Origin of the sequence: Pseudovibrio sp. Alg231-02 (assembly GCF_900143565.1) — a bacterium.
Classification (GTDB): domain Bacteria; phylum Pseudomonadota; class Alphaproteobacteria; order Rhizobiales; family Stappiaceae; genus Pseudovibrio.
In genome coordinates, this window is record NZ_FREX01000012.1 from 57,672 (window position 1) to 169,571 (window position 111,900).

100 protein-coding genes and 1 tRNA gene are annotated in these 111,900 nt (G+C 51.0%); 40 read left to right on the top strand and 61 right to left on the bottom strand.

Annotated elements, in window-relative coordinates; genetic code table 11:
• Window positions 1-39 precede the first annotated feature (39 nt).
• Window positions 40-2,088 (top strand): M3 family metallopeptidase, encoded by a 2,049-nt coding sequence (locus DHN43_RS23755; RefSeq protein ID WP_108820298.1) that lies wholly within the window; start codon window positions 40-42, stop codon window positions 2,086-2,088.
• Between the two features lie 80 nt (window positions 2,089-2,168).
• Here the strand turns inward: DHN43_RS23755 and DHN43_RS23760 are convergent, their stop codons facing one another.
• Together DHN43_RS23760 and DHN43_RS23765 are read right to left on the bottom strand one after the other, a co-directional pair.
• Entirely contained in the window at window positions 2,169-2,588 is a 420-nt protein-coding gene (locus DHN43_RS23760) for a DUF423 domain-containing protein (RefSeq protein WP_057464405.1), read from the bottom strand.
• 241 nt (window positions 2,589-2,829) lie between these two features.
• Entirely contained in the window at window positions 2,830-3,981 is a 1,152-nt protein-coding gene (locus DHN43_RS23765; RefSeq protein WP_108820299.1) for a choloylglycine hydrolase family protein, read from the bottom strand.
• A 149-nt stretch (window positions 3,982-4,130) separates the two neighbouring features.
• Here DHN43_RS23765 and DHN43_RS23770 point away from each other — a divergent pair, with 149 nt between their 5' ends.
• Window positions 4,131-4,595: a GNAT family N-acetyltransferase gene (locus DHN43_RS23770; protein WP_108820300.1), complete on the top strand. Its 465-nt coding sequence runs from the start codon at window positions 4,131-4,133 to the stop codon at window positions 4,593-4,595.
• On the opposite strand, the gene DHN43_RS23775 is transcribed toward DHN43_RS23770, so the two are convergent.
• The 7 genes from DHN43_RS23775 to DHN43_RS23805 all read right to left on the bottom strand — a co-directional run bounded on the left by DHN43_RS23775 (window position 4,520) and on the right by DHN43_RS23805 (window position 11,752).
• The gene (locus DHN43_RS23775; RefSeq protein ID WP_108820301.1) at window positions 4,520-5,023 is read right to left on the bottom strand and encodes a GNAT family N-acetyltransferase; all 504 of its coding nucleotides are present in this window, start codon (window positions 5,021-5,023) and stop codon (window positions 4,520-4,522) included. The two genes, DHN43_RS23770 and DHN43_RS23775, sit on opposite strands and share 76 nt — an antisense overlap.
• Window positions 5,023-5,496 (bottom strand): GNAT family N-acetyltransferase, encoded by a 474-nt coding sequence (locus DHN43_RS23780; protein ID WP_108820302.1) that lies wholly within the window; start codon window positions 5,494-5,496, stop codon window positions 5,023-5,025. Before DHN43_RS23780 ends, DHN43_RS23775 begins: the two co-directional genes overlap by 1 nt.
• A 69-nt stretch (window positions 5,497-5,565) precedes the next feature.
• Window positions 5,566-7,398 carry a single-stranded-DNA-specific exonuclease RecJ gene (recJ, locus tag DHN43_RS23785; RefSeq protein ID WP_108820303.1) on the bottom strand — a complete coding sequence of 611 codons (1,833 nt, stop codon included), beginning with the start codon at window positions 7,396-7,398 and terminating at the stop codon, window positions 5,566-5,568.
• Between the two features lie 96 nt (window positions 7,399-7,494).
• Window positions 7,495-8,490 (bottom strand): class II fructose-bisphosphatase, encoded by a 996-nt coding sequence (gene glpX / locus DHN43_RS23790; protein ID WP_063289178.1) that lies wholly within the window; start codon window positions 8,488-8,490, stop codon window positions 7,495-7,497.
• Window positions 8,491-8,536: 46 nt separating this feature from the next.
• The gene (locus DHN43_RS23795; RefSeq protein WP_063289179.1) at window positions 8,537-9,862 is read right to left on the bottom strand and encodes a homoserine dehydrogenase; all 1,326 of its coding nucleotides are present in this window, start codon (window positions 9,860-9,862) and stop codon (window positions 8,537-8,539) included.
• Between the two features lie 31 nt (window positions 9,863-9,893).
• Window positions 9,894-11,105, bottom strand: coding sequence for an LL-diaminopimelate aminotransferase (locus DHN43_RS23800; protein ID WP_057464398.1), 1,212 nt, complete (start codon window positions 11,103-11,105; stop codon window positions 9,894-9,896).
• 317 nt (window positions 11,106-11,422) lie between these two features.
• Window positions 11,423-11,752, bottom strand: coding sequence for a hypothetical protein (locus tag DHN43_RS23805; protein ID WP_208986779.1), 330 nt, complete (start codon window positions 11,750-11,752; stop codon window positions 11,423-11,425).
• Between the two features lie 539 nt (window positions 11,753-12,291).
• On the opposite strand from DHN43_RS23805, the gene DHN43_RS23810 reads away from it, so the two are divergent.
• Window positions 12,292-14,100, top strand: a complete 1,809-nt coding sequence (locus tag DHN43_RS23810) for a PHA/PHB synthase family protein (RefSeq protein WP_057464397.1) — start codon at window positions 12,292-12,294, stop codon at window positions 14,098-14,100.
• Window positions 14,101-14,163: 63 nt separating this feature from the next.
• Window positions 14,164-14,757: a DUF6653 family protein gene (locus tag DHN43_RS23815; protein WP_208995602.1), complete on the top strand. Its 594-nt coding sequence runs from the start codon at window positions 14,164-14,166 to the stop codon at window positions 14,755-14,757.
• A gap of 3 nt (window positions 14,758-14,760) precedes the next feature.
• Here the strand turns inward: DHN43_RS23815 and DHN43_RS23820 are convergent, their stop codons facing one another.
• The 4 genes from DHN43_RS23820 to DHN43_RS23835 form a co-directional block, all read right to left on the bottom strand.
• Complete coding sequence (locus tag DHN43_RS23820; protein WP_208995603.1) at window positions 14,761-15,639, bottom strand: FkbM family methyltransferase; 879 nt, start codon at window positions 15,637-15,639, stop codon at window positions 14,761-14,763.
• Window positions 15,640-15,815: 176 nt separating this feature from the next.
• Window positions 15,816-16,292 (bottom strand): 30S ribosomal protein S9, encoded by a 477-nt coding sequence (rpsI, locus tag DHN43_RS23825; protein WP_057464395.1) that lies wholly within the window; start codon window positions 16,290-16,292, stop codon window positions 15,816-15,818.
• A 2-nt stretch (window positions 16,293-16,294) separates the two neighbouring features.
• Window positions 16,295-16,759 (bottom strand): 50S ribosomal protein L13, encoded by a 465-nt coding sequence (gene rplM / locus DHN43_RS23830; protein WP_057464394.1) that lies wholly within the window; start codon window positions 16,757-16,759, stop codon window positions 16,295-16,297.
• A gap of 231 nt (window positions 16,760-16,990) precedes the next feature.
• Window positions 16,991-17,467 carry a hypothetical protein gene (locus DHN43_RS23835; RefSeq protein ID WP_208995604.1) on the bottom strand — a complete coding sequence of 159 codons (477 nt, stop codon included), beginning with the start codon at window positions 17,465-17,467 and terminating at the stop codon, window positions 16,991-16,993.
• A gap of 300 nt (window positions 17,468-17,767) precedes the next feature.
• On the opposite strand from DHN43_RS23835, the gene DHN43_RS23840 reads away from it, so the two are divergent.
• The 3 genes from DHN43_RS23840 (at window position 17,768) to DHN43_RS23850 (ending at window position 20,266) form a co-directional block, all read left to right on the top strand.
• The gene (locus tag DHN43_RS23840) at window positions 17,768-18,994 is read left to right on the top strand and encodes a hypothetical protein (protein ID WP_108820306.1); all 1,227 of its coding nucleotides are present in this window, start codon (window positions 17,768-17,770) and stop codon (window positions 18,992-18,994) included.
• A gap of 17 nt (window positions 18,995-19,011) precedes the next feature.
• A complete protein-coding gene (locus DHN43_RS23845; protein ID WP_108820307.1) occupies window positions 19,012-19,887 on the top strand; it encodes a leucine-rich repeat domain-containing protein in 876 nt (291 codons plus the stop codon).
• 61 nt (window positions 19,888-19,948) lie between these two features.
• On the top strand, window positions 19,949-20,266 hold the full coding sequence (locus DHN43_RS23850) for a hypothetical protein (protein ID WP_108820308.1): 318 nt from the start codon (window positions 19,949-19,951) through the stop codon (window positions 20,264-20,266).
• Here the strand turns inward: DHN43_RS23850 and DHN43_RS23855 are convergent.
• Window positions 20,233-20,691: a PaaI family thioesterase gene (locus tag DHN43_RS23855; protein WP_063289184.1), complete on the bottom strand. Its 459-nt coding sequence runs from the start codon at window positions 20,689-20,691 to the stop codon at window positions 20,233-20,235. The two genes, DHN43_RS23850 and DHN43_RS23855, sit on opposite strands and share 34 nt — an antisense overlap.
• Window positions 20,692-20,878: 187 nt before the next feature.
• On the opposite strand from DHN43_RS23855, the gene DHN43_RS23860 reads away from it, so the two are divergent.
• The 4 genes from DHN43_RS23860 to DHN43_RS23875 all read left to right on the top strand — a co-directional run bounded on the left by DHN43_RS23860 (window position 20,879) and on the right by DHN43_RS23875 (window position 24,238).
• On the top strand, window positions 20,879-21,709 hold the full coding sequence (locus tag DHN43_RS23860; protein ID WP_108820309.1) for an enoyl-CoA hydratase: 831 nt from the start codon (window positions 20,879-20,881) through the stop codon (window positions 21,707-21,709).
• A 22-nt stretch (window positions 21,710-21,731) separates the two neighbouring features.
• Entirely contained in the window at window positions 21,732-22,187 is a 456-nt protein-coding gene (locus DHN43_RS23865) for a DUF3052 family protein (RefSeq protein ID WP_108820310.1), read from the top strand.
• Window positions 22,188-22,194: 7 nt separating this feature from the next.
• On the top strand, window positions 22,195-22,635 hold the full coding sequence (locus DHN43_RS23870) for a CoA-binding protein (protein WP_108820349.1): 441 nt from the start codon (window positions 22,195-22,197) through the stop codon (window positions 22,633-22,635).
• A gap of 319 nt (window positions 22,636-22,954) precedes the next feature.
• Entirely contained in the window at window positions 22,955-24,238 is a 1,284-nt protein-coding gene (locus DHN43_RS23875; protein WP_108820311.1) for an O-acetylhomoserine aminocarboxypropyltransferase, read from the top strand.
• 133 nt (window positions 24,239-24,371) lie between these two features.
• On the opposite strand, the gene DHN43_RS23880 is transcribed toward DHN43_RS23875, so the two are convergent.
• On the bottom strand, window positions 24,372-25,457 hold the full coding sequence (locus DHN43_RS23880; protein ID WP_108820312.1) for a COX15/CtaA family protein: 1,086 nt from the start codon (window positions 25,455-25,457) through the stop codon (window positions 24,372-24,374).
• A 290-nt stretch (window positions 25,458-25,747) separates the two neighbouring features.
• On the opposite strand from DHN43_RS23880, the gene DHN43_RS23885 reads away from it, so the two are divergent.
• Window positions 25,748-25,951, top strand: a complete 204-nt coding sequence (locus tag DHN43_RS23885) for a DUF2842 domain-containing protein (RefSeq protein WP_057464452.1) — start codon at window positions 25,748-25,750, stop codon at window positions 25,949-25,951.
• Window positions 25,952-25,980: 29 nt separating this feature from the next.
• On the opposite strand, the gene DHN43_RS23890 is transcribed toward DHN43_RS23885, so the two are convergent.
• On the bottom strand, window positions 25,981-27,060 hold the full coding sequence (locus DHN43_RS23890; RefSeq protein ID WP_208995606.1) for a polysaccharide deacetylase family protein: 1,080 nt from the start codon (window positions 27,058-27,060) through the stop codon (window positions 25,981-25,983).
• Between the two features lie 155 nt (window positions 27,061-27,215).
• Between DHN43_RS23890 and DHN43_RS23895 the strand changes: the two genes are divergently transcribed.
• Window positions 27,216-28,433, top strand: coding sequence for a GNAT family N-acetyltransferase (locus tag DHN43_RS23895; protein WP_108820314.1), 1,218 nt, complete (start codon window positions 27,216-27,218; stop codon window positions 28,431-28,433).
• Between the two features lie 27 nt (window positions 28,434-28,460).
• Here DHN43_RS23895 and DHN43_RS23900 read toward each other — a convergent pair whose 3' ends face one another.
• Window positions 28,461-30,830: a GumC family protein gene (locus tag DHN43_RS23900; RefSeq protein ID WP_108820315.1), complete on the bottom strand. Its 2,370-nt coding sequence runs from the start codon at window positions 30,828-30,830 to the stop codon at window positions 28,461-28,463.
• A gap of 220 nt (window positions 30,831-31,050) precedes the next feature.
• On the opposite strand from DHN43_RS23900, the gene DHN43_RS23905 reads away from it, so the two are divergent.
• From DHN43_RS23905 to DHN43_RS23925, 5 genes are all read left to right on the top strand, one after another.
• Window positions 31,051-31,608 (top strand): polysaccharide biosynthesis/export family protein, encoded by a 558-nt coding sequence (locus tag DHN43_RS23905; RefSeq protein ID WP_108820316.1) that lies wholly within the window; start codon window positions 31,051-31,053, stop codon window positions 31,606-31,608.
• Between the two features lie 182 nt (window positions 31,609-31,790).
• The gene (locus DHN43_RS23910) at window positions 31,791-33,005 is read left to right on the top strand and encodes a glycosyltransferase (protein ID WP_108820317.1); all 1,215 of its coding nucleotides are present in this window, start codon (window positions 31,791-31,793) and stop codon (window positions 33,003-33,005) included.
• 12 nt (window positions 33,006-33,017) lie between these two features.
• Window positions 33,018-34,577, top strand: coding sequence for an undecaprenyl-phosphate glucose phosphotransferase (locus DHN43_RS23915; RefSeq protein ID WP_108820318.1), 1,560 nt, complete (start codon window positions 33,018-33,020; stop codon window positions 34,575-34,577).
• On the top strand, window positions 34,574-35,842 hold the full coding sequence (locus DHN43_RS23920; protein WP_208995607.1) for an O-antigen ligase family protein: 1,269 nt from the start codon (window positions 34,574-34,576) through the stop codon (window positions 35,840-35,842). Before DHN43_RS23915 ends, DHN43_RS23920 begins: the two co-directional genes overlap by 4 nt.
• 136 nt (window positions 35,843-35,978) lie before the next feature.
• A tRNA-Pro gene (locus tag DHN43_RS23925) sits at window positions 35,979-36,055 on the top strand.
• A gap of 131 nt (window positions 36,056-36,186) precedes the next feature.
• Here the strand turns inward: DHN43_RS23925 and DHN43_RS23930 are convergent.
• The 5 genes from DHN43_RS23930 to DHN43_RS23950 form a co-directional block, all read right to left on the bottom strand.
• On the bottom strand, window positions 36,187-37,587 hold the full coding sequence (locus DHN43_RS23930; RefSeq protein ID WP_108820350.1) for an amidohydrolase: 1,401 nt from the start codon (window positions 37,585-37,587) through the stop codon (window positions 36,187-36,189).
• A 196-nt stretch (window positions 37,588-37,783) separates the two neighbouring features.
• The gene (locus DHN43_RS23935) at window positions 37,784-38,560 is read right to left on the bottom strand and encodes a glycoside hydrolase family 108 protein (protein ID WP_108820320.1); all 777 of its coding nucleotides are present in this window, start codon (window positions 38,558-38,560) and stop codon (window positions 37,784-37,786) included.
• Window positions 38,561-38,652: 92 nt separating this feature from the next.
• Entirely contained in the window at window positions 38,653-39,423 is a 771-nt protein-coding gene (locus DHN43_RS23940; RefSeq protein ID WP_108820321.1) for a DUF2793 domain-containing protein, read from the bottom strand.
• 113 nt (window positions 39,424-39,536) lie between these two features.
• On the bottom strand, window positions 39,537-39,842 hold the full coding sequence (locus tag DHN43_RS23945; RefSeq protein ID WP_063289197.1) for a hypothetical protein: 306 nt from the start codon (window positions 39,840-39,842) through the stop codon (window positions 39,537-39,539).
• Between the two features lie 258 nt (window positions 39,843-40,100).
• Window positions 40,101-43,163, bottom strand: coding sequence for an aminotransferase class III-fold pyridoxal phosphate-dependent enzyme (locus DHN43_RS23950; RefSeq protein WP_108820322.1), 3,063 nt, complete (start codon window positions 43,161-43,163; stop codon window positions 40,101-40,103).
• A 139-nt stretch (window positions 43,164-43,302) separates the two neighbouring features.
• Here DHN43_RS23950 and DHN43_RS23955 point away from each other — a divergent pair, with 139 nt between their 5' ends.
• Window positions 43,303-43,731: an Lrp/AsnC family transcriptional regulator gene (locus DHN43_RS23955; protein WP_108820323.1), complete on the top strand. Its 429-nt coding sequence runs from the start codon at window positions 43,303-43,305 to the stop codon at window positions 43,729-43,731.
• A gap of 103 nt (window positions 43,732-43,834) precedes the next feature.
• On the opposite strand, the gene DHN43_RS23960 is transcribed toward DHN43_RS23955, so the two are convergent.
• The 6 genes from DHN43_RS23960 to DHN43_RS23985 all read right to left on the bottom strand — a co-directional run bounded on the left by DHN43_RS23960 (window position 43,835) and on the right by DHN43_RS23985 (window position 48,366).
• Complete coding sequence (locus tag DHN43_RS23960; protein ID WP_108820324.1) at window positions 43,835-44,548, bottom strand: MerR family transcriptional regulator; 714 nt, start codon at window positions 44,546-44,548, stop codon at window positions 43,835-43,837.
• 41 nt (window positions 44,549-44,589) lie between these two features.
• Window positions 44,590-44,901, bottom strand: coding sequence for an integration host factor subunit alpha (locus DHN43_RS23965; protein ID WP_057464306.1), 312 nt, complete (start codon window positions 44,899-44,901; stop codon window positions 44,590-44,592).
• Window positions 44,902-45,036: 135 nt separating this feature from the next.
• Window positions 45,037-46,014, bottom strand: coding sequence for a beta-ketoacyl-ACP synthase III (locus DHN43_RS23970; RefSeq protein WP_057464305.1), 978 nt, complete (start codon window positions 46,012-46,014; stop codon window positions 45,037-45,039).
• A gap of 10 nt (window positions 46,015-46,024) precedes the next feature.
• Window positions 46,025-47,074, bottom strand: coding sequence for a phosphate acyltransferase PlsX (plsX, locus tag DHN43_RS23975; RefSeq protein ID WP_057464304.1), 1,050 nt, complete (start codon window positions 47,072-47,074; stop codon window positions 46,025-46,027).
• 166 nt (window positions 47,075-47,240) lie between these two features.
• Window positions 47,241-47,813, bottom strand: coding sequence for a DUF177 domain-containing protein (locus DHN43_RS23980; protein ID WP_108820325.1), 573 nt, complete (start codon window positions 47,811-47,813; stop codon window positions 47,241-47,243).
• Window positions 47,806-48,366, bottom strand: coding sequence for a ubiquinol-cytochrome C chaperone family protein (locus tag DHN43_RS23985; protein ID WP_208987852.1), 561 nt, complete (start codon window positions 48,364-48,366; stop codon window positions 47,806-47,808). The genes DHN43_RS23980 and DHN43_RS23985 overlap by 8 nt, the downstream gene beginning before the upstream one ends.
• Window positions 48,367-48,493: 127 nt before the next feature.
• On the opposite strand from DHN43_RS23985, the gene DHN43_RS23990 reads away from it, so the two are divergent.
• The 4 genes from DHN43_RS23990 to DHN43_RS24005 all read left to right on the top strand — a co-directional run bounded on the left by DHN43_RS23990 (window position 48,494) and on the right by DHN43_RS24005 (window position 52,315).
• Window positions 48,494-48,931: an outer membrane protein assembly factor BamE gene (locus DHN43_RS23990; RefSeq protein WP_057464446.1), complete on the top strand. Its 438-nt coding sequence runs from the start codon at window positions 48,494-48,496 to the stop codon at window positions 48,929-48,931.
• Window positions 48,932-49,288: 357 nt separating this feature from the next.
• The gene (locus DHN43_RS23995) at window positions 49,289-50,197 is read left to right on the top strand and encodes a DUF417 family protein (protein WP_063297544.1); all 909 of its coding nucleotides are present in this window, start codon (window positions 49,289-49,291) and stop codon (window positions 50,195-50,197) included.
• Window positions 50,198-50,347: 150 nt separating this feature from the next.
• Complete coding sequence (locus DHN43_RS24000) at window positions 50,348-50,767, top strand: acyl-CoA thioesterase (protein ID WP_063289203.1); 420 nt, start codon at window positions 50,348-50,350, stop codon at window positions 50,765-50,767.
• Window positions 50,768-51,034: 267 nt separating this feature from the next.
• Window positions 51,035-52,315 carry a carbohydrate porin gene (locus DHN43_RS24005; RefSeq protein ID WP_108820326.1) on the top strand — a complete coding sequence of 427 codons (1,281 nt, stop codon included), beginning with the start codon at window positions 51,035-51,037 and terminating at the stop codon, window positions 52,313-52,315.
• Window positions 52,316-52,404: 89 nt separating this feature from the next.
• On the opposite strand, the gene DHN43_RS24010 is transcribed toward DHN43_RS24005, so the two are convergent.
• The 16 genes from DHN43_RS24010 to DHN43_RS24085 all read right to left on the bottom strand — a co-directional run bounded on the left by DHN43_RS24010 (window position 52,405) and on the right by DHN43_RS24085 (window position 69,129).
• The gene (locus DHN43_RS24010) at window positions 52,405-54,534 is read right to left on the bottom strand and encodes a sodium-translocating pyrophosphatase (protein WP_057464301.1); all 2,130 of its coding nucleotides are present in this window, start codon (window positions 54,532-54,534) and stop codon (window positions 52,405-52,407) included.
• A gap of 180 nt (window positions 54,535-54,714) precedes the next feature.
• Window positions 54,715-55,932, bottom strand: a complete 1,218-nt coding sequence (locus tag DHN43_RS24015) for an MFS transporter (RefSeq protein WP_063319111.1) — start codon at window positions 55,930-55,932, stop codon at window positions 54,715-54,717.
• A 409-nt stretch (window positions 55,933-56,341) separates the two neighbouring features.
• The gene (thiL, locus tag DHN43_RS24020; protein WP_108820327.1) at window positions 56,342-57,361 is read right to left on the bottom strand and encodes a thiamine-phosphate kinase; all 1,020 of its coding nucleotides are present in this window, start codon (window positions 57,359-57,361) and stop codon (window positions 56,342-56,344) included.
• A gap of 3 nt (window positions 57,362-57,364) precedes the next feature.
• Entirely contained in the window at window positions 57,365-57,856 is a 492-nt protein-coding gene (nusB, locus tag DHN43_RS24025; RefSeq protein WP_057464298.1) for a transcription antitermination factor NusB, read from the bottom strand.
• An 8-nt stretch (window positions 57,857-57,864) separates the two neighbouring features.
• Entirely contained in the window at window positions 57,865-58,314 is a 450-nt protein-coding gene (gene ribH, locus DHN43_RS24030) for a 6,7-dimethyl-8-ribityllumazine synthase (protein ID WP_108820328.1), read from the bottom strand.
• A gap of 156 nt (window positions 58,315-58,470) precedes the next feature.
• The gene (locus DHN43_RS24035; protein WP_063289206.1) at window positions 58,471-59,094 is read right to left on the bottom strand and encodes a riboflavin synthase; all 624 of its coding nucleotides are present in this window, start codon (window positions 59,092-59,094) and stop codon (window positions 58,471-58,473) included.
• On the bottom strand, window positions 59,095-60,240 hold the full coding sequence (gene ribD, locus DHN43_RS24040; RefSeq protein WP_108820351.1) for a bifunctional diaminohydroxyphosphoribosylaminopyrimidine deaminase/5-amino-6-(5-phosphoribosylamino)uracil reductase RibD: 1,146 nt from the start codon (window positions 60,238-60,240) through the stop codon (window positions 59,095-59,097). It lies immediately after the preceding gene.
• A 94-nt stretch (window positions 60,241-60,334) separates the two neighbouring features.
• Window positions 60,335-60,820: a transcriptional regulator NrdR gene (gene nrdR / locus DHN43_RS24045; RefSeq protein ID WP_057464295.1), complete on the bottom strand. Its 486-nt coding sequence runs from the start codon at window positions 60,818-60,820 to the stop codon at window positions 60,335-60,337.
• Between the two features lie 68 nt (window positions 60,821-60,888).
• Window positions 60,889-62,202 carry a serine hydroxymethyltransferase gene (glyA, locus tag DHN43_RS24050; protein ID WP_108820329.1) on the bottom strand — a complete coding sequence of 438 codons (1,314 nt, stop codon included), beginning with the start codon at window positions 62,200-62,202 and terminating at the stop codon, window positions 60,889-60,891.
• A gap of 183 nt (window positions 62,203-62,385) precedes the next feature.
• Entirely contained in the window at window positions 62,386-62,571 is a 186-nt protein-coding gene (locus DHN43_RS24055) for a DUF6898 family protein (protein ID WP_063305415.1), read from the bottom strand.
• Window positions 62,572-62,731: 160 nt separating this feature from the next.
• The gene (locus tag DHN43_RS24060; protein ID WP_057464292.1) at window positions 62,732-64,078 is read right to left on the bottom strand and encodes a L,D-transpeptidase family protein; all 1,347 of its coding nucleotides are present in this window, start codon (window positions 64,076-64,078) and stop codon (window positions 62,732-62,734) included.
• Between the two features lie 504 nt (window positions 64,079-64,582).
• Entirely contained in the window at window positions 64,583-65,095 is a 513-nt protein-coding gene (gene ldtR, locus DHN43_RS24065; protein WP_057464291.1) for a transcriptional regulator LdtR, read from the bottom strand.
• Window positions 65,096-65,250: 155 nt separating this feature from the next.
• Window positions 65,251-66,153, bottom strand: coding sequence for a 3-hydroxyisobutyrate dehydrogenase (gene mmsB / locus DHN43_RS24070; protein ID WP_063289382.1), 903 nt, complete (start codon window positions 66,151-66,153; stop codon window positions 65,251-65,253).
• Between the two features lie 157 nt (window positions 66,154-66,310).
• A complete protein-coding gene (locus tag DHN43_RS24075) occupies window positions 66,311-66,721 on the bottom strand; it encodes a DUF6163 family protein (RefSeq protein ID WP_057464290.1) in 411 nt (136 codons plus the stop codon).
• Between the two features lie 57 nt (window positions 66,722-66,778).
• Window positions 66,779-67,828 (bottom strand): enoyl-CoA hydratase/isomerase family protein, encoded by a 1,050-nt coding sequence (locus DHN43_RS24080; protein ID WP_244278270.1) that lies wholly within the window; start codon window positions 67,826-67,828, stop codon window positions 66,779-66,781.
• A 161-nt stretch (window positions 67,829-67,989) separates the two neighbouring features.
• Window positions 67,990-69,129 (bottom strand): isobutyryl-CoA dehydrogenase, encoded by a 1,140-nt coding sequence (locus tag DHN43_RS24085; protein ID WP_108820330.1) that lies wholly within the window; start codon window positions 69,127-69,129, stop codon window positions 67,990-67,992.
• Window positions 69,130-69,596: 467 nt separating this feature from the next.
• Here DHN43_RS24085 and hemB point away from each other — a divergent pair, with 467 nt between their 5' ends.
• The 5 genes from hemB (at window position 69,597) to DHN43_RS24110 (ending at window position 75,310) form a co-directional block, all read left to right on the top strand.
• Window positions 69,597-70,625: a porphobilinogen synthase gene (gene hemB / locus DHN43_RS24090; RefSeq protein ID WP_057464288.1), complete on the top strand. Its 1,029-nt coding sequence runs from the start codon at window positions 69,597-69,599 to the stop codon at window positions 70,623-70,625.
• A gap of 34 nt (window positions 70,626-70,659) precedes the next feature.
• Entirely contained in the window at window positions 70,660-71,901 is a 1,242-nt protein-coding gene (locus DHN43_RS24095; RefSeq protein WP_063289208.1) for a threonine ammonia-lyase, read from the top strand.
• A 219-nt stretch (window positions 71,902-72,120) separates the two neighbouring features.
• Window positions 72,121-72,609: an RDD family protein gene (locus DHN43_RS24100; RefSeq protein WP_208981025.1), complete on the top strand. Its 489-nt coding sequence runs from the start codon at window positions 72,121-72,123 to the stop codon at window positions 72,607-72,609.
• Window positions 72,610-72,692: 83 nt separating this feature from the next.
• The gene (locus DHN43_RS24105) at window positions 72,693-74,525 is read left to right on the top strand and encodes an SLC13 family permease (protein ID WP_063297554.1); all 1,833 of its coding nucleotides are present in this window, start codon (window positions 72,693-72,695) and stop codon (window positions 74,523-74,525) included.
• A 38-nt stretch (window positions 74,526-74,563) separates the two neighbouring features.
• On the top strand, window positions 74,564-75,310 hold the full coding sequence (locus DHN43_RS24110; RefSeq protein ID WP_063297555.1) for an arginyltransferase: 747 nt from the start codon (window positions 74,564-74,566) through the stop codon (window positions 75,308-75,310).
• Window positions 75,311-75,326: 16 nt separating this feature from the next.
• Here the strand turns inward: DHN43_RS24110 and DHN43_RS24115 are convergent, their stop codons facing one another.
• Together DHN43_RS24115 and DHN43_RS24120 are read right to left on the bottom strand one after the other, a co-directional pair.
• Window positions 75,327-75,998 carry a uracil-DNA glycosylase gene (locus tag DHN43_RS24115; RefSeq protein ID WP_208995608.1) on the bottom strand — a complete coding sequence of 224 codons (672 nt, stop codon included), beginning with the start codon at window positions 75,996-75,998 and terminating at the stop codon, window positions 75,327-75,329.
• Window positions 75,985-76,569, bottom strand: coding sequence for a LabA-like NYN domain-containing protein (locus DHN43_RS24120; RefSeq protein ID WP_057464284.1), 585 nt, complete (start codon window positions 76,567-76,569; stop codon window positions 75,985-75,987). The genes DHN43_RS24115 and DHN43_RS24120 overlap by 14 nt, the downstream gene beginning before the upstream one ends.
• An 823-nt stretch (window positions 76,570-77,392) precedes the next feature.
• Here DHN43_RS24120 and rpoZ point away from each other — a divergent pair.
• The 9 genes from rpoZ to recO all read left to right on the top strand — a co-directional run bounded on the left by rpoZ (window position 77,393) and on the right by recO (window position 85,450).
• Window positions 77,393-77,788, top strand: coding sequence for a DNA-directed RNA polymerase subunit omega (rpoZ, locus tag DHN43_RS24125; RefSeq protein WP_057464283.1), 396 nt, complete (start codon window positions 77,393-77,395; stop codon window positions 77,786-77,788).
• A gap of 95 nt (window positions 77,789-77,883) precedes the next feature.
• Window positions 77,884-80,121, top strand: coding sequence for a RelA/SpoT family protein (locus tag DHN43_RS24130; RefSeq protein ID WP_063291607.1), 2,238 nt, complete (start codon window positions 77,884-77,886; stop codon window positions 80,119-80,121).
• 24 nt (window positions 80,122-80,145) lie between these two features.
• Window positions 80,146-80,739 carry a hypothetical protein gene (locus DHN43_RS24135; protein WP_057464282.1) on the top strand — a complete coding sequence of 198 codons (594 nt, stop codon included), beginning with the start codon at window positions 80,146-80,148 and terminating at the stop codon, window positions 80,737-80,739.
• Between the two features lie 25 nt (window positions 80,740-80,764).
• Window positions 80,765-81,349: a DUF2062 domain-containing protein gene (locus tag DHN43_RS24140; RefSeq protein ID WP_057464281.1), complete on the top strand. Its 585-nt coding sequence runs from the start codon at window positions 80,765-80,767 to the stop codon at window positions 81,347-81,349.
• 152 nt (window positions 81,350-81,501) lie between these two features.
• Window positions 81,502-81,921 carry a holo-ACP synthase gene (acpS, locus tag DHN43_RS24145; protein WP_057464280.1) on the top strand — a complete coding sequence of 140 codons (420 nt, stop codon included), beginning with the start codon at window positions 81,502-81,504 and terminating at the stop codon, window positions 81,919-81,921.
• 145 nt (window positions 81,922-82,066) lie between these two features.
• A complete protein-coding gene (gene lepB, locus DHN43_RS24150) occupies window positions 82,067-82,816 on the top strand; it encodes a signal peptidase I (RefSeq protein WP_199914854.1) in 750 nt (249 codons plus the stop codon).
• Window positions 82,817-82,956: 140 nt separating this feature from the next.
• Window positions 82,957-83,664, top strand: coding sequence for a ribonuclease III (gene rnc, locus DHN43_RS24155; RefSeq protein ID WP_057464278.1), 708 nt, complete (start codon window positions 82,957-82,959; stop codon window positions 83,662-83,664).
• Window positions 83,665-83,710: 46 nt separating this feature from the next.
• Window positions 83,711-84,631, top strand: a complete 921-nt coding sequence (gene era / locus DHN43_RS24160; protein WP_063289384.1) for a GTPase Era — start codon at window positions 83,711-83,713, stop codon at window positions 84,629-84,631.
• 63 nt (window positions 84,632-84,694) lie between these two features.
• Window positions 84,695-85,450: a DNA repair protein RecO gene (gene recO, locus DHN43_RS24165; RefSeq protein ID WP_108820331.1), complete on the top strand. Its 756-nt coding sequence runs from the start codon at window positions 84,695-84,697 to the stop codon at window positions 85,448-85,450.
• A gap of 21 nt (window positions 85,451-85,471) precedes the next feature.
• Here recO and DHN43_RS24170 read toward each other — a convergent pair whose 3' ends face one another.
• Window positions 85,472-85,786 (bottom strand): hypothetical protein, encoded by a 315-nt coding sequence (locus tag DHN43_RS24170; protein WP_208987856.1) that lies wholly within the window; start codon window positions 85,784-85,786, stop codon window positions 85,472-85,474.
• A 372-nt stretch (window positions 85,787-86,158) separates the two neighbouring features.
• Here DHN43_RS24170 and parC point away from each other — a divergent pair, with 372 nt between their 5' ends.
• The gene (gene parC / locus DHN43_RS24175) at window positions 86,159-88,411 is read left to right on the top strand and encodes a DNA topoisomerase IV subunit A (protein WP_108820333.1); all 2,253 of its coding nucleotides are present in this window, start codon (window positions 86,159-86,161) and stop codon (window positions 88,409-88,411) included.
• 108 nt (window positions 88,412-88,519) lie between these two features.
• Here parC and yjjX read toward each other — a convergent pair whose 3' ends face one another.
• From yjjX to dapA, 3 genes are all read right to left on the bottom strand, one after another.
• The gene (gene yjjX / locus DHN43_RS24180) at window positions 88,520-89,053 is read right to left on the bottom strand and encodes an inosine/xanthosine triphosphatase (RefSeq protein ID WP_108820334.1); all 534 of its coding nucleotides are present in this window, start codon (window positions 89,051-89,053) and stop codon (window positions 88,520-88,522) included.
• Window positions 89,054-89,170: 117 nt separating this feature from the next.
• Window positions 89,171-89,647 carry an SsrA-binding protein SmpB gene (gene smpB, locus DHN43_RS24185; RefSeq protein ID WP_057464271.1) on the bottom strand — a complete coding sequence of 159 codons (477 nt, stop codon included), beginning with the start codon at window positions 89,645-89,647 and terminating at the stop codon, window positions 89,171-89,173.
• A gap of 67 nt (window positions 89,648-89,714) precedes the next feature.
• Entirely contained in the window at window positions 89,715-90,593 is an 879-nt protein-coding gene (dapA, locus tag DHN43_RS24190; RefSeq protein WP_057464270.1) for a 4-hydroxy-tetrahydrodipicolinate synthase, read from the bottom strand.
• Window positions 90,594-90,905: 312 nt separating this feature from the next.
• Between dapA and DHN43_RS24195 the strand changes: the two genes are divergently transcribed.
• Both DHN43_RS24195 and DHN43_RS24200 read left to right on the top strand, forming a co-directional pair.
• A complete protein-coding gene (locus DHN43_RS24195) occupies window positions 90,906-93,203 on the top strand; it encodes a transglycosylase SLT domain-containing protein (RefSeq protein WP_108820335.1) in 2,298 nt (765 codons plus the stop codon).
• A 298-nt stretch (window positions 93,204-93,501) separates the two neighbouring features.
• Window positions 93,502-94,407 carry an alpha/beta fold hydrolase gene (locus tag DHN43_RS24200; RefSeq protein ID WP_108820336.1) on the top strand — a complete coding sequence of 302 codons (906 nt, stop codon included), beginning with the start codon at window positions 93,502-93,504 and terminating at the stop codon, window positions 94,405-94,407.
• 65 nt (window positions 94,408-94,472) lie between these two features.
• Here the strand turns inward: DHN43_RS24200 and DHN43_RS24205 are convergent, their stop codons facing one another.
• The 11 genes from DHN43_RS24205 to DHN43_RS27580 all read right to left on the bottom strand — a co-directional run.
• On the bottom strand, window positions 94,473-95,705 hold the full coding sequence (locus tag DHN43_RS24205) for a porin (RefSeq protein WP_108820337.1): 1,233 nt from the start codon (window positions 95,703-95,705) through the stop codon (window positions 94,473-94,475).
• Window positions 95,706-96,191: 486 nt separating this feature from the next.
• Window positions 96,192-97,397 (bottom strand): porin, encoded by a 1,206-nt coding sequence (locus DHN43_RS24210; protein ID WP_108820338.1) that lies wholly within the window; start codon window positions 97,395-97,397, stop codon window positions 96,192-96,194.
• An 870-nt stretch (window positions 97,398-98,267) separates the two neighbouring features.
• Entirely contained in the window at window positions 98,268-99,413 is a 1,146-nt protein-coding gene (locus tag DHN43_RS24215) for a porin (protein WP_108820339.1), read from the bottom strand.
• A 610-nt stretch (window positions 99,414-100,023) separates the two neighbouring features.
• Window positions 100,024-101,181 (bottom strand): porin, encoded by a 1,158-nt coding sequence (locus tag DHN43_RS24220; protein ID WP_108820340.1) that lies wholly within the window; start codon window positions 101,179-101,181, stop codon window positions 100,024-100,026.
• A 762-nt stretch (window positions 101,182-101,943) separates the two neighbouring features.
• A complete protein-coding gene (gene phnE, locus DHN43_RS24225) occupies window positions 101,944-103,308 on the bottom strand; it encodes a phosphonate ABC transporter, permease protein PhnE (protein ID WP_108820352.1) in 1,365 nt (454 codons plus the stop codon).
• 11 nt (window positions 103,309-103,319) lie between these two features.
• A complete protein-coding gene (gene phnE, locus DHN43_RS24230; protein WP_208995609.1) occupies window positions 103,320-104,195 on the bottom strand; it encodes a phosphonate ABC transporter, permease protein PhnE in 876 nt (291 codons plus the stop codon).
• A 95-nt stretch (window positions 104,196-104,290) separates the two neighbouring features.
• Window positions 104,291-105,217: a phosphonate ABC transporter substrate-binding protein gene (gene phnD, locus DHN43_RS24235; protein WP_063289228.1), complete on the bottom strand. Its 927-nt coding sequence runs from the start codon at window positions 105,215-105,217 to the stop codon at window positions 104,291-104,293.
• Between the two features lie 40 nt (window positions 105,218-105,257).
• Complete coding sequence (phnC, locus tag DHN43_RS24240) at window positions 105,258-106,103, bottom strand: phosphonate ABC transporter ATP-binding protein (protein ID WP_063289229.1); 846 nt, start codon at window positions 106,101-106,103, stop codon at window positions 105,258-105,260.
• Window positions 106,104-106,501: 398 nt separating this feature from the next.
• Complete coding sequence (locus tag DHN43_RS24245; protein ID WP_108820342.1) at window positions 106,502-109,288, bottom strand: bifunctional aconitate hydratase 2/2-methylisocitrate dehydratase; 2,787 nt, start codon at window positions 109,286-109,288, stop codon at window positions 106,502-106,504.
• 473 nt (window positions 109,289-109,761) lie between these two features.
• The gene (locus DHN43_RS24255) at window positions 109,762-110,154 is read right to left on the bottom strand and encodes a DUF302 domain-containing protein (protein ID WP_063291594.1); all 393 of its coding nucleotides are present in this window, start codon (window positions 110,152-110,154) and stop codon (window positions 109,762-109,764) included.
• 968 nt (window positions 110,155-111,122) lie between these two features.
• Window positions 111,123-111,900: calcium-binding protein (locus DHN43_RS27580; protein WP_373456217.1), on the bottom strand; the 778-nt coding region annotated here is incomplete at its 5' end.

Genomic DNA, 111,900 nt, shown 5'->3' on the forward strand with positions numbered 1-111,900 from the left:
GAGCCCAGTCTGAATTTTTAATTTCATCGGAGATTTAATATGAGCGAGACCGCAAAGGTTCTTCTGCAAGATTGGAAAACCCCGTTCGGACTTCCACCGTTTGCACAGATCAAGCCGGAAGATTTCGAGGGTGCATTTGAAGAGGCCTTTAAGGCAGGCGAAAACAACATCACTCGCATTGCTCAAAATCCTGAAGAACCAACCTTTAAAAACACCATTGCAGCATTGGAACTGGCCGAAGACGCTCTTGAGCAGGTTGCAAACGTGTTCTTCAACCTTTCCTCCGCAGATACCAACGAGACCTTGCAACAAGTCGAGCGCAATGTTTCACCTAAACTGGCAGCCTACAGCACTAAGAAGTACCTAAACCCTGCCCTCTTCAAACGCATTGAAACACTAATGGCGAAGAAGGACACGCTGGACCTGACATTTGAACAGGATCGTGTGTTGGAGCGTTACTACGCTATCTTCCATCGCGCTGGTGCTGGTCTGAACACCAGTGGCAAAACCCGTATCGCAGAAATCAACGAGCGTCTTGCAACTCTGGGCACCAGCTTTGCACAGAACGTTCTGGCTGATGAGGCCTCCTACAAACTCGTTTTGGAAAACGAAAGCGATCTGGAAGGCTTGCCGGAGTTCCTTGTAAAAGCCGCAAGCGCTGCAGCTGAAGAACGTGGGGAACCGGGCAAATACGCCATCACCCTCTCCCGCTCTTCCATTGAGCCGTTCCTGCAGTTCTCCAAACGTCGCGACCTGCGCGAAGAAGCCTTCAATGCCTGGGCAAGCCGTGGTGACAATCCGGGAAAAACCAACAACTCAGTAATCGTCCGCGAGACTGTGCAGCTCCGCAATGAGAAAGCCAAACTCCTCGGCTTCGAAAACTTTGCAGCATTCAAGCTGGATGATGTCATGGCGAAAAACACGAATGCAGTGGATGATCTGCTCTCCAATGTCTGGGGACCAGCCAAGGCACGAGCACTGGAAGAAGCCGCTGACCTGCAAGATATGGCGCAATCTGAGGGCGACAACATTGAGATCGCTCCGTGGGACTGGCGTTACTATTCAGAGAAGGTCCGCAGCGCTAAGCATGATCTGGATGAAGCTGAGATCAAGCCGTATTTCCAGCTCGATCAGATGATCGAAGCGGCCTTTTACACCGCAACCCGTTTGTTTGGCCTCTCCTTCAAAGAGCTGAAGGGACAAGACGTCTACCATCCGGATGTGCGTGTTTTTGAAGTCTTTGACAAAAACGGCGACCACCTCGGTATCTTCATCGGCGACTACTTCGCCCGCGCTTCAAAGCGTTCCGGTGCATGGATGAGCGCCTTCCGCTCACAGCAGAAGCTGAAAGGTGACGTCCGTCCAATCATCGTCAACGTGATGAACTTCTCAAAAGCACCAGAGAGTGAGCCAACCCTGCTGACCTTTGATGATGCCCGCACACTGTTCCACGAATTTGGTCACGGCCTCCACGGCCTCATGTCCAACGTGACACATCCACTTGTTTCCGGCACCAGCGTGGCACGGGACTTTGTGGAGCTGCCATCCCAGCTCTTCGAACATTGGCTGGATCAACCGGAAATCTTGAAAAAGTATGCCTGCCATTACCAGAGCGGCGAAGTCATTCCAGAAGAGCTTCTGGAACGTCTGCTGGCTGCTGCAAACTTCAACCAAGGCTTTGCAACGGTTGAGTATCTGGCAACTGCTCTGGTCGATATGGCAATCCATAAAGAAGATAAACTCGACGATCTCGATCCGGCTCAGATGGAAAAGAAGATCCTCAACGACATCGGAATGCCGAAAGAGATCATCATGCGTCATCGCATTCCGCACCTCCTGCACGCCTTTGCAGGAGACGGATATTCTGCGGGTTACTACAGCTATCTCTGGTCAGAAGTGATGGATGCTGACGCATTTGAAGCTTTTGAAGAAACTGGCGATGCGTTTGACGCTGATACAGCAGCCAAACTGGAAAAGTTCATTTACGCAGCAGGCGGATCTCAAGATCCAGCAAAAGCTTATATGGATTTCCGCGGTAAACTGCCCTCCATTGAGCCACTTCTCAAAGGTCGCGGGCTAGTCAACTAAACATCAGACACCCAAGACAGATAGCAAAAAGGGCGGACCATGCAGTTCGCCCTTTGTCATGAGAACTCAAAGGAAGAAGGCTAGCCTCTCATCATCCGGTTGAGACCACTTAAGAAAACAAACAGCCAGCCCAGGATCATCAGCATGCCACCCGTCGGGGCAGCAAAATCAAAGAGCTTCTCACCAACGAACAAGCGCTGAGCCAGATCACCACAGAACAAACCAACACCGGCAAACAGCAAGAGCATGGCAAATGCAATGCCTTTGGAGCCTGTAATCCCGTGCGCAACGCCCAGCCCGACAAAAGCGGCGGCATGCATCATCGTGATTTGAGAGATAATACCCAGATACTGGTTATCGACCGCGTGCGAACTGGCCGCCGAAGTCAAAATGGCAATGACACCGCAAAACCCGCCAAGCGCCAATCCAAGACCAAGGCCCTGACCAAGTCTGATCCGTGGCTGGTCAACAGGCACCGCTTCACTTGCACTATCCGGCATGGCTGCTCCTTAAATCCCTATTCCAAATAACATACTGCGTGAAACATAGACACGCATCAACTGCATATAGGATAGCCAGCAAAAATTACAAAACCCTCAGCAACACACCACCATGATTGATAGCGGATAAGAACATGCACTCCGCTACAGTCCCTCAACACCTGGTCCTGCGACAAACAATAGGCTCGCTCCTCGACCAGAGAGAAGGCTGCAAAGATTGACTCTTTACAGCCTGCATCACTTATTTCGCAGCATCCGCTAGATTGCTAAACGGGTCAGCTACCAGCGGCTTCAAGATTGTTAGCGTAGACCCATCCGGGTCAAAGTCCTTAAAGCTCACAGAGTTGAAGTTCATCGCATTGAGCTTACGCACATAATAAACAGCACCATTCAGGTCTGCCATAACAGACCATTGCGTATAGTCTGGGTTGTCGTCTTGCTGAGAGTTCGCAGACTGGGTCGCATCCGACGCTTCTGGTTGGGCAAAGCCTTTCGGAATGTCAAAGTTGTTCAGAATATGCCCAGCGACATTGAGGTTCTCTTTTGCAGTTTCATGTTCCTCAGCTGTGGTCACAAACGCTGTCACGCGCACAAAACGCGATGGCGGCGTTACATCTCCCGGCACGCCCAGCATACCTGATCCTTGCCCCAGTGGTTGCAGCTCACCTTCTGGAAACTTCTTTCCAGCCGAGTTTATAGGTGTCAGGTTCACGTAATTGCGCAGGTTGGTTAAGTGCCAATCAAACTGTGGCGAGTTGGTCATCACACCAAGCTCATTATCGTAGATCTTCAAGCCATCATCGACGGGCTCAATCACGATGGACTTTCCAGAACGGTCATGAATAGTGAAATGTAGCGGAGGCACTTCGCCAAGCGGAGCAAAATCAACATCGACCAGCTTGATCGACTTAACGGCTTCTTTCACCTCTTCAACTGTCTCAAACTGCGATAGGACCCAAACGAGAAAATCAATCGGTGCAACTTCATCATCTGCGCCACTCGCCTTCACGTCAGAATACTCTGCAAAACCAGGGAAGTAGAGCGCTCCAGCTGCAAGACCAGCTTCATTTACACCATCAACAATCGCGGTCTCATGCTTCATTGCATTCATACCGATCACAGCAAACTTACTTTTCCACTTTGCCCCTTCCCATTGTGTATCCCCGTTAAGCTCTCCAGAACTCGTGAGCTCATAATTGCGTGGGATCAGAGAAACAGTGGACTCAGTTTCAAAGCCAAACTCCATGGTCCTCCCATAGACACGTCCGTCATCTTTGGCCGTAACAACAAAGCTCGTGCAAGCAGATGCACCAGCAATTGGTGATATCAAGAGGGTGGTCGAACACAATCCAGTCAGCACAACGCGCTGCATTTTTGAAAATAATGATGGCATGCTAAGCTCCTTTTAGCTTTTTGCATGCGTATCGTCTCTGGAGAACTCCAAGAAATGCATAACGTTTGCATTCGATTACTCTGAAGCTTAGTAAGTGCTTTATGTTGTTGTTTTAATGAGAAATATTTAGATCTCAGCTGGAGAAGTCAATGCACAAAACTCTGAGCATCTCGAACCTCATTGATGTTCCTCACTTCCTTGAGCCAGCTGCAAAAGGCATGTGGCTGGAGTGGTGGGAAGAAGAAGGACATCCGATTGAAGATGTTTATGTGGAACTGCGCACGAGCCTCAGCGAGGAAACCATTCCAACAACAATGATCGCCCACGACCAGACCGAGTTCCTTGGTATGGTCATGTTGGTGCGCTCAGATATGAGCAAACGCCCGCAATACGCGCCATGGCTGGCGTCCCTATGGGTCGCTCCCGAGCATCAGGGAAAAGGTATCGGCTCCCGGCTGACGAAGGAGCTGGAGACACTCGCTTTGAGCGATGGCACACCACATCTCTATCTCTTCGCAAAGCTCAGCCTGCGCGGGTTTTATGAAGGTTTGGGCTGGCTGTGCATTGAAGACGATGTGAGTGGAGTAGATATTTTCCGCAAGCAATTAAGCTGAAGCCGCTTCATCAGCACCTTATGCAATCCAGGCCCATAGCCATCCGTCTCAACGGACTCAGCGACAAACCCCATTCTCTCATAGAAGGGACATGTATGCTGCGAGGTATCGATGTAAACCGCCTGATCCGGATAGTCTTCGGCAATACACGCAAGCCGGAATTGCACGAGCGTCCTGCCAATTCCCTGACTGTGGAGTTCACGGCGCACCATTCCCCAAGTCAGCCCACCCCCTTTAGCGTTCAGGCAATACCCGCCAGCAGCAACAATCACTCCATCTCGCTCAACGACAAAGTACGGATCATCAAGCCTTTCCAGGTCCTGGCTGTATTCTTCCAGCTCAGTCTCCATGAAATACTTGGGAACGTTTCCCTTAAAGATCTCAAGGCATGCATCGTAATCAGCTGTTTGATACCTGCGAAAGTCCATCACACGGTCCTGGGTGGTCTCGGTTCTAAAACATATCGCATGACAGGCAGTTTTCGCCCTTCAGGAAGCGAAGGTTGATACCCAACTTCCTTTGCTCCCATACGCTCATAAAACCCTTTGGCGTGAGGATCAGAGACGATCACTAACTCTGACATCTGTTGAGCTTGCAGCCAGTTCTGTATGAAACCAAACATAATCCGCCCGGCTCCCTTACCCATCAATTCCGGTAAGACCCAAAAATCTTCAAGCTCGCAGCACTGCTCTGCATCAACGGAAATTGAGAAGACACCAGCAATCCGGCCCTCTGTTTCCAAGATCCAGAAATGCCTGCTTGCCAGAACAACCTCATCAACGATCAGATCAGGCAGCCAGACATCCATCATCTCCTGCGAATAGCCCCAATGGCCTTTCGCTGAGAGGATAACCTCGTTCATTTCCGAAATATGCTGCGCTCTGGCCCTGATAATATTCAAGTTCAGGCCTCCTTAGATGGAGAAGACTAAACATCTCACGCAAGCTGACACAATCCAATGAGCCCGGACTTATGCTCCGTATTGCCCTCGGGTCGGGTCTGCCACATCAATAATGCGTAAGGATGGTTTCGCTTGCCCCTGCCACGTATCAACACTCAAACTACCAGCAATATGCAGGGGCTTGCCGCGGGCTTGTAAGAGCGCCTTCCCGTGAGGCTGGTCTTCGGCTTTAAAAGCAATCGCCTTGAGGTTCGTTCCCTCATTGCCACCAAGCGTCACACTCACATGACCTTGCCCAACCACCTTGGAAAATTTGATCGGCACAGATGGCAAGGCAAAGACAGGTTCTGCGTGCGAAGCACCATAAGGTCCTGCCTGTTCCAGTATATCCAGCAGGCTCAGGTTTGCACCGGCAGGCGTCAGCACACCATCAATAGTGAGTTCATGGTCAGCAGAGGCCTGCTCCACATCCTCACTCAACTGCTCGCTCAGGAAGGCCTCAAACTCAGGCACTTTTGCCTTTTCAATGGTCAGCCCTGCCGCCATTGCGTGTCCACCGCCTTTGACAAGCAAACCCGCCTCAACAGCTGCACGAACCGCAGAGCCCAGATCAACACCAATGATTGAACGGCCTGAGCCAGTGCCCAAACCCTTTTCATTAAACGCCATAGCAAAAGCAGGCCGGCGATAACGCTCTTTCAGCCGCGAGGCGATCAATCCAACGACACCCGGATGCCAGCCGTCTGCTCCCGTCAAAAGCACGGCAGGAGGAACAGTGACCTCCATTTTCTGGAACGCCTGCCCCTCACCTTCTTCCAACATCACGGCTTCCATGGCCTGACGTTCCTGGTTGAGCCGTTCCAGCGTTGCTGCAATGCGCTCCCCCTCCGCCCGATCATCAGAGGAAAGCAATTTCATGCCGAGCGCTGAATCGCCAATTCGTCCACCCGCATTGATGCGCGGCCCAAGCATGTAGCCCAGATGGTACGGCGTCGGTTTTCCGCTCAGCCGGGAGATATCAGCAAGACAGGAAAGGCCAATGTTCTCACGCCGTGCCATCACTTTAAGGCCCTGCACCACATAAGCACGGTTCAGTCCCTTCAGCGGCACAACATCACAAACAGTCCCAAGCGCAACAAGATCGAGAAGGTCCATAAGCCGGGGCTCAGCGCGCTGCGCAAAAGCACCACGCCGCCTCAACTCCCGGTTCAAACCAACAAGGAACAGGAAGGTGACACCCACAGCTGCCAGATGGCCTTGTCCAGACAAGTCATCCTGCCGGTTGGCATTCACTAGCGCATGAACTTCCGGAAAGCTCTCATCTACCTGATGGTGATCCAACACCACCACTTCCAGTCCGATCCGCTTGGCTTCATCAAACGCTTCAAACGACGTGGAACCACAGTCTACTGTGACTAGCAACCGTGCCCCACCTGCATGAAGCTGATTGATTGCCGTTGGATTTGGCCCATAACCATCAATGATGCGGTCCGGGATATAGACATCCGGCTCCGCTCCAAGCTGCATCAAGTAGCGCTTGAGCAAAGCAGAGGACGTCGCCCCATCTACATCGTAGTCACCAAAGATCGCAATCTTAACGCCAGCTTGCAACGCATCTGCAACGCGTGCGCAGGCCTTATCCATATCCACCAGTTTAGAAGGATCCGGCATCAAATCTTTAAGGGAAGGATTTAAGAACCCGGAAGCCTCTTCCAACGCTACATTGCGCCCGGCAAGCACACGGCCAACCACTTCAGGCAGATCGGTTCTTTGAGCAATGGCCAGTGCTTGTGAGAGCCCCTGATCATCAAGCCGCTCGCGCCACATACGCGCGCTCAAAGACTTTTTGACACCAAGAACGACACGCCGCTCGGCACTGGATGCATCCAACGTCATAACCATAGAAAGAAACTGCCCGGATTCTCGTATAAAAGCAAAAGGGGCGAGTGCTCAACACACCCGCCCACTCTATTTATCTAGCTTGAAGGAAGCGCTAAATCAATCCAGATGGAATTTTTCCAACTGGGTATGCTTCGCTTCAATGAAACGAACAGTACCGGTCGTGGAGCGCATCACAACAGTGTGGGTGGTGATGTTATCACGGCCCAGCTTCACACCCTTCAGGAAGTTACCAGTTGTCACACCGGTCGCAGCAAACAGAACGTCTCCGCCAGCCATTTCTTCCATGGTGTATTTGCGGTTGATATCGTCAATACCCATGCGGCCTGCGCGTTCAACCTGCTCTTCACGAGTGATCACCAGACGGCCCTGCATCTGACCACCAATACAGCGCAGAGCTGCAGCAGCCAAAACGCCCTCAGGTGCACCACCAATACCAACATAAAGATCGATACCGGTCTCTTCAGGGTCAGTGGTGTAAATGATGCCAGCGACATCACCATCACCAATCAGGAAGATGGAAGCACCGGTCGCACGGATGTCGTCAATCAGCTTGGCGTGACGCGGACGGTCCAGCACACAGACGGTTACGTCTTTCACTTCACAGCCTTTTGCTTTCGCAACAGCTGCAAGGTTTTCCTGAATTGGGCGATCCAGATCGATGGTACCCTCAGGATACCCCGGACCAATCGCGATCTTATCCATGTAGCTATCAGGTGCGTTCAGCAAGCCGCCTTCTGGTGCCAGCGCGATAACAGCAATGGAGTTTGGCATGTTCTTCGCACAGATCGTGGTACCTTCCAGCGGATCAAGTGCGATATCAACCTTTGGCCCGTCTTTTGTGCCAACCTTTTCGCCAATGTAGAGCATTGGCGCTTCATCACGCTCCCCTTCACCAATCACGACAGTACCGTCGATTGGCAGCTGGTTCAGTTCGCGGCGCATTGCGTCCACAGCAGCCTGGTCAGCTGCCTTTTCATCGCCCCGCCCACGAAGACGTGCTGCAGATACAGCAGCACGTTCCGTAACGCGTGCAAGTTCCAGTGTCAGAATACGGTCAAGAACGTCAGTTGCGTCCTGATGACTATCCGCCATTTAAACCTCTCGGGTGTCCTGTTTTCACGTTAAACGTGAGGAAGTATTATTTCAGGTTCTCAATTCGTAACATCTGAGGCTTACCAGAAGTTACTTTTTCAGCAGCAATCGCATCCAGAGCTTCGCGCACAGCCAATTCAGTGGTCTCATGCGTGATAAGGATAACACTTCGCGGTGCTGCAGGATCGCTTACACCATCCTTATCATTTCTGGAATGCGGTCCACGTTGGACAATAGACTCAAGTGAGATCCCTTTGTCCGCCATACAGCGCGCAATTGTGGCAAAAGTACCGGCTACGTCCAACACAGCCAGACGAATATAGTAACCACCTTCATGCGCTCGCATACGCGCTGGAACATAATCTGCAAGTGTTGTCGCAGACTGACTAAACACCGGCAGAGAAACATCACGTGCAATATCGACCAGATCGGAGATCACAGAGGATGCTGTTGCATCACCGCCTGCCCCCGGACCAACCAGCACCACTTCACCAACTGCATCACCATCAACAGCAACGGCGTTCAACACACCATCAATGCGAGCGATTGCAGAAGACTTCGGCACCATGGTCGGGTGCACGCGCTGTTCGATCCCTGTATCAGTGCGCTGAGCAACACCCAGCAGCTTGATCCGGTAACCCAGCTCATCCGCAGCGCGAATATCAGCCGTCGTAATGGAAGTGATCCCTTCCACATAGATCGCATCTGCATTCACTTCACAGCCAAACGCAAGGCTGGTCAGCAGAGCAAGCTTGTGTGCGGTATCAAAACCTTCGATGTCAAAGGTTGGATCAGCCTCCGCATATCCAAGACGCTGCGCATCAGCAAGACACTCAGCAAACGACAAGCCTTCCTGCTCCATCCGCGTGAGGATGTAGTTACAAGTGCCGTTCATGATGCCGTAAACGCGGGACACATCATTGCCCGCAAGGCTCTCACGCATGGTCTTGATGATTGGAATACCACCAGCGGCGGCAGCCTCGTAGTTGAGGCTCACACCTTTGGCTTCTGCAAGGTGAGAGAACGCAACCGCGTGCTTCGCCAAGAGCGCCTTATTAGCTGTGACGACGTGCTTACCGGTTTCTAGCGCAGTGCGAACACTCACCTCAGCCGGACCGTCTTCACCACCAATCAACTCCACAAAAACATCAATCCCGTCGAACTTGGCAAGTTCAACGGGATCTTCAAACCAGGTCAATCCATCCAGATTAACACCACGATCTTTAGAGCGGCTGCGAGCACTCACAGCCACTACTTTGATAGGTCGGCCACATCGATTGGCAAGAACATTCGCCTTGGCCTCGAGGATACGCACCAACGAAGCACCGACGGTTCCTAGACCAGCAACGCCAACTTTCAAAATATCAGTCATAAATACCCAGTATCTGTAGGTGGGCGGGCGCCTAAGCGCCCGATTTACTCAATTCCTCAGAATTGCTGCCCGCGTCTTCAAAAAACTTCCGAATGCCACGTGCGGCCTGTCTGATACGCTGTTCGTTTTCAACCAGACCGATACGCACAAAACCTTCACCGTGTTCACCAAAGCCGATTCCCGGAGCAACCGCCACATCTGCCTTTTCAATAAGCAGCTTGGAGAACTCCAAAGATCCTAGATGTTTGAACTGGTCTGGAATTGGAGCCCAGGCAAACATGGATGCTTCCGGAGCAGGAATATCCCAACCAGCGCGTCCAAATGAGTCGATCAGCACATCACGGCGCTTCTTATAGATCTCGCGAGTTTCACGAATGCAGTCATCTGATCCGTTCAGCGCAGACGCAGCTGCCACCTGAATTGGAGTGAACGCACCATAATCCAGATAGGACTTCACGCGAGCAAGAGCCGCAATCAGACGTTCATTACCAACTGCAAAGCCCATACGCCACCCCGGCATGGAGAAGGTTTTGGACAAAGAGGTAAACTCAACAGCAATATCCATTGCCCCCTCTACCTGCAGGATGCTCGGAGGAGGAACATCACCAAAGTAGATTTCGGAGTACGCCAGATCAGAAAGCACGTAGATTTCGTGTTTACGCGCAAAGGCAACCACATCGCGATAGAAATCCAGATCAGCAACACTTGCTGTCGGGTTCGCCGGGAAGCACAGAATAATTGCAATTGGCTTCGGAATAGAATGGACCACAGCCCGCTCCAGAGCCTCAAACAGCTCAGGACCCGGAGTTGCCGGGATAGACCGCAGCGAACCACCTGCCATCAGGAAGCCAAATGCATGAATTGGGTAGGATGGATTAGGGACAAGCACCACATCGCCCGGCGCGGTAATCGCCTGAGCCATGTTGGCAAACCCTTCCTTGGACCCCAGTGTCGCAACAACTTGCGTATCTGGGTTTAGCTTTACACCAAAGCGACGCTCATAATAGCCAGCCTGTGCCTTACGCAATCCCGGGATCCCTTTGGATGCGGAATAGCGATGTGTGCGCGGGTTCTGAACAGTCTCCACCAGCTTATCGACAATATGTTGCGGAGTAGGCAAATCTGGGTTGCCCATACCCATGTCGATAATATCGGCGCCTGCCGCTCGCGCTTTGGCTTTCAGACGATTGACCTGTTCAAAGACATAGGGCGGGAGCCGGCGTGTCTTGTGAAAGTCGTCCATGACGCGAGCCTCACTTTCTTCAGTTTAGCGTTTCAAGCTATATTTTGATTTCTGTTCAAACTTGGTCCCGAGTCATTTCAGCCAAGTTTCCACGGCCTTTTAGCAGGTGCGAACATTTTTCGCATCATTCATGAGGGATAAAACCGACATTTTTTTAAAGTTTTCAAAGAAGATGTGAAACTTTAAATCCAAAGAAAAAGCCGCAGAATTCTGCGGCTAACAACGGGATCTACAATTTCAACTTGAGAAATTAGACGGCTTTCACACAAAATGCACAACTAAAGGTGTATTCGCCACATGAAAAATGCGACGAAAGATTATTGCGCCTGCACATCCTGAGATTGCCCAGCCTGCTCACCAGCAATCGTTTTCAGCTGTTCGGCACTGGACTCAAAGCTCCCACCGAGACCTGCCCTGCGCTTACTCTCAGAGGAGATCGCAAGCAGATTGGCTTCAGAAGCCGCACGCTGTTCTGGGGAAAGCAAATCGCTGGAAACTTCTGGCGGCAGTTCAGCCACACCAGTCTGCTTTGCGCCGTTGCCTTTTTCGATGGCCTCGTAAACCGTCAAAGATTCGCCAAATGCACAACCGCCAACAAAACCTGCCAGCACAACTGCACAGCAAACTCGTTGAAACTTAAGCAACATCTGGAACCTCGCGTTTTATCTGATGACGACACAAAAGCAGCGCACATAACTTTATTAAAAATGCACTTAGCAGTTGCGTCATCCGTAGTCCACATATATTACCCTGTTAACAACACATAGTTTATTACTCTAGGGCAGTTGTCATTTACTGAACACAGAACACGATATACTCAAACCATAACCGATAAATATTAAGAAGAAATACTATTATAATTCGGAGTATTCCGAGTTTTCCTCAAGAGTTGAACTCATCCATAAAACTTAAGAATAACCCAAAACTTCTCACAGTTCCGCAAAAGCACTTTACTTGCTAAATACCTACTAAGAATCCACCTAAGGACTAAGACAATCAGCATGGATTTTCACGTGCCTGTCAAAATTCTTAGGGATATACTCATTATGCCGTTTTTGTAGGCTAAGACACCGCCCCATTACGCATGAGTGTATGTGGCATATTTTTGAGCACGATCACGCACACCAAATACTATTGGGTCTGGCGAGTATTAATCAGACACCAGATACGAGGACTGAGCAGGCAAATGACCGGTGAAGACACCAATCCAATGTTGCAGTACATCCTCAATAATCCTGAGGAGTTTGCCAAGAACCTCTCCGAGATCGCCGAAAATGGCGGCAAGGCTCTGGCAGCCTATCTGGAGCCTCGCGAAAAAGGCGAAGCAGCATCCGGTGGCACCGAAGAACTCAACGCAGTGGTAAAGACACTCGCTGAGGTCGGCAATTATTGGATGAAAGACCCTTCCCGCGCCATAGAAGCTCAAACCAAGCTCTGGTCTGGATATATGAACATCTGGAACTCCACACTCCAGCGCATGGCTGGAGAGGAAAGAGAACCAATCGTTGTCCCCACCAACACCGACAAGCGTTTTAAAGACAGTCAGTGGGACGACAACAACTTCTTCGACTTCATCAAGCAGATGTACTTGCAAACGAGCAACTGGGCTGAAGAACTTGCAGAAGGCGCCGATGAACTGGATGATCACACGCGCCATAAGGCGGGCTTTTACATAAAGCAAATCTCCAATGCCATGTCGCCGTCCAACTTCATCCTCACCAACCCGGAGCTGCTGCGCGAGACCATGTCGTCCAACGCCGGCAATCTGGTGAAGGGCATGAAGCTGCTCGCGGAAGATATCAAAGCTGGTCACGGTGACTTGCGCATCCGCCAGACTGACCCGGATAAGTTTGAAGTTGGCGTGAACGTTGCAGTCACACCCGGCAAAATCGTAGAGCAGAACGATGTCTGCCAGCTGATCCAATACACACCAACGACAGAGACCGTTCTCAAACGTCCGCTCCTTATTGTTCCGCCTTGGATCAACAAGTACTACATTCTTGATCTTAACAAGGAAAAGTCGTTCATCAGATGGGCCGTGGATCAAGGCCACACTGTCTTTGTAGTCTCGTGGATCAATCCGGATGAGACTCAGGCTCAAAAAAGCTTTGAACACTACATGCGCGACGGCATTCTCAACTCTCTGGAGCGCATTCGCAAAACCACCCAGCAGACGACCGTCAACGCCATTGGCTACTGCGTCGGCGGCACTTTGCTGGCTGCTACCCTCGCCTATCTTGCCAAAATCGGAGAGCAAGATCGCATTGCATCTGCGACCTTCCTGACCACTCAGGTGGATTTCACCTTTGCAGGCGACCTGAAGGTGTTTGTGGACGAGGAGCAGATCGAAATTCTTGAACATCGCATGGGCGAGAAAGGGTATCTGGACGGCTCCAAAATGGCGACGGCCTTTAACATGCTGCGCTCCAATGACTTGATTTGGCCTTATGTCGTCAACAATTACCTGCGCGGTAAAGATCCATTCCCGTTTGACCTGCTCTATTGGAATGCGGATAGCACGCGCATGCCTGCTGCCAACCACTCCTACTACCTGCGCAACTGCTACCAGAAAAACGCACTTGCGAAAGGCGAAATGGAACTGGCCGGGCAAAACCTCGACTTGAGCGATGTCCAGATCCCGATCTATAATCTGGCAACAAAAGAAGACCACATTGCACCTGCAAAATCCGTATTCAAAGGCTGCGGATGTTTTGGTGGTCCAGTAGAGTACGTTTTGAGTGGCTCTGGCCACATCGCTGGCGTCGTCAACCCACCATCCAAAGAGAAATACCAGTACTGGACAGGAAGTAAGCCGGAGGGCGCTCTGGAAAACTGGATGCAAGATGCATCTGAAACTCCAGGGTCATGGTGGCCACACTGGCAAAAATGGATTACATCTCAGGATGATAATCAGGTAAAAGCACGCAAACCGGGCGCACGCCGCACAAAAATTTTGGAAGACGCACCAGGCAGTTATGTTAAGGTGCGCATATAAAGAGAACACGCAGTGAGTCTGCGCGACGCCACGCTTGTTCTCACGAAATAAATGGAGGACAACGTGGCAGGAGATCCTAAGCTATCACAAATGCAACCGCGGAAGATCGGCGGCTGGGATCCTCGACATGTTCGGCACCTGAACACACAAAGCGCTGCCCTCACGCGCATGAACAAGCCTAAAAACCTCTTGGCAAGAATCCTTGTGCTTCCTGCCTTGCTTGCACCTCTGTGGTATCAACCAGCGCTCGGCTGGTTCTGGGCATTAGCCCTTTCACTTGCAGCTGCTGCATGGGTTTGGGTCATTCCACCCTTTGGCAAAAAAGCAATTGGCGCAAAAACATGGCTGCAAAAAGCGATGCTGGGTGAGAGAATGTGGCTGAACCGGATGTTTGTTCCAGTTCCAGCCCCTTATCATCAAAAAGCACTCGCTCTTCTTGTCATCGGACTAATCGCAGTTGGCACAGCGATCTGGGCAGCAACTACCAACAATCTTCCGCTTATGCTTACCGGTGGCATCCTCGCCTACCTCGCAAAATTCGCCTCACTGTTTGTGATGGTGAAAGTCTTCGAGCATATGAAAAATGCCCATCCACTCTACAAGAGCTGGCGAAACATTCCAGTCAACGACAACAGCCTGAAAGCAAAAGCGAGCTGAGTCTTAGTCGGCCAACAAGGGCGCACCATAACCGTCTTGCTTTGCAGAAACAGACGACGCACGCCCCTGCCCTGAAACAAACCAGTAATCTGCTCCGGAGAGTTCCGGCTGGGTGACCACATATCCCTGCAACTTCATAAAGGCGACTAAGGCATCTTGCTGCTTTGAGTTATGATTGTGCTCAACGCATAGGAAGTCAAACGTCCTACGCGAAAAATCAATTCCCTTGAGAACTTCCAGCTCAGTACCTTCCGTATCAATAGATATAAAGGGAATGTGATCAGGCACATTGTGCTGAACCAGAATATCCTCAGTACGAGCAATCGGAACTTCAATCTCGCGCCCCGGCTTCGTCCCCTGACCTACAACGGAGAGCATCCCTGAATACTCCGAAGTATCAGCACAAAAGAAGCGAAGTGCTCCCCCTCCCGAACTCCAAGCCGCTCTCTTATCCAAATCAGCGTCACGCCCTGAGCAAATCTGGTCCCAGCAATCTGGATTGGGCTCCACAAGCAAACCAGACCAACCCAATGCTTTCTCAAAAAGGAAACTATTGGAAAGGTGCGTTCCATCCCCAACGCCTATTTCTACAAAAAACCCTTTTTGCTTCTCGTAGAATGTAAACTGTTTGAGGAAATGCAGCTCCTGAAAGCGCTGAGCACGGCAATAGTAAAAGTACTTCTCACTCAACCGCGCAAACTGCTCATCAGCCAAGCCAACTCGCAAAAACTCTTCCAATCGCCTCATATTGGAAAAGCCCTTATGCTCTTTCAGATAAAGCACCCTTGAAGCACTCAGATTTTGCTTATCCAACCGCAAAGCAAGACGAGCCAGTGTCCCACTTCGTTTGTGCGGGGCAAGCCCCATTAGGAATGCCGACAAGAACTTTTGCGACCACTGGATCAATGCACGTCCCCACCACAGTTTCGCACAAACGTGGCAGGTAAACCCCAGCGCAACAACTCTGCAATTTCACCCACGGCAAGACAGAGAGCCCAAACACAAAAAGGGCTGCCAAATGGCAGCCCTTTCCGTAAAACTGTTTCCAGTATCGCGTATTAGCGCTTGGAGAACTGGAAGGAACGACGAGCTTTACGCTTACCGTACTTCTTACGTTCAACAACACGGCTATCACGAGTAAGGAAGCCTTCTTTCTTCAGAACCGGACGCAATGCTGGCTCGTAGAAAGTAAGCGCTTTAGAGATACCGTGACGAACAGCACCAGCCTGGCCGGAAAGACCACCACCAGCAACAGTAACGTTGATGTCGTACTGGCCATCACGCTCGGTGAGCATGATTGGCTGACGCAGGATCAGCTGAAGCACTGGACGAGCAAAATACTCAGCGTACTCTTTGCCGTTTACAACGATTTTACCGGTGCCTGGCTTGATCCATACACGAGCGATAGCGTCTTTACGCTTACCGGTTGCGTATGCACGGCCTTGTGCGTCGAGCTTCTGTACATGTACAGGAGCTTCGTTCTCGGTAGGGGCGATTGCGCCGCCCAGTTCCTCAAGGGACTGTAGCTCAGACATAATTAACCCCTCTTCGCATTTTTAGGATTCATGGCTTTAACGTCTACCACTTCTGGAGACTGGCCATCATGCGGATGTTCTGCAGCAGCATAAACACGCAGGTTACGCAGCTGTGTACGGGAAAGAGGTCCGCCTGGCATCATACGCTGGATAGCCTTTTCCAGAACACGCTCTGGGAAACGACCTTCGATCAGCTGACGTGCAGTGCGCTCTTTGATACCGCCAGGGTAACCAGTGTGCCAGTAGTACTTCTTGCTCTGGTATTTTTTACCAGTCAGTACAACTTTGTCTGCATTGATAACGATTACGTTGTCGCCATCGTCGATATGTGGTGTGTAGGTCGGCTTGTGCTTGCCGCGCAGACGGTTTGCGATGAATGCTGCCAGACGGCCAACAACAACGCCTTCTGCGTCGATCAAGATCCACTTCTTGTCGACCTCAGCCACTTTAGTGGAATGAGTCTTCATAAGATCTACCGTAGTTTTGACGGTTAAAATTCTTGGGAGAAATTCGTTCAGGCCCGAAAGAGCAGCTAAACGTGATAGCTCCGTGTAGGAACGGGTAGATACGCGAGCTTGAGCACAACGTCAAGAACAAAAAAACACACACTCAAGCAAATTAATCAATAAATTCAAATAGATATAAAATAGGTACTATAATACCACACTTTTTCCGCATGAATCTGAGGTTTTTGCACCTCAGGAAACACCGGCAGCACGTGCAGCAGTCAAAATAAGGTCATCTACCTGCAATTCATAGAAGACCCAGTTGGCGCTGTAACAGCTGACATAATAACCAAGACCAGCAAGTGCCACACGATATTCGCGCAAATTAATGGGTGTAAAATGAACCGGATAGAAAAACCGCCAGCGACTTCGGGTCAGGCGTGTCGTCAACGTGGCATTTGCCAGCAGCAGATTGAAGAACACCAGGCTCACGAAGACAATTGGATCACCAATAAAGGCCGTATCCAGATAGAACATCGTCTCGCGGAATTCAGCAAAGACCCGAGGCTCACCGACCACATAAAGATCAAAGAACGCAGGAACTGCCAGAATCAAAAGGATATTCAGGGCTAGAAAGCCAATATAGCCGATCGTGGCCAATAGAGTTCCGAAACGGAGTGGCACCAACAGGAAATCAAAAATGAAACCGAAAAACGCACGATAGAACACAAGCCTGCTCCCCCACACGCCGTCTTCTCAGGTCTCCCATCCATCAAAAAACGGCCTTTGGCTTTAGTCCCTGAATTTTAAGTGGCTTTTTGCTTTTGGATCAACAGACAATTCAACTTTCAGGCAAATTTAATTCAAAAATTTCAATAAGCTGAGAGATTTAGGCACTTCAACGCAGTGTCGTCTTGTAGAGCACATGCTTCATACATTGGATAACATGGGATGAACACATTTCCGTGCGGAAATCATCGAATCGATTGTTCAATCCAAAGTTGCTTTTCTCAGGTATCAAATTTTCAGATGCACCTCCCCTTTCTCTTTCTAATTCCGTCCCTGTTCATAAAACCTGCCCTTGCAGAAAATCCACCGGTCCAGATCATCATAGACGTCAGCACCACCACACCTATGAGCGGAACTGCAACAGTCACATTTCCAGCTCCACAAGGTCTCAGGTTACTGAAGCCCCGCACCATTCGAGGGGATGCAGAAACGCCACCAATTCAGTTCTTCTGCGACGGAGTTCACAAGACATCCATAACCTATGGAAAGCGACTTTCATGTCGTGAGCTGCAATGGAATGTCACCTTCCAGAATGTGCAAACCGTCCCTCACGCCATTGCAAACCAGCAAAACCTCTACTCTCCCTCTGGGTGGTGGAGCTTAACGGAGTGGGATGACATTCCTCGTTTCGAAGGTGTCTCTGCAACAGAGATCTGCGGCAAAGTCCATAACAAGGCGCAGACAATCAAATGCAGCGCCCTGCCCGCCCAAAACGAACCACCTCTGATCCTCACATGGGGCAAGTCCACCAAAACACTGGAAACCGGACAAACAACGCTCACGCTGTTCAAAGACGACTCGACTTCAGCCTTGAAAGCAGAGAACCTGCCCGCTCTTCAACAACAACTTGCGTATCTGAAAGCGTTGCTTGCACCCGAGGAGCGCACACCAAACAATATCGATCTCGTGTGGGTCGCAATTAACAAGAAGCTGGGGCAAATAGCTGGAGCTGCTGGCAAACAAGCGTTCCTTGCCAATTTTGCAGTAACCGATGGCGCAGCCACAGACGACAGCATCGCCAAACTTCATTGGGTCTCCGGCCACGAACTCTTTCACTTGCTGGCAACCCAATCTTACACACTCTGGATATCTGAAAGCCTTGCTCAATATTACGGCTACAAATCACTGGAGAAAGCTGGTTTACAATCAGAAACTCCGATGGAGCAATGGCAAAACTTTCAAGAGCGCTACCCTCACGCAGCAACAGGCCTTTATGAAGCCCACACCAAAGTAACGCGCGACAATAACCCCAGCTACTACCCTCTCTTCTATATGAAAGGTGCTGCATTCTGGCAGGCAGTTGATCAGAAATTGCAGAAGGCAGGAACATCACTCGATAATGTTCTGCCTCATATAGAAGCCTCAGCAGCAGATAATGCGGCATTATCGTCAAGAACAATCGTCCTCCTGAAAACTACGCTTTCGGAGCAAGTCGTTTCGACGCTACAACAGCAGTACCTCCACTAAGCGCATTGCAGGTTCCAATGATCACACAGGATTCATTTCAGTATCATCAGCTCAAAAGCATCAGGCACCGTCAAGATGGAACCCCATGCGCAGTCCAGTCCGGCGGCAAGCTGACGGATGTAGCGCTCACAAAGTGCGAGTTGAACCGTTTCCCATCAGAGTTGTTGCATCATCGTTCCTTAAGAAGCCTCTATCTGGGACAGAACCCAATCAGCGAAATACCGCAGGCCCTATCCGGCCTTCAGGCGCTAAAGGAACTCTACATCTACGGATGTAAGCTGACACAGCTGCCCGACAGCCTCTGTGACTTGCGAAATCTGGAGATCCTGGACCTCAGCCATCAAGCATTGAAGTGTCTTCCGGACAACTTAGGAGCTTTAAAGAAACTGCGTGTGCTCTATGCAAGCAACACCGTCATGACGCAACTACCGAAGAGCATTGGTGATCTGTCTGAACTGGAGTATCTCGGCTGCACCGACAACAGCATTACACATCTCCCGGAAAGTTTCGGGAACCTGCAAAATCTGAAGGAGCTAAGGCTCTACGGCAATGGTTTGCGTGTATTACCCTCGCACTTTTCCAACCTCTCATCCTTACGAGAAGCTTATTTGCGCGACAATGCCCTCACAAAGCTTCCTGAGAACATGGACGAATTGCATCAGCTCGAAGTGCTGGACCTCCGCAACAATCAAATACCCCAGCTCCCAGAAGAAATTGGAGATCTTCCCAATCTCTATCAGTTGGACCTCAGGGCAAATCCACTGGAAGAACTGCCCGCCAGCATGAGTAACCTGAAGAACTTGCGCAAACTGGATCTACGCTGGACACGCCTGACCAAAGAACCGGAGTGGTTTGAAATCCTGCGCGCACAAGGCACGCTGATTTACCTCTAACCCGAAAAGCGCCCCTGAAAAACAGTGGTAGCGATCCACGCCCTACATCTTACCATGGGGAATGCATCGCTATCTCTTACTCACCCTATCGCTTTTGTTGCTTTGGACCTGGAGTGTCCAAGCTCAGGAAAGCAAGTTCCGCAAACGTCCTCGCAGTCTGTTTAAACAGCCTGATTGTTATTGCACCAACCGTGGCCTGCGGATTGAGCTGGGTGATTTTTCCTGCCTGTATGTAGACGGCATCGCCTATCTGGCCCAATGCCAAATGGCACTCAACAACCCCATGTGGCGCAAAATTCAGGATGGATGCCCAACCACGCAGTTGGACAACAAACAGCACGCATCCTATCCCTTGAACGACGCCGGCGGGATGGAGTAAGTTGCGGTGGCATGAGCAATCAGATCATCGCTCCCTTCACGTGTAATCTCGCAATCCATAACAACAAGGCGCTTGCCGCCCTTCAGGATGCGACACGTGGCGATCATCTCACCAGCTTCAGCTTTGCGTAGGAAGTTGATATTGATGTTGGTTGTCACAGCAAGCGCATGCAGCCCCATATTGCCCAGCAGAACCACATAGGCTGCATAGTCAACAAGAGCCATCAACGAAGGACCGGAAACAGTACCACCAGGACGCAAATGCACGTCCCCGGCCTTGAGCCTGACAATTGCTTTTCCCGGTAGAATTTCATCGATGAAATATGCACGACCTAATGCGTGCATCTGCGGAAATGCCTTGTCCAGAAATTCCGTCAGTTCTGCCGGACTAAACTTAACAGCAGGCGCCGCCACCTCACTGGTCATGAAGTCCCTCCTCCTCATGCAAGCCGACATACTGATATATGGCTCCATGATTTACCAGCTGAACAAAAGTTCTAAACCGTTGCGCTAGGCTCAAGTTTTGTTCACTCTGTGATTTAACACTTAATCATGGCCCGATAGCCTGCTAAAGGCATCTCAACGACTATTTACAGCACTATGGAGAACCATCATGTCTGACGCAGACACCACCAAAGATCAAAACGAAGCAGAACGCCCGATGCTTGGCAAACTGCTGCACAATGGTGTTCAGCGTATCGTCATGCAGCGCCCGGAGCGTATGAATGCTCTGTCCATGGCCATGATGAAAGAGCTCTGCACCGCGCTGGATGAAGCCGAAGCAAACCCGGAAGTGCGCGTTGTTTTGCTTGGCGCTGAAGGCAAAGTCTTTTGCGCAGGCCACGACCTGAAAGAACTAACCGCTGCACGCGCGCAAGCAGATGGCGGCAAAGTTTTTTATCAGCAGACATTCGATCAATGCGCTGAGCTCATGCAGAAGATCGTGAACCTGCCAAAGCCAGTCATCGGCGTTGTAACTGGCGTTGCAACAGCAGCAGGCTGCCAGTTGGTCGCTTCCTGTGATCTGGCACTAGCACTGGATACAGCCACCTTCTGCACCCCAGGCGTTAACATCGGCCTCTTCTGCTCCACACCCATGGTGGCCTTGACCCGCAACATTGGCCGCAAACAGGCCATGGAAATGCTTTTGACTGGCGAAAGCATCGACGCCTCCACCGCAAAGGAATACGGCTTGATCAACCGCGTGGTGCAAGCAGATTATCTGGAAGTCGTAGTTCAGAAATACGCTGAAGTGATTGCGTCCAAGTCCGCCCTCACAGTCAAAACCGGCAAGGAAGCCTTCTACAAGCAGGCCGATATGCCATTGGCAGAAGCGTATGCTTACACCTCACAAGTCATGGCAGAAAACATGCTCGCCAACGATGCGGAAGAAGGCATCAACGCTTTCCTTCAAAAGCGTACGCCTGATTGGAAAGACAGCTGATCAAGATGTAAGGAGCAGCGCAATGACAGCCGGGTATTCAAAAAGACCACTAGCTCAAAAGCTAGGCCTGAAACCCGGCATGCGCTGCTGGTGGCACAACATGCCACAAACCGTTTCCGATGAAATTGCAGCAGGAGTTGACGATCTGGTCCTCCTGCCCGCACTGGAAACTGGCATCAATGCTGCCCATATCTTTGTACCAGGTCAAAGCGAACTGTCAGAATTGCTGAGTAAGCTGCGCAGAACACTGGATGCAGACGGCATGATCTGGGTGTCTTGGCCTAAGAAAGCATCCAAAGTCTCCTCAGAGGTGACAGAAGATACGGTTAGAGAAGTTTGCTTGCCTATGGGGCTGGTCGATATCAAGGTTTGCGCAGTTGACGCTGTCTGGGCCGGTCTCAAGCTTGTTATTCGCAAGGAGCTGCGTGAAGAGCACATACAAATACAGCTGGCAGCCAATGAAATTGCAGAAAGTTGATAAGAACATGAACCACGATCATTATTCAGACGACTACATTCAGGGCATTCTGGAAAACACAAAAACAATCGCGCTGGTCGGCGCCAGCAACAAGCCGGAGCGTGCCAGCTTCCGCGTACTGGGCTACTTGCTGGAGCAAGGCTACACCGTTTATCCAATCAATCCCGGTCAGGCAGGCACCGAAATAGCCGGCGCAAAAGTCTATGCGTCCCTGACAGACCTTCCAGAACCCGTCGACATGGTCGATGTCTTCCGCAATTCAGAAGCAGCGACTAGTGTCATCGATGAGGTAATCGCTCTGCCAACGCTCCCCAAAGCAATCTGGCTTCAGCTGGGCGTCAGAAACGACGAAGCAGCAGCACGGGCAGAAGACAAGGGAATCAAAGTGGTAATGGACCGCTGCCCTAAGATCGAAATCCCACGTCTGGCATCAATTACAGCCAGCTAAACACTCCTATCAGGCGCTCTCGATACCACGAAGTTTGAGAGCGCATCCGATAAATTAGAACGATTTTCCAATCCCACCAAGCAGAAGCGAACAGAATTTCAAGCATCAAATAGTCGGCAAGTTGCTTGAGCTTTCTGCAAGAGTGAAGAGCGCTCATCTTTTCATCTGAGCTTGCCAACCTCCGGTTGCCCCCTCATAGTTCTTAGCGGGAAATTATATAAATTTCAGCAGAGAATGACGCGCCTGTTCCAAGGGTTTGCAAACCATGCACCTTGCGCAGAACCGTTCCATCCTGCAAGCGCATTGAAAGGACTGCCTTATGAGCGATCACACCCCAGGCTTTGATACCCTTGCAATTCACGCAGGCGCGAAACCAGACCCAACCACAGGCGCGCGCGCAACACCAATCTACCAAACCACATCTTTCGTGTTTGAGGATGTAGACCACGCTGCGTCCTTGTTTGGCCTGCAAGCATTTGGCAACATCTATACTCGCATCACAAACCCAACCACCGCTGTTCTTGAAGAGCGCGTGGCAACATTGGAAGGCGGCACTGCAGCTCTGGCCGTGGCATCCGGCCACGCCGCACAGCTTCTGGCCTTCCACGCCCTCATGACACCTGGCTGTAACATCGTCGCTTCCAAGCGCATGTATGGCGGCACCATCAACCAGCTCAACCATTCTTTCAAAAGCTTCGGTTGGGATGTGAAATGGGCAGAAGGTCTGGACGCACAAAGCTTCGCAGACCAGATCGACGAAAACACTCGTGCTGTCTTTATCGAAAGTGTCGCCAATCCAGGTGGCGTTATCATGGATATCGAGGGCATCTCAGCAGTGGCCAAAGATGCTGGCGTGCCTCTTATCGTCGACAACACGATGGCAACCCCATACCTCTGCCAGCCAATCAAACACGGCGCAGACATCGTGCTGCATTCTCTGACCAAGTTCATGGGTGGACATGGCAACTCCATGGGCGGTGCCATTGTTGATGCCGGTACATTCGATTGGGCAGCATCTGGCAAATATCCAATGCTGACCGAACCTCGTCCAGAATACAACGACATGCGCTTGTTTGAGACCTTCGGCAACATCGCCTTTGCGATCTGCTGTCGTGTCCTCGGCCTGCGTGATCTCGGTCCAGCTATCTCACCGCAAAATGCCTTCATGCTCATCACAGGCATCGAGACACTTGCGTTGCGCATGCAGAAGCACTCTGACAATGCCCTAAAGGTCGCTGAGTTCCTCCAAAGCCATTCAGCTGTCAGCTGGGTTTCTTATGCAGGCCTCGCCAATGACCCATTCCATCAGGCGCATCAGAAGTACTGCCCAAAAGGCGCAGGCGCTGTCTTCACCTTCGGCCTGAAGGGCGGCTATGAGTCGGGCGTTGAACTGGTAAAAGGTCTGGAGCTATTCTCTCACCTTGCTAACATTGGAGACACTCGCTCGCTCGTCATCCATCCAGCGTCTACCACACACCGCCAGCTGTCCGACGCTCAAAAAACTGCTGCTGGAGCAGGCCCGGATGTTGTTCGTGTCTCCATTGGCATTGAAGATGTTACCGATATCATCGCAGATCTGAAGCAAGCTCTCGAAAAGGCATAATACCTTTATATTTCAATGCGGTATGATTGGAAAATGAATCAATCTACCAGCAATGACCATAAAACAAGAAAAGGCGCCCGCAAGGCGCCTTTTTCAATTCCACATCAACCACTTAGTCAGACAAACTGAATCATCATCTCAACGCAGCTTCCTTTTCACGGCGAAGCAGACAAACCTGCTCGACAGCGAGTGCCAGAACAATAAGCGCCATCGCCTGATGCGCCAATGCGCGATCCATCGGCACCATGCCAAGCAGCGTCACAACACCAAGGAATACCTGTACAACAATCGCCACCATCAACCAGCTGGCATTGCTCTTCAGCACGCTCTCTCTGTTGCCGCGCATCAGATAGAAACCCTGCACAAACACAGCAATCACCAGCGCATAAGCGATCATGCGGTGCTGGAACTGCACCATCATCACATTCTCGAAAAAGTTGATCCACCAAGGAGACATGACAAACAAACCTGATGGAACAATCTGCCCGTCCATCAGTGGCCAGGTGTTAAAGGTCAGCCCTGCATTGAGGCCTGCAACCAGTGCCCCTAGGAACAGCTGAAAGAGCACCAAGCCAACAATGGCATATGCGCCAAACAAACCATCACCAAACACATTCCAGCCTTCACGCTCAAGCTCTGGGCGGCGCTTTAACACAGCTGCTAGATAATACAGGTAAGCAAACAGAATACAGGCCACACTCAAGTGCACAGCAAGACGGTACTGACTCACATCCACACGGTTCACAAGGCCAGACGCAACCATCCACCAGCCAATCGCCCCCTGCAATCCACCAAGCAAGAACGCAACCACAAGCCGCGGCTTAAGCCATGAGCTCACCTGCCCACGAGCCCAAAACCACACAAGCGGGATGAAGAAGAAGAGCCCAATCACCCGGCCCAACAAGCGGTGTCCCCACTCCCACCAGAAGATGGACTTGAACTCGCCAAGCGTCATACCCTCATTGAGCAGCTTGTACTGCGGGATCTGTTTGTATTTCTCAAACTCCTCCGCCCATTCAGCGGCACTCAGCGGCGGAATGGCACCATGTATTGGCTTCCATTCAGTAATGGAAAGGCCGGATTCGGTCAGGCGGGTCGCCCCGCCAACAACAACCATGGCCAAAATCAGGAAGCAGATAAACAGCAACCACGCGCGAATTTGCCTGCGGTTGGAAAGGTCTTGAGCAGAAAGATCTGAACTGTAGAACGGAGTAGACATGACACCTATTCGAAGAACTTGTTTGCCCCTATATATGTCAGATCAGCAGCCAAATCAGGAAAAATACGCAGATCCTCACAGCAGTCTAGACAAATTACCTAGATTTTTCAGGTGAAAGTCAGTCATGCAATAGCACTGCTGTGTCATAGACTTAGAGAACACGAAAGCGGGTCTGCACAATCTAAATTGCAAATTATCAGCAAGATCCTCTTGAAAAATATATGCATTTTGAACTATGGCTTGCGCGGAAAAGAAAGGCCCTATGCAAAGAGGCTTTCAAGGAGAACTCTATGGTTTCGCCATTTCGCCGTTTCATCGGCATGGTATTTTTAGTGACTTTTGTTCTTGTCTATATCTTCCTGGCAATGGTCATTGGCGATATAACAATGGCGGGCAAGCATTGGTCTATTAAGCTTATCTTTTTTGCAATTGCTGGTTTGATCTGGGTAGTTCCGGCGGGATTGATTATCAGCTGGACCTATAAAAAGCGCTAGGACCTAAAGGGGCAAGCCCTGTTCAAAGCTCACGCTCTTCTCAAAAAAGACCGGACGCGCTTCACCGCGTAGTAAGCCGCAAATGCGGCTCCGGTCAGATACACATCAACCATTCTTTGCTGTTGATGTAATCCATTCAATGAGACACGCGGCAAATGATAGCGTCGCTTGAGATTTTCCGTAGTCAAGGTTCCCGGTTGCGTCGTCACAGCCGCCGCAAAACCCAGTTCCTCAGCAACACTTTCACAGCGTTCATCAACCGCTTCTGCAAAACCATAAGGATACGCCAACACCGTCGGCGTCTTGCCTAACTGCGCAGTCATTTCCTCCAGCCCTGCCTGAATATGCTGCCGGATGTCCTCACGGGTAGAAAGCCGCGCCAACATCGGATGAGTGTCCGTATGCGCGCCCAGGCTGACCAGTGGATCCTGAGAAAATGCACGCAACTCTTCAAAAGACAGAATCAGCTCTCGGCAAAGCACTCGCCAATCCAATCCATAACGCTCTGCAGCCTCCCGAATAACTGCCCGCTGTTTAGCCTCTGGCACCTCGCTGATAAGCATGCAGCGCGCTGATACAAACGATGCCTCTTTATGCTTTAATGAGGTGCAATCATAATCAAACTGTTTGTCTTCATATCGGAATGAGATGTGGTCATTCTCAGCGATGAGCTGTTCTATGATAATCCACCACAGCTCAGAGTTATGCTTGCTGTATTCGCTGCTGATAAAAACGGTGAAAGGAACATCAAGTTCCTTTAGCACGGGAAAAGCCACATCTCGGTTATCTTTATAACCATCATCAAAAGTCAAAACCGCAAACTTCTGAGAGCATTGCCTTTTGCTTTGAAGCCGTTCCAAAGCATCATCCAGTGAAATAAACTCGTATCCCGCCTGCCGAACCTGAATAACGGTTTTACGCAAAAATTCTGGTGTAACTTCAAGCAGTTTATTAGGCTGAAAGGGCCCGGTCGTTTCAGGGAGAACACGATGAAGCGTAAAAATAATGCCATCACCAGCGGTCATGTTCCTGAATAATCTGGCAGGCCCACGGCTACTTAAAAAGTAGCTGGCGTAATCAATAACTAAATGCTTGAAGGACTTCCGCACGGAGACCCCCTAGTTCCAAACCGAATATCTCTCAAATTGTAACTGGGAATTATTTACGATTAATTTCAATTTGGGTTGCTCTACCTAGTTAGATTTGAGATTCATTAAGAGCTTGGAACTAATAATTCCTTGTATTTTATTTAGGGCATTTTTCAATGGCACTTCCACAATCCACGTCAAACAGCGAGCGCTCTAACCGTGCTGATTGTAATAACACGCTGGATTTGAATAAGCTTTCTTTTCAGATCATCTCAGATGAAGACTTGTCAAAACTGCGAAGTGATTGGCTCGTTCTGGAAGCATCAGGCGATGGAAGTGCCTATCACGCCTATGAATGGTGTAAAAGCTGGGCAGAGCATGTTGCCCACTCAGAAAGAGCCACCACACTGATTGTTGCCGGATACATCGGCGCAAAACTCCACGTCCTGCTACCTCTCGCTCTCCATCAGTGCCACCTTACAAAAACCGCCCGATGGCTCGGAGAGGAAATCTTCAACCAGAACACAGGTTATTGGTCTCAAGAGCTATTACAAGCTCCGCAGGCGCATTTTCTCCGTCCTCGCCTGGTCGCAGCCCTCAAAGCATGGGGCGTTGATCTCATCCATCTTGGCAACATGGCAAGGCGTGTGGGCGCCTACGACAACCCGTTGATCCGTTTGGATGACACCACGAGCACCAATGCAATCTATCCGTTTGAGCTTACAAGCCCTGCGGAAGAATTCGTCAAAGCAAAACGCTCTAAAGGTGCCCGCAAAAAGCACCGCAGTAAACTTAGCAAACTTCAGTCACTGGGAACGCTCAGCTTCACGGCTGAAATCACAAAAGAAGGCGCAGCCGCCGCCATTGATGCCATGATTAGGCAGCGAGAGCTCCGACAGGCTGAGACAGGCATTCCAACCGCCTTCGCTCTTCCCAACTACCAGTGTTTCGTGCGTGAGGCCTTCTCAAACCTTTCGCAAGATGACAGCCCGTCAAAACCGGTGGTTTACAGCCTGAAACTTGATGATGAGATCATCAGCACATGCCTCAGTCTTATGTCTGGAAAACGAGTATATTGCTATTGCACCTCCATCATTAATGGCGAACTGATGCGACATAGTCCGGGCGAGTTGCTCATGCAGCACGTCATTGAGGACATGTGCAATGAAGGCATGGAGATCTTTGACTTTGGATTGGGCGAAGAACGTTTCAAGCTGGCATGGGCTGAACCAGAACACTTAAAGGACTGGATCGAGCCACTCACTTTCAAAGGAAAGCTCGTCGCAGCTCTCGAAAACGTCATACTCAGCTCTAAGCGCAAACTCAGAAACAACGAGCGTTTTTGGCAGCTTTACAGGCGTGTCCGTGGAACTTTCGCTCGCATGCAGCACTAAGCTCACTCAAAACATTTTGAACAGCTTTTATGCTGCCATATCAACCTGTAGCCAAGCCGCGGCTTCATTGCTGACCACTCGCTCCACCTCAACGGGTGCCTTGGTGTGCTTTTCAAGGATGGTCAGAGCTTTTTCCAGTTCAGGGCCAGCTGGTGACCCGTCAGTTGCAATAATTACACGATCCGCTTCAGAAAGCATCTGCGCGCAAATCAAACTCGGTTCGATGAGACCGAGATCAGCCACGATTACGTCATACGTCAGATCCAGGGCTTCCATGATGAGATTATAGCGCCCGCCATAAACCACTTCATCACGAATAGGCATGACACCTGATTGTATCACATGCGCACGGGAAACAGGGTCGCGGTGGATCACGTTCGTAAAGGCCGCCTCGCCTTCCAACAACTCGGCAAAACCCGGCTTCAGCGGATCATCAGAACCCTCTTCAGCCTGAGGCACATCCCCAACTTCTTCAAGCGGCGTTTCTTTGAGGATGGACTGAGCCCCTTCACCGCCTTCAGACCGCACCTCAACAACCACTGGCATAATACCGCGCTCGGCAATCTTGCGCGTACAGCTTAGGGCAACGCGTGAAGACAGGCTTTCATCCTCCACGCTCAGCACAACCACACGGCCAACCTTTGCCAGCTGATTGACGTTATCAGCCTTGACTTCCTTTAGAGTGATTGACGAAACCTCAGCACTTGCTTCTTCTTCCTCAAACTCCTCGTCAAACTCTTCTTCTTCGCGTGCTTCGTCATGCTCTTCTTCAAAAGCTTCATCCTCAGCAAGTTCAGTCATCTCCTCTTGAGGCTCTTCCTCCTCTGAGGTGTCCTGCTCCTCATCAGACTTATCTTCCTCTTCAACAAAGGAAGGCTTCAGCTCGACAGGAGGAGCGGTAACAGCATGGCTGCGGGTCGTTGCATCCACCACGCTTTCAAGCGCGTTAGAGGTTGCGGTACCTGTCGCTTCTTTCGGATTGGCAGCAGGTGCTGTTGGCGTAGAAAATGTTTCGCGGCGTAAAACTTCACCAGCAATCAAAGCACGTGCAATCACCCAGAGGCAGCCGAGGAAGAACGCGGCAAAACCTGCAATCGCAGCAAGCGCAGAAGGCTTCCGGCCAGATGGCTCACTTGGCACAGAGGCACGCGAAATCACACGAGAGTCAGCATTCAGCACACCAACACCCTGCAGCACTTCTGCTTCGCGCAGGCTCACAAGCAACTGGTTCAGCTGCTCTTCTTTGGAGCGTGCTTCGCGCTGCAACTCCTGCAAACGAACCTGATCAGCGCCCGAACGGGCAGCTTCTACCTTCAACGCATTCACCTGCTCATTGAGAGCGACATAACGGTCCTGAGCAATCTTCGCATCATTCTCAAGACCAATAACAATTTTCTCCGCCTCAGCGCGGATCTGACGATCGTACCCACGCAACTGGGAACGCAGTGCTTTGATCTGCGGGTGATTTAGCAAGAGCGTAGTTGAAAGCTCCGCAATACGATTTTCCAGCGCCAACTGACGCTCACGCAAGCGCTGGATCAAAGATGAAGCCAGAACCTGCGTCGCAGTTTCCAAAGACCCACTATCCTCCAGCAAGGATCGGATCTGTCGTGCCTGAGCTTCAGCCTGCGACTTTGCCACGATGGCGGAAGAAACCTGAGAGTTGAGCTCGGCCAGCTGCTGTTGGTTTAGCGTCCTGTTTTCGGACCCAAGCAACAGGTCTGCTCCCGCACGAAACTCCGCAACGGTCTTTTTCGCAGCCTCAACTTCGTTTTCGAGGCGCGCAACCTGCGGCGCAAGCGCATCAGCCGTGTTATTGGTCACCGCGCGCTTCGCATTATCCTGCAGCATGCGATATTCGTTGATCACCGTGTTAGCAACACGCGCTGCAAGCTCAGGATCTTTGCTTGTAAAACGCACTGCGATAACGCGGGATCCGTCGACCTGATACACATCCAGATTGCTCGTGAATTTGTTCAGCAGTCGCTCTGCTTCACTCATCTGACCAGATGTCGGCTCAAGCCCAACACGGGTCATCAATTGATCAACAAGACCCGGTTTGCTTTTGGCCGCAAAAACACTGTTGTTGGCAAGATCAAGTGTTTGTACAACGTGGCGCGCCAAATCACGCGACTGTAACAACTGTACTTGGCTGGCAATGCCTTCTTTATCTAGCAGAGACCGTTCCTGCTCGCTGTTGCGGATTTGGCCTGGCAGGATAATTTTGGCTGTATCAATGAGGACTTTGGATTCGCTTGTGTATTTGGCAGTTTGCTTGCTGGCCAGGTAAAAAGTGCCAAAGGCGATCAGCGCTGCAAAAGGGATCACCCAAAGGAGCCCCTTAAACACTTTTTTGAACAGCACGCCCATATCAAGAAAGACATCTTCTTGCGGCACAGCCCACTTCCCCACTCAATACAAAGCCCGAAACAATTTTCAATCACAAGAATGCATAGACAGGGTAACCAAGTTATTAAGCACCTTAATCAAATGCTGGAAAGAAATGACAAAGCGCCCAACAATTCTTGTAAAATTAACTAGAGGATAATTACAATATTTATACTCTGTTAACCTTGAGCGCGGAAATATACTCCCAATGAATTTAAAGGATTTCGTAATGCGCCCGCGCCTACTAGCAGTTATTGCTGGCTTAACTCTGTTAACGAGTTGTTCATCCTATAAAAAGCCAGAGCCTGCTTTTCATGAGGAACTGGTCCAGCCATACACTCTTGCTGCAAGCGACGAAGTCCGTATTATCGTTTTTGGACAGGCTGATCTGTCCAATACCTACAAGATTGATCAGGGAGGCAGCCTCGCCTTCCCATTGATCGGTCAGATCAACGCAACAGGCAAAACTCCAAAACAACTCGCAAGCATGATCCGCACCCGTCTGAAAAACGGTTTCATCCGCGATCCCGATGTATCTGTGGAAGTTGCCATCTATCGCCCAATTTTCATCATGGGTGAAGTCAGAAACGCAGGCCAGTACGCTTACCTGCCAGGCATGACCGTGCAAAATGCCGTCGCCACTGCTGGAGGCTTTACTGCAAGAGCCCGCCAACAGGATGTTGATCTAACGCGTCAGATCGGCGGCGAAGTTGCCAGCGGACCGGCACCAATCACAGCGCCTGTACGCCCTGGGGACACCCTCTATGTGCATGAAAGGCTCTTTTAAATTAAGAGCATGCACCCTACATGCCTTTGCGTTTTATTAGGCTAAAACTCACGATTAAGAGTTAATTAACCCTGTCGATTAACAGGTCAAACAGTATTTTAAGCTAGCAATAAACTCAGTTGCGCGGCGGTCTGTGCTGGGGAGCATCGGACAATGCATGCGCGGTGGGGAGTTTGCTGCGGATGTCTACGGACAAGCTGAAAATCGTTCATTGCATACGTGCGCCTTTAGGCGGTGCGTTTCGTCATCTTATGGATCTTGTCGAAGAGCAGATCGAGATGGGCCATGAGCTTGGCATTGTCTGTGCCTCCAACGCTATCCCTCTCTCATCAATAACACAACTAGAAGCCTTAAAGCCTAGTCTTTCCCTTGGCTTACTCACAGTTCCCATGGCGCGTTCGCTCGCTCCCAAAGACCTTTTCAGCTTCTACAAACTCACAAAACACCTTACCCCTTTAAAGCCGAATGTCTTGCACGGTCATGGCGCGAAAGGTGGCGTCTGGGCACGCATCATAGGGTCTGCACTGAGGCTGAGGGGAATCAATACACAACGCGTTTACAGCCCTCACGGCGGCAGCTTGCACTACGATTTCTCAACCACATCAGGCAAAGTTTACATCACGCTTGAAAAGCTCTTGAGACCACTCACCGACTCACTCGTGTTTACCAGTGCGTTTGAGCAAGCAGCTTATCAACAAAAGATCGGTTTGAGCGGTAATCCTCCACACCACAAAATCGTACATAACGGTTTGCGGCAAGCAGAGTTCCAACGCAGCACAACTCATGAGAATGCAGCCGACCTACTCTTCGTCGGAGAACTTCGTCTTTTGAAAGGCGTCGACCTGCTCATCAAGGCTCTGGATGACTTGCACAAAAACACCAAAACCAAGCCAACCCTTGCAATTGTAGGAGATGGTCCAGATCGTGCTCTGTTTGAGCAAATGGTTCGAGATAAAAATCTGCAAGCCTACGTTACCTTCCATGGGTTCTTGCCACTCAGCCAAGCTCTTCCACTCGGCAAAACAGCAGTCATCCCCTCGCGAACAGAAGCTCTGCCGTATATCGTGTTGGAACTCCTTGCTGCACAAAAACCGCTGATCACAACTCGCGTTGGCGGCATACCTGAGATTTATGCAGAACATCATAAGACACTTGTTCAGCCCGATGATCAGCAAGCGCTGACAAAAGCGGTCAGTTGGGTGCTCTCTCACCCTGACGAGCAAATCCAGCTGAGCCAGCAACTGCAGAACCATTTGAAAATGAATTTTACTCTGCCGCAAATGGCGCAGAGCATCACCCAACTTTATCACCCTGTTCAAAGTGCAAAAGATGAACTGGCAGACGCCTCGCGGCAGTCTCAACAGTCCACGCTGCACTCACAAAACAAACTCACTTAGGCGCACGGCACAATGGTCAAGCATCGCTTCAATGTAATTGAGAGTGGCCCGTCACCTGATGATCAATCCGGGACGAATGGTCAGCAGACTTTTTTGACACAAAATGAAAACATCACAACAAGCAACCTGTCCAAGGATGCTCTGGAGGTGGCAGCTACCCTGCGCACCAACACCATCTCTAAATCGGTTTTCGATGGTTTCATGCGTTGTTCGGATGCGGCCCTAATTGTTCTGACAGGTATTATCGCTTATCTGAGCGGAGCTTCCCTTGATATCCCGCCTCTCTGGCAAATCTTTGCACTGTTCGAAGCATCCCTGATTGGCGTCATGCTGTTTCAAATGGCTGATCTGTATCAGGCTAACGCTCTGCAAAAAGTCGTGGCTCAGGCCATGCGTCTCATCACAGCATGGGCACTGGTATTCGCGGCTTTGATCACGTCTCTGCTGCTCATCCTGCCATCTACGGAGATTCCGCAGGCCTTCCTGCTGAAGTGGTTTGTGAGCGGGGCTGTGGTCCTCACAATTTTCCGGATGATCATGCGCGGTTTTATCGTGCGCTGGACCCGCATGGGCCGTTTGAGCCGCAGAGCAGTCCTTGTCGGTGGTGGACAAAGTGCTGCTGATCTCATCGCAGAACTTGAGCGCCAACCAAACAATGACATTGAGATTTGCGGGATTTTTGATGACCGCTCAAATGATCGTTCCCCACCAAGCGTCGCTGGCTACCAAAAGCTTGGCAATGTTTCTGATCTGGTAGAGTTCGCCCGCATCGCACAAATCGACATGTTGCTGGTGACAATCCCGATCCGCGCAGAAAAACGCATCATTCAGCTGCTGGAAAAGCTCTGGGTTCTCCCGGTCGATATCCGTCTCTCAGCGCATGCAGATAAACTCCGCTTCCGCCAAAGAGCCTCATCTTTCGTGGGCGCAGTGCCGTTTGTGGATGTTCTTGAAAAACCAATCGCGGATTGGGACACTATAGCAAAGCGCGCCTTCGATATCTTCTTCGCAAGCATTTCGCTGATTGCCCTCTCTCCGGTCATGCTGATCACAGCATTGCTGATCAAGCTGGACAGCCCCGGCCCGGTCATCTTTCGACAGAAGCGCTACGGCTTTAACAACGAGTTGATTGACGTCTTCAAGTTCCGCTCCATGTACCACAACATGACGGACGCCAACGCCTCAAAACTGGTGACCAAAGGCGATCCACGTGTTACCAAAATCGGCCGTATCATCCGCAAGACCTCCATTGATGAGCTGCCACAGTTGATGAACGTACTGATGGGACAGCTCTCTCTCGTCGGCCCTCGCCCGCACGCTCTTTCCGCAAAAGCCGAAGATCGCCTCTACGAGAATGTGGTGGATGGCTATTTCGCACGCCACAAGGTCAAACCAGGTGTCACTGGTTGGGCGCAAATCAAAGGTTGGCGCGGCGAAACGGATACCGAGGACAAGATCCAGAAGCGTGTCGAATGCGACATCTACTACATTGAAAACTGGTCCGTTTTCTTTGACCTCTATATCTTGATTAAAACACCGTTCTGTCTTCTGGAAACGGAAAACGCATATTGACCGACTTATCGCGCTCACACGATGCAATCAGAAATGCACGCCCCTTTTGGTACGTGCCTCTGACAATCGGCACAGAAACAATAGCCAGAGCGCTGTTGTTTCTGACCGCGTCTGTGAGCGCGCTCGTCATCATCGAACCAGCTCCCTATGACCTGCTGATCGCCCTCTTGTTGGTGGGTTGGTCCTTCTTTGGACTGGAACTGCGTAAAGACATCCTGCCTCTCCTGATCCTGCTGTGTTTTTACATAGCAGGCGGAATTCTTGCCTTACCCGCAGCCGCAGACACCAAAGAAGCCGTCACCTTCTACGCCGTAACGATCTTCCTGGCGTTTTCATCCTTCTTGTATGCAGCAACCCTGTCTGCAAAAATTGAACGGATAGACATTCTTGAGAAGGGCTATTTGCTGGCAGCTCTGTTTGCCACCCTACTTGCCATTGCTGGTTACTTCAACGCCTTCCCCGGCGCTTATGACCAGTTCACCCTGTATGGCCGCGCAAAAGGCACCTTCAAGGATCCAAACGTCTACGGCCCATTTCTGCTCTTGCCAACGCTGCTAATAACCTACGACATTCTAACCAAACCTTTGCGAGAGAACATCTTCAAGTCAGCCGCCCTGCTCATCCTCTTGCTGGGAGCGTTCCTCTCTTTCTCCCGAGCAGCATGGGGCATGACACTGGGTGGTGCACTCATGGTGTTTCTCCTCGTCTTCATCAACGAGCGGCGCTCACTCCCACGCATAAAGCTGCTCGGTATCCTTGGTCTTGCAGGTGTCAGCCTTATCATTGCGCTGTTTGCAATTCTTTCAATTGAATCGATATCGGAGATGTTCACGCTTCGCGCCAAGCTCGTGCAGGATTATGACGGCGCACGTTTAGGACGTTTTGGACGCTGGGGGGAAGGCTTCACACTTGTCACAGAACGCCCGTTTGGTCTTGGTGTCGGCGGCTTTAACTCCATCTTCCCAGAGGATGAGCACAACGCCTACCTCAAAGCCTTTACAACCTACGGGTGGCTCGGTGGCCTGTCTTATATAACGCTTGTTTTTTGGACATTGATCAAAGCTTTGCCGCTGGTCTTCAAGCCCCGACCTTGGCAGAAATACATCATCTGCACCTACGTCGCGTTCCTTCTACACGCTTGTGTTAGCTTCATTATCGACACAGATCATTGGCGCCACTACTTTCTGCTGCTCGGCATTTTGTGGGCCATCATAGCAGCGGAATCCGGCATCTCACGCTACAGGCGTTTTCCACCAGCACAATAAGCCCAGTCTCATTTGATCCTTGATCAGACAACCTGAATTAGGTAGGAAAGTTGTGTGGTAAGCTGTTAAGGCAGCTCCACAAATAGGAATACTTGCATATGCGGCAACGCACCCAGGCGCAAGGTTCCTCACGGTTCGGGTAGTAGCGCAGCCTGGTAGCGCACTTCACTGGGGGTGAAGGGGTCGTCGGTTCAAATCCGGCCTACCCGACCATTTTTCTTACAAAGCCATAGTTTTTGCGGGTTGGATCAACCCAGCCTGCTGTGCTGTATAATGTGCGCTTGCTTGCACAAAAAGGGGACTGACCAAGCCAGTCCCCTCGTAAATGTAATTCTCAATAATACCTATTGAACAACTTCACCTTTATCGATGACTGTTTTGCGGACAACCTCAGCAAACTCCTGTGCTTCTTTGCGGATTTGATCTTCATCCACGGTCAACACATCACGCTTGTCCATCAGGATACGGCCATCAACAATCGAGGTGCTGACATTGGTGGCGTAAGCAGAATAGACCAGCGCAGAGTATGGGTTAAAAATTGGCACCATGTTGGGCGCTTTGGTGTCGATGATGATCACATCAGCCAGTTTCCCGACTTCCAGTGATCCGATCTTGTCTTCCATATGCAGTGCACGTGCAGCACCAATGGTTGCCATTTCAACCACTTTGACCGGAGGCATCGCAGCCCGGTCTTTGTTGGCCAGTTTGTGAACCTTCGCCACCTGCCCCAACTCATCAATGATGGAAAGCGTGTTGCCAGACATCGGGCCATCTGTTCCAAGTCCGATACGAAGCCCCTGATCGAACATCTTCAAGGCAGGTGCAACACCCTTCGCTGATTTGATGTTGGCACTCATATTGTGAGAGACACCAACATCATGATCCTTCAAAATCTGGATATCATCATCATTTGCTGTGATGGCATGCGCTGCTACCCAATGTTTTGACAGTGCTCCGATTTCCGCCATGTAACCGATTGGCGTTTTGCCGGGCATTCGCTTTTCAATCTTCTCACTTTCACGTGAAGATTCAGATAGATGGATCAGGACCGGAACATCCTTTTCCTGCGCCAGTTCATTTACCTTCACAAGCACCTCAGTTGTGTTTGTATACGGCGCATGAGGTGCAAATGCTGGTGTGACCCGCGGATGGTCTTTATATTCCTCAATGAATTTCAAAGCATAGTTGATGCCTTCTTCAGCATTTTTCGCATCCGCCACCGGAAACTTGATCACAGTCTCACCAAGCACAGCGCGCATACCGATCTGATCAACCGTCTTCGCAACTTCATCCTCAAAATAGTACATATCAGCATAGGTGGTGACGCCACCCTTCAGCATCTCCACATTACCAAGGTTTGCACCAATACGAACCATATCGCGCGAGACGAGCGCTCCTTCCAGCGGGAAGATATACCGGTGCAGGCGATCAGGAACATCATCAGCCAGTGAGCGGAACACAGTCATAGAAACGTGGGTATGCGCATTAATCATGCCAGGCATAACAATATCGCCATCCGCATCGATGGTTTTGTCGGCACTGTAATCAGCACTGTCAGACCCATCAGACACTGCAACAATCTTGTTGCCCTTGATTGCCACAAGCCCGCGATCATAAACGGTTTTTTGTGCATCCATGGTCAGAACGTGCGCGTTGGTGATCAGCAGATCAACCGCCTCACCCGCATGCGCATTTGTAAGAGCGGTAAAACCAAGAAGAAGAGAAACGAAGCTAAGTTTTTTCATGGAACCTGCAATGCCTTTCCAGCAGTTCAGAATTTGGGTGCCCGGTTGTAATGGGAGAACCTGCAAGCACACTAAAACGTCCTTAGCAGAACGTCATTGGTAGTTCCCATTACAGATTGCCCGATGCTCCAAAATCACTGGGGAGCTTTACGGCACCGCTGCGTAAGCTCTCTTCCTCTTGCAGTGCCGCTCAAATCTATGCCATTCGCTCTTTCTGGAGCATCAGATAGCCACCAATGCCTGCTGCAACAACAAGCGCAAAAGCGAACGCCCACTGCAACGGCCCGGAACCAGCAAGCATGCCGGATATACCGGAGATCAGCACCCCGGCCTTACTCACGCCCTCTGGCGTCAACCAGGTGCTCATTGCGGAGGTTTCCTCACCTCGCGCTTTGGCAGCCCCATCCGGCACAACACCATCACGGACACGCAGTGTTTGAACCGCAGACGCTGGCGACTTGATCAACTCAAGCGACCGTTGCTGAACATCCCTCACCCGGCGCATCCATCCATTTTTGTTGTAGGGCCAGTTCTTAAGCCGCTTCATGAAACGCAAGCGCTCAGCAGAAAGCTTGCCCACCAGATCACGGAGATTGTGCGTCTTGAGTGCCCCAAGCGTTTCAACACCAGCGAGACCATCAGCAGCAACACCCAGAATACTCTGAAGCGTCTTGACCGCCCGCGCAGGCCCCGAGTTCACGGCAAAATCAAAAAGCGCATAATCCAAGCCCGAAGGCATTTTGTCTCCCTTCACAGCATCCCAATACTGTGCCCGAAAGATATCGACAGCCTCAGCCTGCTCCATAGACCGCACCTCCTGAACGCTGACAGACTGCCCCCGCCAAGCACTCAAGGTCCGCTGTGTAATGCCAAAGTTTGTAGGACCACCCGGATCAGCCTTACGGCTTCGATGGGCAAATCCTCCTTCACTCTCAAGCAAGGCCGAAACGATCAGTTGAAAGGTATCCTGCATCTCTCACTCCCCAAATAAAAAACGGGAGCCAGAGCCCCCGTGCAAACACAAAAAAGACCGCAGATGCGGCCTATGAAATTCAAAGATGTCGCTCAGGTCTGCGGCACCACTGGCAGGAAGAAATGTAAGGACAATCGAACCTTGCCTCCGGTAAAGCTGCCAGTATTCGCAGTAATCCGGACTGGCGTGTCCGCATAATACGCAGTCGGTCCAATCACGCCTGCATTATTAGAACCAACGGCAATCCCCAAAGAGCCCCCAAACTTGCCAGTCTCACCAGCAGTTCCGCAATCGTAGGAGCTTGCGCCCGTGACAGCCTCAACCACACGGGTGGACACACAAAACACGATTGCACGGGAGGGAATAACCAAAGAGCTTTCAGTAAAACCGCCAGAAACGGTGATCAGCTCATCTGCGGTCACAAACTGGCTCTGCGCACCATGAGCGCTCTCGCTCAGCACAGTCTTTTCCTGCTGAAAGGCCGCACCGCCGGTAACGTCATCAACGCCCAATCCAGCGACAGAAGAAAACCCAGTCCATTTACCATCTGAGTAAACCTGCATCGCGCCAAGGCTTTGCACCCAGGCCGCCCAACCTTCAACTGGAGCTAAAAATCGCCAGATGCCGCCATCAAAGGCCGCGATCTTACTCTCCTGCCCTGCAAAAGCACCTGTCGCAGCTGCAGGCACGATATATCGCTCCCCTTCTGCAGGGTCTGCAGGTGGTGTGCTCACACTGTTTGAAACAACGCAAAGCTGCACAACCAGATCAACAAGTGCCAAAGCCTCGTTGTGCGTGACATGCTTTTGCGCTTGAGCAGCTGCCAGAAATGGCAGTTTAAGATGCGATGTCGTCTCACTCATCATGATCCCCATAGATCGCCTAGCCTACGCAAAAGCGTACCATCCAGCGCAACAAGGGGGATAAGTTGAGATCAGAACCGCAGGCAGATCAGCCCGCAGCAGCAATCAAAAGCTTAGGCAACGTGGCGACCAGTACCATCACCAGCCAGAGACCAGATGCGCGTGCGGTTGCGAGCCATTTTCTCGTCAACGGCAAATGAAAGCTCAGCACCATGCAAACCAACAAGACGATGCAGCAGGATCGCAATCTCCGCGGCATCCGCAGCGACATCACGTGAACTCTCGCCGCTTTCGACAGCCAGCTGCAGAGCGGCAAGCTCTTCTTTTGCCCGCGCAATCAACGCATTCAGATCAGCCACTTGCCCAAAGGTTCGCTCACCCCAGGCCGTAATGCTTGCACTGCTTTCAATGGTTACCATGTTCGCCCACCTTCAAACTCTGGGGTCTGTTCTTTAAAGGATGGCAAGCCAACCTGTTCTAAAACAAACCCAAAACAACAAGCCGGAGCACTCAGGACGTTGCGATCAAGAGCGACGCCTCCGGATTTTGAACATGAATTGAACTCATCCTTACCTTCATCCCGTTAGCCCTCAGGACAAAGAAAAAGCGAAGACAACTTCCTGTTCCCGCCTATTCTTCAGGTAAAAAAGGCCAGACTTTGGCCCTTTTTTGATAGTTTACATGGTTTCCAGAGCTGAAACGGACTCATTCATGGCCTGATCAAGGACATCCAGCAGGTAATCCGCATTTTCCTTAGAAAAAATCATCGGTGGTCGCATCTTCAACACATTGTCATAAGGCCCCTCGGTTCCCATCAGGATACCAAGGTCTTTTGCGCGGTTGGCAATACGTTTCGCCATATCTGTTGCTGGCTCTTTGGTACGGCGATCTTTCACCAGCTCAATGCCTAGGAACAAGCCCATCCCGCGCACATCGCCAATAAACTCATACTTTTCCATCATCTTTCGGAAGCCCGAAAGGATGTAATCACCAACAACACGCGCATTCTCGCGCAATCCATCCCGCTCAATCACGTTCAGCACAGAAAGCCCGACAGCACAGGAGACCGGATTACCGCCAAAGGTGTTGAAGTATTCCATGCCATTGTTGAAGCTGGCAGCAACCTCACGAGTGGTCACAAGCGCGGCCATAGGATGACCGTTGCCAATCGGCTTGCCCATAGTCACCACATCCGGCGTCACACTCTGTGTTTCAAAAGCCCACCAATGCGATCCGACACGGCCAAACCCAACCTGCACTTCATCAGCAACGCACAGGCCACCCTCCGCACGGATCAGCTTGTAGACCTCCTCCAGATAGCCATCTGGCATGAACACCTGACCAGCCACACTTGGAATTGATTCAGCAATGAAGAACGCTGGGGCACGGCCTTGTTTTTTCATCAAGTCCAGCTGCTCAGCAACATTTTGCACATAACGTGCAGCGATCTCCTCAGGTGCCCAGTCAGCCGGTGCACGATAGGCGTCCGGAATAGCTGCCTCAAACACATGATCAGGCCGCCCTTTGCCACCGTTGCGCTTGTACTTGTAAGGGCTCAGCGCAATCAGCTCAGGTGTTGTGCCATGATAAGCCCAATCCAGAACAACTGCATCACGACGCCCGGTATGCGCCTCTGCCATGCGAAGCATCAGGCTGTTCGCCTCACTGCCCGTACACACAAACGAAGCAACCGCCAGATCATCCGGCAGTGTCGCTGTCAGGCGCTCAGAGTACTCAACAATGTTGTCGTGCAAATACCGTGTATTGGTGTTGAGCAAACCCGCCTGATGAGACAAGGCCTCAACCACATCTGGATGTGCATGACCCAGATGGCAGACATTGTTAAAACAGTCCAGATAAGCCCGCCCGCGATGGTCGATAAGGTAAGCCCCCTCACCACGCACAAACTTGATTGGTTCGCTGTAGGAGATGGAAAGGTTCGGCAGCAGATTTTGACGGCGCGATGAAACGATTTCGCTGACTGATCGTCCAGCACTACCCAGTGTTTCTTGCGGGAGCCCGGCAAAATCGATAGCGGTCGGGAATAAATCTGCCCACACATCAAGATACTTCTCTTCACCAACACCAAGGATTTCTTCGGCACTCAAAGAAACATCTGCACATAGCTGCAGGTGAAGATGGGGAGCCCAGCCACCATTTTCATCTTCAGCACCCAGATACCCAACTGTCTCACCAGCCTTGATCACATCACCCACGCTCAATCGGCTCGCCGCCTCATGCGCCATGTGCCCCCAAAGGCTCACAAACGGCTGACCGCAATCCGTTTCATGATCCAGCGCAATCATGCAGCCATAACCAAGCGGATCCGTCTCAATCACCACAGACCGCACTTTGCCATCCATTGGCGCACAAACACGGGTTCCTGACGGCAGGAACAAATCAAACCCCAGATGGTTCCGGCGACGCTCTCCCTCAATGAAACGACTCTCAAAGAAGTCGGAGGAATAAACACTACGGCTTTCACCCCATGGCCCAATGCCAAGTTCAACGCCATGCGCCTCGCAGTACTCTTCCCACCATTCCTGTGCAGCTTCTGGCTGTCGATCACGAGACGTCACAGTCATCTCATTCTCAGGATCAGCATAAGGCACCAGCGCCTTGGACATGAGCTTGGGATGACGCGCAAACAACGGGGCAAATGAGTTTCGGTTTTTTGCACAAAACGCCGCCACTTTCCGAGCACCCGGCACCGCATCAAAGCCACAGGCCTTGCGCAGGATCGCAGTCGCAAACGATGGCTTCATGCCATAAAGTTTGTAAAGCAGGTTCCAGGCTGGCGCTTCACTGACAGCAAGGTATGGATTGTCGTCAGTCTCCTCTTTCCGCAGAGCAGACAAACTCACGCTTGTCACCAGTCGCATTGCAATCAGATCAAAGAGAAGATCAACCTCCCCTTCTTCCAACGGATACTCAGCATGGTAGGCAGCAGCCAGACCAGCAGCAGCGCCAATCGGATCAGGCACCTCCATAATCGTATAGGCCGCCGCAATTGCAACTTCCGCAATCACAGGCGTATGCAGGCTGTCACCAAAATCAATAAGACCACAAACGCGGGAATGATCTTCTGGATCAACCAGCACATTCCAGTCATTGGCGTCATTGTGAATGACAGCAGCTCTCAAGCCGGCAAGCTGCGGAGCAACAATCCCGTCAAACCGATCAAGAAAGTACTCAACCACGCGCCGCTGATCAGGATCACCAATGGCACTCAGGCGCGCGCGCGCATCACCAGCTGCACGTAAATCCCACTCAAAGCTGCGCAAAGCACCTGGATGCACGAAACCACGCAGCGCCTTATCCATCTTGCCAAGCAACGTCCCCAAACTGGCAACAACACCATCCTCACGCTGAGTTTCAGCCAACGGCACCCCCGGAACCCAGGAAACCACACGCATGGCATGAGATGCTCCACCCGGTCCGGCGACACTCTGCGTGGCTCCACCATCCTTTGTCAGGCGCAGGCGCGGCATAGGCAAATCCGGAGAGGACACAGCAAGATGTTGCAGCATGGCTGTCTGAAAGCCAGTCTCAGCGTTGGGCTCACTGGCATTGACCAGCTTAACCGTCCAGCGCGTGCCATCCGTAGCATCAAGGCGATGGTTCTGGTCGCGCTCGCTTTCCAATGGAGACAAGTCACCTTTCAGGTTCCAGTGCTCCAGCAGAAGGGCTGCAATGGTATCGCGGTCAAAATTAGGGGCGGGATGGCTAATATCAGTCATAAGTCTCTCCGGTTGCCCGGAATATAACGTACGCTGATATTTCAGAACACCGACTTTATGTCAGTTGAACCGCCACTATGTCGCGATTAATAAGTATTTTAACGGCACTCTTCCTGATAGCCCGCGCAGAGGAATCTCAATGCTCGACACCACCGACCGCGAGATTATCGCGATCCTTTCCAAAGAAGCCCGTATCCCGATCAAAACACTGGCAGCCCGTATCAACCTGTCTCGCAGTGCCACCAGTGAACGCATCACACGGCTGGAGAACAACGGCACAATTCGCGGCTACAGGGCAGACATCGGTGGTCTCGATCCCACACACATCTCCGCCTTCCTGTTCATCCGCCTATCACGCACACCCATGCGCGAAATCCTCGACATATTGGCAGCATTTCCAGAGATTAAACGCGTAAGTTCGGTAAGTGGCGAGCTCGACCTTGTGGTCGAAGTCGTTGCCTCCTCAATGGAGATGCTCAACAACGTCAGAGACGCCATCGCATCCACTGACGGTGTGAAGGATCTGACAACCACAGTCATTTTGCGGGATGAATTTCATCGCACCTGAAACAGCAAAGGGCGCCGACTGCAACAAAGCAGTACCTGACGCCCTTAAACCAACGCTCAGGTCAGCGTTCCACCAACCCAAGACCCTATCAATTTTTTGCAGATTATCGCGCCTGATCCAGCATACGCTTACACTCCAACAGCTCAAAAAGCGTGGATTGCAGCCGGTCAACATTGTCCTTGGAAAGTCCAGCAGACCCAGCTGTCTCTTCCTTTTCAGAGCCCATCAAGCGATCCATGAAGCCAAACGCCCCATGCCCGCTTTTGCCATGCTGATCCGGCTCGTCATCTGGCAACAGACCGGACGGCAATGGCATCTGCGGCTCAGGTTCACTCTCAAGCGGAAGCACCGCCTGTTCTTCAACAGACCGCTCAGCAACCCAGTCTTCCTGCGGCTCATACATCTCTTCTGGAGACGACATGATAGCCTGTGCAACTGCAGCTTCCGCCGCATTGCGCGCTGAACCCTCAGAAACTTGGGATGGATCAGGTGCTACGCCCACAGGCGTATTGGCGCTGGATGAGGTTGGGATGACAACGCCACCACCCTCTTTCCAAACGTCCATAACGACGCGCACGCCTTGCTCTCGCAAAATACGTTGCACGCCTTTAATCGTATAGCCTTCCCCATAGAGCAAATGGCGAATACCGCGCAAAAGCTCAAGGTCGTCAGGTCTGTAGTAGCGCCGTCCACCGCCTCTTTTCAGAGGCCTGATCTGGGTAAATCGTGTTTCCCAGAACCGCAGAACGTGCTGCGGCAGATCCAGTTCACTCGCTACTTCACTAATTGTTCGGAACGCGTCGGCGCTCTTCTCCACGATGCAGACCCTCTAAACCTTACTATTATCGGGGCAGCAAATTAGCTGGCGCCCTCAACCAGTGCATCATTAATGCGCTGCTTAAGAACATTGCTTGGCTTGAATACCATAACCCGGCGTGGAGAGATCGGAACTTCCTCACCTGTTTTTGGGTTACGGCCAATGCGTTCACCTTTTGAGCGAACAACAAAAGAGCCAAAGCTAGACAATTTGACAGACTCGCCGCCTTCCAGGCTAGCAGAAATTTCTGCAAGTACCTGCTCAACGAGTTCGGCAGATTCAGTCCGAGATAGGCCGACTTTCTGGTAAACCGCTTCACATAAATCAGCGCGGGTTACAGTGTGACTACCCATTCCACCCTCCTCCGGTAAAGCCATGATCCGTAAGAATAAAGCTTGCTTTCAACAAGTTACGGTATGGCCAACCGGCGTCAGGGTCAACAGCTCATTTGCTAAGAAATGCAACCCTCTGGGGTTTTTTGCCGCTTTTTACCACTTAAGGAGTACGGAACCCCAGGTAAAGCCGCCGCCCATTGCTTCCAGCATGATCAGATCTCCCTTTTTGACCTTGCCAGCTTTAACAATACTGTCCAGCGCCAAAGGAATCGATGCAGCTGAAGTGTTGCCGTGCTCGGAAACTGTTTTCACTACCTTTTCAGGAGCAATGCCAAGTTTCTTAGCAGAGGCATCAATGATGCGCTGGTTCGCCTGGTGCGGCACAAACCAATCCAGATCTTCCGCAGTTGTGCCAGTGGCATCAAAGGCAGCTTCAATCACATCAGTGACCATGCCAACCGCGTGCTTGAACACTTCACGGCCTTGCATGCGCAGATGACCAGCTGTCTGCGTAGTGGAAGGACCACCATCCACAAAGAGCTTTTCTTTGTGACGGCCATCAGAACGCAAATGACAGGTCAACACACCGCTGGTCTCAGCAGAAGCCTCGCCTTCCTGCGCTTCCATGACAACAGCGCCAGCGCCATCACCAAACAGAACGCAAGTCGTACGGTCTTCCCAATCCAGAATGCGGGAGAATGTTTCAGCGCCAATTACAAGCGCACGCTTAGCCAGACCACCGCGCAGGTATGCGTCGGCAGTGGTAACTGCATAAACAAAACCAGAGCAAACAGCCTGAACGTCGAACGCAAAACCGTGGTTGATACCAAGTTCTGCTTGCACAGCAACAGCCGTTGCCGGGAACGTATTGTCAGGTGTTGAGGTTGCCAGAATGATCAGATCAATGTCCTGCGCATCAACACCGGCATTTTCCAGCGCAGCCTTGGCAGCATTCACTGCAAGGTGAGACGTAAACTCACCTTCTGCCGCTATATGACGGTTCTTGATCCCGGTACGCTGAACGATCCACTCATCAGAAGTGTCAACAATCTCGGTAAGCTGCTGGTTAGTAAGTGCTTTTTCAGGCAGATAGCTGCCACAGCCCAAAAATACAGAGCGAAGTGCCTTCACTTTAAACCCTTCAGTTTTCTTCAGCCTCTGAGAAACGACCACGATGGTAGTTTGCCAGATCCTCGGAGATCTTTTTAATCAATTCATTCTTGGCCATATCATAGGCAAGTTCAATGGCAGCACCAAAACCTTCAGCGTCTGTTCCGCCATGGCTTTTGATAACAATACCATTGAGCCCAAGAAAGACCCCGCCATTGACTTTCCGCGGATCCATTTTCGCCCGAAGCCGCTCGAAAGCACCTCGTGCAAAAAAGTAACCGATTTTCGCCATGAGCGTACGTTTCATAGCAGCCCGTAGGTAGCCAGCAAACTGTTTTGCGGTTCCCTCGGCTGTTTTGAGTGCAATATTGCCGGCAAACCCTTCGGTCACAACAACATCAACGGTGCCTTTACCAATGTCATCACCCTCGACAAAGCCGGAGTAAACAAGGTTTGGAGGAGACAGTTCGCGCAGCATTTTGCCTGCTGTACGCACTTCCTCAACACCCTTCACCTCTTCAACACCAATATTAAGGAGACCAACAGTCGGCTGTTTCACACCATGAACGGAACGACACATAGCGCCGCCCAAAATAGCAAAGTCGATCAGCTGCTGTGCATCTGCGCCGATCGTAGCACCCACATCAAGCACAATGGATTCACCGCGAAGTGTCGGCCACATTGCCGCAATCGCAGGACGCTCAATACCAGACATGGTGCGCAGGCAAAACTTGGACATCGCCATCAGCGCGCCCGTATTACCAGCGGAAACAGCAACATCTGCTTCAGAATTTTTAACCGCAGCGATCGCATTCCACATGGAAGATTTACCGCGGCCCTTGCGCAAGGCCTGACTCGGTTTTTCGTCCATGCCAATCGACACATCGGTATGATGAACAACGGATGCCTGCTTCAGACGAGGGTATTCCTCGAGCATTGGCTCGATGACTTTACTGTCACCGAAAAGTAGGAATTCGATATTCGGGCAGCGTTGCAGCACCTGATCAGCACCAGGCAGCACCACCTCAACACCGTAATCCCCCCCCATAGCATCAAGAGAAATACGTATTTTTTCAGACATTTCCAATTTCTTGCCTTGTCCCAACAAAGTCTGCCCTTGTATCGGCAGACCTCGGAATAGTTAAGAGCATTTTCCCTAAGTTCAGTGGAAATGCGCGTCGCGAAGATACTCGATTATAAACGTCTCGCAACACCCACCTCTAAAAAACCTTTGCAGCAATCTAAGATTACTTTTTGCCTTTAAGGGCTTCTAGTGCAGCAAAAGGAGAAGGCTTCTGCTCTTCATCCTGTTTCAGTTCTTCCTCTGGTTCCGGAGCATATTTGTCATCCATTTCAACCCCTTTAGCCCGAGGAAATGGATCCAGTCCCAACGCAAAGTGCTCACAAACAACAGCTCCGAAATCCACCTGTGAGCCTTCGAAATAATCCGGCGGATCGCTCTCATCAATATCCAGATCTACTTCCAAGGTATCATCATCACTTCGACGACGCCCCCGAGAATCTTGATCCGGCAAAAATGTGCGGTCGAATTCTTCGTCCACCAGGCACTCAACTCGGTCAAGCGTGACAACGCATTGTTGAATAGCTTTGGCGCGAATGTGACCGCGCACCGCCAGTCCATCACGGCGCCACGGACGCACTTCAAGGTCGGCTTCGAACTCAGGCAGCTCTATCAAATCATAGGCCTTGGCGATCTGCGTCCGCTCATTCTCATTGAGGACAAGCTTTAGCTGTTTGGTTTTCTTACCAAGACGCACCGCATCGAATAAATAGGCCCACGGGTATTCAGTTTCAGCCATCGCTGGCGCTTTCCCTTATAAGTTCGATCTTTGGAGCCACAAATTTGACGTCGCCCGCAAGAATTTCATGGGTTGGAAGAGCAGCAAGGCCTTCCACCGCTTCATGCATGTAATGAACCAGCGCTCTTATCGCAACAGCTTCACCGCTCTCGCCATAAATGTTTCTTACAAAGGCCTCAAATAGAGCGGAATTGTCCTTGTTTTCCAGAGCCTGCATATAACTGGCTGTGCGTCCGTAAAACGATTCGACCATAATTCGAACCCGTTTACGCACACCTTCGTCGCCAATACCGATCTCTCGCATGCTCTGGTCCATATCCTGAAAAAAATAATCGAATACAGCCTGTGCAAATTTCCGGGACGCCTTATCTTCGCCTCCTAACCGGTGAAAGACACAAAAAGCGTGCAAAACAATCATCTCGAAGCGACCTTCGCTCGTATCAGGTATACCATAGTGCTGATAAAACACTGGTAGTCGTGCCTGCGCGACGATCCGCTCGTAAGTTGTTCTGACGGATGTGTCTTTACGTCGACGGAAAAAACCGAAGATCATGGCACCTCTCTTGCGCTTGTCGAGTTACTTGTGTGACTGCCACGAGGATGGCATAAGCACAAGTCTGAATCTAAACCGCTTGCTTGCTGCATTTTGCTGCAATTTGCAAGCCAACAGGATGTTTGGAATGATTGCATTCGCACGCCGTACTGTGTTCCTCGCTTTTTTGAGCCTGCCACTTGCCGGCTGCTTCACCCAGACACTGACACATGGCCAGGTTGTTTCACCTGATTCAATTCAAGATGTTCAAGTCGGTTCCAGCCGTGAGCAGGTAGAACTTCTCCTTGGTAGCCCGTCCACCACATCTAATCTGGACGGTGAAGCTTACTATTATATCTCGCAAAAGAGCGAAACAGTGGCATTCTGGTCTCCGTCAATCGTCGACCAACGTGTTGTCGCTGTTTACTTTGATAAAGATGGTTATGTGAAGTCCGTTGCTGATTACGGCATTGAAGACGGAAAAGTCTTTGATTACCTCGGCAGAAAAACACGCACCGGCGGTGCTGATTATGGTCTCCTGACGCAGATCCTGCGTGGAGCTGCAAATCCATCAATCGGTCTCTAAGACCCGCCCATCACGAGTTTAAAAAACGGCGCCTGTTTTTCAGGCGCCGTTTTTTTGTGCTCAAAGCCAACAGGCCAGGCTGCTCTATCCCATTCATATCGCGAATGCTGCCAAATCCTAAGCTTCACACTTAAAATCACGCTGGTGTTATTGGAGGTTTGCTACATGTGATCCTGTATTGAGGAGTTATACGCATTCTGGCCGTCTTCTTCCGTGGTTTCTTCAAGGCATTAGAGCGCGTTCCGTTTGATTGGAAACAATCAAACGACAAGAATTCGCTCCACCAAGGATGTTAGATCGCGATGCGTGAATGCAAATAAACGCGACGTGCTCTAACGACAAACGCGAAGTAAAATCATGACGCACTCCTCTACTGCCCTCAAAAAAATTACAGATCTGCGCCCCTCAGATCACGCTCTTTTTATCTATCTCACACTCGTCACAGCAACCTACCTGATCTGGGTTGGCCTGCTAAAGCTGACAGGTCCGGAACATCAGCAAATCGAGTTCTGGCTCGGCAACAGCCCCATATTCAGTGGAGTGGTTCAAGCACTCGGCGTGCCTCTCACCGGCGTTCTGATGGCTCTTTTTGAAGTCCCGGCAGGCATTCTGGTTCTGCTTGGCCTGAAAGATCGCCGCCTTGGAATTCTTGGCTGCCTGATGGCCATGCTGATCTTCGCCCTGAACTTCCTTTACCTGTTCACAAACCCTGTGTGGATGGATGCCCTCGGAGGTTTCCCTATTATCGGCTCCGGTCAGAACCTCCTGAAATACCTCTCCATGTTTGCAATCCCGGCGTACATCCTCGGGCATCACATGCACACAGCTGGCAAGGAGCAGACCGCAGGCTCTCTCAAAAAGCTGGCCGTGTTCGCAAGCTTCGCTGGTATCGCACTGGTCATGGGCTGGATCGGCGCCATGAAGTTTTATGAGTTTGAGGCACAAGGCATTGTCCGCCTGATGCAGTCCAACATCCTCTTCAGCTGGACCTATCAGGTCTGGGATGTTCAGGGCGCTTCCAACTTCATCGGTATCGTTGAGTGGGTCTTCCTGCTGTTGCTGCTTTGCCTGCCCTTCAACCGCTTCCTTGGTGGTCTGGGTGTCCTCGGCATCGCTGCTACAGCACTCGGCACCCTCACCTTCATGTTCTCCGTACCGGGCTGGGATGCGGATTCATTCTTCCCTCTCCTCAACCGTACAGGCATCTTCGTGCTGAAAGACCAGTTCCTGCTTGCTGCCGCAATCATCCTTTGGCGCAATTACTAAGCAGCACATAGACAGCAATGATAGGAAAGCCGGTGTTCCATAAGGAGCACCGGTTTTTTCATGCTCACCTGAAGGTATCCGACAGTCGTAATGACCTGCAGCACTCTTCCCAATAGGCTGGTCAGGATTGCGATTGTATTGGAAACAAAGATGTTTGAGACATATCGCGGGATTGTTTACCCGCAGCAGGAAGATCACATGGGCCATATGAATGTGGCCTGGTACACCTCCAAATTTGATGAAGCAACATGGCACATGCTCGCCCACATTGGCATCACCCCAGCCTATATCCGCGAGAGCAACAAAGGCATGGCTGCACTCGAGATCACATATAAGTATCTGGCGGAGGTCTCCGCAGGCGACCTACTTGTCGTACGCTCTGAAATTAAAGAAATGCGCGACAAGACCATCCTCTTCAAACACACCATGTTTGACTCAATCACCAACACACCTGTTGCAACCATGCAGGCCGTCGGTGTCCATATGGATCGAGAAGCCCGAAAGTCCTGCCCTTTCCCCGCGCATGCAAGAGAACGCTATGAGGCCCTGCTGCCAGAGCCAGCAGCCTGATCAGGTACCTCAAAATTACTTAGCAGGTTTCAGATAGGAGCCGCCGCAAGAACAACAGACTATAGTAATCCTGTAAGTGAATCTGAATAGGACATGCAGCACTGCTGCATACCAGATTGATGCGGGCAAATTCTTGATTGAGTGCGGGCGTTTTTCGCAAAAGGATGGGTTCCATCAAAGTGTTGGAGCATGCGGCGTAAACAAGAGTGCGCGCTGCATAATCCTGAGTTTCTCTGTTTGCCTGAGTCAGTCTAGGGGAACCAGCTTTTGCGAGCGCTTAAGGTACCTGCGATAAAAAAACGCATATCGCCAGTTCTACAGTTTCTAGCGGTTGTCGGCATAGCGCTGACAGCCAGCACGGAACTTCGCGCGCAAGTGGGCAACTGGCCATTAGCCTGGGCGCAATGGCACAACGAAACACGCGACTGGGGCGGTATCCGCACCAACCTTTCTGACGAGGGTCTTGATCTAGGTGTCCTCTACACTCAAGACGTCGCCGCAAACCCCGTTGGCGGCCTAAACCAGAGCGCAACTTATGGTGCAAGGCTGGAAGGCATGGCCATGCTGGACTTTGAGAAGATCTTCGGCATCAAAGGCAGCAGCCTGCACTACATCATGTATCAAGGTCTGGGACAGGGTCTGTCACAGGAGGTCATTGGCAACGACTTTGGCGTCACCCAAATTTTCTCAAGCGATATCCTCGCCATCGCCAACTTCAGTCTGGAGCAAAACCTGCTCAATGATCAGCTGTACCTCTCCGCCGGTCGCCTCGCTGTAGGCGACATCTTCGCAAGAGACGATACCTTCGCGTACTATCTCAACGGCGCCCTCAACAGCACCCCTGGTCAGCTGCTCATCAACCAGCCCACTTTCACCACCTACCCCTTCAACATATGGGGTCTGGCAGGCAACTATACCTTCCCCGGCAATCAATACGTCAGCCTCGGCGTCTATGACGCGTCCGTGGATGATCTGAACAACGCCGAAAACGGCTTCAACTTCCGCTTTGCGCCCAAAGGCAGCGTGCTGATGGTCGGGCAAGTTGGCGTTAATCCGGGAAAAGGCGACACAAGCAAGTACCTCCCCGGCCACTATCAGCTGGGCGCCTTTTACAACACTGGCAGAGTAGATGTTCTGGGCACCACCACCACGCAAACCCGTGAAGGCAACTGGGGCGCCTATGCCATCGCACGGCAAATGATCTATCAGGAAAAGGACCTGCAAGGTCTGAGTCTTTGGGGCCTTGTTACAATCGCGCCACAACAAGCCATCAACACCCAACCTCTCGGCATCAGCGGCGGCTTGTTCTACCAAGGCCTGATCCCCAACAGAGACAATGACGTTACCGCCGGAGCCTTCATTCTCGGTTATTTCAGTGATCACCTGCCCGGCCAGTCCTATGAGCTCGTATTCGAAGCCACCCATCGCTACCAGTTCGCCGACTGGTCCTATCTCTCACTGGACTTTCAATACGTGGTCAATCCCGCCGGAAACGACGACATCCCGGACGCCTGGGTCTTTGGCACCGAATTCTCAGTGAAATTCTGACCTCCGCCAAAGCGACAGACACCAGAACAGCAAAAAGCCCGGCCATCTCCCAGACCGGGCTTTTTAGTTTCAAATCAGATCAGAGCAAACTAGTGCGCCAGCACTGCCAGAAGCAGTAGGGCCACGATGTTTGTGATCTTGATCATTGGGTTCACAGCTGGACCAGCAGTGTCCTTGTAAGGATCACCAACAGTATCACCTGTAACCGCAGCTTTATGAGCTTCAGAGCCCTTACCGCCGTAATGACCGTCTTCAATGTACTTCTTGGCGTTATCCCACGCACCGCCACCAGCGGTCATGGAAAGCGCAACAAACAGCCCTGTCACAATCACACCAAGCAGCATAGCGCCCAGGGATGCAAAGGCATTTGCTTTGCCAGCAATCGCTTCAATCAGGAAGTAAATGACGATTGGGGACAGCACAGGCAGCATGCTCGGAATGATCATTTCCTTAATGGCTGCCTTGGTCAGCATATCAACAGCACGGCCATAATCAGGGCGAACTTCACCCTTCATGATGCCTGGCTGTTCTTTAAACTGACGCCGAACTTCTTCAACCACAGCTCCCGCTGCACGGCCAACCGCTGTCATGGCCATACCGCCAAACAGGAATGGGAGCAGACCACCAAAGAACAGGCCGACAACCACATATGGGTTAGACAGTGAGAAATCGATAGACGCCTCAGTCATCCCCTTGAAGTAAGGAAACTGCTCAGAGTTCGCCACGAAGAACTTCAGATCCTCCGTGTAAGCCGTAAACAGCACCAGAGCACCCAGGCCAGCAGACCCAATCGCGTAGCCTTTGGTCACTGCCTTTGTGGTGTTACCAACAGCATCCAGCGCATCAGTCGTGTCGCGCACTTCCGCAGGCAGGTCTGCCATTTCAGCAATACCACCAGCGTTGTCCGTGACTGGACCAAACGCATCAAGCGCCACAACCATACCAGCCAGCGCCAGCATCGTTGTCACTGCAATAGCAATACCGAACAGACCAGCCAGCTGGAAAGTCACGATAATACCGGCAATGATAACCAGAGCAGGAAGCGCAGTGGATTCCATGGAGACCGCAAGACCCTGAATAACGTTGGTACCGTGACCCGTTTCAGATGCTCGGGCAATCGCCTGCACTGGACGGAAGTTGGTACCGGTGTAATATTCAGTGATCCAGATGATCAGACCTGTCACCACAAGACCGGAGACACCGCAGAAGAACAGATCCAGCGGCGTAAAGCTAACGCCATTGCTCTGCGTCAACACTGTATCCATACCACCGAAGACCCAGTAGGTCAGCGGATACAGGATGATCAGTGAAACAATTGCAGTGGCGATGAAGCCCTTATAGAGCGCACCCATAATGGAGTTGGACGCACCAAGGCGCACGAAGAACGTACCGATGATGGATGCCACAGAGCAAACACCACAGATCAGCATCGGATACAGCATTGCAGACTGCAAATCAGCCGTACCTGCAAAGTAGATCGCTGCAAGAACCATCGTCGCAACAAGCGTCACGGCGTAGGTTTCAAACAAGTCAGCGGCCATACCTGCACAGTCACCAACGTTGTCGCCAACGTTATCTGCGATTGTTGCCGGGTTACGCGGATCATCCTCAGGAATGCCAGCCTCAACCTTACCAACAAGGTCACCACCAACATCAGCACCTTTTGTAAAGATGCCGCCGCCAAGACGGGCGAAGATGGAAATCAGAGACGCACCAAACCCAAGAGCCACAAGCGCATCAATCACAGTACGTGATGTTGGATCAATGCCCATAGGTCCGGTGAGGATCAGGTAGTAAACAGCAACGCCCAGAAGAGCGAGACCGGCAACGAACATCCCGGTAATGGCGCCGGAACGGAATGCAATTGAGAGCCCTGCCCCAAGGCTCTGGCTTGCAGCTTGTGCAGTGCGAACGTTTGCCCGTACGGAGACGAGCATTCCAATAAATCCTGCGGCGCCGGAAAGAACGGCACCGATAACAAATCCAATAGCTACGGTGATAGACAGCAAGTAAGCGACGATGGCGAAGATAACCACGCCAACAATTGCAACACTGGTGTACTGACGAGTGAGGTATGCTTGCGCACCCTCTTGAATGGCACCAGCGATTTCCTGCATTTTCGCAGACCCGGTGTCAGCAGCCATCACGCTGCGAATTGCCCAGATGCCGTAAACGACAGAGAGCAAACCGCACGCAATGGTAACGATAAGTTCAGTCATATTTCCTCCCCTAAGGGTACCCTGCTACTTATGTGTGTGTTCGTAGCAAAATCCGCACTGCAATTGTGTAAATTAACGAACACAGTGACGGTATATACCTGTCACTATCCGTCAAGTTGCTTTTGCGTGGTAGTGGAAGGAAACACGTATGTTGAAAGGAGAGAAACTACTTGGAATTATTCAAACTTTAACTTCCCGTTTTTCAGTAAACATCAGTGAGACAACAAGAAATAGACATAAGATAACGAACGGGAACACCATTAGGTTGACAGTTTCCCAACCAAACACGTTTAACAATTTCCCTGAGGAAAACGAGGCAGTTGCGACTAAACCAAAGACGAAGAAGTCATTTACGGACTGGACTCTGTTTTGTTCTTCTGGTCGGTAAGTTTGTGTCAGCAACGCAGACGCTCCGACGAAAGAAAAGTTCCAGCCAAGACCAAGTAAAATCAGGGAACTCCAGAAAATCCAACGCTCTAGTCCCGTAAGGCCAACCAGCGCGCACACCGCATAAAGCAAGAATCCGGTGCCAATTACAGCTCCATGACCGAATCGGCTGATCAAACTACCCGTAATAAAACTAGGTGCAAACATGGCAATCACGTGCCACTGGATGCCAAGAGCTGCATCTGAGTTCGTCAACCCGCAAGCAACCATGGCGAGCGGAGCAGACGTCATGATCAGGTTCATGATCGCGTAACTGATCATTCCACAACCAACAGCCACAAAGAACTTTTGTTGCTTCAAAATCTCTAAAAGCGGACGTCCACGTTCATGCTTTTCCAACTTCGGTGGCAAAGGTATTTCCAAAAACGCCACAAAAAACAGACCGATAAGCATCAAAACCGCTTGCGCAAGGTAGGTTCCGACAAAAAGGAAGGGCTCAAACATGCCCTGTGTCAGAATAACGGTCTGCGGACCAACCACACCAGCAAGAATACCACCGGTCAAAACCCAGGAAATGGCCTTAGGTTTGAAAGCAGGGCTGGCCGTATCAGCAGCAGCAAAACGCGCCTGCTGGGTAAAGGCCATGACAAAACCGCTGCCGAGTGTGGAAACGCAAAGCAGCGTAAAACTGCCAAGGTAGGCAGCGTAGGCAGCAACCAAGGCAAACAGCACACCAAACAGCAGCGCACCAACAAGCCCGGCACGGCGTCCAAAACTGCGCATGATCATGCCAGCAGGCAACGTCCCGATGGCGGTTCCAAGCACAAAAGCAGTAACAGGCAGTGTTGCCAGAGACTTGTCGTCAACCAACAAAACTGAAGCAAGAATAGATGTGGTTGCAAAAATGATAGGAGGAACACCACCAGCAAACGACTGGGCAAGCGCTAAAAGCAGCGCATTGCGCTTTGCCAATCCGTCATCAATCAACGGAGCCGCCAGAGTATTTGCCATAATGTAAACTTTCAAAGAAATCAGGAAGGAACCGACAGCCTAATCAATTCCACGTAATGAGCAACCACAGAGCTCAACAGATCATCTGTAACTTCGGGAGATATACGCACAACTCGATGAGAATACGTCATGCAAGGCAGCTATTGTCGATTATAACGGCAAACCCAACACAATGCGTCTTGCAATCCCTGCAACGAACATCAGGCCCCACCACAAAAGCAGTGATTTTCCAATGTGGTAGGAAATCAAACGACTTCTGGTCCGTCTTTGGCGTTTTAACGTCGTTGCAGCGGGAACTTTCCGCAACTTAACAACCAAGTAAAGCAATGAAATAACGAATGTTATAAAATAGATAGCCGACTCCATCTGAGTACCCTAGCAAAAATAAGGCTCAGGTCGAGACCACTACTCAAAAATGCCTGAAACCCGCAGCCCCGTGAAACGCATAGGTCTCGCCATTCAGGCTCAAAGCAATCTCTTTCTTGGAAACATCAACAGCACCTAGCACACCAATCTGAACACAGCGCAAACCAGCTTCCTGAAGTGCCACTTCAAAAGCCTCTGCATTCTCAGGCATCACAGCAGCAAGAATCTCGTAGTCATCCCCGCCCGTAATCGCTGTCTCAAGAAACGCAGCATCCTTTGCAATCATTGAAGAAGCAGCGTCAGACAGTGGAACACTTTCCAGCTTCACTGAGGCCTGCACCTGCGATGTCCGGCACATATGTCCCAGATCAGCAACCAACCCGTCAGACACATCCATCGCAGCAACCGCATAATCACGAAGCGCTTGAGCAGCACCAACACGAGGCTGCGGCAGCAAATAACGGTTTAGGAGGAAATCACGTTGCTCAGCAGAGAGCTCAAGCTTATCTGCGAGTTCATCATCAAGACGCAACTTCAGGCCAAGTGCGGCATCACCAATGGTGCCGGTCACATAGAGCAGTGCACCTGCAACAGCCTCATTGCGCCGAACCACCTGCCCCGTTGGCACCTGACCAAACGCAGTGATGGAAAGCAGCGGCCCTTGCGGGCAGGAAATCGTATCACCGCCAAGAAGGTCAATCTGGAACTGATCCTGAACCAGCTTCAAACCGCGGCAAAACTCAGCAACCCACTCTTCACCGATGTCCTTGGATAGCCCAAGGCCCAGCAGATACCCCTTAGGCTCAGCACCTTTTGCCGCCAGATCCGAAAGGTTCACGCCAAGCGCTTTTTGCGCGATTTCAAAGGGAGGGTCGTTTTCAAAAAAATGAACCCCTGCCATCAGCATGTCTTTGGTTACAACCAAATCACATCCGGTGTCAGGGGCAAATACAGCAGCATCATCTTGCAGATGCACAGCACCCGCGCTGGTGGCGAGCGGCGCAAAATAGCGCTCAATAAGCGAGAACTCTCCCGGTCTGGAACTGGCAGCTCTCTCGCTCATTTTTTAGTCTTCGAATTCAGACTGACGCAGTTCGCGAGCCAGACGGTTCATAATACCGTTGACCAGACGTGCCTCATCTCCATCATAGAAGGACTTCGTCACATCAATGTATTCATTGATGATAACGCGGGCCGGAACGTCTTTTTTACGCAAAAACTCAGCACAACCAACACGAAGGATCGCACGCAAAGTGGTGTCGATACGCTTCAGTGGCCAATCTTCAGAAAGCGCTGTGTGAATGCGAGGATCAATACGCAGCTGATCCTCAAACACCGCCTGCACCAGATCACGGAACCATGCCGGATCCGCATCACGGTACTGGTCGCCATCCACTTCCTGACCAAGCCGGTAAGCTTCATACTCATTCAGCACATCATTCAAACGCGCACCAGTGATTTCCATCTGATACACAGCCTGAACAGCAGCCAATCGAGCAACCCCGCGCTTATTCGCGGGTTTCACTTCGGCGTTTTTCTTGTTGTTTTCCGTTGTCATCCTAAACCTTACACACCGAACCGGTCGCGCACGTCAATCATAGCAAGACAAGCTTCAGCAGCACCGCCGCCCTTGTTCTTTTTAGAAACGCTTGCGCGCGCCCATGCCTGATCATCGCTCTCAACTGTCTGGATGCCGTTACCAACTGCAACGTTTGCATCCACAGAAAGATCCATGATCGCACGAGCCGACTCGTTAGAAACGATGTCGTAATGGGTTGTTTCACCGCGAATTACAACACCGAGCAATACAAAACCGTCATAATCTGCGTCGCCATTTTCCATTGCGGTTAACGCCATGGAAAGCGCAGCAGGAATTTCGAGCACACCTGGCACAGCCAGTCGAGAGATTTTCGCTCCTTCACGGTCCAGCACATCTGAAGCACCTTCATAAAGGGCATCAGCCAGATCTTCGTAAAACCGTGCTTCAATAACAAGAATGTGCGGAACGGCGCTCATTTAATTTCTCCTAATGCCAACCTCATCTTTTCACTGAGAAATCAGCAAAGATGGGTTAAGGCCACGGGTACGGACAGTACCCACGTATGTGCGCTCAGGAACCACGCCCCAAGCGAAATGTCCAGTTATTTCCTGCGGAAGATTTTGGCTATAAGGCTATTTTGCAATTTCTGCAAGGCTTGGAAACTCAGCAAGACGCGCAACGTACCGTGCCATCATGTCAACTTCCAAGTTTACCTCATCCCCCTGCGCTCTGTCGGACCATGTGGTCACCTCCAGAGTGTGTGGAATAAGGAAGACAGAAAACGTATTTCCTTCAGCCTCGTTCACCGTCAAAGAGGTGCCATCCAACCCCACGGATCCCTTCTTCGGGATAAACCGCGCGAACTCTGGTGCACACTCAAATTTCAGATAAACGCTCTCAGGGTGTTCGGTCCGCTCAACAATGGTCGCCTTACCATCCACATGCCCCAGAACCAGGTGACCACCCAGCTCAGCGCCCATGGAAAGGGAACGCTCCAGATTGACCCGCTTGCCCACGCTCCACTCAGCAACAGTTGTCAGCGCCAGCGTTTCGGCAGCCGATTCAACCGTAAACCAGTTCTGCTCGCCATCACGACCTTTCGCAACAACAGTGTGGCAAACGCCGGAACAGGCAATAGATGCACCAATATCGATCCCGTCAGGATCGTAAACAGTACCAATTTTTGTCCGCTGACCTGCAGCAATCTGCTCCAGCTCAAGGATTGTTCCAACGTCACTAACGATGCCCGTAAACACCTAGAACCTCTCTTTTGGCGTATACCGCCACAACAGATCTTCGCCCACAGCACGCAGCATCTGCTTGTTATAACCGTCTCGCAAACTCTCCAGCCCTTCAAATCCGAAAGGCTGGATACCATCGGACCCAATCAGATTGGCTCCCTGGAAAATCAATAGCTCATCCACCAGATCTTGCTGAAGCAGGCCGTGCGCAAGCTCCGCACCCCCCTCAACCATAATCTGGGAGAGACCATGCATGTAAAGCGCATCCAGTGCCTTATCAAGACATACCTTGCCATTTCTGAGGCAGTCATTGACGATAACTGTCACGCCTTCCCGCTCAAGCGCACTGACACGATGATCCGGCGCATGTTCACCAATCACCACCCACAGGGAATTGATCTCTGCGTTTTGCACCAGCTTGGAGGAAAGCGGAATCCGGGCCTGACTATCAAACACCACCGGCTGCGGTGAGCGATGCGCCATGCCCGGCAACCGGACAGAGAGCTCAGGATCGTCTTCTAAAACCGTACCGATGCCAACAACAATGGCATCCATCTGCGCGCGCATCGCATGCACAAGCTGACGCGACAGCGGGCTGGAGATCGCCACCTGCCCGGCCCCACGCTTGCCAATATAACCATCTTTCGACACAGCCATCTTGAGCTGAACAAAAGGGCGCTCATTAAGGATACGGGAGATATGGCCGCGCACAGCCTGTCGGCATTCCTTTTCCAAAATCCCGATAAGGACTTCAACGCCGCCTTCTTCAAGGATCTTCTTGCCGCGTCCGGCAACAGCAGGGTTGGGATCAGCGGTGCCATAAACAACGCGCGCCACGCCAGCCGCCACAAGCGCCCGCGCACACGGGCCAGTCCGGCCATAATGCGCACAAGGCTCAAGGGTCACGTAAGCTGTTGCGCCTTGGGCATGTTCACCGGCATCTTTGATGGCCAGCACTTCAGCGTGGGAGCCACCGGGAGGCAGAGTTGCACCCTGCCCCACAATCACAGGCCCATCACCAAAATCTTTTGTCAGGATTGCTCCAACAGGAGGGTTGGGCCACGTCCGGCCCTTTGCACGAATGCCATAGCTGATCGCCGCCGCCATAAAGCGCTCGTGCTCAACTCGTTCCTTTGCATCTAATGCTTTGTAACCAGACAAAGCCATCCCCCTGCCAGCACTACAGCGTATTCCCTAAAAGAAAAGCCCGATCCTCGGAGAAATTACGCAACACAACACTGCAAAAAGCCAGAGATTACGTCCGTGGCGGCATCATCAGCGGATCAACATCCGCATCGGAAAGCTCATCCAGCAGAGCCTCGAAGTCTTTGGCCTCGCGGAAATTCTTATAAACAGAAGCGAACCGCACATAAGCCACATCGTCAAGGGTTTTCAGCCCTTCCATGACCAAATGACCAATATCTTCCGCCACAACGTCACTTTCACCGGAGCTTTCCAACTGCCGGACAAGTCCGCTCACCATACGCTCTATACGCTCAGGCTCAACAGGACGCTTGCGGGTTGCGATCAGAACAGAGCGCATCAGCTTTTCGCGATCAAAAGGTACTCGGCGCCCGTTACGCTTGATAACGGTCAGCTCGCGCAGCTGAACACGCTCAAAGGTGGTAAAACGACCACCACAAGTCTGGCAGACCCTGCGCCGACGGATAGCTGTATTATCCTCGGTCGGGCGCGAATCCTTCACCTGGGTGTCATCACCCCCGCAATATGGACAACGCATCTCGCCTGCCTCCTTACTTAAACACTAAAGAACCGCCGAAGGGTGTCCGGCGGTTCTTCTCGTTTAAATTAGTTTTTGTAGATTGGGAACCGGGCAGTAAGGGCCAGTACCTTCTCTTTGACCCGTGCTTCCACAGCTTCGTTGTCGTCAACGGAATTTGCTTTGCGCAGACCTTCCAGAACCTCGGTAATCAGCTTCCCGATTTCACGGAATTCTTCCTTACCAAACCCACGGGAAGTCCCAGCAGGTGTACCAAGGCGGATACCGGAGGTGATGGTCGGTTTCTGAGGATCAAGCGGAACACCGTTCTTGTTACAGGTGATGTTCGCACGGCCCAGAGAAATCTCTGCGTTTTTGCCGGTCAGTTCCATTGGACGCAAATCAACCAGCATCAGGTGTGTGTCCGTACCGCCAGAAACGATATCCAGACCACCTTCAACCAGTGTCGCAGCCAGAACCTGTGCGTTTTCGACAACGTCTTTCGCGTAGGTCTTGAACTCAGGACGCAGCGCTTCACCGAAGGCAACAGCCTTACCAGCGATCACATGCATCAAAGGACCACCCTGCAGACCTGGGAAAATCGCAGAGTTGATCTTTTTCGCAATGTCAGCGTCGTTGGTCACAACCAGACCACCACGAGGACCGCGCAGGGTCTTATGGGTGGTGGATGTTGCAACATGCGCATGCGGGAACGGGCTTGGATGCTGACCACCAGCAACAAGACCTGCAAAGTGCGCCATGTCGACCCAAAGGTAAGCGCCTACTTCGTCAGCGATTGCGCGGAACGCAGCAAAATCAATCTCACGGGAGTAAGCAGAACCGCCAGCAATGATGATCTTTGGCTGGTGTTCTTTAGCAAGCTCACGCACCTCATCCATGTTGATGTGGCCAGTTTCAGTGTTCAGGCCGTACTGAACAGCGTTGAACCACTTGCCGGACAAGTTCGGGCGAGCGCCGTGTGTCAGGTGACCACCTGCATCAAGGCTCATGCCGAGCAGAGTGTCGCCTGGTTTCGCCAAAGCAAGCAAAACAGACTGGTTGGCCTGAGAGCCGGAATTCGCCTGCACGTTAGCAAACTCACAGCCGAACAGCTCTTTTACGCGGTCGATTGCAAGACGTTCAACGATATCGACGTATTCACAACCACCGTAGTAACGGCGACCAGGATAACCCTCGGCGTATTTGTTGGTCAGGACGGAACCCTGCGCCTCAAGCACAGCGCGAGATACAATATTTTCCGAAGCGATAAGCTCAATCTCGTTCTGCTGACGAGTAAGTTCTTTATTGATTGCCTCGAGAAGCTCTGGGTCACCAGAAGCCAGGCTACCTGTAAAAAACTCTGGGTAGAGCGGCGTCGTAATTGGATTATCCGATACGGACATAGGTGGACCTCATGACAAGGTTGGAGCAACAAACTGACGAAACGTCCCAATATCGTTTCGCATTCCCATCCCGACAAGTTGTAGCTTCGGGTCCTAGCCCATTAACATATAGGGGGTAACGAACCAAGCGTTGTTCATAGGAATTGCGCAATACTATTGCTGCCATCACCCAAAATTTATGAATTACGCATCTTGAGGTTGTAATTTGCGTTCCAGCTTCCGAAGTGCCAGCTGTTTCAGATGCGACTCGCTCGCATTACGAGGCCCCACAACAAACACCTCAACACCGCTGTGAGCACAAATTGCCGTCATGCGAACAGCATTCCCAACCACGCGCGTCTCAAAATAGACCTGCCCCAACTTAGACATATGGCCCCTCGCCTTGCTTCTCTCAGATTCGTAAGTTGCCTGCCGTTTTAGCAGGTAAAACAGCGCAGCACAGGCATACCCGCCCCCACATCCCCAAAAGAAAAGGGCCGCTCTGCATCTGGCAGAGACGGCCCTTCAAACTTGAAACTCTTGCAAAACCTTACTGAGCAGAGGCCTGCGCCATCGGATCAGCACTCGCGGCGTAAAGCCCATCCTTGTCGTAGATGTCATCCCGGAAGTGAACCATACCATCGCTCAGCGCCCACGCAGTCACGTAGGACATGTGGAGCGGAATACGGCTCTTCATCTTCACATCCGTACGCTCACCTGAGTTGATGGCTGCATCCACGCGGCTGCGGGTCCAGTCTGGTGTTGTCGACCCAAGCAACCATGTCACCAGCTCACGCACGTTCTGCACACGCACACAGCCGGAGGAATGGAAGCGATAGCCCTCACCGAACAAAGACTGCTCTGGCGTATCGTGCAGATACACTTGATGGGTGTTGTTGAAGTTGATCCGGATACTGCCCATGGAGTTGCCCTCACCTGGGTCCTGCGTAAAGCGATACTGGGTCGCTTCATCCGTATTCCAGTCAATCTCCTGCCACTGCTTTTCTTTGCCATACCAGTCATAGATATGAATGTTGTTCTTCGCCAGATACTGCGGATCCTTCTGCATCTTCGGAATCAGGTCTTTCCGGATAATGCTGACAGGAACTGTCCAGTACGGGTTGAAGTTCACTTCATAAATCGCAGAGCTGAGGATCGGAGACTGGCGATCCTGCTTGCCAACAACAGCGGTGTGGCGGGAGCGAACACGGCCATTCTCAACAACCTCAATGCGAGCTGCCGGAATGTTCACGTTCACATAGGTATCTGTCACGTTTTCAGCCAAAGCAGAAACGCGCTCCAGATTGGTCCGCAGCTGCTGCAAACGCACCTCAACAGGCACATTCATCGCAATCACGGTTGCTCGCCCCACAACACCATCCGGTGTCAGGCCATGGCGCAACTGAAAGCGGCGAACAGCTGAATCAACGTAACTGTCAAAAACCTCAGAAACACCCGCATGCTGCGCCATGTCGCCTGAAACAATCAGGCGCTGTCGCAAAGCTGCAATTGCCGGTGCGCGCATACCAATGCGCAAAACTTTCTTGGTGGAGACCTCAGGCCAACCGCCATTGAGAGCGATACGTTCATAATCGAGAATCGCATCAATCATGTACTGGCTGGTCTGCTTGGAGATGATCGGAGCCACAAAATCAATCTGCTCCAGAGAAGAGACGCCCTCATCAAAGGTGTCTTCCCATTCCGTGCCCTGACCAACGATAGGCTGTGTAGGAGCAACCGGCGCCGGCTGACTGACGGCTTGCTGAATGCTGCCATTATAGGAAAGCAGGTCTGGAACCTTAACCTGTGCCTGTGCAGACATCATACCTGCAGAAAGGCCCGTACTCACAACGAGAGCCAGAGCAAACTTGCTGCGGTTTAAAAGAGGTGCCAACACGAATAGTTTCTCCTAGCAATCAGTCATTCTGTAAGATTCCATGTAACTTGGTAAACAGAGACTTAACATGGCAAATCTACATGGCATTATCTTAGCAAACTCGCAAGACTTCAGCCAAAAATCGGGGAGGAACATCTGTTGGTGAATTAAAGAAAGTGATCGATCCCCTGAACAAATCAGAGTTGACAGCTTCTAAATTTACAATGCCAACAGCACTTTTTCAGCCCGAAAAGTGAGAGTGTGTATTCCCCACTCAATGTGACCGTTTAATGGCTAATTACTCCAAGTGGGAAAAAGGTGGTTACGCAGCGAGCGTTGGTTTGCACCTAGTGCAAGAAAGCAACAATCAGCCCAACTTACTCACAGATGCCTTATCTGGAGCTGGCCCACCACCCGCAGCAATCCCGTGCAAGCTTTGCCGCAAGTCGGCCCTCATAACATGCAAAAACACCGCCCCCGGTGCATGGAAGCGGTGTTTTTTGAAAGCCCTGATATCGCCGAAAATTAAAGACGATAGAGGATTTGATCTGTCCAGAAGCGTTCCAGACGACGCAGGGACCGGTTCAGCTCTTCAAAGTTCTCGGTTGAGAGCTCACCAACCTGCTCAACAGAAAGAATATGACGACTGTAAAGGTCATCAACAATCTGAGCAATCTCGCGCCCTTTTTCCGTCAGGCTCACCCGCACAGAGCGGCGATCCATCTGGGAACGTTCGTGATTGATGTATCCGGTTTCAACGAGTTTCTTCAGATTATAAGAAACGTTGGAACCAAGATAATAACCGCGAGTACGAAGCTCGCCTGCAGTCAGCTCGGCGTCGCCAATGTTGAAAAGAAGCAGCGCCTGAACGCTGTTCACATCGGAACGACCCATCCGGTCAAACTCATCTTTAATGACGTCAAGAAGACGACGATGCAGACGCTCGATGAGCGTCAGTGCCTCGAGGTATGCAGGCTTCAGCCCTACCGTTTCTTCTTCTTGCGCCAAGACCTCAACGGCCCTGTTTGTATTGATCATCTGGTTGCGCCTCATGTCCATATTTTTCGTGCGTTCGTATTTTTATCAGCACTTGAAGCAAATTTACGCGACCGCTTCTAAGAACCGCTTAAGAGACACGATGAATTATTTCTTAATCACTAGCAAGCGTGTAGACCTTTCCGTTAACCCTCTGTTTACCCTGACTTCCGAAGCAAGTGGATGATGCCGGAGAAGTCGACGTTTTCCCCGCCATTGTTACAGTATTCCTCATAGAGCCGAGCCGCCTTTTCACCCATTGGTGTGTTAGCTCCGCTCGAATCTGCTGCCTCTTCCGCCAGTAGCAAGTCTTTCAGCATCATTGGCGCTGCAAAGCCGGGCTTATATTCATTGTTGGCTGGCGACGTCGGAACCGGTCCGGGAATCGGGCAGTAGGAGGTCAAAGACCAACACTGACCGGAGGACTTGGAGGAGATGTCGTAAAGCTTCTGTGGGTCCAGACCCAACTTTTCAGCCAAAACAAACGCCTCACAGGTACCGATCATCGAAATACCAAGCAACATGTTGTTACAGATCTTTGCTGCCTGCCCAGCGCCAGCATCACCGGCATGAACAATCGAGGCTCCCATAATATCCAGGAGCGGCTTAGCCCGTTCAAATGCAGAATCAGGCCCACCAACCATAAAGGTCAATGTGCCGTTCGCAGCACCCACAATACCCCCGGAAACCGGAGCATCGACCATGCCCATGCCAGCTTCGCTTGCTGCTTTTGCAACATCGCGACTGCTGTCCACATCAATAGTCGAGCTATCGATAAACAGCGTGCCCTTTGGTGCATGCGCAAGAATTCCATCTTCGCCCGTATACACGGCACGAACATGCTTCCCTGCTGGCAGCATGGTAACAACAGCCTGAACGTCGCGAACCGCTTCAACTGCTGACGAAGCAACTTGCCCGCCCGCAGCCTGAAACGCAGTACGCGCCTCTTCAGAAAGATCTACACCGACGACTTCATGTCCGGCTTTGACAAGATTTGCAGCCATAGGGCCGCCCATATTGCCAAGACCAATAAAAGCAACGCGAAGAACAGTTTCTCCCATTGCATCCTCCCGAAAATCGCCGTCCGTCAGGATTTTGAACATTTAGAACTTGCCCCAAGCTGATCACTTAGGGTTCGCTCAGATCAATTTGACGTGAACGGCAGTTTGCAAAACAGTAAATTTCAATGAGTTACAGACCAAACTGAACTTTGGTCGATCAGGCCCGTTCCTCTCGCTCTGCAAGGTAAAGCAGAACGAGATAAAGGGCGATTGCACTGATGTAGAATACGACCTCAGTCGGACTACGACCAAAGACCATAGGAAACACGGAATACATCACCACCTGAGCCAGTGAGCGGAACAGCCACATCACTGTTCCCCAGCTGGAAAGCAGCCACAGACCAATGGCAGTCACCAGATCGAGAATAGCGAAAAAGATAATGGTAGATTGCACTTGTACGCCGACGCTCTCAAACGGAGCACCGTCAATCAGGCGCACACCAAGTATAGCGCCCCAGTAGCTTAGGCCTGCAAATAGCATGAAGACGGCAAGCAGCCTGACATACGCATGCAGCAAAAACTGAAAGGAGGGAACCCTCTTCATCAGCTCTACAAAAACGCCAGGCATACCTAAAGCTCCACCTTACAAATCTGCCTCAATCATGGCAGTAAGCCCCTTGCCCCGTTAAAATACGAGGTCACCCCCCTTCGGTGACATAAAATGGGCCTCAACATCAACTGTTTTTATTTCATCCAGGCTTGAATGCTGCCATTTAGGGGCGTGATCCTTATCGATAATCACAGCTCGTACACCCTCATAGAAATCCTTGCCCAGCAGAATCTGCGAAACAATCCGATGCTCCATGACCATACACTCAGCCATGGAAAGCCCCGCACCGCGCCGCACCTGCTGAAAAGCAACTTCCATGCTGAGCGGAGACCGCTTGCCAATCGTTTCCAGAGCAGCAACTGCAAAGTCATCATGCTCCGAGCCCTGCAACTTGCGCAGACGGTCCACAACTTCCAGCGTGCTCTCAGCGCCAAAGCACTCATCCACCACATCCGCTTTGGCATGTAGCGGCGCAGGCCCCGGATCAAACGCATAACGCGCCAGCACAGGCTCTACGTCCTGAGCCTCACACAGCGCCTCTGCCAACGCAGCCATATCCTCAGACTTCACCGCATGGGTTAAAATGCCGGTCCAGTAGCAATCCGCTTGCCTCAACCGCTCCCCGGTCATCGCGCAATACATGCCCGTGTTCTGAGGCATCTTCGGCAGGAAGTGACTGCCGCCCACATCCGGGAAGAAACCAATCGCCGTCTCAGGCATGGCAAACATCGTCTTCTCACTGCCCACACGATAGGCACCATGAACCGAGATACCGACACCGCCGCCCATCACGATACCATCAAGCAGTGCAATCAAAGGCTTAGCGTAGCTTTCCATGTAAGTGTTGAGGCGATACTCATCCGCAAAGAACGGCAGGCTCACATCAATTTTCTCAGGCCCGTTTTCGGCAACCTGACGAATATCTCCGCCCGCGCAAAAGGCCTTTTCACTGTTGCTCTTAATGAGAACATGATGGACCGCATCATCAATCAGCCAGCGCTCCAGTTGCCGGTGCATCGCAACGCACATCTCATGTGTCAGCGCATTCAGCGCCTTGGGGCGATTGAGAATGATAAGACCGGCATGGCCCTTCTCTTCAAAAAGAACATCAGTAGTTTCGGACAAGACTTCCCCCGCATATTCCTGTTGCACAGCGTACCTATTCATTTTGCTAAATTTGCTCAGCGTATCTCTGAAAAGTGGCTACCGATTTCCGGATAAAGAAACGCAATATAAGAGCCAAAGCAGTTCCCTCCAACCATCCTAAGAAGAACTGCTTCGGCAACTCAAGCTTTCATCAACTCACGCGCCACGATGACGCGCATAATCTCGTTGGTTCCTTCCAGTATCTGGTGAACCCGCAAGTCGCGCAAATGACGCTCCAGCGGATAATCCTTCAGATACCCGTAACCACCATGGATCTGCAGCGCTTCATTGACCACCTTGAAGCCCGTATCCGTCGCAAGCCGCTTGGCCATCGCCGCCATCTTGGTCGCCTGAGGGTCTTTCCGGTCCAGCAGAAACGCCGCCTTATGCAGCAGCAAACGCGCCGCTTCCAGTTCCGTCGCCATATCCGCAATCTTGAACTGCAGCGCCTGAAACTGAGCCAGCGAGCGCCCGAACTGCTTGCGCTCATCCATATACTGCAAAGCCCGGTCCAGACAGAACTGCGCCCCGCCAAGCGAACAGGCCCCAATGTTCAGGCGCCCACCATCAAGTCCGGCCATGGCAATCGAAAAGCCTTGCCCCTCTGCGCCAACCAGGTTCTCAACCGGAACACGGCAGTCTTCAAAGATCACCTGCGCCGTCGGCTGGCTGCACCAACCAAGCTTATGCTCGTTGGCCCCAAAGGACAGACCCGGCGCATCCTTCTCAACCACGATGCACGATATCCCCTTCGGCCCGTCCTCCCCCGTGCGCACCATACACACGTACACATCAGAGACACCGCCGCCAGAGATGAAGGATTTTGAGCCGTTGATCACATAATGATCACCATCCCGCACCGCCTTCGTGCGCAGCGACGCCGCATCTGATCCAGCCCCCGGCTCGGTCAGACAATAACTCGCCACCTTCTCCATGCTGCAAAGACCGGGGAGAAACCTCTGCCGGACCTCATCAGACCCAAACCGGTCCAGCATGCCAGCGGCCATATTATGGATAGACAAAAACGCCGAGGTGGAAACACATCCCTTGGAGAGCTCTTCAAAGATCAATGCCCCATCAAGACGTCCCAGCTGAGAGCCGCCCACATCTTCACGCACATACAGCCCGCCCAGACCCAGCGCCGCTGCCTTGCGAAGCACATCCAGCGGGAAATGAGATTTCGCATCCCACTCTGCTGCAAAAGGCGCCATCTCCTCCTGCGCAAATCCGGCTGCCATATCCACAAAGGCGCGTTGATCTTCGTTCAGTTCAAATTCCATGGAATCCGTCCTCCCGGCAAGCAGCCTCCCACAACCACCAGCCACAATATTAATGTAATTGCGTCAATCGGTAGACCCACACCAAAACTGCGTCAATTCTCGGAAAGACCAAGATAAGACCAATTGCTCAGTCAAAACAGCGCCCCGTACACAGCAACGTTCCAAAAACGCAAAGCTTTCAAACCAACGCAACAAATCGCGCAAAGCTATAATCAACGAGTGATTCCCCGCTTGCTCCCCTCATGCCTCCAATCAGCTGAGAGGATAAGTCTGTCGTCCACCGTTTAATTGCTCTGAAAGCGAAAACCTTCCCGCGTTTCTAAAGAACCTCTGGAACACAAAAAGAATTTGAGTTTCATCAAGCAAACTCCCCGTGCTATCTGACATCAAATGCCCTAGTAGTTTTGAGTAAACCGACGCTCTCAGAGCTAAAGACGCCACACAACAAGTCATTCAGGTGAGTTACCATGCCGTTTGCCAATGAATCGCATTCTTCCGTAGACATGAACCAGATTTTGAACGGCCGCCGAATGCGTCGCAATCGTCACAGCGATTGGTCCCGTCGTTTGATCCGCGAAAACACAATCACCACGGACGACCTGATCTGGCCAATCTTCCTGATTGATGGCGAGAAGAAAACCGAACCAGTCACGTCCATGCCAGGCGTTGAGCGCTATTCTGTCGATATGGCAGTGCGCGCCGCTGAGCAGGCTGCAGAACTTGGCATTCCGGTTATGGCACTGTTTCCAAACACCGACCCTGATTTGCGCGACGAAATGGGCACCGAAGCGCTAAACGACAGCAACCTGACCTGCCGCGCGCTGCAAGCCATCAAAGCAGAAGGTTTCCCTGTTGGCCTGATGACAGACGTTGCGCTGGACCCTTACACCTCTCACGGCCACGATGGCCTGATGGCAGGTGACAAGATCATCAATGATGAGACCGTAGATCAGCTGTGCCGTCAGGCCCTTATTCAGGCAGAAGCTGGCTCTGATATCATTGCACCTTCTGACATGATGGATGGCCGTATCGGTGCAATCCGCTATGCGCTGGACAATAATAACTTTGAAAACCTGCAAATCATGGCCTACTCCGCAAAGTATGCCTCCGCATTCTACGGCCCGTTCCGCGACGCTGTTGGCTCCAACTCAAACCTGAAGGGCGACAAACGCACCTATCAGATGGATCCGGCCAACACGGACGAAGCGCTGAAAGAAGCTGAGCTGGATCTGGATGAAGGTGCAGACATGATCATGGTGAAGCCGGGAATGCCTTACCTTGATATTCTCCGCCGCATCAAAGACGCCTTCCTTGCACCAACCTACGCCTATCAGGTCTCCGGCGAATACGCCATGATCTGCGCAGCAGCGCAAAACGGCTGGATGGACAAAGACAAAGCCATGCTGGAAAGCCTGATGGCGTTTAAACGCGCTGGCGCAGATGGTGTCTTAACCTACTTTGCACCTGAACTTGCGAAAAAGCTAAACGGCAAATAAAGCCCGTAAAACAAGACACCTGCGAGAACAAAACATGCCAAAGGTGGCCTCACCTCTTCTCACCCTTTCCAAGATTGAAGAGGCTGCAAACAACATCAAGGGCGCGGTGATATCAACACCGCTCCTGCCAGCCGCTCAACTGGATGCCATCACAGGCGCCACTGTTTTCGTCAAATACGAAAACATGCAGGCCACCAACGCTTTCAAAGAGCGCGGCGCCCTGAACAAGCTGCTGCACCTGACAGAAGAAGAAAAGAGCCGCGGCGTGATTGCCATGTCCGCCGGCAACCACGCGCAAGCTGTGGCTCTTCATGCACAGCGTCTTGGCATCCCGGCACTCATCGTCATGCCCAACGGCACGCCTTACGTAAAGGTGGAAGCAACCAAAGCCTTTGGCGCCAAAGTCGTTCTTGCCGGCGAAACCGTAGACGATGCCAAGAACGAAGCTGACCGCCTTTCTGAAAAACACGGCTACATCTGGGTTCATCCGTTTGATGATCTGGAAGTCATCGCAGGACAAGGCACAATCGCTCTTGAAATGCTGAAGGCCCAGCCAGATCTGGACACGCTGATCGTACCAATCGGCGGTGGCGGCATGATCTCCGGCATCGCAGTCGCAGCCAAGGCGATCAAGCCGGATATCGAGATCATCGGTGTTGAAAGCGAGCTCTACCCGTCCATGTATGCTGCCCTGCGCAACCAGCCTATGGAATGCGGCGGCAACTCTCTGGCAGAAGGTATCGCGGTCAAAGTGCCCGGCACTTATACCCAGCAGCTGGTCAAGCAATATGTCGACGATATTTTACTCGTCAGCGAAAGCCAGATCGAGGAAGCCATCAACATCTTCCTCACCCGCCTGAAAACGGTGGCTGAAGGAGCTGGTGCTGCAGGCCTTGCCGCCATCTGCGCCCATCCAGAACGATTTAAAGGCAAAAAGGTTGGACTTGTCCTTTGTGGAGGCAACATCAATCCCCGCCTGCTGGCATCCATCGCACTGCGCCAGCTGGTCCGCCTTGGCAACATCATACACATCCGCTGCAACATCCCGGATCGTCCGGGCATCCTTGGCGAAATATCGACAACGATCGGTCAGTTGGGTGGCAACATTTTGGAAGTCTCTCACCATCGCCTCTTCCTTGACGTCTCCGTAAAAGGCGCAACACTGGACGTGGCTATTGAGACCCGTGACAATCAGCACGCAAAAGAAATCGTTGCTGCGCTGGAAGAAGGAGATATCCACGTCTCCCACCTGTCTTCTGGCGAGATGCGATTCTAGGGTTATCCCCACTCGCAAACTGCAATTGAGATCAGCATCTGCACGAACACCGTGTTCGTGCAGATGCTCGCATTATGAGCGGCGCAAAATTATCCTCTCATTGCCAGATTCTACAAAAATAGTTTGCTACCCCCGCTTGAAACTTGAAAATAGCACACCCAATTCTACTGAGAGACGCTGGGGAATGCCCCGGCACAGTTGAACCTGACAGAGGCAGAAATGAGCCAAGAAGTGAGCGCGCACCCGAACATCTATTATGATCCCTATCTTAATCCTCAGCTGTTTGACGGCGTGCGGAAAAAACGGATCTTTGCGTGCGTCATCGATATTATCGCGATCACCGTTCTCTCTACCATCGCTTACTTTGTCGTCGGCTTTCTCGGCATCCTGACACTCGGCCTTGCATGGCTGTTATTCCCTGCAATCTGGCCACTTGTTGCCTTGGCCTACACTGCATTTTCACTGGGTGGGTTTAACTCCGCAACACCGGGCATGCGTGCATTCGGCTTGGAAATGCGCCTGAGCAACGGCGGACGTCCATATCCGCTCTATGCAGCAATCCACGTCCTGCTCTTTTATTTCTCAGTAACAATACTCAGCCCTTTTGTCCTCATAGTCTCATTGTTTAGTGACCAAAAGCGCCTGCTCCATGATATCGTGCTTGGTGCCGTTATTATGAATTCCCCGGTGGATAGTCTGCATCGATAACAAACCAATGATGCAACGTGCAGTGACGAACCTGCCAGGACCCTCTAATAACGTGTGAAAGTGTAGCACGAGCGGGGACGCGCATGGAGAACCTGAACATACCGATGATCCTGACCTTTGTGATCATCGGATTCACGATCGTCCTGTATGCGCTGGAACGCGTTGCGATCGAGATCGTAGCACTGGGCTCCATTGTAGCCCTCATGCTACTGTTCATGGCTTTTCCCCAAACATTGAATGGAACGCCAATCAGGCCGGAGGACTTTCTCTCCGGCTTTTCCAATCAAGCGCTGATCACGGTGATCTGCTTGCTGATTGTCGGCCAAGGCCTCTTCCAGACGGATGCCCTCGACAAACCCGCTCAGGCGATCCTGCGCATCTCAAAACAGCGCCGCTGGCTGGCAACCGGCCCTTTGCTGATTACTGTTGGCATTGTCAGCGCATTTTTGAACAACACACCCGTTGTTGTCATCACGCTTCCAATTCTGACCACCGTCGCCGCCGCGCATAACACCTCCTCCTCTCGTTTTCTTATGCCTCTCTCGTTCATTACGATCCTTGGCGGCATGACAACGATGATCGGCTCCTCCACCAACCTGCTCGTAGCCAATGTCGCCAACGCAACTGGTGAAGTCCGTATCAACTTCTTCACCTTCACCGCATTCGGTTCCATTCTCGCAGCTGTCGGTGCAGTTTATGTTTTGGTGATTTTGCCGCGTCTGCTCAAACCTCGCCAAACCATGGCAGAGGAGTTCACCGGCAAGGATGGACGCCAGTTTATCGCGCAGATTCCAATCGTTTACGGCCATCCTCTGGTGGGCGAAAAGGCTGTCGCAGGTATGTTCCCAGCGCTTAAGGAAATGACGGTTCGCCTGATCCAGCGCGGAGAACGCCCGCTCCTGCCCCCCTTTGAAGACGTTCAGCTGCAACCGGGCGATACAGTAATCGTTGCCGCCACCCGCGACACTCTCACCCGCGCCATCAGCCAACGCCATCCTCTCCTTCCAGCTGATGCAAACGAGAGCCCAACCAGCGAAGCAGAACACGCCTCTCCATCTGGTACGCTCACTCTTGCAGAAGCAGTTATTGCCCCCGGCTCCCGCCTGATTGGCCGCACACTCTCCATGACAAGCTTCCACGCCGACACCGGCTGTGTTGTCACCGGGTTGCAGCGCCGCAGCCGCATGCCGCGCATGCCAATGACCGATATCCGCATGGAATCCGGCGATGTTTTGCTGATTGCTGGCAACCGCGAAGAAATCAACCGCCTGCGCGGAAACCGCGATGTCCTGCTCATGGACTGGTCTGCAACCGAGCTGCCACAACGACAATATGCCCGTCGCGCACTGGCAATTTTCGTTGCCATGATCACAGTCGCGGTGTCTGGTGTTGTGCCAATTATGGTAGCATCAATCGCAGCAACCCTTGCTATGATCATGTGCGGCTGCCTCAACATCCGCCAGACACTGCGCACAATCGACAGCCGGATATTCATGTTGATCGGCGCCTCCATTGCTGCCTCCCTCGCTCTGGAAGCAACGGGGGGTGATAATGCCATTGCACAGACATTGCTCAACATCGCCGACGGCAGATCTCCAGCCTTTGTCCTCTCGCTTCTCTTTGCCGTTGTTGCGATTTTAACCAACTTACTCAGCAACAATGCAACAGCGGTGCTCTTCACGCCCATCGCAATCGAGATGGCACACAGGACAGGCGTGCCCGTAGAGCCCTTCATTGTCTGCCTGATTTTTGCAGCAAACTGTTCATTTGCAACACCAATCGGCTACCAGACAAACCTCATCGTAATGGGTCCGGGGCACTACCGTTTCTCAGATTTTCTCTTCGCCGGCACACCTCTCGCCATAATCATATGGTTGACCTTCTCAATTGTCGCTCCTTACTATTATAATCTGTAAGGCGAAAAGAGGATAAATAAGAGAAAGGGACGCCCTAGGTGACACGGCAAGCCTATGATAACCCGCAGTTTTATCTGACTGCCCCTACGGATTGCCCCTACCTGCCAGATCGTAAAGAACGCAAAGTCTTCACGCATCTTGTCGGGCCCAACGCCCCTGCGCTCAATGACGTCCTCACACAAGGCGGTTTCCGCCGCTCTCAAAACATCGCCTATCGTCCTGCCTGCGAAGACTGCCGCGCCTGTGTTTCAATCCGCGTCTGCGCACAAGAGTTTCAATGGACGAAGTCTTTGAAGCGTGTCTGGAAAGACAATCAGGATCTGATCGGAACAGAACTTCCACCAGGCCCTTCAACAGAGCAATACGATCTGTTCCATGAATACTTAAGTGCCCGCCACACCAACGGCGGCATGACAGAGATGTCCCCCACCGACTATTCCATGATGGTGGAAGACACACACGTGGAGACAGCCCTCATTGAGTACCGCCGCAGAGGCCCGAACACCTTCATATCCGGCGAAGGCGAAGGTCCGCTGATTGGGGTTGCGCTAACAGATCGCCTCTGCGATGGCCTGTCCATGGTCTACTCGTTCTTCGACCACAACGAGACCACGCGAAGCCTCGGCACCTATATGATCCTGGAACACATCGCCCGCGCACAGCACCTTGGCCTGCCCTACGTGTATTTGGGATATTGGGTTCAGGGGTCTCCAAAAATGACTTACAAAGAACGCTTCAAGCCACAAGAGCACCTTGGTGCACAAGGCTGGGAAAAGCAGAAATGATATCCCCCTCTCAAATCTAGAGGGATTTCAGATAGCCCTGAACGCGCAGGAACACCGACGTAAACTCTTCAGCCGTAATGCGCCGCGTGTTTACGTTGTACTGCGAACAATGGAAGCTGGAAAACATTCTGAGAGAAGGCGTAAGCTGAATTTCACAAGCATGCGCAAAAGGATAGTCACGAAGCTTAAGCTCAAAGGCTTTGAGCAGCTCTTCATGTGCCGTCCGCCCAACAGCCACAACAGCCCTCGTCGCATCACTAACCAACAGAGAATCCAGAAAGAATTCACGACACCTCCGGATCTCAGCAGGCTTAGGCGCATTCTTCGGCGGCATACATTTCACCACATTGGTAATGCGCACATCAATCGGCTCTATCCCGAGCTCAGGCTCTGCCTCATTCCTGTAAGCAGCAAAACCACTCGCCGTCAGCGCACCATTCAACATCTCACCTGAAAAATCACCAAAGAATGGAATACCCGTACGGTTCCCTCCTTTGTGCCCAGGCGCCAACCCAACAACAATAAGAGAGGCATCAACTGGACCAAAATCCAGCACCGGCGCGTTGTGCCAGTCAGGGTGAAGCGCACGCAGCTCCTCCCTATACGCAACAAGCCGGGAACAGAGTGCACACTCTCTCCCCGGCTTCTGCAAACTTTCGATACCGTGACGAACCTTAGTAGTCGTCATCTCCGATCTCATCATCCTCTTCTTCAACACGAGGTGGACGTTCACTTGGGTCACGTCCAACACGCTGCATCAGCGTAGATAATTCAATGAAGTGATCAGCCTGACGGCGCAGGTCATCAGCAATCATTGGAGGTTGCGTCTGAAGTGTAGAAACAACAGAAACTTTACGGCCACGACGCTGCAGCGCCTCAACCAGAGAACGGAAGTCACCATCACCAGAGAACAGTACAATATGGTCAACATGGTCAATAAGCTGCATGGCATCTACAGCCAGCTCAATGTCCATATTGCCCTTAATTTTGCGACGTCCTGCAGAATCCACGAATTCCTTTACAGGTTTGGTAACAACTTTATAGCCATTGTAGTCCAGCCAATCGATCAGAGGTCGAATGGAGGAATACTCCTGCTCTTCCACCAACGCTGTGTAATAGTAAGCGCGTAGCAGGTAGCCCTTTGATTGGAATTCTTTCAAGAGACGCTTGTAATCGATATCGAAGCCAATAGCTTTCGCTGTCGAATAAAGGTTCGCTCCATCAATGAATAAAGCAATCTTTTCGCGGGGATCAAACATATTATTTTTAGCCTTTCCGCTGCACAGACGCGTAAGTCAGTAACTTGTTATAAGCAATCACTTTCTGGGCATGCCTGTTTGCTGTCGTGACATGCCTAGAATGTATGCCATTCTAATTGACCCGGTTGCACTCTACGTTAAATCGAATACGCATTCGTTACGGACAAACATAAAACCTTGCCCCTCAGCATATATATTGCATTGGCCTAGTTAATATTGGACCAATGCGGTTCGATTCACCGGCCAGAAACTAAAACAAGATGAATGAAATTTACAGATGTCATCTTGCATAAATTAACAGGAACCCACTAAATATTCCCAGTTTATATTATAGATCCAAGTTAGCTTAGAAACAAACCACCGGATATAGATACTAAAGGTTCCAATAGAAACAAGGTTTCCTTGTTTTTTCGGATCTAGTGCATCCCAAGAAAATCTAGGTCCCCAAATGGGTTAATCTCTTATGTTATTTTTTTTCATCTATTCCAATTCCAGTGTACAATTCACATCTTGAATAGCATTCAGGAGTTGCAGATTTGAAAATTCATTCCCCCAGAAGAAGCTGTAATAAAAAACTAATCCGACGCAGCACTGCACACTAAAACATCTCTTCACAATAGTATTTAAACTAAAATCATGCGCGATAGACCTAAAGCCCCAATTTTTCTATGGCCTAATCTTAAGCAGCAGAAAGATGGAAAAACGCTCCCCACATAATAAGATGTAAAGGAGTTGCACAAAAAATGCAGAAACGGCTCTTGCCTTGCAACAAGAAGCATTCTATGAGTGGCCTCTGAATTCCCAGATATTATGGAGTGATCGAATGGCACGTGTGACCGTCGAAGATTGCGTCGACAAGGTTGAAAACCGGTTCGAGCTGGTTCTACTTGCCAGCCATCGCGCCCGGATGATTTCAAGTGGTTCTCCACTGACAATCGACCGCGACAATGATAAAAATCCGGTCTGCGCACTTCGCGAGATTGCTGAAGAAACTGTGAGCCCTGAAGATCTTAAAGAAGATCTCATTCACTCACTACAGAAGTTCGTTGAAGTTGATGAACCAGAAGCTGAAACAGCTCCAATGGTTCCAAGTGACCCACAGCAGCTTCAGATTAATGCCGTTGATGATTCAGAAGTAGAATTTGACAGTATTACTGAAGAAGACCTGCTTAAGGGGCTTGAAGGCTTGGTACCGCCGGAACGTTCCGACGACTACTAATCGCCCTCTGCAAGATGTCGGCGTCGGCCGGGCCGGCGCCTCGCATTTTCAGGTCCGGCCCTAGCTTATTTTTAAAGTGAAGCGGCCGCCCGAAAATGATGCGTCAATACGAACTTGTTGAGAAAGTAACCAGCTACAATCCCAATGCGGATGAAGCACTGCTCAACAAGGCATATGTTTATGCCATGCAAAAGCATGGTACCCAGACCCGCGCCTCTGGGGATCCTTATATTTCCCACCCTCTTGAAGTTGCTGCAATCCTCACGGATCTGAAGCTTGACGACGCAACCATTGCTGTCGCTCTTCTTCACGACACCATTGAGGACACCGATGCCACACGTGCCGAGATTGACCGCATGTTTGGCGAAGAGATCGGCAAGCTCGTAGAGGGACTTACAAAGATCCAACGCCTGGATCTGGTTTCCAGAAAAGCAAAACAGGCCGAGAACTTCCGCAAGCTCCTGCTTGCGATTGCTGATGATGTCCGCGTCCTCCTTGTGAAGCTGGCTGATCGCCTGCACAACATGCGCACACTTCACCACATGCGCGAAGACAAACGCCTCCGCATCGCTGAAGAAACCATGGAAATCTATGCACCCCTTGCTGGCCGCATGGGTATGCAGGACATTCGCGATGAGCTGGAAGACATCTCTTTCGAGACACTCTACCCGGACGCCCGCGATACCATTCGTGAACGCCTGGCAACTCTACATGGCAAGAACGAAAGCCTGATCACGGACATTGAAGAGGACCTGACGCAGCGCCTCGCCGAACAAGGCATCACAGCCAAGATCAGTGGACGCGAAAAGCGCGCCTACTCCATCTTCCGTAAGATGGAAGAAAAGTCTCTCGGCTTCGAACAGCTCTCCGATATCTACGGCTTCCGCGCAATCGTGCCAACACCAGAAGATTGCTACCGTGTACTGGGCGTAATCCATACGGCTTGGCCATGTGTACCGGGCCGCTTCAAAGATTACATCTCGACGCCAAAGCAGAACGACTATCGCTCCATACACACAACCGTGGTTGGACCGAAACGTCAGCGTGTAGAGCTGCAGATCCGCACCCAAGCCATGCACCGCATCGCTGAAAACGGCATCGCAGCACACGCGCTCTACAAAGACGGAGTCACCGGTGGCCGCAACATTCAGTCCATGACGGCTGAATCCCGCGCCTATGGCTGGCTGCGCGGCACCATTGACCTGCTAGCGCAAGGGGAATCCCCGGAAGAATTTCTCGAGCATACCAAGCTTGAACTCTTCCACGACCAGGTCTTTTGCTTCACACCAAAAGGCCGTTTGATCGCACTGCCACGCGGTGCAACCCCAATCGATTTTGCCTACGCCGTTCACACGGATATCGGCAATACCTGCGTGGGCTGTAAAATCAACGGACGCATCTCATCGCTGGTCACTGAGCTGACCAACGGCGATGAAGTTGACGTCGTCCGCTCACAGGCGCAGACCCCTCCTCCGGCCTGGGAAAACATTGCTGTCACAGGCAAAGCACGCTCTGCAATTCGCAAGGCAACCAAAGCTTCCGCACGCCAGCAATATGGCGGACTTGGCAAGCACATCCTTGAACGCGCCTTCTCCCATGCAGGCAAGGACTTCGACGAAGCTGCTCTTGAAGCACACATCAAGAAGTTCACCATGGAAACCACCCTCGACTTGCTCGTCGCCGTGGGTCGCGGAGATGTACAAGCAAGCGCAATTCTGGAAGTTGCATATCCAGACTACGCACCAGCACAAACAGCCGACCGCAACCCAAGTGCACCACCCGCAGCAGGCTCAGCCTCAGAAGGCTGGTTTGATCTGGACAAAGGCAGCTCGGTCAAGTTCAAGATTCCGGAAGGATCTCAGGAGAGTTCCAAGAACGGCTCTCTGCCGATCCGTACCAGCGTCTCCGGCTCACTCCCTGTGCGCTTTGCTCCAAGTGGTGGCGCAGTACCAGGAGATCGCATTGTCGGCATCCTGACACCGGGCGTCGGCATCACCATCTACCCGATCCAATCACCGGATCTGAAGGAATTCGACGATCAGCCTGAGCGTTGGCTCGACGTGCGCTGGGACATCGACCCCAATGCACCGGAACGTTTCCCGGCGCAGATCAGCGTGTTCGCGGTCAACGAGCCCGGTTCACTGGCAGCAATCACCAAGGTCATCGGTGATCACCGCGGTAACATTGATAATATCAAAATGATCCGCAAAGCCTCCGATTTTCACGAGATGCTAATTGATCTTGAGGTATGGGATTTGAAGCACCTGAATCTGATCCTGAACCAGCTGCGTGCCAAACCCAACGTTTCAGAAGCGCAAAGGGTGAACGGCTAGCTGCTGAAAACAAGAGGAAAACCCATGGGGCCCAATGCAGTCCTGGACGTTTTCAGAGAAACAAAAGCCCTGAAGGAAGGTCACTTCATCCTTCCTTCAGGCTGGCACGGCTCAGCTTACCTGCAACGACAAAAGCTGCTGGAATATCCAGATAAGGTCGAAACCCTTGCCTCCGAACTGGTGAAAAAAATTGCCGCTCACCAGCTCCTCAACTTCTCCCATTTCGTTGCCCCCAGCTTAGGTGGCCTGATCGTCGCACTGCAAACTGCAAGAATCATGCAGAAGAGTGCCCTCTGGCTTCGCCGCGAAGGCGGCTACCTCACCACCGGACCGGCAACCATCCCTCCAAAGTCAAATGTATTTATAGTTCAGGATGTTGTAGGAACAGGTCACCTATGCCTTTCCACAATTGAAGCGCTGCAGTCACTGAGCATTAACACCGTAGGTATTGGTTGTTTTATCGACAGGAGTCTTGACGATACGGACTTAGGAGTACCTCTAATATCTCTTGCTCCTTTAAAACGACCGGTGTATGCAGCCGAGAATGTACCAAAAGAACTCGCTGAGATACCGGCTATAGAAACAACCCCAATCGAGCCGTTTAACTGGCGCGATTGAAAATAAGCAAAGTACTTGAACCGAAATGATTTTTAAACGGCGGGATAAACCAACAAGAATAGAACGTATCCGCGTGGCTGTTTGGCCGCGTCACAGTTGGTCTCGCTCTTTCAGGTACTTAACAAAACGGGTTCTCCGCCTTTCAGCCAGCCCAAGAAAGATTGCAGCAGGCTTTGCTGCAGGCGCCGCCGCTTCTTTCACGCCATTCCTCGGTTTCCATTTTATTCTCAGCTTTGTCTTGGCCTATATTCTGCGCGGCAACATGCTTGCCGCGGCATTAGGCACAGCCGTAGGCAATCCACTCACCTTCCCGTTTATCTGGGCCAGCACCTACAAGGTCGGTCTCTATATTATGGATCTGGAAGACAAGCCCCTTCCGGATTTAGGTGGCAAGCTGGATCATTCCATGCTGTCTCAATCGTTGGATTCAATCTGGCCAATCTTAAAACCAATGTTGATTGGCTCAATCCCGCTCGGTCTGGCCGCTGGTGTCTTTTTCTATTTTATTGTTCTGGGCTCGGTTTCCACTTACCAGAAAGCCAGAGCACATCGTTTTCGCTTAAAAAGAAAGCTGGCAAAAAAAAGCAAAAATGTCGCTCAGGAAAAATAAACGGGATCGCCGGACCGGCACTCCAACACTGAGCAGACCAGCAGGAGACACAAGTTGTTTCCTTGAAAAGTTTTGCACCACAACAACTTATTCAGAAGGCTTGTGAGTTTCGCGCTCACGCGCCAATATATCCGTCACACAACGAGGCAGAGATGATTATTGGCATTGGCAGTGATCTGAGCGACATTCGAAGAATAGAGAAAACACTCTCCCGTTTTCCGGATCGCTTCACAAAACGCGTCTTCACAGATGTTGAGCGGGCAAAAGCAGAAAGTCGTGCCAACAAGGCTGCAACCTATGCAAAGCGTTTCGCCGCCAAAGAAGCCTGCTCTAAGGCCTTGGGCACAGGTCTTTCCATGGGCGTTGCCTGGAAAGAGATGGGCGTCGTGAACCTGCCGAGCGGCAAACCGACCCTGCAACTGTCCGGCGGCGCGAAAGAAAGACTGGATAAACTTGTGCCAAAAGGCTTTGTGCCACGAATTGACCTTACAATTACGGATGATTACCCGCTGGCACAGGCATTTGTCGTTATTTCGGCATGGCCAGAGGACTGGCCGGGTCTAGAGCCGTGAAAACGTAAATGAACTGGATTGCAGAAGTGGCCTTGAACCGCTAAGAGATCCACCTATGTGAATATTATTGTCAGGAGACTGACTCGCACTAATTAAGTGATGGGCATCGGGCCAAGCGAGTATTCTCTTACCACGAAGGATGAACATGAGCCAATCCAAAGAAAAGGAGCAGGAAGGCGGCGTATATGAGACCATTAAGGTCATCGCTCAAGCTCTGCTACTCGCTCTGGTTGTTAGAACATTTCTTTTTCAGCCATTTTTTATTCCTTCGGGCTCCATGAAAGATACTTTGCTGATTGGCGACTACCTGTTCGTCTCTAAGTACAGCTATGGCTATTCTAAGTACTCCTTCCCATTTGGACTGGCACCATTTGACGGACGTGTCTGGAGTTCCCCTCCAGAGCGCGGCGACATTGCCGTTTTCAAACTGCCAAAAGACAACTCCACCGATTATATTAAGCGTGTGGTTGGCTTGCCTGGCGATGAAGTTCAGATGATCAATGGCATTTTGCACATCAATGGCAATGCTGTTGAGCGCAAGCGCATTGACGATTACATCGAAAAAGACGCTTATGGGAACATTCACAAGATCCCGCGTTATATCGAAACACTGCCAAATGGCATAAGCTACCAGACCCTTGATATCACGACCAATGGCTCTCTGGACAACACACCCGTCTATCACGTACCAGCAGACCGCTATTTCATGATGGGCGACAACCGGGATAACTCGCAGGACAGCCGCGTTCTTTCCGAAGTGGGCTACGTCCCGTTCGAGAACTTTATCGGACGCGCTGAAATCATCTTCTTCTCTATTGAAGATGACCAGCCTGCATGGATGTTCTGGAAATGGCCTTGGACAGTTCGCTGGGATCGCCTTGGCGACGTACTCTAAAGCGTAGCGCCTGCAACGGCCTCCGGTTTTCGGAAAAAACTACGCCCAACCACACTTGAAGCAGTTTGAGTGATACAGTTAGTGACACAAACTGCTTCAGAAAGCCTGCAAAGCAGTCTTTGAAGGAATTAGCCGGAATTATGAGCAGAAGAAAAAGACCGGTATCAGACGCAGCTCTGGAAGAGCGCATCGGCTACAAGTTCACGAACAAGGAGCTCCTTGTTCGTGCTTTGACGCATGCCAGTGCCCTTCCGGTTGCAAAGGCTTCCCTGCAGAGCTACCAGCGCCTTGAGTTTTTGGGTGATCGAGTGCTCGGCCTTGCAATTGCGACGATGCTGGAAGAAAATTTCCCTAAAGCAGATGAAGGGGAACTTGCTCGGCGCCTGAACCAACTTGTAAAGCGCGAGACATGCGCTGAAGTTTCCAAGGTCATCGACATTGGCCAGCATATGCGCGTCGGCGAAGCTGAAGCACATACTGGTGGACGATCTAAAACAGCAATTCTTGCAGACATGTGCGAGAGCCTGATTGCAGCAATTTACCTTGATAGCGGATTTGACGAAGCCGAGAGCTTCATCAAACGCTATTTTGCTGTAAGAATGGTGTCTTACACAGGTCCATTGCGAGATGCCAAAACAACTCTTCAGGAGTGGGCACAGTCCAAAGGACGCCCTACTCCGTTATACGAAACAGTCTCTCGCAGCGGGCCAGACCATGCCCCGATCTTCAAGATCCGCGTGAATGTGGAAGGCGTTGGTCCCGGCGAAGCCGTCGGAAGCTCAAAGCGCATTGCAGAACAGTCCGCTGCCGAGAACATCCTGCGCCGCGAAGGCGTGTGGAGCGAATAGGTCTTAAATGAACGACGAAAACAACAACAATGACCTGCCAGAGGGTATGAACTTCAACCTCGGCAAACTCAACGAAAACACACGCGCTGGCTTTGTCGCGTTGATTGGCGCGCCAAATGCGGGCAAGTCGACGCTGCTGAACCAGTTGGTTGGCACGAAGGTTTCAATCGTCACCCACAAGGTGCAGACAACACGCGCAATCGTTCGCGGTGTTGCGATTGAAGACGACAGCCAGGTTATCTTCGTTGACACACCAGGCATCTTCCGCCCGAAACGCCGTCTTGACCGCGCAATGGTCGACACAGCATGGGGCGGCGCGAAAGACGCTGACGTCGTTGCCGTTCTCATTGACGCCAAGAAAGGCATCAATGAGTCTGTAGAGCGTATTTTGAACGAACTGGAGCACATCAAACTCCCGAAAGTTCTGATCCTCAACAAGATCGACATCACCAAGCGCGATCAACTTCTGGCACTTGCGGCAAAAGCCAACGAGTACACCAAGTTTGATCAGACCTTCATGGTCTCTGCTATCAACGGTTCCGGCACAAAGGACATCCTGAAGTACTTCTCCGATCAGATGCCAAAAGGCCCATGGCTCTATCCGGAAGATCAGGCCTCCGACATCCCACTGCGTATGTTGGCTGCTGAGATCACCCGCGAGAAGCTTTACCTACGCCTTCATGAAGAGCTGCCTTACATCTCCACTGTCGAGACCGATAAGTGGGAAGATAAGAAAGATGGCTCCATCCGTATCGAGCAGACAATCTTCGTTGAACGCGACAGTCAAAAGTCAATTGTGCTGGGCAAGAACGGTCAGACCATCAAAGCGATCTCAAAAGCGGCACGTGAAGAGCTCACAGAAGCCTTTGAGACCACAATCCATCTCTTTGTGTTTGTGAAAGTGCGTGAAAACTGGTCCGATGATCCAGAACGCTATCGCAACATGGGATTGGACTTCCCGCACTAGCGTATCCCCGAAAAGCGGATCCGGTTTTCGGACAAGGATACGCTGCGCTTAATGAGCACAATTATGCAGTGGCAGGCAGAAGGCATCGTCATTGGAACGCGCAAGCAGGGTGAGAACAACATCCTGCTTGAAGTTCTGACACCGGACAAAGGCCGCTGCCTGGGCTTGGTGCGCGGCGGCAGATCACGTCGCCAGCAACCTGCCCTGCAACTGGGCAATCATCTCAACCTCACCTGGCGCGCGAGGCTGGATGAACATCTGGGCTTCTTCACAGTTGAGCCCCTGCAATTACGCGCCGCCCACCTCATGCAAACTGCAAGAGCCATTCACGGCCTGCAAAGCCTGTGTGCGCAAGTCCGCCTTCTTCCCGAGCGCGATCCACATCCCAACCTGTTTCACGCGCTGGACGTCATTCTCGATCATCTGGAAGACCCTCGAATTGGTGCAGCCCTGGTGCTCCGCTTTGAGCTGGAACTGCTCAATGAGCTTGGTTTCGGCCTGGACCTCTCAGAATGCGCAGCCACTGGTGTCACCGAGGAACTGATCTGGGTTTCACCCAAATCAGGCCGAGCGGTTTGTAAAACAGCCGGACAACCTTACGCCGCCAAGCTCCTCACACTGCCAGAGTTCCTGAAAGCGCCCGAGTCGCGGCTCTCCCAGAACATTCAAATCTCGAAGGGGGATATGGAAGCAGGGTTCTCACTCACCGGCTACTTCCTGTTCAAATACATCTATGAGCCGCGCAGCATTGCATGGCCTCCTGCGCGAGACAATTATGTAACCGCGCTCAGAAAAGACTTCGCAGACCTGCCCGACTGAAACGAAGCCACACTAAGCCTATCAATCAGATTGCGGCCCATTCCCACCCGGCAAAACAATCACCGGACCAGTACTGTCTCCTCCCAGCGGAATATAACGTTTCTTGGGCGGCGGCACATAAGGGTGCTGATCCTCTGGTGGAGGCTGATACCAGCTGCGAAGCACACCGGGCGCCTCAACGACCGTGCCCTGCCCTGCGCCTTCCGAAGATGGCGCTTGCTGATCAGATGCACCTTGAGCTGTTCTCCCATGATCCGCAGCATGGCTACAAGCCGTGATTGCCACGACCCCAAACACCGCCATAAGACCTTTCAACGCCAAGCTTTGCTTCCTCACTATAACCTCCAGTCATTCAACATGTTATCTCCCAAACAGCGACAACATCCTGCCATGCGCACGCTCTAGGATAGCCGAGCAAAAATCAGGTCGGCTTAAACCACCGCTGCAAATCTGAGTAATAATCGAAACCACCTGTTGCCTCTGCTAGTTGCGGTCGATTGGCGAGAATTCGCTCCATCAAAAATGATCGAGCATGATGCGTGAATGCCAATGAACGTGACGTGCTCTAAGTAATCACCGCAGTGAGTCGCAAAACGCATGCTTGCTAAACAGGATTAAACCTTGAAAAAGCGCTGTTTTCTGAGGATTTCATAGGTAGAACGGTGCGTTAGCATGGACAGAACAAGCCAAGAACGATAACCAAGTGTCATGGGACAGGAAGTGATCGGCCATGATGGCCCGGAAACAATCAATCTTAAAGATGCACTGGAAGAGCGTTACCTCAGCTACGCTCTGACAACCATCATGCATCGCGCACTGCCAGATGTACGCGATGGCCTGAAGCCGGTGCACCGACGGATTTTGTATGGCATGCGCCTTTTAAAGCTCGATCCAAATCAGGGCTTTAAGAAGTGTGCGCGTGTTGTCGGTGACGTCATGGGTAAATATCACCCGCACGGTGACGCCGCCATCTACGACGCCCTTGTCCGTCTCGCACAGGATTTCTCCGTTCGCTACCCGATGGTGGATGGTCAAGGCAACTTCGGTAACATCGACGGCGATAGCGCCGCTGCGATGCGTTACACCGAAGCCCGCATGACCGACGTGGCCACCCGTATTCTGGATGGCCTCAACGAGAACGCTGTCGACTTCCGTGAAACCTACGACGGTCTGGATTCCGAACCAGTCGTTCTTCCCGGCAGCTTCCCGAACCTTCTGGCAAACGGCTCCACAGGCATCGCAGTGGGCATGGCAACATCCATCCCCCCGCACAATGCCTATGAGCTCTGCAACGCCTGCCAGCTTCTGATTTCCAAACCAGATGCGGAAATTGAAGAGCTCCTTGAACACATCAAGGGCCCGGATTTCCCAACCGGCGGCACAATTGTCAACGATCAGGGCTCCATTGTAGAAGCCTACAAGACTGGCCGCGGCAGCTTCCGGACACGTGCGAAATGGCACAAAGAGGAAGGTCAGCGCGGCACCTACAACATCGTTGTTACAGAGATTCCATACGTCGTTCAGAAGTCCCGTCTGATCGAGAAAATCGCAGAACTCCTCATGGCACGCAAACTGCCATTGCTGGATGACGTTCGCGATGAGTCCGCTGAAGACGTGCGCGTGGTTCTGGTGCCACGCAACAAAAACGTTGACCCTGAACTCCTCATGGCCTCCCTGTTCAAGCTGACAGATCTGGAGAACAGATTCTCGCTGAACATGAACGTTCTGTCCAAAGGCGTTGTGCCAAAGGTCATGAACCTGAAGGAAGTCCTGCAAGAATGGCTTGAGCACCAGAAAGAGGTCTTGGTCCGACGCTCCAATCACAGGCTGGACCAGATCAACCATCGTCTGGAAGTTCTGGAAGGCTACCTCATTGCCTACCTGAACATTGATGAAGTCATCCGCATCATCCGCGAAGAAGATGATGCCAAGGCGTCTCTCATTCAAGCGTTCAAGCTGACAGACGTTCAGGCGGAAGCAATCTTGAACATGCGCCTGCGCTCCTTGCGCAAGCTCGAAGAGTTCGAGATCAGGAAAGAACACGACAAACTCTCTAAAGAAAAATCAGGTCTGGAAGCTCTTCTCGCCTCCGACAAGAAACAGTGGAACCGCGTTTCTAAGCAAGTCGGCGAGATCGGCAAGGCCTATGGCCCTGAGACCGAAATCGGCAAGCGCAGAACAGACTTCAGCACCGCAACGGACCACGATCTGGAAGAGATCCACCAGGCCATGATTGAGAAAGAACCGATCACGGTTGTTATCTCAGAAAAAGGCTGGATCAGAACACTTAAGGGCCATGTACAGGACGTCAGCACTCTCACCTTCAAGCAAGGCGATCAGCTGCACCTGTCTTTCCATGCAGAAACCACCAGCAAGATCCTGATCTTCACCAGTGGTGGTAAATTCTATACCCTCGGCGCAGATAAGCTACCGGGCGGCCGCGGCCACGGTGAACCAATCCGCCTGATGCTGGATATGGATGAAACGCAAGAAATCATCAGCGCCTTCGTACATGACCCTGAGCGCAAACTCCTCATGTGCACCGATGGAGCATATGGTTTTGTAGTTCAGGAAAAGGATGTGATCGCCAACACCCGCAAAGGGAAACAGGTGCTCAACGTGACAGCCCCAGCAAAGGCTGTCCTGTGCGTACCGGCTATGGGAGACTATGTCGCGGTCATCGGCCACAACAGAAAACTCCTTACCTTCCCGCTTGCGCAAATCGCAGTCATGACGCGCGGTCGAGGTGTTCGCCTGCAGCGCTACAGAGATGGCGGCATCTCCGATATCAAGACCTTCAGCTCAGAAGAAGGCCTGACATGGACAGATGCGTCCGGTCGCACCTTCAAGCGCACTCTGGAAGAAATGCAGGACTGGCGCGGCGACCGCGGTCAAGCCGGACGCCTGCCACCAAACGGCTTCCCGAGAACCAACAAATTCGATGGAAGTTCAACAGGTTAAAGCGATAATCAGAATCTAATTCTGCGCAATCTACCTAGCACCTACAAAAACAGAGCCTCAAGGGCTCTGTTTTTCGTTTCAGATGAATCTACCTCTCAGCAACACCTGCTAAGCATCTCTAAATGCTGGAGATCTGAACGGCAGTAGCGCACAAAAGAGCGTATCTACATAGACCGACTGCCGCGTCATGCGATCACTCGTCAGCAGCCCAAATGCCCCGCCCTTGTGCTTGATATTCTCTGTCCCAAAGACCTCGTCAATAGCGTGCCCGAGTTCCATCCCAGAACGCACCAACTGCATGACTTTCTCTGGCAGTGGCAGCAGCATGGAACGGCTGGCAGAAATCTTCCCTTCGCGCGAAATCACCACCATCCACGCAAAGGTGTAGGCAATTCCGTGCAACTCACAGATACCGCCTTCCAGCCCGACACCAAAGTCCGCATCAGCTTGCGCTTCCAAAGCGTTCTCAGCACGCACCACAGCACCCTGACGCGTTTCCTCATCACTCATTGGCTGATCAGAAACACCAGAAGGAACACTTGCAGAAACCAGCTCAATATCATCAGCCGGAAACTGAGCCCTGAACGCCTCAAGCGTCGCATTCACCTTGACTGGGTTTTGAGAGGCAACAACGACTTTCATTCAAAACTCCTGATCAAACAACGTGTCTCTGGCTAGCCTTTTAAAGGCGCCTTCGATTTTCAGGTTAAGATAAGCGTAAGGCAAAAAGCTGGAGCATCACCAGCTATGTGAGATGCTCTAGCCGTTCTTAAGCAAGCGTTGCTTTTCGCGGTTCCAGTCGCGTGTTTTTTCGGTCTGGCGCTTATCGTGAGCTTTTTTACCACGGCCCAAAGCAACTTCCATCTTTGCCCGCCCATCTTCATTAAAGTAGATCTTCAGGGGCACGATGGTCTTGCCTTCTTTTTGAACGGCAGCAAACAGCTTGTTCAACTCGCGGCGATGCATCAGCAGTTTTCGAGGACGGCGAGGTTCATGGTTAAAGCGGTTACCCTGCGTATATTCAGGGATGTAGACGTTGTAGACCATCATCTCCCCCCGATATTCAGCAGCATAGCTTTCAGCAATATTGCTTTTGCCTTGGCGAAGAGACTTTACTTCAGTGCCCCTCAGCTCAATACCAGCCTCAAACACATCTTCAATTTCGTAGTTAAAACGGGCCTTCCGGTTATCCGCAACAACCTTGCGCCCGGGAACGCCACCTTTTTTGGCAGCCATTTCTTTTCCTTATTTCATTCAATAAATGTCTCCGCGCACACTCATATTAGGTGCGCGGAGCAATAGCTTAATTGATCAGGCCTGCATGAACCATAGCCTTGCGAATGCTTTCCTGAGTTTCTTCACTTACTGTGACCAAAGGCAGGCGCAATTCGTTTTCCATTTTGCCAAGCAGAGACAAAGCATACTTTGGCCCAGCTGGGTTTGGCTCAATGAACAGGGCCTGGTGCAGCGGTGCAAGACGATCCTGAATGGAAAGCGCAGTTACAAAGTCGCCTGCAAGGCACGCTTCCTGAAACTGAGAACACAGCGCAGGCGCAATATTTGCTGTCACAGAAATACAGCCCTGACCACCGTGAGCATTAAAGCCAAGTGCAGTGATATCTTCACCAGAAAGCTGGATGAAGTCATGACCACATAAATGGCGTTGCTCAGAAGCCCGTGCAAGGTTTGCCGTCGCATCTTTTACGCCGACAATGTTGTCCACTTCATGAAACAGATCAGCCATCGTCTGGCTTTCCATATCAATGATGGAACGGCCCGGAATGTTATAGATGTAGATCGGAAGATCTACAGAAGCAGCAATCGCCTTAAAGTGGCCCTTCAAACCAGCCTGATTAGGCTTGTTGTAATATGGCGTAACAGACAAAATCGCATCTGCCCCCACTTCCTGAGCGTGCTGCGCAAATTCGATTGCTTCAACCGGATTGTTGGAGCCAGCACCTGCCATAACAGGGACGCGGCCAGCAGAAACCTCAACAGCCATCTGCACGACACGCTTGTGCTCAGCAAAGGAAAGAGTTGGGCTTTCTCCGGTTGTTCCCACAGGCACAAGCCCGTGGGAGCCCTGTTTTATCTGCCAATCCACGAATTCCTGGAAGGCCTTCTCATCCACTTTGCCATCCTTGAAAGGTGTGACAAGTGCTGGAATTGATCCTCTAAACATCTCAGGTTCCTCGTTGGATTACATATATACAGAGCAAAATTTGCCAGTGCCCTCAAAGGGGTGGCATACAATAATGTGATCTAGCCTATCTCGGCAACATCACCAAGACCTTCTCTTATAAGATTCGGGAATTTTTTTGTGCTCATATTTAGGCCAGTTTCGACTGTAAGTATTATGGTCCCCTGAGTGAAACATTAAACAGATATTTACCCTGTTTGTGGCAAGCAGAATGAGGGACTTTTTGGGAATTAAACCGTCCGGTGCGTTTTTGCCGGATAAACAACACTCAGGTGAGACGGGCCGACGAGTAGTATGCGTATCCGTGAGTTTCTTCTAGTATCGACACGTGTGAGTGCATTTGCCATTGCCACGACTGTTTCCGCTTCGGCATTTTCCGCTGTATCTTCTTTAAATCACAGCGTTATTCCGGCTCCAAACCCTGCAAAGGTTGTGCGCACTATCGCCTTGAGCACGCAGCATGCTGCTGTTCAAAGCCGATCGCTTGCCGCCACGCCACGCTCCAAACCACCAGTGATTGGCAGGGGCAGCGCAAGTGGAACACAGAACTCTCAGCTGTCCAGCTATGCACCCGCAGCACCTGTCAGCAATGGGCGAACTGCAATTTCGACCCGCCCTTCCAGCCCGCAAAATGCACTCGAAGCAACTGCTGCGCTGACAAGTTCTTATCCACAGGGATTGAGCACAGCTCAAGCAACAGGATCGGTTGAACCACTTAAAACCGTTCTCCAGCACGTTAAATCCGGACGGCTGAACGAAGCGCTGCGCGCTCGAAATGCTTTGCCGGATAATCTTGATCGTCGCGTGGCGGATTGGTTCATTATGCTACGGGGCGGCCCAAAGACACCGGTCACCCATATCGCCCAGTTTGCAGCCAGCGCACCACACTGGCCAACAGCAAAAGTCGTACGTGCTCGTGGAGAAGCCGCCCTCGCCGCATCCAACCTGACACCCGCTCAGATCATCGCAGCATTCGGTTCTACTGTCCCGGAAACAAAGGACGGCAAACTTGTCCTTGCCAAAGCGCACTTAGCCAAAGGCAACAAGACAGAAGCCGCCAAACTTATTCGCCCACTCTGGAAAAAAATCGTCTTTGAAGCTCCCGAAGAAGCAACAATTCGCTCTGCCTTTGGCAGCCTCCTACGGCAAAAAGATCATCGTCTCAGAGCAGAAATGCTCCTGTATCGTGACAGAGCACGCGCAGCAGAACGCTTGCTTTCCGAACTGTCAAAAGACGAACAAACATACATCAAAGCCCGCATAGCGAGCATCCGCAAAAACGGCAATGCGCTCAGCAAGTTAAAGAGCGTTCCGCGCTCTATGAAATCTGACAGCAATTACCAGTTCGCGCTCATCCAGCACTATCGCTTACAAGGGGATTACGACACCGCAGCAAAGCTGATGGAAGCAGCTCCAACTGATCCGGCCGCCTTGCTCAATGGTGACAGCTGGTGGAAGCAACGCCGTGACATTTCCCGCGAGATGATAGAGGCTGGCAAGCCGCGCCTCGCCTACAATATAGCAGCCCATCACGCGGCAGAATCTCCGGGCATGATTGTCGAGGCAGAGTTCCATGCCGGCTGGTTTGCGCTGCGCTATGTGGGTGACCCACGCCTGGCAGAGCCGCACTTCAAACGTATTGCCAAACTCGGAAAAACAGCACAAACGCTGTCCCGCGCCTACTATTGGCTGGGCCGCACCCGCGAAGCTTTGAAAGATACAGAGGGCGCTGTTGACTACTATAAACAGGCAGGCGCTTTCCAAACCGCATATTACGGTCAACTGGCACTCGCCAAACTCGGCATCAACCAAATGCCTCTGGCATCCCTACCGGATGTAACAACAGCAGACCGAACCGCCTTCAACCAGAACGAGCTTGTACAAGCAATGAAGCGAATGGATGAAGCCGGACTGCACAATGATACACTGTTGTTTTATACGCATCTGGCCCGGACACTGCCAACAAACGGTCAAATCAGACTCCTGACCGAGCTGGCAGAATCTCGCGGCGTCTATCAATGGGCAACAATGGTTGGTCGTCTGGCGCAGGCAGAACGTGTCGAAGCGGCACCGCTCGCTTACCCGACCAACGCAATTCCGCGCAAAACACGCATCACAAAAGGTGTAGAAAAACCAGTCGTTTACGCGATTGCTCGACAAGAGAGCTCATTTAACCCAAAAGCGCGCAGCAGCGCAGGTGCATTAGGATTACTCCAACTCATGCCGGGGACAGCTCGCGACACGGCACGCAATTTGGGGGTCTCCTACAAGAAGTCCCGCCTGACATCTGACCCAGCCTACAACGCCACACTCGGTGCAGCCTTTTTGGGAGAACTAGTGGACGAGTTCGGTGGCTCCTACATCCTCACCTTCGCCGCGTACAACGCTGGTGAGAACAAAGTGAAGGAGTGGATTGAGCGCTTTGGCGACCCACGAGATCCAAAAATAGATCCAATAGATTGGGTTGAATCAATCCCTTACGGGGAAACGAGGAACTACGTGCAGCGCATCACGGAAAACCTTCAGGTCTACCGGTATAAGCTGGAAAACAAGCCTCTCACGATCACACAGGATCTCACACGCGGCTACTAATCCCACTGCAAAACAACTCAAAACAATCAAAGCCCGGTGAATTAGCCGGGCTTTTTGTTGTCAGCAACAGAACATAAACTTTCCGGGCACCCTTGCATCTCACCCTCCAACTTTGACAAGACACGTGCATAAACCTGCCCTATGGTGAGGATAACTGATCCAGCGATTCATCAGGCAGTTTTCACAGTAGCAAACACACGCACTGAAAAAACTGTCTAACAGCGCCCTTCAGAAGCCGGAATTTAAACCGGACCGCATTGTAATCGCTGAAAACACCGAAGCATTTCGGGAGGAACTTATGCTTCAAGCCCCAGATTACATTGATGTCGACCTTCAAAACGTTGCGGGCGCAACCCGTTTCACTTGGCAAGCCAGCGACGGACTAACCCTATCTGCACACATCTGGGACCCGGATATTCCCTGCAACCCAACAGTCCTTTGCCTTTCTGGCCTAACGAGAAACACAAGAGATTTCTATCACCTAGCAAACTTTTTAAGAGAAAATGGTCACCGCGTCATAGCAATGGATTACCGTGGCCGTGGCCTGTCAGATCACTCTGAGGATTTTGAGACCTACAGTCTTGATCAGGAAGCCGACGATATTGACAGAGGCATCAAAGCTCTCGGACTTGAAAAATTTGCACTCATCGGCACATCCCGCGGCGGCCTCCACTCTTTCTCCATGGCCCAACGCCACCCAGAGCGCCTGCTATCAGTCATTATCAACGACATAGGCCCAGTCATCGAACCACCAGCCCTCGACGACATCATTGCCTCAGTCGGCACCGTCATGTCCCAACCAAACATGAAAGCCGCAGCAGAGCGCCTCGCTTCCATCCATGCAACAGCGTTCACAGCCATGTCAGAAGCGGATTGGATAACATTCGCCAATCAATTATACGCTCCCAATTCCGACGGCGTATCATTACGCTATGACAAGCACTTGGGCGATACACTCCGTGGAGACAAGAAAGCTGCACCTGAAGATGATCTCTGGCTGTCTTTCAGCGCGCTAAAACCGTTTCCTCACCTCTTACTCCATGGACAAAACTCACGTCTCCTCACAACAAAGACTGTCAAGAAAATGCAGCAGTTGCACGAGAAGATGGAACTCGCAGTCATCCCCAATCAAGGACATGCGCCTCTACTCTGGGACCACTCTACCCAAAGGGGCATCCTCAAATTCTTAAAACAGCACGCTTAGCGAATGCAAAAAAAGGAGTTGGCTCATCAGACCCAACTCCCAAGTTCTTCAAGAAACTTAATGTCTTAGAATGTTCTCTGAACTCTGAAGAGCGCACTGGCCTCATCAAAGTCTTTTTCATCCTCCGGCGATGTTCGTGCATAGCCAAGGTCAACACCCATTTCCATTCCGCTGACAGGTGACCAGACCAGATCCCAATCCAGGGCAAACCGATCAAAGTCTGGAAGCGCGGCACCAGTTGGTGTGTCAACAACCGCGTAACTCGCATCAAAGTCTGTCCGCACTTCAGGCGTCACATAGTGCGTAAGCCCACCTGAAAACGATAGGGCCTCAGTCTTTCTGGTATCGCCGTTGATGTAGTAAGCGTCAAAAACTTCATCGTCATCAATACCCACATAGGAAACAGCACCGTTTCCATATTGGAACTGAAGAGCCATAGCATCCTGACTACCCATCTGAGGGAGGTTAATTATCATTCCTGCCCCCAACGCCCAACCAACTTCACCAGGCACATAAGCTGCGTCTGGTCTGATGTTCGTCACAGCCGCCGCGAGCTTCGCACTGCCCCAGTCGCCATCCATCCGGAATGCAGCGACGGCATCCGGTGCCTTATTCCCAGCCTTTCCGTTTTCACTCGCAACACCCGTAAATACACCATGCGCACGGTAAACAGGATCTTCAATAGAAACGGTAACGGAAACACCACCATCAAACACTTCCGTGTAAGCTGCGGCCCAGGAATTGGTGTCTGACCAATCGCGATGCACAGAGCCAAAGGTAGCGCCCGTAAAGAAGTCAAACAGAGAACCAGTGCGCCCAATCGTAAAGCCACCAAACTGAATATAAGCTTTGTTCAGATCCATTTCCGGAGAGTCACCATATCGTTCAGTGTCTGAATCCACTGTCGCTCTAAGCTCGGAAAAAGTGCGAACAAACCCAAATTCGGTCTCGGATCGCGCATCCATGCGGATGTAGGAGCGAGCACGAAAGCGCATCGAGTTCAAATCACGCCCTTTAGGATCATCACCAACCACACCGCCCCAGTTTCTCGGCTTTTTGGGAAAGCGACGATACTGCGCATCGGTACGTACCCGACCACTCAGGCGCAGGCACGTCTGCGTACCAGGGATAAAGAAAAATCCCTCACCATACGCATCACACACCTGCACATAGTCCAGCGGCTCCACCAAATTGAGCGGCTCAGGCTCAGCTTCAAAAACAGGTTTAGGCAAGTCTGTAGCCTGTGCTGTAACTCCGAATGACAGCAAGACCGGCAGGAATATCAGCTTCTTCGTCATAGTATTGAACCTCCATCCGTCACTCGGAGTAGCCCAATGCCCACAAATGCAGTGATCAAAATCAGCTGCAATGACTACCCCTGTGCAACTAGACAATTACGCCAAGGTTCAATTTTCGCAATTACTATGGATTGAGCAGGATTATCTCACCCAATCGAAACGGGCAGGAAGTTCAACTGAGCAAAATTTCACATCTTGGGAGGTCACCATGGCGTAATACTCATTGAAAACTTAAGTATCGCGCACAAATGGGAAAGCCCGGCGGGTTGGAACCGCCGGGCCTGAGAGACTGATTGAAAGATCAGGATATATGAACTTCAACCAGATATAGATTAGAAGGTTTTGAGTTAAACCAAAACTCATAAAATCTTGAAGTAATACCTTCCTATACCCACTACATACGCAAGTCTGTGGCAAGTATCACATCAAGGCTTTATGAAGGTGGTCCCGGCAGCACCGCCGCCGAGACCCTCAATCTAAGAGATCTTAGAAGGTGTACTGTACGCGAGTGGTAACTTTAGCAACGTCAGCGTCATCATCACCATCAACATCCAGGTTACCCCAACCAGCATCAAGGATCAGGTTAAGACCAGCAACTGGAGCGTAGTTCAGAGAGCCGTTTACTGAAGTAAAGCTTGCATCGTCGTCTTTCTGGTCAAAGTTGGTGTATGCAACATCCAGCGCTGCAGTCAGCTTGTCAGATAGAGCAGCTTCTACGCCACCAACGAGAGTGTAAGCGCGCAGAGCATCGTCTCTGGACTCATATGCACCACCTGGGATGCCATCAGCAAGGCCACCAGCATAGGTTACAGCGTTGTGTGAGTAAGTTGCACCGAAGCCCAGCTTAATGTTTTCAGCAACGTCTGCTTCAATTGTAGCAGCAACTGCATAACCATAAGCGACCTTATCAGTTACTGCAGATGTGTCGAAATCATAATCATTAAATGCATGTGCAGCAGCAGAAACGTTTGCAGAGAACATTCCCTGTGTCACACCAAGAGACGCTTCAAAGTTAGCTGATTTAGTAGCTTTCTGACTGATCTCATCAGTTGTAGTGCCCATAGCATTTACTAGGTCAAACGCATTACCGCTTGCAGCAGAATCCATCACACCGAAGGATGCAGTGAAGCCGTTACCGAAGGACGTTGTTGCAGAGATCTGCAGCGCATCTTCACCACCTGCGGCTGGACCAACAGTACCGATTGCAGAGTAACCACCGAATGCGGAGAATACTGAGCCAGAGCGACCAATCAGTACTGAAGTGTTATCAAAACCAAACTGAACATATGCAGAGCCGACTTCAACCTTGCTAGAAGAATCGTCGTCCCACTTGGTGTTCAATTCTGTGTATGTTTTGATTGAAGCTACTTCTGTGTCAGTCATAGACTCGAGGTAGATATAGCCTTTTGCATATGCACTGTAAGCGTTCTGTGCTTCGTAAGCAGCAGTGCCTTTACCGGACTCGGTGCGATTGTAACCCTCAGTCAGATCATGAGAAGTGTAGTTGGTGCGGATACGGCCGTGTACGCGGATGCAGGTGTCCTGACCTGGAAGCTGAAAGTAACCAGCGCCGAATGCGTCACACGCCTGTACGTAGTTTACTGGCTCAGCAACTACTGGAAGGTCAGCAGCCATTGCTGGAGTTGCTGCTGCTGCAGCAGCAGCTGCGATAGCGATTTTCTTGAAGTTCATCACAAGCTTCCCATAATATGGATTTTAAACTTTATTTAAAACAGATCATCAAACCGCAATTCAGGTGCAAGCACCGTCATCAAACGTGTCTGAACTGTCCCCGTGAACCCTCCGCCTCAATTCAAGCGCCTACTTGAAGAGAAAGCCCCCTGAAGGTTCGTGAGGAGAAATTACAACGTTTGGAGTTTTAGGCAAGCCCACTCAGACCGTAAGCTTGCCTATTTCTACTTGTGAGTTTTTACATGTGTCTTTTTAACAACACGACAATTAGGCAAGTCTAATAATCTCTCTCTGCGAAATAAAAGCCCGAATCCTTGATAGACGGATGGATATGAGCAACCACCTCATAAAAGGCATTGGATATTCTTCTTTTTTATCAAGAAATTAGCGTGCGAAAGACACACAGCCACACACTCAACAATGATCAATTAAATCATCACCTCAAATGCAACTACATATGCAGCACTGAGAAAACATTCAGTGTGAATAAAGACTTCGTAGAATTAGGCAATTCACGCAGATACCGACGAGTGAATGTGAATTTGTTGAACTCGGCAAATCCGATAAGCACTCTATTGATAGGTGTCCCTGGACCAACGATCAGGCAAGTCTACTGAGATGCATACTTAAATCAGAAGAATAGGCATCAAAGACTGTGCGGCGTGCCCTGCATCCCATAAAACGGAAACACAGCTCATCTCTAGACTTAAGGGCAAAGCATGATTACGGAAAAGCGCCAAGGTCAGCACCTTTGCGCAAACCATCTTTACTACCTTCCCGAGTTCATTAAACACAAAAAACCCCGGCAACCGTAGTTACCGGGGTTTTCGAAACTAGATGACTAACTAAGCCATCAAATTTTACACCAAATTAGAAGGTGTACTGTACGCGAGCACCAACCTTGGTGACATCTTCCACGTTTTTGTCGTTTACTTCACCATCAGCCCAGCCTGCTGCAAGAGCGAGACCCAGACCTGGAACTGGAGAGTACACAACAGAACCGTTTACGCTGTACAGAGTAACTTCGGTATCGTCGAAGGTAGATTCAACGTCAATGTAAGCGAGATCAAGCTGTGCAGAAACTTTTTCGGTCAAAGAAGTTTCTAAACCAGCAGAGAGGTTGTAACCTTTGGTGTAGTGAACAGCTACGAGGTCACTGTCGATTCCGATGTAGCTACCAGCTTCATCAGCATACTGAGCCTGGAAAGTAACTTCTGTACCTTCTTTCACCATGTCAAGGTTGAAGACTGCAGTCGCACCCAGAGCATAACCGTAGCCGTCACCGTCTTCCTTGCCAACTTCTGCAGCTTTATTATGAGCAGCAGCAGCCAGCTTCAGAGAACCCCAACCCTGAGACAGCTTCAGAGCACCAACGAAGTCAACAGCGTTCTTTTCGCCGCCACGGTAGTTGGAATCTTCAATAGAAGCAGTTGCAGTTACACCATTGCCGAGGTCAGCTGTGAAGGATGCCTGCAGAGTAGACTGATCAGACCATGCACCACCAACTGGGCCAATCCAAGTGTAACCGGTGAAACCGTCAAATGCAGAACCTTCACGACCGAACAGGAAAGAACCGTAGTCCGCGCCAATCTGAACCCATGCATCGTTTACTTTAGTGGTACGGCTACCACCACCATCTTGATTCCACTCGTTCTCCAGCTCGGTATAGGTTTTGATAGTACCGAAATCAGTAGCAGTCATAGAAGTGAAATAGATGTAACCACGAACATAAGAGCTGTAGTCATTGTCTGTGTCTGTGGATGGGTCGCCGTCATTGAGGTAGTCAACGGAGTCACCAAGACCTTCACCAAGATCGTGGGAAACGTACTGCGCACGGATACGACCGCCGAGTTTGATGCAGGTGTCTTTGCCTGGCAGCTGGAAGTAACCAGCGCCGAATGCGTCACATGCTTTAACGTAGTTTACTGGCTCAGCAGCGAGTGGCAGATCTGCAGCCTGTACAGAAGTTGCAGCTGCAGCAGCTGCTGCAGCGAGTGCAAGAGTTTTAACGTTCATAATCCTGACCTTCCAATGTCTCTCAATAGAAAGAGGAAACTGGCGTGACCTGTTTGGAGCAGCTCACATTTCCTCTTTTCCCTGCAACACGAGAACCAGAGAGGCTCGCCATAATTTGGCAAACCATTCAATCGGCTCGACCGCGTCGATGGACATATTGATGCCCGACGAGATGGAAGATCGCAATATCAACCTAGTAGTTTGAAAGGGGAGAAACATCACCACGCTAAAGTAGTGTGTTTTTTTTGACACAACAGCTTTTATAGATGCCCGACGCACTCAACTCAGACACCACAGATCATAGTCGCTCTAATTTTCGCTAAACCATTGAATGGTATCGTATAAATAACATCACAACACATCTAGATCGGTACATTTAACTGCTAGACAAACGTAATTCCCCTGAACGCGCGCAAAAAATCACGCATTGGGGATTAAAATGCCGACTAAAATTTAATATGCAAATTGAAAATAGAAATAGGCAAGAGTACCCACATACACATAGCCTCAAACAGAGGAACCCGGTGGTTTTGGACACCACCGGGAATGAGAGTCATTGGAAAATCAGGATTATTGAAAGTCCAATGAAGGTCTAAGGCTTAAGTCAGCCTTAGAAAGAACGCTGTACGCGGAAGTTCAAGACACCAGCATCTTCTTTAGATGCACCATCGACATCATCCTGCTTCCAACCAGCGCCAGCAGAGAACAGCAGACCGGAAACTGGACGGTACTCAAGAGTACCAGCTACAACAACCTGATTGAAGTCAAAGTTGTCATCACCAGCGTCTACATCAATGTAGGAAGCTTCCACACCGGATGACAGTTCGCTCGTCCAGTTATGCATGTAACCACCAGCGACAGACCAAGCTTTGCTGGTTTCAATGTCATTATTCACGAGATATGCGTCTGGGGTATCACCTTCAGCTCCAACATAAGCCATAGCACCGTCTGCATAAGCAGCCTGGAAGTTGATGACGTCGCCTGGAGCAATCATGTCAAGATTGAAGCCAACAGCACCTGCAACAGCGTATCCAACTTCAGAGGAGTCACGATCGCCTTGAGCGTCAACTTTAGTTACGGCACCAGAAAGACCAGCATAGCCCCAACCCTGGTTCAGCAGAACTTTCGCGACGAAGGAAGGAAGGGTGTTACCTGCCGTATTCAGGTCGGCAGCAGGATCAACGAATACACCCTGTTCACGGTCAGAATTGTCTTCAATAGAAGCAGCAATCGTCAGGCCGTTACCCAATGCGTGGGTGTAGGATGCCTGCCATACGGTGTCATCAGCCAGGTGACGGTCAAACAGGTTGGAAGCCAGTTCGCCAGTCCAAAGATCGAATGCAGAAGTTGCAAGACCGAAAGTGAAGCCACCAATCTGAACATAACCCTTGTCCAGTTTAACACCTGCAGAATCACGTGAGTCGGAATTAGAAGTGTACTGGAAATCCATGTATGTACGGATTAGACCCAGCTCAGACTGTGTACGGGTATCAATACGCAGGTTCGCACGGGAACGGAAGTTGTGGTTGTTGTCTTCTCTGCTGTAATCTTCATCGTCCAGCAGGTCTGTAAAGCGTGCTTCAACACGAACACGGCCGCCGATTTTGATTGCAGTTTCAGTGCCTGGCAGTACGAAGAAACCTGCACCGTATGCATCGTTGATGCGAACGTAATCTACTGGTGCGATGTCAGCTGGAAGATCAGCAGCCTGAACGGAAGTTGCAGCGGCAGCAGCAGCTGCTGCGATTGCGATAGCCTTGAAATTCATAATTCTAACTTTCTTTACAACCAGAGCAGCTCGACCACATGTCGATCCCTGACCACTCTGGCTCCCCACTTGCGCATTCTGATCAAAGCAGTGTTTGAAACATCACTTTATTCAGCGGGCACCGGTAAGTGCGCCCCGCGCTGTTCACAACATCAATATTTGTGATCTTTAGTTTTTAATCAATAATTCAAATGAAGTTTGAAAGTCATCGAAATACGATGTGGCACAAATAACACAGGGAATTTAGGGGAGATAAGCCAAACCAAGAACGGCAACACGCACTAGAAACAAACCATTTCAAAGCAAAAGCGAAGATTAAACCCATAATTTATTGTTATGTTCCGAGTTACTGGAGAGGCGTTGAGACCGGGCCGGTATAACTTAAGAAAAACAAACATAAATCATCACTTATTCAGTCAAAAACCTACTATCTCAAAGCTTTTTCCTTCCAAGTCAGCTGCAACTGACTGCAAGAATACATCAACACAAACAACAAATAATAATACATCAATATTTTTGATGTTAAATACACCAATTCCACACAACCAAGAAAAATACATACAAATCAATAAGTTAACTAAATTCACATAGGATCACTGCGATTTATCAGCCTAAAACGCATTAACTTTTGCAGTCTACACGATGTGGACAAATCCACCTCAGCGAGCATTTTTCACGCAAAGGACAACTGACTACCTACCAAAAACAAAGAGGGCAGCCACTTGAGTGACCGCCCTCCTCCATAAAACTGTGTGTTTTGTCCTAGGCTTGGCCTTCAATGAGTTTGCGACGTAACCATCCTGAGAGTTGATCCATCATCATCACCACCACAATGATCAGAAAGATCAGGTAGAGAGTGTTCTCCCAATCCTGTCTGGTTCGCATGGTCTCTATAAGCTTTAGGCCTATTCCCCCTGCTCCCAATGCCCCAATCACAGTGGCACTGCGTGTATTGCTCTCCAGATAATAAAGCATCTGGGATATAAAGAGAGGTAGGATTTGCGGAAACAGCCCGAACCGGTATTTCTGAACCGGAGAAGCTCCCGTTGCTTGCACGCCTTCCGCCTGTTTCTTATCTGCATTCTCAATCGCCTCAGAGAACAGCTTGCCGAAAGTACCCGTATCGGTAAAGAAGATCGCAAAAATCCCGGAGAGCGGCCCAAGCCCGAACGCCCGTATAAAGATGAGCGACCAGATAAGCATATCGACCCCGCGTAGGAAATCGAAGAACCGGCGCACGCCTGTTCGCGCCAACCTCACCGGGTTAACATTCGCAGCAGCAGCAAACGCAAGCGGCAACGCTAAAATACCCGCAATCAAAGTGCCAACCACAGCCATGATGAGAGTTTGCAGCAATGCGAAATAAACCTCCCCATGCTGCCACTCACTGTTCATCCAAAACTCATTGAACATAAAGCGCAGGTTGGAAACATCAGGATCCAGTCTTTCCGAAGAAAACGCCAGAGACATCAGCTGACCAGCACTCAGCCCGTTCAGCTTGCTGTCAAAGTCAAACCAGAAGTTCTCCCACCCAACGAAATAGCGATGCACCTCAACTTTGCTCTTTGTCAGCCAGATACGTGTATATAAAGAGGGCCGCGCATTAACCTGGGTTTTCGAGACCTTGAGCCAGTCAGCCTCAGCTCCACCAATAAACTGCGGAACCCCATCTCCAACTTTGAATGTAAAAGGCTCATCAAACTCTGGATGAGTGTAAGTCACCACAACATCTGCAAAGTGAAGCACCCCATCTTTACCGAGCAGAATGGAGGATTGCCCACGTGATTGCTCAATCCAATCTGGCTGCTCTTTATATATAGCGCGCCTGTTGCCCTCCAGGCTAACAACGAACCCCTGATCAGCCTTCTTGAACTGGTACTTCGCATGCACCTTGTGGGCATAAGCATCCAGCGCAAACAGTTGAGCCATGTCCCCACGGGCCTTCTCCATCACGCCCGGAACATCAAATGCGAAAAAGCAAAGAGCCAAATAAACAACAACCAACAGCGACAGCACCGGACCAAGCAAGCGTTTTTTCAAATCCAGCCCGAGAACACCGGGATACTGCTCGTCCAACCGTTGTTCTTCATGATGCGACGTCCCACGCAAGGCACTAGTATCTGTCATAGAACGCTCCATCAAACTTGCCCCGTCTGGCCAATAAGTTTTTGTCGCATCCAGCCACTGAGGTAATCGATGGACGTGATTGAAAGAACCAGCATGAAAATGATGACAAGAATGTCAGCCCCATAGTTCCAGTCGACAACCATCTTCAACTCGGCACCAAGACCACCAGCTCCGACAAATCCAAGGATCGCAGAGGCCCGCACATTCACTTCCAGCCGAAGCAGCGTGTAAGACAAAAAGTTCGGAAGCACTTGAGGCAGAATGCCGAAGCGAATTTGCTCCAGCCAGTTGCCACCGACACTGCGAATGCCTTCAGCAGCCTTCAGGTCACAGTTCTCATTCACCTCAGAAAACTGTTTGGCGAGTGCACCAATTGTATGCGTTGTCACAGCAATCACAGCAGCAACCGGACTTGGCCCAAAAATCAGAACCAGCAACAGCGCAATCACAATCTCTGGAAATGCGCGAAAAATATCCATCACCCGGCGCATCGCAGCAACGGCAAGCCGATTGCTCACCAAGTTACGGCTTGCAACGAAACTCAGCGCCCCACCCAGAAAGAATGCCAGAAGAGTTGAGACCAAGGCGATGTTGACCGTCTCGATTAGGTACGGAAGATATTGAAGAACAAGTGCAAAGAGCCCAACCAGCCCTTCCTCATAAGCACCCATGAACAACTCAGCCGGATAATCAAAGAATTTGCCCAAGCCTGTCCAAAAGCCACCAGAATTTGCTTGGTCCGCAACAAACAAACCACCGAAAATGCTCAGGACACAAAGGCCGAGCAGAGAAAGAGTATATAGCGTTCGGCGCCGGGCAACACGCTCATAGGCCTGAGAAATCTCGGCCAAACGGGAAGCTTCGGCAAGCGCCAGATGAGCGGCCACTTCAACATCCTCCAAACAGGGAAATGATGAGAACCACCACGGCCCCCATAAAGAAAGGGCGCGGTCAGATCCGCGCCCCTTTATTACTCTGAGAATTAGTTAGCTTTTTTTGCTTCGATCTTACGGCGACGCGCTTCAACAATGGTCTTGTAGAAGTCGTGGTTCACCTCCACAAAGTCAGCGTACTCACCACCCTGTGCGGAATAGAAGCACTCGGTATTATCAGTCACCATGGACTTCAACGAGGCAACAACCTTCTGCTTTACGTCAGATGGAAGCGATTTACGTACAACAAGCGGACCATTAGGGATCAGCGGAGACTGCCAGACCTGAACCAGATCAGACATATCAACCATGCCTTTATCTACCATCTTACGCAGATTACCAGAGGTGTAGCCCTCTTCCCATTCGCCAACGCCAGATGCCCAGGTGACGCCACCGTCAACATCGCCATTCAAAACAGCAAGAACGTTCTGCTCGTGTCCACCAGAGAACTGCGTAGAGGCAAAGTACTCTTTCAGGTTCAGGCCCATATCGTCAAACGCAACAGAAGGAACCAGATAACCGGAGGTGGAGTTAGGGTCAGCAAAGCCCATGCGCTTGCCCTTCATGTCTTCCAGCGTTTCAATGCCAGAATCTGCACGGGCAACCAAAACAGAATAATAGCCTGTTGCGCCATCTGTCTGCTTGGTGGTCAGCACTGGCTCAACTGCATCAGGAGCTGACAGGTAAACAGCAGAGTAACCGGAAGCGCCAAGCTCGGCATAATCCAGGTTACCACCCTTCAGGCCTTCAATAGTGCCAGCATAATCAGCTGCCGGGAAAAGCTTGACAGGAACACCCAGCAGCTTTTCAAAACGGTCAACCAGACACTGGTTGGAACGAAGACGATCCGCCTCATTCTCACCACCAAGAATACCAATGCGGAATTCAGTGATTTTCTCTTCAGCCAGAGCCATAGGCGCAGCAAGAAGAGTTGTGCTAACAGCAAGAGCTGCAGCAACTTTACCGATGATTTTCATCAGAGCACTCCAATATCAGAATAAAAATCTAAACCCGCTGCTATTCAGCAGCAGAGACAACAGGCGAGGCATCGCCTTTCGCCAGTTCCAGGGCAGCGATTTTTGCACCTTCGCTACCCAGAGAAGTTGAGGTCATCCCCTCCTCAAAACTGTCATCAGCACCGTAGATCTCACGGGCCACTGCGGTAGAAAGCTCATCCGGTTTCCCATCAAAAACAATCTCACCATCACGCATGCCAATCACGCGGTCGCAGTAATTACGGGCAGTATCAAGAGTATGGAGATTACAAATAACAGTCAGGCCATCTTCCGTGTTGATCGCCTTAAGAGCGTCCATCACCACCTGCGCATTCATCGGATCCAGCGAAGCAATCGGCTCATCGGCCAAAAGCATTTTCGGTTCCTGCATAAGAGCACGAGCAATCGCAACACGCTGTTGCTGACCACCAGAAAGATTTTCGGCCCTTTTCAAAGCCGTTTCAGCAATACCAAGTCTTTCAAGTTTCAGCAGAGCCTGAACCCGCTCTTCACGAGTGAACAGCTTGAGCATGCTAGAAACTGTTCCGTGTGCATTCAGGCGACCCAACATAACGTTGGTTAAAACATCAAGGCGAGGAACCAGATTGAACTGCTGAAAGATCATCGCGCAATCACGCTGCCAGCGGCGCTTATACGCCCCCTGTAAAGCAAGCACATCAACACCATCAACAAGGACACGCCCATCGGTTGCCGGGGTAAGTCTGTTGATCATCCGCAGCAACGTGGATTTACCCGCACCAGAACGACCAATAATGCCGATCATCTGAGGCTTCTCAACAATGAAACTCGCCCCTTTGACAGCAACATGCGCGCCAAATTCTTTTCTAACGCTTTCAAACTGGATCAAGAGTTCAACCCCGGTACCTGTTAAAATTTAACGTACTAGGCACACGCGATTGTTACAGCGAAATGACGCTCACTCACAAAGCGAACCCGTCAAAAAACCGTCACACCCCACCTCCCCCACATAGCTGGCAAAACGAGCATTACATTACGTTTCTATGACAGAAGGAAAAGCCAACCGGCTTTCAAACCAAGGTGTCGAAACTCTGCTTTTCAGGGAATCAAAAACCGTCGATTGAACGCTAAGCACTCTAAATACTCAGTAGGGCTGAACACCAAACTTCTGAAAGCATCGGCATTAAAAAAGCAAATGGGCGGTACTGTTAGGTACCGCCCATTTGAATAGAGTTTAGTGCTGTTTGCCAGCTGCTAGGTCTAAGGCCGCTATCCTGCGATTAGACCCTAGAAGTGAACTGACTTCGCAGCAGCAGGCTTCTGGAGTGGTGGGGCGAACTTGGTGAGGTCGATGCCTTCCACTGCTGCCTTGTACTCATCCATGTTTGGAGTTCTGCCGAGGATTGCGGAAAGAACAACAACCGGAGTGGACGCCAGCAGGGATTCACCCTTTTTCTCAGAAGAATCTTCTACCACACGGCCCTGGAACAGGCGGGTAGAGGTTGCCAGAACGGTATCACCCTTAGCAGCCTTCTCCTGGTTACCCATGCAAAGGTTACAGCCAGGACGCTCCAGGTACATAATGTTTTCGTATTCGGTACGTGCTGTTGCTTTTGGCAGTGCATCATCGAATTCGAAACCGGAGTACTTCTGCAAAATTTCCCAGTCGCCTTCTGCCTTCAGCTCATCAATAATGTTGTAGGTTGGCGCTGCAACAACAAGCGGCGCATTGAACTCGACCTTACCGCCGTCTTTCTCAAGGTTCTTGAGCATCTGAGCAACAATCTTCATGTCGCCTTTGTGCACCATGCAGGAACCAACGAAGCCCAGATCAACCTTCTTGTCGCCACCATAGTAGGAAACAGGACGGATGGTGTCGTGGGTGTAACGCTTGGAAACGTCGTCGTTGTTCACGTCCGGATCAGCGATCATCGGCTCATCAATCTGGTCCAGATCAACAACAACCTCAGCAAAGTATTTCGCGTTGTCATCAGGTGTCAGCGCAGCTTTCTCGCCAGACTTGATTTCTGCAATGCGCTTGTCTGCCTTATCGATCAGGCCTTGAAGAACTTTGGCATCATTTTCCATGCCTTTGTCGATCATGATCTGAATGCGGCTCTTCGCAATCTCAAGTGATTCAACCAGAGTGTCATCCTGAGAAATACAGATGGAAGCTTTTGCCTTCATCTCAGCAGTCCAGTCAGTGAACGTGAACGCCTGGTCAGCAAGCAAGGTTCCGATGTGAACCTCAATAATGCGGCCTTGGAACACGTTATCGCCAAACTGCTTTAGCATCTGAGACTGTGTTGCATGCACCACATCGCGGAAATCCATGTGATTTTTCATGGTGCCTTTGAAAGTCACCTTCACAGATTCAGGGATCGGCATGGTGGCTTCACCAGTTGCCAGTGCCAGTGCCACGGTGCCGGAATCTGCACCAAACGCAACGCCTTTGGACATACGGGTGTGGCTGTCGCCACCGATAATGATTGCCCAGTCGTCAATGGTGATGTCGTTCAACACCTTATGGATCACGTCTGTCATGGCGTGGTAGACGCCTTTTGGATCGCGCGCGGTGATCAGGCCAAACTTGTTCATGAACTTCATGAGTTTTGGAATGTTAGCCTGTGCTTTCAAATCCCAAACAGAAGCAGTGTGACAACCAGACTGGTAAGCACCATCAACAGTTGGAGAAATGACGGTTGCCGCCATGGATTCCAGTTCCTGCGAAGTCATCAGACCAGTGGTGTCCTGAGAACCAACGATATTCACCTTCACACGAACGTCAGAACCAGCATGCAGAGTTGCACCCGGAGTGGCGCCAACAGCATTGCGGTTGAAGATCTTCTCAACAGCTGTCAGGCCCTGACCTTCATGAGAGATCTCTTTGGCCGGAGCAAAAGCGGACTTCAGCTCAATGCCAAGTGTTTCAGATGCAAAAGTCTGCAGCTTTTTACCAAACACAACAGCATAGGAGCCGCCAGCTTTCATAAACTCAACTTTTTGAGGTGTGAACGCGGAAGAAACATCAACCAGCTCTTTATCACCGTCATAAAGCTTCTTGGTTTTAGTGTTGATGGTGAGCACCTTACCAGTCTCAACTGAGTAGGTCTGCTCAAGAACAGGATCACCATTTCCATCCAGAACGGTGTTGCCATCAGCATCTTGTTTTTTGACCCAGTTTTTCAGGTCAAGCCCGATACCGCCGGTCACGCCAACAGTGGTCAGGAAGATTGGAGAGATGCCGTTGGTGCCAGCAACAATCGGCGCAATGTTCACGAAGGGAACATATGGACTTGCCTGTTTACCAGCCCACAGCGCAACGTTGTTTACGCCAGACATACGGGAGGAGCCAACGCCCATGGTGCCTTTTTCAGCAATCAGCATCACGCGCGCATTAGGATTTGCTTTCTGCAGTTCCTGAATTTCCGCCTGCGCTTCAGGTGAGATCATGCACTTGCCGTGTAGTTCACGGTCAGAACGGGAGTGTGCCTGATTGCCAGGAGAAAGAAGGTCGGTTGAGATATCGCCTTCACCTGCGATGAAGGTCACGACTTTGATTTCTTCGTCTACGTCAGGAAGCTTTGTGAAGAACTCAGCCTTTGCGTAGCTTTCCAGAATGTCTTTTGCAATCGCATTACCTGCTGCAAAAGCTGCCTTCAAACGCTCGGTGTCTACCTCATACAGGAACACCTGGGTTTTAAGGACATCGGCAGCCTGTTGCGCAACAGACGCATCATCGCTAAGCGCCAGGTCAAGAAGAACCTCAACAGAAGGGCCACCCTTCATGTGAGACAGCAGTTCAAAAGCAAAGGACTGAGAAATTTCCTCAACAACAGAGTCGCCAAGAATGATCTCTTTCAAAAACTTCGCCTTTTCGCCAGCTGCGCTGGTTGTGCCTGGCAAGGTGTTGTAGATAAAGAATTTAAGAGATCCGTCTCTGTGTTCGTTTCCGAGATCTTTAATCTGCGATATGATCTCATTCACAAGTGCGCCATCTTCAATCGGCTTGGGGTTCAAACCCTCGGCTTTTCGAGTGTCAATCTCATTCAAGTAGTCAGTGTACAAGCTCATGATTATTCCGACGCATTTGTGTTAGACGATTTATGTTTGGTGTATCTTGAACTCTATGTCAAAACCATCTCTGGCAAACCGGCTCAAGTTTGTTGTATGCGGTCGTATACCAAATGACATTGGCATGCAAGATGTTTCCAGCAGTTGCAGAACTCCAACCCCACCCGCATCACTAACAAGCTTATCTATCCACCAGCCCCAGAACAATAAATTCTGCGAGAGGCTCATTCTGGCAGGCTTTGCCACCACCCTACTCTGCCTAGCCCTTGACCTTGGCCAGACAGCGATTGAGGCAAAACACAGCATCCCTACGGACTTCATTACCGGACAATTTGCCGCGTTCAAAACCGGGTAAGGAGCCTACAATGGACCTCGCCCCACGCCGCAAAAAAGCACCACCCATTTTAAAAAAGCCCAGAGCCCATTTAAAGACCCTGAGCAGACTGAAATTCTTGATCTCGTATCGAATTCGACTACTTGGCAGCCTTGGAAGTCAGCTTCGCCAAAACACCGCGCATTTTTTCAATTACCGGTGATTTATCGACATTATCCAGATCCTTCATTGTTTCCTTCGGATCTTCGTAAGCCAACCAGACCTGACCCTCGGAATCCTCATAGACCTGAACTTTAAGTGGCAGGTACAGGCCTGCCCGCGGGTCGATCTCCATCGCAGGCGTACCAAGAACCGGATTACCGAAAATCAGCAACTGGTTCGCCGGGATGGACATACCAACCTTTTCAGCTCCCGCAGCATGGTCAACACGAGCAAATATTGTTGCCCCTGCCTTCCTTGCAGTAGCCTCCAGAGCATCCATAGTCTCCTGCACTGCTTTATTGGTATCGACCTTGATAATATCTTGAGCCATGACGGGATACAAACTCCCAAGTATTAGCGCTGAAGCCAGAAACAAACTACGCAAATCACTATCCTTCTTGTGAAATTAATCCGGCTTCGGGGAACATATAGCCAAATACGCCAGAAGCCCGACTTAGATTACCAAGCCCTTCCCCTACCGGAGTTTGATTATTTAACTATGGAAATATTCCAGCTACATATAAATTATTTTCACATGATCGTGTCTGATCGACTGGTGGCTGTGGATCCGAGCTATAGCAATCATTTGCCAATGCGTTACTTGATTAAAAGTGTGACGAGAGCTTGGAGTTTCTGCGCAAAGATCAGGCGATGCCTTCGATTTCTCAAAGGTCGCTTTAGGTGAAATTTGCCTTATTGAGTGGATCTTCGGGATTGGTCAAAGCGCTTTGCCAGAAGCCGTGACGACACTTGAAATTTATAGCGATTAAGCCCAAAACATAGTCTTAAAGCTCCACGAAATGCGCTCTAAGATATTGTCTGTTATCAAGGAGAGCTGGATGCGTGAACGCGGATCAACAGACGCATATCTCTTGGGAACACGCTTCACAAAATAGTACATTCCACGACTGATCGGATGAGCCATATTCTACCCATCCTACATGCAGTGTTATGTAGCTCAGTCCACCAGTGTCAAAACACTTTGCGCAATACGCTTTAACCTATTGATTAAGCGTATCTATTCGTATTTTCAAAAAAGGGAAGATGGCGGACACGGAGAGAGTCCGTTAAAAAATCGAGCTTTCAATCGAAATCATTTTTTCTCTTATATTTCAATACAGTAACTCGATTTATATCAAATTCACATTGCTCAAAATACGCAATTGTTATGTAATTTGTTATGTAGCTCACGACCCGATTATGCTGTGAAACCCGTATGGAAATGAGTGCTGTCTGGTTATAGCAAAAATTAGCGCCCGCAACTGATGATTGCGAGCGCCTTGGATTTCTCAGCATCGACTAGATGAACAGGAAATCATCCGGTTGAAGCTCAGCAGGTGTCACACCTTGCAAAGTGATCGAAGTGTCTGTGTCGATTGTGATCACTGTATTTGAACCACTCACTTCTGCAGCATCCATAATCGCTATGAAGTCCACAAATAATGCGGCTTCAACCTGAATGACATCTGTTGCATCGAAATCAGTAAGGACATCGTGGCCGGTATCGCCAGCAGCAAACACAAATATGTCACTGCCTTCACCGCCATTCAGCTGATCATCACCAGCACCACCTGTGATCAGATCATTACCTCCATTTCCGTTGATAATGTCTGCTCCATCACCGCCTACGAGAGTTTCAGCTGCATCATTACCAATAATTTCGAGAGATGCAGCCCCAAATGTCTCAATCACTGGCTCATCATTAGGGAAGAAGTACATTCCATCTTGCCCGACATAGAAGCCAGCAGGGTCTTGGGTAAAGACATAGACTGAACCGGAACCCTCACCGTTGTCATTGTCAGAATGCGATCCAACTGTGATAACACCGTCTTCATTGATTGAAACAGAGCTACCGAACAGACCATCACCTGATACGTCAGGGGCTGTCAGTTCAATCTCAGAGTAACCACCAGAACCATTCGGCACATAAACATAAGCAGCGCCGATGCCGGAAGTGGCACCGGTAACGATGACGCCAGCCTCATTCACAGCAAGTGCCGGGCCTGTACTACTATCTCCGGTAATCAGCTTGGAAACTGTATAGTTACCATTGCCATCCGGCTCATGGATGTACAAG

Bases quoted from the DNA above. Each gene is read 5' to 3' on its own strand.
- DHN43_RS23905 (WP_108820316.1), top strand. From the start codon at position 31,051: ATGCGCCCGCGCCTACTAGCAGTTATTGCTGGCTTAACTCTGTTAACG.
- thiL (WP_108820327.1), bottom strand. From the start codon at position 57,361: ATGAGCGAGAGAGCTGCCAGTTCCAGACCGGGAGAGTTCTCGCTTATT.
- DHN43_RS23870 (WP_108820349.1), top strand. From the start codon at position 22,195: ATGAACCACGATCATTATTCAGACGACTACATTCAGGGCATTCTGGAA.
- rpoZ (WP_057464283.1), top strand. From the start codon at position 77,393: ATGGCACGTGTGACCGTCGAAGATTGCGTCGACAAGGTTGAAAACCGG.
- DHN43_RS24120 (WP_057464284.1), bottom strand. From the start codon at position 76,569: ATGTTTGATCCCCGCGAAAAGATTGCTTTATTCATTGATGGAGCGAAC.
- DHN43_RS23795 (WP_063289179.1), bottom strand. From the start codon at position 9,862: ATGACTGATATTTTGAAAGTTGGCGTTGCTGGTCTAGGAACCGTCGGT.
- DHN43_RS23755 (WP_108820298.1), top strand. From the start codon at position 40: ATGAGCGAGACCGCAAAGGTTCTTCTGCAAGATTGGAAAACCCCGTTC.
- DHN43_RS23965 (WP_057464306.1), bottom strand. From the start codon at position 44,901: ATGGGTAGTCACACTGTAACCCGCGCTGATTTATGTGAAGCGGTTTAC.
- ribH (WP_108820328.1), bottom strand. From the start codon at position 58,314: ATGAGCGCCGTTCCGCACATTCTTGTTATTGAAGCACGGTTTTACGAA.
- acpS (WP_057464280.1), top strand. From the start codon at position 81,502: ATGATTATTGGCATTGGCAGTGATCTGAGCGACATTCGAAGAATAGAG.
- ldtR (WP_057464291.1), bottom strand. From the start codon at position 65,095: ATGATCAATACAAACAGGGCCGTTGAGGTCTTGGCGCAAGAAGAAGAA.
- DHN43_RS23765 (WP_108820299.1), bottom strand. From the start codon at position 3,981: ATGCCATCATTATTTTCAAAAATGCAGCGCGTTGTGCTGACTGGATTG.
- DHN43_RS24015 (WP_063319111.1), bottom strand. From the start codon at position 55,932: ATGGCAAATACTCTGGCGGCTCCGTTGATTGATGACGGATTGGCAAAG.
- DHN43_RS23875 (WP_108820311.1), top strand. From the start codon at position 22,955: ATGAGCGATCACACCCCAGGCTTTGATACCCTTGCAATTCACGCAGGC.
- DHN43_RS23980 (WP_108820325.1), bottom strand. From the start codon at position 47,813: ATGGCTGAAACTGAATACCCGTGGGCCTATTTATTCGATGCGGTGCGT.
- DHN43_RS23880 (WP_108820312.1), bottom strand. From the start codon at position 25,457: ATGTCTACTCCGTTCTACAGTTCAGATCTTTCTGCTCAAGACCTTTCC.
- DHN43_RS24010 (WP_057464301.1), bottom strand. From the start codon at position 54,534: ATGACTGAACTTATCGTTACCATTGCGTGCGGTTTGCTCTCTGTCGTT.
- DHN43_RS24200 (WP_108820336.1), top strand. From the start codon at position 93,502: ATGCTTCAAGCCCCAGATTACATTGATGTCGACCTTCAAAACGTTGCG.
- parC (WP_108820333.1), top strand. From the start codon at position 86,159: ATGGGACAGGAAGTGATCGGCCATGATGGCCCGGAAACAATCAATCTT.
- DHN43_RS24215 (WP_108820339.1), bottom strand. From the start codon at position 99,413: ATGAACGTTAAAACTCTTGCACTCGCTGCAGCAGCTGCTGCAGCTGCA.
- DHN43_RS24220 (WP_108820340.1), bottom strand. From the start codon at position 101,181: ATGAATTTCAAGGCTATCGCAATCGCAGCAGCTGCTGCTGCCGCTGCA.
- era (WP_063289384.1), top strand. From the start codon at position 83,711: ATGAACTTCAACCTCGGCAAACTCAACGAAAACACACGCGCTGGCTTT.
- nusB (WP_057464298.1), bottom strand. From the start codon at position 57,856: ATGACAACGGAAAACAACAAGAAAAACGCCGAAGTGAAACCCGCGAAT.
- DHN43_RS23865 (WP_108820310.1), top strand. From the start codon at position 21,732: ATGACAGCCGGGTATTCAAAAAGACCACTAGCTCAAAAGCTAGGCCTG.
- DHN43_RS24130 (WP_063291607.1), top strand. From the start codon at position 77,884: ATGATGCGTCAATACGAACTTGTTGAGAAAGTAACCAGCTACAATCCC.
- DHN43_RS23940 (WP_108820321.1), bottom strand. From the start codon at position 39,423: ATGAGTGAGACGACATCGCATCTTAAACTGCCATTTCTGGCAGCTGCT.
- DHN43_RS23930 (WP_108820350.1), bottom strand. From the start codon at position 37,587: ATGAAAAAACTTAGCTTCGTTTCTCTTCTTCTTGGTTTTACCGCTCTT.
- DHN43_RS23990 (WP_057464446.1), top strand. From the start codon at position 48,494: ATGATTGCATTCGCACGCCGTACTGTGTTCCTCGCTTTTTTGAGCCTG.
- DHN43_RS23810 (WP_057464397.1), top strand. From the start codon at position 12,292: ATGACCGGTGAAGACACCAATCCAATGTTGCAGTACATCCTCAATAAT.
- phnD (WP_063289228.1), bottom strand. From the start codon at position 105,217: ATGAAAATCATCGGTAAAGTTGCTGCAGCTCTTGCTGTTAGCACAACT.
- DHN43_RS23860 (WP_108820309.1), top strand. From the start codon at position 20,879: ATGTCTGACGCAGACACCACCAAAGATCAAAACGAAGCAGAACGCCCG.
- DHN43_RS23950 (WP_108820322.1), bottom strand. From the start codon at position 43,163: ATGACTGATATTAGCCATCCCGCCCCTAATTTTGACCGCGATACCATT.
- DHN43_RS23910 (WP_108820317.1), top strand. From the start codon at position 31,791: ATGTCTACGGACAAGCTGAAAATCGTTCATTGCATACGTGCGCCTTTA.
- DHN43_RS23855 (WP_063289184.1), bottom strand. From the start codon at position 20,691: ATGACCAGTGAGGTGGCGGCGCCTGCTGTTAAGTTTAGTCCGGCAGAA.
- DHN43_RS24255 (WP_063291594.1), bottom strand. From the start codon at position 110,154: ATGGCTCAAGATATTATCAAGGTCGATACCAATAAAGCAGTGCAGGAG.
- rplM (WP_057464394.1), bottom strand. From the start codon at position 16,759: ATGAAGACTCATTCCACTAAAGTGGCTGAGGTCGACAAGAAGTGGATC.
- DHN43_RS24245 (WP_108820342.1), bottom strand. From the start codon at position 109,288: ATGAGCTTGTACACTGACTACTTGAATGAGATTGACACTCGAAAAGCC.
- DHN43_RS23935 (WP_108820320.1), bottom strand. From the start codon at position 38,560: ATGCAGGATACCTTTCAACTGATCGTTTCGGCCTTGCTTGAGAGTGAA.
- DHN43_RS23995 (WP_063297544.1), top strand. From the start codon at position 49,289: ATGACGCACTCCTCTACTGCCCTCAAAAAAATTACAGATCTGCGCCCC.
- DHN43_RS23840 (WP_108820306.1), top strand. From the start codon at position 17,768: ATGCACCTCCCCTTTCTCTTTCTAATTCCGTCCCTGTTCATAAAACCT.
- nrdR (WP_057464295.1), bottom strand. From the start codon at position 60,820: ATGCGTTGTCCATATTGCGGGGGTGATGACACCCAGGTGAAGGATTCG.
- DHN43_RS24085 (WP_108820330.1), bottom strand. From the start codon at position 69,129: ATGGAATTTGAACTGAACGAAGATCAACGCGCCTTTGTGGATATGGCA.
- DHN43_RS23895 (WP_108820314.1), top strand. From the start codon at position 27,216: ATGGCACTTCCACAATCCACGTCAAACAGCGAGCGCTCTAACCGTGCT.
- DHN43_RS23775 (WP_108820301.1), bottom strand. From the start codon at position 5,023: ATGGACTTTCGCAGGTATCAAACAGCTGATTACGATGCATGCCTTGAG.
- DHN43_RS24115 (WP_208995608.1), bottom strand. From the start codon at position 75,998: ATGACGACTACTAAGGTTCGTCACGGTATCGAAAGTTTGCAGAAGCCG.
- DHN43_RS24100 (WP_208981025.1), top strand. From the start codon at position 72,121: ATGAGCCAAGAAGTGAGCGCGCACCCGAACATCTATTATGATCCCTAT.
- DHN43_RS23985 (WP_208987852.1), bottom strand. From the start codon at position 48,366: ATGATCTTCGGTTTTTTCCGTCGACGTAAAGACACATCCGTCAGAACA.
- DHN43_RS23760 (WP_057464405.1), bottom strand. From the start codon at position 2,588: ATGCCGGATAGTGCAAGTGAAGCGGTGCCTGTTGACCAGCCACGGATC.
- DHN43_RS24105 (WP_063297554.1), top strand. From the start codon at position 72,693: ATGGAGAACCTGAACATACCGATGATCCTGACCTTTGTGATCATCGGA.
- DHN43_RS23770 (WP_108820300.1), top strand. From the start codon at position 4,131: ATGCACAAAACTCTGAGCATCTCGAACCTCATTGATGTTCCTCACTTC.
- smpB (WP_057464271.1), bottom strand. From the start codon at position 89,647: ATGGCTGCCAAAAAAGGTGGCGTTCCCGGGCGCAAGGTTGTTGCGGAT.
- glyA (WP_108820329.1), bottom strand. From the start codon at position 62,202: ATGTCCGTATCGGATAATCCAATTACGACGCCGCTCTACCCAGAGTTT.
- DHN43_RS24210 (WP_108820338.1), bottom strand. From the start codon at position 97,397: ATGAACTTCAAGAAAATCGCTATCGCAGCTGCTGCTGCAGCAGCAGCA.
- DHN43_RS24195 (WP_108820335.1), top strand. From the start codon at position 90,906: ATGCGTATCCGTGAGTTTCTTCTAGTATCGACACGTGTGAGTGCATTT.
- DHN43_RS23850 (WP_108820308.1), top strand. From the start codon at position 19,949: ATGCATCGCTATCTCTTACTCACCCTATCGCTTTTGTTGCTTTGGACC.
- DHN43_RS23845 (WP_108820307.1), top strand. From the start codon at position 19,012: ATGATCACACAGGATTCATTTCAGTATCATCAGCTCAAAAGCATCAGG.
- DHN43_RS23945 (WP_063289197.1), bottom strand. From the start codon at position 39,842: ATGGTAACCATTGAAAGCAGTGCAAGCATTACGGCCTGGGGTGAGCGA.
- DHN43_RS23915 (WP_108820318.1), top strand. From the start codon at position 33,018: ATGGTCAAGCATCGCTTCAATGTAATTGAGAGTGGCCCGTCACCTGAT.
- hemB (WP_057464288.1), top strand. From the start codon at position 69,597: ATGCCGTTTGCCAATGAATCGCATTCTTCCGTAGACATGAACCAGATT.
- dapA (WP_057464270.1), bottom strand. From the start codon at position 90,593: ATGTTTAGAGGATCAATTCCAGCACTTGTCACACCTTTCAAGGATGGC.
- DHN43_RS23885 (WP_057464452.1), top strand. From the start codon at position 25,748: ATGGTTTCGCCATTTCGCCGTTTCATCGGCATGGTATTTTTAGTGACT.
- DHN43_RS23805 (WP_208986779.1), bottom strand. From the start codon at position 11,752: ATGTTGCTTAAGTTTCAACGAGTTTGCTGTGCAGTTGTGCTGGCAGGT.
- DHN43_RS23955 (WP_108820323.1), top strand. From the start codon at position 43,303: ATGCTCGACACCACCGACCGCGAGATTATCGCGATCCTTTCCAAAGAA.
- plsX (WP_057464304.1), bottom strand. From the start codon at position 47,074: ATGTCTGAAAAAATACGTATTTCTCTTGATGCTATGGGGGGGGATTAC.
- DHN43_RS24055 (WP_063305415.1), bottom strand. From the start codon at position 62,571: ATGTCTAAGTTGGGGCAGGTCTATTTTGAGACGCGCGTGGTTGGGAAT.
- glpX (WP_063289178.1), bottom strand. From the start codon at position 8,490: ATGGCGGATAGTCATCAGGACGCAACTGACGTTCTTGACCGTATTCTG.
- mmsB (WP_063289382.1), bottom strand. From the start codon at position 66,153: ATGGGAGAAACTGTTCTTCGCGTTGCTTTTATTGGTCTTGGCAATATG.
- recJ (WP_108820303.1), bottom strand. From the start codon at position 7,398: ATGGTTATGACGTTGGATGCATCCAGTGCCGAGCGGCGTGTCGTTCTT.
- DHN43_RS24075 (WP_057464290.1), bottom strand. From the start codon at position 66,721: ATGCCTGGCGTTTTTGTAGAGCTGATGAAGAGGGTTCCCTCCTTTCAG.
- rpsI (WP_057464395.1), bottom strand. From the start codon at position 16,292: ATGTCTGAGCTACAGTCCCTTGAGGAACTGGGCGGCGCAATCGCCCCT.
- DHN43_RS24140 (WP_057464281.1), top strand. From the start codon at position 80,765: ATGATTTTTAAACGGCGGGATAAACCAACAAGAATAGAACGTATCCGC.
- yjjX (WP_108820334.1), bottom strand. From the start codon at position 89,053: ATGAAAGTCGTTGTTGCCTCTCAAAACCCAGTCAAGGTGAATGCGACG.
- DHN43_RS23800 (WP_057464398.1), bottom strand. From the start codon at position 11,105: ATGGACGACTTTCACAAGACACGCCGGCTCCCGCCCTATGTCTTTGAA.
- phnE (WP_108820352.1), bottom strand. From the start codon at position 103,308: ATGACAGATACTAGTGCCTTGCGTGGGACGTCGCATCATGAAGAACAA.
- DHN43_RS24000 (WP_063289203.1), top strand. From the start codon at position 50,348: ATGTTTGAGACATATCGCGGGATTGTTTACCCGCAGCAGGAAGATCAC.
- rnc (WP_057464278.1), top strand. From the start codon at position 82,957: ATGAGCAGAAGAAAAAGACCGGTATCAGACGCAGCTCTGGAAGAGCGC.
- recO (WP_108820331.1), top strand. From the start codon at position 84,695: ATGCAGTGGCAGGCAGAAGGCATCGTCATTGGAACGCGCAAGCAGGGT.
- lepB (WP_199914854.1), top strand. From the start codon at position 82,067: ATGAGCCAATCCAAAGAAAAGGAGCAGGAAGGCGGCGTATATGAGACC.
- DHN43_RS24205 (WP_108820337.1), bottom strand. From the start codon at position 95,705: ATGACGAAGAAGCTGATATTCCTGCCGGTCTTGCTGTCATTCGGAGTT.
- DHN43_RS24135 (WP_057464282.1), top strand. From the start codon at position 80,146: ATGGGGCCCAATGCAGTCCTGGACGTTTTCAGAGAAACAAAAGCCCTG.
- DHN43_RS24095 (WP_063289208.1), top strand. From the start codon at position 70,660: ATGCCAAAGGTGGCCTCACCTCTTCTCACCCTTTCCAAGATTGAAGAG.